This is a genomic window from Stenotrophomonas sp. KH_029 (genome assembly GCF_057839765.1).
Genome location: NZ_CM174498.1, coordinates 3,084,309 through 3,199,651, shown reverse-complemented (window position 1 = coordinate 3,199,651; position 115,343 = coordinate 3,084,309). Strand labels below are relative to the sequence as shown.

Genomic DNA, 115,343 nt, shown 5'->3' with positions numbered 1-115,343 from the left:
GCTGGGCCTGGATGACCCGGTCACGCTGCTGCAGCCCAGCCCGTTCGACTGGGCCGCCCAAGCGTTGTGCTACCTGCCTGCCGGTCTGCCCGATCCGGCCGCACGCGGTTTCGGCACGGCCCTGATCGGTGCGTTGATCCCGGTGCTGGAGGCCTCGCAGGGCAGGGCCTTCCTGCTGTTCGCCTCGCACCGCGCGCTGCGCGAGGCTGCCGAGGCGCTGCGCGATGCGCCGTGGCCGCTGTTCGTGCAGGGCGAGGCGCCACGCGCGACGCTGCTGCAACGGTTCCGCGAATCGGGCAATGGCGTGCTGCTGGGTTCGGCCAGCTTCCGCGAGGGCGTGGACGTGGTTGGCGATGCACTCAGCGTGGTGGTGATCGACAAGCTGCCGTTCGCCGCCCCGGACGACCCGGTGTTCGAGGCGCGGCTGGATGCGATCCGCCGCGACGGCGGCAACCCGTTCCGTGACGAGCAGCTGCCGCAGGCGGTGATCGCGCTGAAGCAGGGGGTGGGCCGGCTGATCCGCAGCGAGACCGATCGTGGCGTGCTTGTGCTGTGCGACCCGCGCCTGCTGACCCGCGGCTACGGGCGGATCTTCCTGGATTCGCTGCCGCCGTTCCGGCGCACCCGCGCACTGGACGATGTGCGCGGCTTCTTTGCGCCACAATGGGCTGGCGCCGGGCCCGCCGCGCCGGTCGTGCCGGCGGCCCCCGCTGCCCCTGCCGCCCCCGGCGATGCCGACCCTTTCCCCACTTCCCTGTTCTGACCTCGATGAAACTGCTCGCCTTTGAAACCGCCACCGAAGCCTGTTCCGTTGCCCTGTACGTGGATGGGCAGGTGCTGGAGCGGTTCGAGATCGCCCCGCGCCGGCATGCCGAGCTGAGCCTGCCGTGGGCCGAGGCGTTGCTGGCCGAGGCGGGCGTGACGCGGTCGCAGCTGGATGCGGTCGCGCTGGGGCGAGGCCCCGGCGCGTTCACCGGCGTGCGCCTGGCGATTGCGATCGCGCAGGGCATCGCGCTGGCGCTGGACCGCCCGCTCATCCCGGTCTCCACGCTGCAGGTTCTGGCGTTGCGTGCCCCGGCCGACGCCGACCACGTGCTGAGCAGCATCGATGCGCGCATGGGCGAGGTCTACGTGGCGCGCCAGGTGCGCGTGGACGGGCAATGGCAGTTGCAGGGTGAGGAGATCGTCTGCGCACCGGACGCGGTGGCACTGCCCGACGGCAGCCGCTGGTTCGGCGTGGGCACCGGATTTGGGGCCGCCTCCGGCCTGCTGGCCACGCGCCTGGCCGACCAGCTCGACGGCGTGGACGCACAGGCGTTGCCACGTGCTTCCGATGTGCTGGCGCTGGCGGTGCCGGCGTTCGAGCGGGGCGAGGGCATGGCGCCGGAGCGGGTCGAACCGGCCTACCTGCGCAACAACGTCGCGCTGACCCTGGTCGAGCAGCAGGCCGCGCGCGCGGCCAGGCGGTAGGTCCGACCCATGGTCGGATGCTGTTCGTTCCGGCGCGGCGATGTTCGAGCGTGGTGCGGGCCTACCGATCGTCGCGCAGCGTACCGCCGGGCAGGAACGCCCAGGTGCGGGTGACCTGCAGGATCTCCACGCCGTCGTCGGTCTTGGGCAGCGGCGGGAACGGCTGGGCCAGGCGGACCACGCGCAGCGCGGCCTCGTCCAGCAGCGGAGTGCCGCTGCTGCGCAGGATCCGCGCGCTTTCCACGCTGCCGTCGCGGCGCACGCCGACGGTGATCACCACCTGGCCGCCCAGGCGACGCTGGCGCGCCTCGTCGGGATAGTTGAGGTTGCCCACCCGCTCGGCACGGTCCACCCAGGCGCGCAGGTAGTTGGCGTAGGCGTATTCGCGGGTACTGGCCGAGACGAACTTGCGGTTCGGGCGCTTGGCGTACTGCGCCGAGCGCAGGTGCACTTCGGCGGCCAGCCGGGCCATTTCCGCATCGCGCTGCTCGCGCGCGTTCAACGGCGCGTCCGGCCGCGGCTGCTCGGGCTGCGGCAGCGGTTGGGCGCTGGCCACCGGCTCGGTGCTGTTGCGGCTGGACACCACCCGGGTCTGCGGCGGGGGCGGGCTGGCCGCATCCTGGCGCTGCTGTGGCACCGGCGACAGCCCGGCCTGGGGCTGCGGCACGATCCCGGCCTGGTTGTCGCGCGGCCGCTGGGCCTTGTCGTGGTCGCCACCGCCGCGCTGGTTGGCCTGGGCCAGGAAATCGGCCTGCCTGGGGGTCAGCGGGGTCTGGGTCTGGCTGAAGATCACATCCAGGGTCGGCACCAGCGCGGCCTTGTCGCTGACCGCAAAGCCCACGCCCAGGATCAGCAGCGCATGCACCAGCAGCGACAGCGCCAGGGTCGCGCCCAGGCGCTGGGATTCGCGCGCCTGCAGCGGCAGCAGCGGCTCGGCCGTTGCGGTCATCGCGGCAGGCCGGCCTCGATCGCGTCGAACAGCGTGCCGGCGATGTTCAGCCCGTACTGGGCATCCAGTTCGCGCACGCAGGTCGGGCTGGTCACATTGACCTCGGTCAGGTAGTCGCCGATCACGTCCAGGCCGACGAAGCGCATGCCGCGGCGCTTCATTTCCGGCCCGACCTGGGCGGCGATCCAGCGGTCGCGCTCGCTCAGCGGGCGGCCCTCGCCGCGGCCGCCGGCGGCCAGGTTGCCGCGGAACTCGTCGCCCTGCGGGATCCGCGCCAGGCAGTAGTCGATCGGCTCGCCATCGACCAGCAGGATGCGCTTGTCGCCGGCGGTGATGTCCGGGATGAACTTCTGCGCCAGGGCCAGCGTGCGCCCGCCGTCGGTCAGGGTCTCCAGGATCACGTTGAGATTGGGGTCGCCGGTGCCGCTGCGGAAGATCGAGCGCCCGCCCATGCCGTCCAGCGGCTTGAGCACGGCCTGGCCATGTTCGAGCACGAAGGCCTTCAGGTCGGCGTTGCGGCGGCTGACCAGGGTTGGCGGGCAGCACTGCGGGAACAGCAGGGCGGCCAGCTTCTCGTTGAAGTCGCGCAGCCCCTGCGGGTCGTTGACCACCAGCGCGCCGGCCTGCTGGGCCACGCTGAGCACGTGGGTGTCGTAGATGAATTCGGCATCCACCGGCGGGTCCTTGCGCATCAGCACGACCTGGCCCGGACCGAACTCGGTCTGGCCGAACTCGCCCAGGCTGAACCAGTCGGCCTTGTCCTCGCGCACCTGCAGGGGGGCGGTGCGGGCCACCGCCCGGCCATCGCGCAGGGCCAGCCCGCCGGGGCTGACGTAGTGCAGGGCGTGGCCGCGGCGCTGGGCTTCCAGCAGCATCGCGAAGGTGGTGTCCTTGGCAATCTTGATGTGGGCGATGGGGTCCATCACCACGATGACGTTCAACGGCATGGTCGCAACCTGGCGGGCAGGGCGATGATGGTAGCCGGATCGGGGGGGCGTTGCCTGCCCGGCGGGGCGCAACGCAGTGTCCGGCCCGGCCCGGTTTTGCGCAAAACGTGCCGAATCGGTCAGCCCGGCCCCGGCTGCGGCTTGGCTGGCGCGGCGGCGCTTGAAGCCTGCGCCGGGTTTGGGATATAGATACGCTTTCGCAGCGGCGCCAGGCCAAGCAGAAGCGTCGCGCGCTCGGGGAAAGGTAATGACTGAAAACATGGCTGCGGGTGGGGAACTCGCAGGGCTCAGGGTCATGGTCATCGACGATTCGAAGACCATTCGCAGGACCGCCGAAACACTGCTCAAGCGCGAAGGCTGCGAGGTGGTGACCGCGACCGATGGTTTCGAGGCGTTGGCCAAGATCGCCGACCAACAGCCGCAGATCATCTTCGTGGACATCATGATGCCGCGGCTGGATGGGTACCAGACGTGCGCGCTGATCAAGGGCAACCAGCTGTTCAAGTCGACCCCGGTGATCATGCTGTCCTCCAAGGACGGCCTGTTCGACAAGGCGCGCGGGCGCATCGTCGGCTCGGAGCAGTACCTGACCAAGCCTTTCACGCGTGAAGAACTGCTGGGTGCCATCCGCACATACGTCAACGCCTGACCAGGGGGAAAGGCACAATGGCTCGAATCGTTCTGATCGAGGATTCACCGACCGACCGTGCGGTGTTCACGCAGTGGTTGACCAAGGCCGGGCATGAGGTTCTCGAAGCGGACAACGCCGAGGACGGGCTTGCGCTCGTCCGCGCGCATGCGCCGCAGCTGGTGCTGATGGACGTGGTGCTGCCGGGCATGAGTGGCTTCCAGGCCACCCGCGCGATGGCACGCGACGCGGCGATCAAGCACATCCCGGTGATCATCGTCAGCACCAAGGCGATGGAAACCGACAAGGCATGGGGGCTGCGCCAGGGAGCGGCCGACTACATCGTCAAGCCGCCGCGCGAGGATGAACTGATCGCGCGGATCAACCAACTGGTGGTCTGATGCGCTCTCCTTTCGACATCCTGGAGGTCTACGAACGGCGCAGCCTGGCCCATGCGGTGCAGCTGCCCGAACGGCAGTTTTCGCAGGACCTGTGGCGTGGCGTGGGCTACCGGGTCGGCAAGCGCCACCTGGTCTCGGATTTCCGCGAAGTGGTGGAAATCGTGCCGATGCCGCCGATCACCCCGGTGCCCGGCGCCCAGCCGTGGTTGCTGGGCGTGGGCAACCTGCGCGGCAACCTGTTCCCGGTGGTCGACCTGAAGTACTTCATGGAAGGCGAGCGCACCGTGCAGCAGGAAGGCCAGCGCGTGCTGATCATGCGCCAGGCCGGCGGCGACGTCGCGCTGACCATCGATGAACTGTTTGGCCAGCGCAGTTTCGAACAGGACCAGGACATCGCCGCCGGCGACCTGGCCAGTGGCCGTTACGCCCATTTCGTCGACCGCGCCTTCCATGGCGACGGTCATGACTGGGGCGTGTTCTCGCTGTCGCTGCTGTCCCGCACTCCCGAATTCAGGCAGGCCGCGGCCTGATCGCTGCTGCCTGCCTCACCGCATTGAAGATCGAGGTTGAACCATGAGTACTGCTTCGGATACCGCCAAGGCCGGCAAGCTGGGCTCGGTGGGAACCAATTTCTGGCTCGGCCTGCTGGCCCTGTCGATGATCGTGTTCGGCGTCAACACCGGCGTGGCCACCTGGCAGGGCAGCCGCCTGGCTGGCGCCAGTACCGGCGCGGCCGACCTTCAGGTGCTGTCCCAGCAGCTGGCCAACCAGGGCCGTGAAGCGGTCTCGGGCAACGCCCAGGCGTTCACCGCGTTCAAGGACACCAAGACCCGCATCGAAAGCACGGTGAGCAGCCTGCAGGGCCGTTACGGCAGCGAAGCCAACGTATCGGGCCCGCTCAACCAGCTCGGCCAGACCTGGGAACCGCTCGGCAAGAGCGCCGCCCAGCTGGTGGCCAGTGAGCCGGCGGTGCTGGCCCTGGCCGGCAACGCCAACAACTTCGTCAACGGCGTGCCGGCACTGCAGGCGCAGCTGAACGAGGTGGTGCGCGCGATGTCGGCCGGTGGCGCCCCCGCCTCGCAGGTGTACAACGCGCTGCAGCAGGTGGTGGTGGTCGGCTCGATGGCGCGCCGGGTGACCGAAATGCGGGCCGGCGGCGCCAATGCCGCCGCGGCCGGCGACGCGCTGGCGCGCGACTCGGTGGTGTTCACCCAGGTGCTGGAAGCGCTGCGCAACGGCAACGAGGAACTTGGCATCAGCCCGGTCCGCAATGCCGGCGCGCTGTCGGCGCTGGAGCAGTCGCAGAAGCAGTGGGACACCATGAAAAAGGACGCCGACGCGATCCTGGCCAGTTCGCGCCAGCTGTTCTCGGCGCAGTCCTCGGCCGCGGCGCTGACTGCCGGCTCGGGCAAGATGCTCGATGACAGCAAGAAGCTGTTCGAAGCGTTCTCCTCGTTCGGTTCGGTGCGCGATACGCGCCTGTTCCCGAACTTCTGGCTGGGCGTGATCTCCGGCGCGCTGTCGCTGATCGCCATCATCGGCTTTGTCAGCAGCACCGTGCGCAGCCGTTCGCGCGAACAGGACCTGCGTTACCAGACCCAGGTCGAGTTCAACAGCCGCAACCAGCAGGCGATCATGCGGCTGCTGGATGAAATCAGCTCGCTGGGCGAGGGCGACCTGACCGTCAAGGCTTCGGTGACCGAGGACATGACCGGCGCGATCGCCGACGCCATCAATTACGCCGTGGACGAACTGCGCCACCTGGTGACCACCATCAACGACACCTCGGCCAAGGTCGCGCTGTCCACCCAGGAAACCCAGGCCACCGCGATGCAGCTGGCCGAAGCGGCCGGCCACCAGGCCAACCAGATCACCTCGGCCTCGGACCGCATCGGCGAAATCGCCTCGAGCATCGAGCAGGTCTCGCGCAACTCGGCCGAATCGGCCGAGGTGGCGCAGCGTTCGGTGGTGATCGCCGCCGAAGGCGCCGGCGTGGTCCGCGAGACCATCCAGGGCATGGACCAGATCCGCGACCAGATCCAGGAAACCTCCAAGCGCATCAAGCGCCTGGGCGAGTCTTCGCAGGAAATCGGCTCGATCGTGGAACTGATCAACGACATTTCCGAGCAGACCAACATCCTGGCCCTGAACGCGGCCGTGCAGGCCGCTTCGGCCGGCGAGGCCGGCCGCGGGTTCGCGGTGGTGGCCGACGAAGTGCAGCGCCTGGCAGAGCGTACCTCCGGCGCGACCCGACGGATCGAAAACCTGGTCCAGGCCATCCAGGCCGATACCAACGAAGCGGTCAGCTCGATGGAGCAGACCACCGCCGAAGTGGTATCCGGCGCGCGCCTGGCCGAGGACGCCGGTACCGCGCTGACCGAAATCGAACGGGTCTCCAACGCGCTCAACAACCTCATCAAGAACATCTCGATCGCCGCCCAGCAGCAGTCGTCGGCCGCCTCGGACATCACCCGCACCATGGGCGTGATCCGGCAGATTACCGGCCAGACTTCGCAGGGCGCGGGACAGACCGCCGAGTCGATCGGTCATTTGGCACAGCTGGCGGCCGACCTGCGCCGCTCGGTTGCCGACTTCAAGCTGCCGGCGTGAGCCGCGGGCAGGGCGGAGAGGGAAGGAATAAGCAGATGATGCATCGCGAGAAATCACAGCACGACACGCGCGCCCACCTGCCGGGAGTTCCGGCATGAGCACGCTGCGCGATGCCATGAGCCATGCCGCCCTGGGCTGGGTCAAGCCGGAGCTGGACGAGACCCTGCGCCAGGTGCGCAACGAGGTCGAGTACTACGCCGAAGACCCGGCCGACGGCAGCCGCATGCGCTTCTGCGCCGGCTACCTGCATCAGGTGCAGGGCACCTTGCGCATGGTCGAGCTGTATGCGCCGGCGATGGTGGCCGAAGAACTGGAGCAGCTGGCCAACGCCATCGGCGCCGGCGAGGTGCCCGACCGCGATGAAGCCTGCGCCACCCTGATGCGCGGCAGCGTGCTGCTGCCCGACTACCTGGAACGCCTGCAGAACGGCCATCGGGACATCCCGATCGTGCTGCTGCCGCTGCTCAACGACATCCGTTCGGCGCGCGCCCTGCCGGGCATCAATGAAAGCGTGCTGTTCGCCTTCGCCCCGGACAGCGCCAGCGCCACCGAAGCCGAGCTCGACCACGCCCGCGGCAGCCTGAGCGGACGCAACCGCGAACTGCTCGACACCGTCGGCAACGCGGTCAAGGAAGAGCTGCTGCGGATCAAGGACGCACTGGACCTGCACCTGCGCACCGGCGGCGAGCCGGCCCAGCTGCAGACCCAGGTCAACGAACTGGGCGCGGTGGCCGACACCCTGGGCATGATGGGCCTGGGCGTGGCCCGCGGCGTGGTCGTGCAGCAGCGCGATGCGCTGCGCAGCGTGGTCCAGGGCGAGCAGGCCATTGATGAAAGCCTGCTGCTGGATATCGCCGGCGCGCTGTTGTACGTGGACGCCTCGCTGGACGACCAGGTCGCCCACCTGGGCGCCGGCGGTAGTGGCGAGGACGATCCCAGCGCGGTGGAAAACCGCCGCACCGTGGAGGTGCTGGCGCATGAGGCGATCGCCAATTTCGCCGCGGCGCGCGAGCATTTCGTCGCCTTCATCGAAACCAACTGGAACCACCAGCAGTTGCAGGAAGTGCCGCGCCTGCTCGGCGAGGTCGCCGGTGCGCTGCGCATGCTGGATCTGGCCACCCCGGCCGATTACCTGCAGGGCGTGCGCCAGTACATCGCGGTGGAACTGATCGACCGCCAGCGCGTGCCCAGCGGGCGCCAGCTGGACACCCTGGCCGATGCCATGGCCAGCCTGGAGTACTACCTCGAAGCCCTGCGCGAACGCCGCCCGGGCCGCGAGGAAATCCTCGACATCACCCGTACCAGCCTGGAAACGCTGCGCTACTGGCCGCTGCCCGATGCGCATGCCGCTGGCGTCGATGCCAGTGCCGCGGCGCTGCCGGTGGCTGCCGAGCGCATCGACCTGCCCCACTGGGACGCCGCATCGGTGGAGACGCTGCCGATCCCGGTGACCCCCGGCGCGCCGCCGCCGGGCAGCGTGCCACCGGCGCTGCCGGATTTCACCTTCGAGCCGCTGCCGGCTGCGGTCGATGCCGACGCCGATACCCCGGCAACGGTTGCACCCGCCGCGGCCGCTCCGGTCGCCCTGGTGTTCGACGCCTCCACCGCACCGGTCGCGCCCGACGCGCCGCAGTGGACGCTGTCGCGCCCGAGTGAACGCGACGACGCGTTGCCCACCTTCGCCCACTTCGATCCGGTCGTGGCCGAAGATGCCGTGGCTGCCACGCACTGGGATGCACAACCAGCGCTGCATGCCGCGCTGGATGCGCTGGACGCCAGCGCCGAGCCTGCTGCCGAGGAGGCAGCGCCGGTCGCGCACGTCGACACGTTCGTCGCCGACAGCGCCGGCTTTGATCCGGTCGCTGCCGAACACGACGACCTGCAGATCAGCGACGAGCCGATCGAGTTCAGCGTCGACGAGGCACTGCACAATGCCGGCGATGTGTTGTCGCTGCAGATCGATGACGGGCTGGACAGCGATGCCGCGCCCGAACTGGACGTGCAGAGCCTGCCGCCGTTCCTGCGCGGGCAGATCGAGCCGGTGGCCGGGCAGGCTGCCGACATCGCCGATGCCGCCGGCGCGCATGACGCCGAAGCGGCCGCCGCCGACAGCACCGAACCGGCCGCTGCCACCCCGGTCAACAGCGTCACCGGCGTACATGCCGCGGTGATCGGCAAGATCGAACTGGACGACGAATCGGCGCGTTTCCTCGCCGAGCTCGATGCCGCCGCCGCGCAGTTCAGCACCGAGCCGCTGCCGGCTGCGGCCGTCGATGCCGGCGTGGTCGAGCCGATCGACAGCATCGAGGCCGGCTTCGAGGACGATGGCGAGAACATCGACCAGGACATCCGCGAAGTCTTCATCGAAGAATTCGACGAAGAGCTGGTCAACCTCGGCAACCTGTTGCCGGTCTGGCGCGCCGCGCCGGACAACCTGGACCGCCTGCGGCCGATCCGCCGCGTGTTCCACACCCTCAAGGGCAGTGGCCGGCTGGTCGGCGCACGCACCCTGGGCGAGTTCAGCTGGAAGATCGAGGGCATGCTCAACCGCGTGCTCGACGGCAGCCGCGCGGCGACCCCGGCGGTGGTGGCGATGGTCGGCCAGGCCTATGAGGTGCTGCCGCAGCTCAATGCCGCGTTGCGCGACGGCAGCCGGGTCACGGCCGACCTGCAGGCGATGCAGGCCATTGCCGACCGCGTTGCCGCCGGTGAGGAAACCTTCCACGTGCCGTTGCAGCGCGCCGCGCCGGTTGCCGTTGCCGCCGAGGTGGCCGAACCGATCGAAGCGGCCGGTACCCCGGCCAATATCGACGAGGTGCTGCGCGAGATCCTCGAAGCCGAGGTGGACACCCACCAGGCCACGCTGCAGGCCTGGTTGCAGGATGCCCGCGTGGCCGCGCAGCCGGTCACCGACAGCCTGCTGCGCGCCGTGCACACCATGAACGGCGCGTTCGCGATGACCGACGTGCCCGAGATCACCGCCGTCACCGGCGCTGCGGAAAGCTATATCAAGCGTTCGTTGGCGGCCGATGCCACGCCCGACGCCGACGGCGTGGACGCGCTGGCAGCGACTGCTGCGGCCATTGCCGCCACCATGACTGCGCTGCAGGCCGACGCGCCGCGCATTCCGGTGCAGGCCACGCTGGCCGCGCGCCTGCAGGCGCTGGCCGACACCTTGCCCGAAGCGCGCTGGCCGGCGCTGGATGCCGATGACGCATTGGACGACGAGGACGGCTTGGTCCAGGACGAGGGCGACCAACCGGCTGCCACCGACGGTGCTGCCAGCGATGCCGCCGATGCACTGGCCACGTGGCCGCAGGCCGGCGGGCAGGGCGACTACGCCGACACCAGCGGCGATGCGCCGCTGCCGCAGGCCGACGCCTTGTCCGTGGTCGACTTCGATGCCGATGCCGATGCCGATGCGCATGCCGTTGCCGACACCGCCGGTGTTGCCGGTGTTGCCGACGCGGACAACGATGCGCTGCTGGTCGGCGAGCTGACCGGCAGTGATGACCTGTCGGCCTACTTCGACGCCGATCTTCCGGCCAGCCAGCTTGACGGCAGCGACGCTGTCGCGGCTGCCGCAGCGCCGCTGCCGCCGGCCGCCACCGGGGCGGCCACGGCCGAGGGCCTGGAAGCGGTCGAACTGACCGGCGCCGAAGACCTGTCGCGCTTCTTCGAACACGCGTTGCCGCTATCCGATGCGACGCCGGCTGCGGCTGCCGAGGATGGCGCGGCCGGCATCAGCCCGGAGAGCACGGCCCAGACCCAGGCCGCCGCCGAATCGACCGCCGATACCGCTACCGAGACGCTGCCGGCCACGCATGCCGATGCCGAGCCGTCGTCGCCGGTTGCCACGCTCAACCCGTGGTCGGGTGCCGGCGTCCTGGCCGATGACAGCGCGGTATCCGCCGCGGCCCCTGCTGCGGCCGATGCGCCGGCGGCCGAGCCGCAGCACGGCGGTGCAGACAGCGCCGACCTGGACGCTGCCGCTGCCGCTGCGGAAGTAGACGCCGATGCCGATGCCGACAGCGACCGTCAGGCGCTGGAAGAAGCGCTGCCGCCGGTACCGTCCTTCGGTGAACCAGTGGATGCACAGCAGGCACTGGATGACGGCCTGACCGTGGTCGATGCGCCGGACGCCGACTTCGACAGCCTGCTTGGCCTGGAAACCGGCGATACCGCCGACCTGGATGCACGCACCGAAGCCGATGCCTTCGCCGAATCGGCCGCGGACCCGGCCGACAGCGCAAGCGACGCCGAGACTGAAGCCGAAGCAGAAACCGCTACGCCGTCGCCGTTCTTCGAACTCGAAGACGCGCCGCTGCCGGCCGGCAGCGGCACGGCCGCGCTGGTCGCCGTCGCTGCGGTTGCCGCAGCGACGGTGGATGGCGCCGCACCGACGCCGGCCGCTGCGCCGGACGAGGACAGCGACCCCAGCGAGGCGCTGGACTTCAGCGTGCTCGACCAGGAATTGGTCGACATCTTCGTGGAAGAAGGCAAGGATCTGCTCGACCATTGCGATGGCCTGATCAGCGAGCTGCGTGCCGCGCCGCAGGACCGCGACGTGATCGCCGGCCTGCAGCGCGACCTGCACACCCTCAAGGGCGGGGCGCGCATGGCCGGGATCAACCCGATCGGCGACCTCGGCCACGGCATCGAGTCGCTGCTGGAGGCGGTGGCCGCCAACCGCACCGACATCGATCGCAGCGACGTCCACCTGCTCGAACGTGGCTTCGACCGCCTGCACCAGATGCTGACCCGCACCGGCCAGCACCGCAGCGTGGTGATGCCCGAGGACCTGATCGCCGCGTTCGAACAACGCACCCTGGGCCGGGTGGTACCGGTACCGGCCGAGCTGGCCGAGGAGGCCGCACCGGTGGTGGTGGATGCCACCGTCGCCGATGCCCCGCTGTCGGCCCCGCTGCCGCTGGATGTGGCCACCGACGAGGACAGCCTGGCCCGGCCGCAGCAGGAACAGGTGCGGGTACGCGCCGACCTGCTCGACCGCCTGGTCAACCATGCCGGTGAAGTGGCGATCTACCGCTCGCGGCTGGAACAGCAGTTGGGTGCCTTCCGCGGCGCCATGGGCGAACTGGACCGCACCAATGCCCGTCTGCGCGACCAGCTGCGCCGCCTGGACCTGGAAACCGAGGCGCAGATCGTCGCCCGTTACCAGCGCGAACAGGACCAGGCCGACCACAAGTTCGATCCGCTGGAACTGGACCGCTTCTCCACCCTGCAGCAGCTCAGCCGTGCGCTGAACGAGTCCGCCGCCGACCTTGGCGGCCTGCAGGGCGTGCTCGACGATCTGTCGCGCCAGTACGACGTGCTGCTGCAGCAACAGTCGCGGGTCAGCTCGGAGCTGCAGGACGGCCTGATGCGCGCGCGCATGGTGCCGTTCGACGGCCTGGTGCCGCGCCTGCGCCGCGTGGTGCGCCAGGCCGGCCAGGACACCGGCAAGCAGGTCCATGTGATCCTGGAAGGCACCCACGGCGAACTGGACCGCAACGTGCTCGACCGCATGGTCGCGCCGCTGGAACACATGCTGCGCAACTCGGTCGCCCATGGCTTGGAAACGCCGGAACAACGCCGCGCCGCCGGCAAGCCCGAGGAAGGCGAGATCGCCATCCGGCTGCGCCGCGAAGGCTCGGAAATCGTGCTGGAAGTGGCCGACGACGGCGCCGGGCTGGACCGTGAGGCGATCCGTCGCCGCGCCGAACAGCGCGGCCTGGTCGAAGCCGGGGTGGAACTGGCCGAAGCCGAACTGGACGCGATGATCTTCGCCCCGGGGTTCAGCACCGCCGACCAGGTCAGCCAGCTGGCCGGCCGGGGCGTGGGCATGGACGTGGTGCACAACGAAGTGCGCCAGCTCGGCGGCTCGGTGGACATCCACTCGGTGCGCGGCCAGGGCGTCACCTTCACCCTGCGTCTGCCGCAGACGCTGGCGGTGACCCAGGCGGTGTTCGTGCAGATCGGCGAAACCACCTTCGCCGTACCGGTGGCCTCGGTCAGCGGTATCGGCCGGATCTCGCGCGAGCGGTTCGAAACCGCCGGTGGCTACCACTACGGCGGCGAAGAGTTCGCGCTGCACGACCTGGGCACGCTGATCGGCCAGGGCCAGGCCCGCGCCGAAGGCCAGGCCCAGGTGCCGCTGTTGCTGGTGCGCGCCGGTGACCTGCGCGCCGCCGTGGCGATCGACCAGGTGCTGGGCAACCGCGAAATCGTGGTCAAGCCGGTCGGCCTGCAGATCGCCTCGGTGCCGGGTATCTACGGCGCCACCATCACCGGCGATGGCCGCGTGGTGGTGATCCTCGACGTTGCGCCGCTGGTGCGCCGCTTCGTGGCCAACCCGCACAAGCCGATCGCCATGACCGCCCAGGTCAGCGACCGCCAGGCACCGCTGGTGATGGTGGTCGACGATTCGCTGACCATGCGCAAGGTGACCGGGCGCATTCTGGAGCGCCACAACTTCGAGGTGGCCGTGGCCCGCGATGGCGTGGAGGCACTGGAGCGGCTGGAGGAGCGGGTGCCCGACCTGATGCTGCTGGACATCGAAATGCCGCGCATGGATGGCTATGAACTGGCCACCACGATGCGCGCCGACCCACGCTACAAGGATGTGCCGATCGTGATGATCACCTCGCGCAGCGGCGACAAGCACCGTCAGCGCGCCTTCGAAATCGGTGTCCAGCGTTACCTGGGCAAGCCGTACCAGGAACTGGACCTGATGCGGAACGTGTACGACCTGCTGGGGATTGCCCGTGTCCGTGAATGACCTGCCTTCGCTGTTGCCGGTGGCGCTGCTGGCCCGGGTCGGGCCGGCCCGCGAGCGCCTGCGTGAGGCGCTGGTGTTTGCCGGTGCCAACGTGGTGCTGGAAGAAGACCCCAACACGCTGGACGTGCAGACCCTGCGCGATGCCGCACCGGGCGCGGTGCTGATCGCGCTGGAACCGGCGATCGAGGATGCGCTGGAACGGCTGGACCCGGTGCTGGCCGCACCGTCGCTGACGGTGATCTTCGACGAGGCCGAACTGGCCGCCCGCCGCGAGGGCTGGGAAGCCCAGCGCTGGGCGCGGCACCTGGTGGCCAAGCTGCACGGCCACCACGACGTACTGCCGCCGGGTTCGGAGCAGGACGGCCTGCTGCAGCCCGAACCGGGCCTGCCGGTCACCCCGGCGCAGCTGCATGCCGACGCCCCGCTGGAGTTCCATGTCCGCGAGGCGTTCGACGCGGCGGCGGAGGTGCCTGCCGATGGCCTGTACCAGGCCCCCGGGGCGCTGAGCGAGCCGGTCTCGCTGGAAGAAGCCCTGGCGGCGCTGCAGACCAGCGCCACTCCGCCGCCGGCAGCAGCGGTGCCACCACCGGTGCCCTCGGCCGCGGCGATCCTGGCTGCGGCGCCGCTGGGCGACCACAGCAGCTGGTCGCTGGTCGACGACGATGCAGCGGCACCGCCGCCTGCCGCCGCCGCGGAGCCGGTATCGCCGTCAACGGCAACGGCATTCGACCTGGAACGGTTGTCGCTGGTCGAGCTGGAACCGCAAGGCCAGGCCGACGGCGCCGCCCCCGGTGCGGTGCTGGTGCTGGCCGGTATCGGTGGCCCGGACGCGCTGCGCCGGCTGCTGGCCGCCCTGCCGGCCGCGCTGGCGGCGCCGGTGCTGGTGCATATGCGCCTGGACGGCGGCCGTTACGGCAACCTGGTCAAGCAGATGGCGCGGGTGTCGCCGCTGCCGGTGCTGCTGGCCGAAACCGCACAACCGGTCCTGGCCGGCCATGCCTACATCCTGCCCGACGACATCGGGTTGGAACTGCGCGGCCGCAGCCTGTATTTCAGCACCGATGCGCAGGGCATCCAGATCGACGCCCTGCCGCCGGCGCACAGCGGCGTGGTGCTGCTCAGTGGCGCCGATCCGACGCAGGTCGAGCCCGTGCTGGCGCTGGCCGGCGCCGGCGCCTGGGCGGCCGGGCAGGTTGGCGAAGGCTGCTACGACCCGACCGCGGCCAGCGCCGTGGTCGCCGCCGGCATGGAGGCGGGCGAACCGCAGCAACTGGCCGCCGTGATCGCCGAACGCTGGGGCGTGAGCGAGTGATCGCCGCGCCGGCACCCACAAGGACACACCGATGAGCTACGCCAGCAACGACGAAATCCGCGGGGTATTGATCCAGGCCGGGCACGAACGCGTGCTGCTGCCCAATGCCACCGTCGCCGAAATGATGTCCAAGGTCGCCGTGCAGGCGGTGCCGGACACGCCGGCCTGGCTGGTCGGGCAGATCGCCTGGCATGGCTGGGACGTGCCGCTGCTGTCGTTCGCGCGCCTGTCCGGGCTGGGCGACGAGCCGGTGCATGGCAACAACAAGGTGGTGGTGCTCAAGGCGCTGGGCGGCAATCCGGGCCGCCCGTACTTCGCGCTGCTGACCCAGACCTTCCCGCAGCTGATTTCGGTGCCGCGCGACGGCCTGCTGGCCGACGCCTCGGAAGAAACCCTGCCGCAGGGCGTGCACATGCGCGTGCTGCTGGGCGAGCAGAGCGCGCTGCTGCCGGACCTGGATGCGCTGGAAGCGGCGCTGGACGAGGCCTACCCCGTCGCGGGGTAGGTTCGCATTCGCGAAACCTCCCACGATCTGCGCTGCAGATCGTGGGCCCCCCGCGGACCATTCTTCCAGATCCCCGCGCCTGACGGCGCGCCCCCTTGACTCAAGGGGGCTGTTCCACCCGCTTGCGCTGCTTGCGTTGGCACATTGCGCGCCGGACCATTCGCGCACCGACCAACGGCCGGTGCGTACCGGGCGCGTGACCGATGGTAGGTGCCGACCGTTGGTCGGCACATGCATGACACCGACCCGGACCAGGCCGGTAGCGACCAACGGTCGCTACCTACCCGAATGTGATCGGTCAGCCCAGGTCGCCCAGCCGCGCCTGCACGGCCGCGATCGCGGCCAGCCCGGCCGTTTCGGTGCGCAGGATCCGCGGGCCCAGCTGCAGGCCCTGGAATCCCGCCTCGGCCAATGCCTGCCGGTCGCGCGGCGACCAGCCACCCTCCGGGCCGATCGCGATCACCACCCCGCCCGGCGCGGCCGGCAGGATGGACAGGCGATGCGCGCCAAGCGGGTCCAGGGTCAGCTTGAGTGCGTCGGCGGGCATGCTGCGTGCGGCCTCCAGCAGCGATTGCGGCGCCGCCACGGCCGGCACCCGCGCGCGACCGGACTGGCCACAGGCCGACACCACCACATTGTTCCAGTGCGCCAGCCGCTTTTCCGCACGCGCCGCATCGAGCTTCACTTCGGTGCGCTCGGCGTTGACCGGCACGATCGCGGCCACGCCCAGTTCGGTCGCCTTCTGCAGGATCAGGTCCATCTTCTCGCCGCGCGCGATGCCCTGCAGCAGGGTGATGTGCAGCGGCGATTCGTTGTCCAGCGCCAGCGCGGCATCGATGCGCACCTGCGCATCGCGTTTGCCCACCACCACCAGCGTGGCCGGGTAATCGTGCCCGTCACCATTGAACAGCACGCAGCCGTCGCCTTCGCGCAGCCGCATCACCCGCACCAGGTGGTTGGCCGCCTCTTCGGGCAGCGACAGGGTCTGGCCCACGGCCAGTGGGGTCTCGACATGGCAACGGGTCACACGCATGCAACGGCCTCCTCGATCGCGGCCAGGGTGGTCTGGGCCAACAGGTCCAGGTGTTCGTCTTCCACGCAGTACGGCGGCATCCAGTACAGCACGTTGCCCAGCGGGCGCAGCACCACCCCGCGCTTGAGCGCGGCGGTGTAGGCGTGCAGCCCCACCCGCGCTTCGGCGGGGAAGGGGGTGCGCTTGTCGCCATTGCGGGTCAGTTCGAAGGCCACCACCATCCCGGCCTGGCGCACATCGGCCACGTGCCGGTGGTCGTTGAACGGCGCGGCCAGGCGGGCCATCACCTCGGCGGTGCCACGGTTGCGCGCGATCACATCCTCGCTGGCGAAGATATCCAGCGTGGCCAGCGCCGCCGCACAGGCCAGCGGGTTGCCGGTGTAGCTGTGCGAATGCAGGAACGCGCGTTCACGTGACTCATCCAGAAACGCGTCGTACAGCGCCTGGGTGGCCAGCACCGCCGACAGCGGCAGGAAGCCTCCGGTCAGGCCCTTGGACAGGCACAGCAGGTCGGGCATCACCCCGGCCTGTTCGCAGGCGAACATCGTGCCGGTACGGCCGAAGCCGGTGGCGATCTCATCGGCGATCAGGAACGCGCCGTTGGCATCGCACAGTTCGCGGGCGCGCTGCAGGTACACCGGGTCGTGCATGCGCATGCCGCCGGCGCATTGCAGGCGCGGCTCCAGAATCACCGCGCAGATTTCACCGGGATGCTGGTCGAACAGGGTGGCCAGCGCATCGGCGGCCTGGTGGGCGCGCTGGGCCGCGCTCTGCCCCGGCTCGGCCAGGTAGGCGTCCGGCGACGGCGCGAACAGCGCCTCGGTCAGCAGCGGCGCATACACGCGGCGGTACAGCGGGATATCGCCCACCGACAGCGCGCCCAGGGTTTCGCCGTGGTAGCCGTTCTCCAGGGCCACAAAGCGGGTGCGGTGGTGCTCGCCGCGGTTGCGGAAGTAGTGGAAGGCCATCTTCAGCGCCACTTCCACCCCGGCCGAGCCGTTGTCGGCGTAGAACACCTTGGCCAGCGGGGCGCGCCCGGCCTGGCGCGGGGCGATCGCCAGCAGGCGTTCGGCCAGGGCCACCGCCGGTTCGTGACTGAAGCCGGCCAGCATCACCTGCTCCAGCTGGGTGGCCTGGTGGGCGATGGCCGCGCCGATGCGCGGCTGCGCATGGCCGAACAGGTTGGTCCACCAGCTGCTGACCGCATCCAGGTAGTGTTTGCCGTCATGATCGATCAGCCACGGGCCTTCACCACGGGCGATCGGCACCAGCGGCAGGGTGTCGGGGTGTTCGCGCATCTGCGTGCATGGGTGCCATAACACGGCCAGATCGCGTTGCCGCCACCGATCGGCCAGCGTGAGGGGGGCTGGGTCTGCTAGCATTTCGGGCTCATGAACACGTTTTCACCAGCTCCCATTCTAGAGATGCTCGCATGAGCCGTCGCCTGCCCATCATCCACAAGATCACGGACGAGCAGAGCGGGCCGTTCCAGCGCCAGCATCTGGACCTGGAGTTCTCCAACGGCGAGCGCCGCCGCTTCGAGCGCCTGGTCAGCCAGGGCCATGGCGCGGTGGTGGTGGTGCCGATGCTGGACGACCAGACCGTGCTGTTGGTACGTGAATACGCCGCCGGGATGCATCGCTACGAACTGGGCCTGGTCAAGGGCCGCATCGATGCCGGCGAAACCCCGGTGCAGGCCGCCGACCGCGAACTGAAGGAAGAAGCCGGTTACGGTGCCCGCCGCCTGGACGTGCTGCGGGCGATGACCCTGGCCCCGACCTACATGAGCCACCAGTCGTGGCTGGTGGTGGCGCGCGATCTGTATCCCGAGCGCCTGGCCGGCGACGAGCCGGAAGAGTTGGAAGTGGTGCCGTGGAAGCTGGCCGACCTGGACCAGTTGATGCTGCGTGAGGATTTCTCCGAAGGCCGTTCGCTGGCCGCGCTGTTCATCGCGCGCCAGTGGCTGGGACGCGGGGAATGATCAAACTCACCACCGATCTGCGCGAAACCGTCATCGCCATCGCCCAGGACGCCGCCGCCGCCATCATGGCGGTGTATGCCGCCCCGTTCGAGGTCCAGATCAAGCCCGATCACAGCCCGCTGACCGCTGCCGACCTGGCCGCCCACCAGGTGATCGAGCGCGGCCTGCGGCAGCTCACCCCGGAGCTGCCGATCCTGTCGGAGGAATCGGCGCACGTGCCGTGGGATGTGCGCCAGCATTGGGGCGCGTACTGGTTGGTGGACCCGCTGGACGGTACCCGCGAATTCGTCAAGCGCAACGACGAATTCAGCGTCAACATCGCCTTGATCTACCAGGGTGCGCCGGCCTTTGGCGTGGTGCAGGCGCCGGTTACCGGCGTGGTCTGGCACGCCATGCGCGGTGAGCTGGCCTACCGCCGTGATGGCATGCGCGACTCGGTGCTGCGCACCCGCACCCCGGCCACGGCGCCGCTGCAGGTCGCCGCCAGCCGCTCGCACCGCAGCGCGCAGACCCAGGCCCTGCTGGAGCGGATGGGCGAGATCGAGGTGGTCGCGCAGGGTTCGTCGCTGAAATTCTGCCGGCTTGCCGAAGGCACGCTGGACGTATACCCGCGGTTGGGTCCCACCTCCGAGTGGGACACCGCCGCCGGCCAGTGCGTGCTGCATGCCGCCGGTGGCGCGGTGCTGTCGGCCGCCACCGGCAAGCCGTTCCGCTACAACCGCCGCGAGACCCTGTTGAACGGCGATTTCATCGCCCTGGGCGACACCCGCCTGCCGTGGCGGGACTGGTTGCCCGACTGATGCCTGCCAAGGAGCCCCGGATGTCCGCCACTGCCGAACTGGAACGCCTGCTGGGCATCATGGCGCGGCTGCGCGATCCGCAGCGGGGCTGCCCCTGGGACCTGCAGCAGGACTTTGCCAGCATCGCCCCGTACACCATCGAGGAAGCCTACGAGGTGGCCGATGCGATCGACCGCGGCGATCTGGGCGACCTGCAGGACGAACTCGGCGACCTGCTGCTGCAGGTGGTGTTCCATGCGCAGATGGCCAGTGAACAGCAGGCCTTCAGCTTCGCCGACGTGGCCCGTTCGATCAGCGACAAGATGCAGCGCCGCCATCCGCACGTGTTTGCCCAGGTACAGGTCGACGGTGCCGAGGACGTCAACACCAACTGGGAGGCGATCAAGCGCGCCGAGCGCGCGGCCAAGGGCCATGCCGATACCTCGGCGCTGGCCGGCATCTCGCGCGGGCTGCCCGAGTGGCAACGTGCGGTGAAGCTGCAGGCGCGCGCGGCGCGGGTGGGGTTCGACTGGCCCGGCCCGGCACCGGTGATCGACAAGGTGCGCGAGGAACTGGACGAGGTCGCCGCCGAATTCGCGCGCGGGCCGGTGCAGGACAACCACGCCCGCCTGCAGGACGAGCTGGGCGACCTGCTGTTCGTCTGCGCCAACCTGGCCCGGCACGCCAGGGTGGACGTGGGCGCGGCGCTGCGCCAGGCCAATCACAAGTTCGAACGCCGGTTCCGGGCGATGGAAGCGCAGGCCGACGCGGCCGGGCAGGGCATCGCCACACTGGACCTGGATGCGCAGGAGCGGCTCTGGCAGCAGGTCAAGGCCGACGAAGCGGCGTCGTGAAGACCCTGCTGCTGTTCGTGCTGACCGCCGCGGCCGAGCTCGTCGGCTGCTATCTGCCCTGGCTGTGGCTGCGCCGCGACGGCAGTGCCTGGTTGCTGCTGCCGGCCGCGGCCAGCCTGGCCCTGTTCGCGTGGCTGCTGACCCTGCACCCGGCCGCCAGTGGCCGCGTGTATGCCGCCTACGGCGGCGTCTACATCGGCAGCGCGCTGTTCTGGTTGTGGCTGGTGGACGGCATCCGTCCCAGCCGCTGGGACCTGCTCGGGGCCGGGCTGTGCCTGGCCGGGATGATGGTGATCATGTTCGCCCCGCGCGCGTCCTAGCGACGACTGCCGGCCGGCACCGTGGAAACACGGCCACGCGCTGCATACCGCAGCGCCGCACGCGTTGTGAAGGCGGTTCTGGGATAATGGCGTTCTTGTTTTCATTCCCCCGGAACCGGTCATGACCCAGAAGACGCTTCTCAACGACACCCACCGCGCGCTCGGCGCCAAGATGGTCGATTTCGGTGGCTGGGACATGCCCATCCATTACGGCTCGCAGCTGGACGAGCACCACCTGGTGCGCGCCGACGCCGGCATGTTCGACGTCAGCCACATGACCGTGGTCGACCTGCGTGGTGAACAGGTCAAGCCGTTCCTGCGCCGGCTGCTGGCCAACTCGGTGGACAAGCTCAAGGTCACCGGCAAGGCGCTGTACTCGTGCATGCTCAACCCGCGCGGCGGGGTCATCGACGACCTGATCGTGTACTACCTGGCCGACGATTTCTTCCGCATGGTGGTCAACGCCTCCACCCGCGAGAAGGACCTGGCCTGGATCGGCGAACAGGCGGCCGCCTTCGATGTGCAGGTGACCGAGCGCGAGGACCTGGCGATCATCGCCGTGCAGGGCCCGACCGCGCGCGAACGGGTCATCGGCCTGGTCGGCGAAGCCGATCGCGCCGCGCTGGAAAAGCTGGGCCGCTTCGCCGCGCTGCAGGCCACCGCCGCCAGCGGCACGCCGCTGTTCGTGGCCCGTACCGGCTACACCGGGGAGGATGGCTTCGAGATCCTGCTGCCGCAGACCGAGGTGGTCGCGTTCTGGAACGCACTGGCCGCCGCCGGCGTGCGCCCGGCCGGACTGGGCGCGCGCGACACGCTGCGCCTGGAGGCGGGCATGAATCTTTACGGGCAGGACATGGACGAGACGATCACCCCCTTTGAAGCCGCCCTGGCCTGGACGGTGGCACTGGACGAAGGCCGCGACTTCATCGGCCGCCCGGTGCTGGAAGCGCAGAAGGCCGCCGGCGACGCGCGCCAGCTGATCGGCCTGGTGATGGATGAGAAGGGCGTGCTGCGCCATGGCCAGGCGGTGCTGACCGCCAGCGGCCAGGGCGAGATCCTGTCCGGCACATTCTCCCCGACCCTGGGCAAGGGCATCGCCTTCGCCCGCGTGCCGGCCGGCGAGCTGGGCCAGGTGCACGTTGACATCCGCGGCAAGCAGGTGCCGGTGCGGGTGGTGAAGTTCCCGTTCGTGCGCGAAGGCCAGGCCCAGCCCGGCGTGCTGGCCGACGCCTGACATTGCCCGGCGGCGGTCTGTCGGCAGTCCGCGTCGGTTGGTTACACTACCCCCGTTTCTTGACCCCCCTGAAATTCCTCGGAGCAGTCCCATGAGCGAGATCCCCGGCGACCTCAAATTCCTCAAGTCCCACGAGTGGGCACGCGTGGAAGGCAACGGCCGCGTCACCATCGGTATTTCCGACCATGCCCAGGGCCTGCTTGGCGACCTGGTCTATGTCGAGCTGCCGGCGGTGGGCGATGAAGTGAAGGCAGGCCAGCAGGCCGCCGTGGTCGAGTCGGTCAAGGCCGCCTCGGATGTGTACAGCCCGGTCACCGGCAAGGTGGTCGAGGTCAACGAGGCCCTGAGCGACAAGCCGGAAACCATCAACGAAGATGCCTACGGCGAGGGCTGGATCTACGTGGTCGAGTTCTCGGCCACCGACGAACTGAACGATCTGCTCGGCCCGGACGAGTACGCCGAGCTGCTGGAAGACGACGACCACTGAGCCTGGTCGTGGCTGGAAAAAAACGGTCGCCTGGTGCGGCCGTTTTTTTTGGGGGGCATCGCCGCCGAGGCCGGTGATCGTCGTGGCTGCGGTGGGTGCAGTCGACCCGACCGATGCTCGAGCCGGATCGGTCGGCGGCCGCGCGGCGACGCCGGCGGCGTTAGTGGTGCGTGATGGGTTCGGCGCAATCGGTGCACCCGCCGGCCAGCGGACGGCCTCATGCGGATGCGTTGGGTGGATGCGCGCGGTGGTCATAAGCAGGGATCGATCGGTCGCTGCGCGCGTGCCCGACACCGCCGCGGCGGTCGTGCACGCGGCGCGCAACCGATGCCGACGGCGCCGACGTCGCCGCCGTCGGCGTCCAAAAGTTTGCGCATTTGTGCAAATCCGGTGGCAAAAAGCGCTCCGGGATGTGAAAACTTTTCGCCTCTGTTTTGCTCCCGTGTTGGGACGCATCGGGGCGTCGGCGGCGGCGCGGCCGATGCAGTGGCGATGCGCGCGCTCAAACCTGGCGCCGAATGCAAAAGTGCTTCTTTTAAGTGGTTTTCTTTTTGCATGTGGCGTGCATGGCGGTTGCCGGGATGGTCTGCATGGGGTCTGCACGAGGCGCGGCGGGACGGTTTGCGGGGTGCGGCGGCGCTGCGGCGGGAGGCGTGGATGTGAAAATTTTTCGCCCGGGTTGTTGACAGTGGAAAAAGGCGTGATTAGGTTTCGCCCAGCAGACCTTGCCTGCGAACAGAGTGAGCAGAATCGACATCCAGTCGCGAAGCACAACCTGGACATCCACCTCGCGTCCCAAGACGGTGGAGATGGCTTCGCTTCCCTCGGCGAACCGCAAGCCCCTTTCTGATTCGATACCTGCCTGGCCGCATGCGGCGGGTATCACCGTATCCGTCACGACGCGCATGACGCGACGGCGGTCCCCGCGACGCAGCATCTGCGGGTTTGCTTTACCTGGGCGTTCAAACTCCATAGATCACTGACGAGGAGCCATCCCATGGCAACCAAGAAAGCTGCGAAGAAAAAGCCGGCCGCCAAAAAGGCGGTCAAGAAGGTCGCTAAGAAGGCCACTGCCAAGAAGGCCGTGAAGAAGGTCGCCAAGAAGGCGGCGGCCAAGAAGACGGTGAAGAAGGCCGCCAAGAAGGCCACCGCCCGCAAGGCAGTGAAGAAGACGGCAAAGAAGGCGGTCAAGAAGGTCGCCAAGAAGGCCACTGCCAAGAAGGCAGCGAAGAAGACCGCCAAGAAGGCTGTCCGCAAGGTAGCCAAGAAAGCGGCTGCCAAGAAGACCGCCAAGAAAGCGGTAAAGAAGACCGCCAAGAAGGCCGTCCGCAAGGTAGCCAAGAAAGCGGCCGCCAAGAAGACTGCCAAGAAAGCGGTAAAGAAGACCGCCAAGAAGGCCGTCCGCAAGGTAGCCAAGAAGGCCACCGCGAAGAAGGCGCCGGCCCGCAAGGCCGCTGCCAAGAAGGCGGTGAAGAAGGTTGCAAAGCGCAAGCCGGCGGCCCGCAAGAAGAAGGCCGCCCCGGTCGCCCTGCCGGCAACCCCGGCACCGCTGATCTAAGCGTTTCCCGATAGCCGTACACTGAAACTCCTTCCCCGGCAGCCCAGCGGGGAGGGAGTTTTTTTATGCGCGTTTTTTTTCTGGGCCGCCCGACGCCCTCTCCACACTTTCCCATGTCGGATCGAAGAGCGCCACGCGGTCCGGTGGGATGGGTTGGTGTATACGGACCGGTAGTTGTTTTCGCTGGATGGCTCCCTGCGGTGCCCGGTTTCTTCGGGACAAAAAAAGGCGACCCGCAGGTCGCCTTTCCGATTCAGCCCATCCCCGACTCAGCGCGGCGATGCCACCGCGCGGTTGGACGACACGCCCTTGCGCTTGCCCGGCTGCGGGGCGCCGTCTTCGGCCATCAGGTTGTCGCTGCCGAAGTCGGTGTCCACGTCCAGCCAGCGTTGGCTGGGCAGGCCCATGGCCGCGTCCAGCACGGTCGGCAGCAGTCCGCTGGGCAGGCTGCTTTCGCCGTTCCACATGATCGCGATGCCCAGGTCGCGCTCGGGTACCAGCGCCACCAGGCCGCGGTAGCCCTGCACGGCACCGGCGTGGAAGACCACCTCATGGCCGGCGTAATCGAAGTTGCGCCAGCCCAGGGCGTAGCCGGCCGAGTGCAGGCGCTCGCGGCGCCAGCCCGAGCGCATTTCGCCGGGGGTGTTGATCAGGGTCGAGTGCAGCGTGGCCAGCAGCGGCGCCGGCAGCACATCGGGGCGGTGCCCGGTATGGGCCAGCAGCCACTGCGCCATGTCGCTGGCGCTGGCATTGACGCCGGCGGCCGGCGCCAGCCGGTAGTAGGTGGGCTTGGGAGTCAGTGCCACCCAGCCGTTGCGGCTGCGCACGTGCGGGCGCGCCCAGCGCGAGCTGGCCTGGATGCCGGCCAGGCCCAGGCTGGCGTCGTCCATGCCCAGCGGCTTGAACAGACGGCGTTCGACCGACTGTTCGTAGAAGCTGCCGGAGGCGGCGTAGACCACATCGCCGATCAGGCTGAAGGCCACGTTCTGGTAGGCGTAGCAATCGCCCGGCAGGCACTTGAGCGAGGTCGAGGCCAGCTTGTGGGTGAGCGTGTAGTACTCGGCGTTGCCTTCCACATCGCGGTCGTAGGCGTTGTAGGGCAGGCCGACGCGGTGGCTGAGCAGGTCGGCCACGGTCAGCCGCTCGGTGGCTTCAGGCGTGCTCAGCTGGAACCCGGGCACGTAGTCGGTGACCTTGCTGTCCCAGCGCAGGGTGCCGTCGTTGACCAGCAGCCCGGCCATGGTGCCGGCGAAGGCCTTGGACAGCGAGGCCAGGCGGAACACGGTATGCGCGTCGACCATCTGCGGATTGTTGACGTCGGTGACGCCGTAGCCGCGCGCGCTGAGCACGCGGCCGCCCTGCACGATCGCCACGGCCATGCCGGGCACGCGTTCGCCGTAAGTGAGCTGCTGGGCCATCGATTCGATCGCGGCCACATTGAAGCCCGGCGCCGGCGCCAGCACCTGGCGCGCGGCGACGGTGGGGCGGTACGCCGCCGGTTGGGTGTGCGCAATCGCCGCGGCGTTCTCGATGTTCACCGGGAACGCAGCCGGGGCGGCACTGGGGGTCTGTGCAGTGGACGACATGGCGATGGGCATCAATATGCCCAGCAATCCGGTTGCCGCCGAACGGATCGGTCGACGCCTGCTGTTCTGATTCATCGTTTTGGGCCCGTGCGCAACTGCTGTGGCCGATTCTAGCGCTGCTGTTCCCGATTACACAAACCAAGCGAAGATGAATGCGTATCGTGTTGAAAAGGCGCGGTTTTTGCATCGCCATGCGGCGGCACCGGCCTGGCCTCGGGCGCAGCCCTGTTCAGCCGCCGCCAGCCTGTTCCAGCCGCCACCGGGCGGCGCGCCTGGCCAGCATGATGGTCGGGCATTGGCCGTCCCCACCGCCGCGGTTGAGCATGGGCCAGGTCGGCCGGCCACGGGGCGACGGGGTGGCATCACGCTGGGTTGCGTGGATGGGCACGCCGGAGGCTGGCGATGTTGCGGTGCATCGTTTACCTTGCGCGCTTTGCTGCCCGGAGTTCCCACGATGCTGCCGTTGCCACGCCGCCCGAGCCGGGAGTGGGTGCGATGAGTGCTGCGGCACCGGTGCGGACCGGCCTGCGCGCGGCGCTGCGGCAATCCCCGCCGCTGATCTGGGCCTGCCTGTATTTCTTCTGCCTGCTCAGCGGCTACTACGTGCTGCGCCCGGTACGCGAGGCGATGGCGGCCTCGGCCGACCCGAAGGCGGTGTTCCCGCCGGTGATGATCGACTGGTTCAGCGCGCACGGCATCGCGCTGCAGGACTTCGTGCTGCAGGTGCTGTTCACCTGCGTGTTCGTGATCATGCTGGTGCTGCAGCCGCTGTACGGCGCGCTGGTCAGCCGCTACCCGCGGCGGGTGTTCCTGCCGGCGGTGTACGGTTTCTTCATCGTCTCCCTGCTGGGCTTCTACCTGCTGTTCGACAGTGGCGTGCCCGGGCGCGGCATGGCGTTCTTCTTCTGGGCGGCAGTGTTCAACCTGTTCGCGGTGGCGGTGTTCTGGAGCTTCATGGCCGATGTGTTCTCCAACGCCCAGGCGCGTGCGGTGTACGGCTACATCGGCGCGGCCGGCACCCTCGGTGCGTTCCTCGGCCCGGTCATCACCTCGGCGCTGGTGGAGCAGGTCGGCATCGCCAACCTGATGCTGGTCTCGGCCGGGTTCCTCACCACCTGCCTGGTCTGCATCTGGCGGCTGCGGCTGTGGGCCGTGGCGCGCGAGCAGGAACAGCAGCTGGCGTCGGGTGAAACCCCGATGGGCGGCAGTGTGCTCGATGGCCTGAAGCTGATCGCACGCGAGCCGCTGCTGCGCTGGCTGGCGGCGCTGGTGCTGTTCGGCGTGGGCATCGGCACGCTGCTGTACAACGAGCAGGCCGCGATCGTACGTCGCCTGTATACCGATCCGGCCGCGAGCACCGCGTTCTTCTCGCGGGTGGACCTGGCGGTCAACGCGCTTACCCTGCTGCTGCAGCTGGGCCTGACCCGCTGGCTGCTGTCGCGCCATGGCATCGGCCCGGCGCTGTTGATTCCCGGCTTTGCGATCATCGTCGGTTTCTCGGTGCTGGCCGCCTCGCCGCTGCCGATGCTGGTGGCGATGGTGCAGGTGATGACCCGCGCCAGCGAGTTCTCGCTGGCCAAGCCCGCACGCGAGACCCTCTACACCCGGGTGGACCGCCAGTGGCGCTACAAGGCCGGCGCGGCGATCGACACGGTGGTCTACCGCGGTGCCGACCTGACCTTCGCCTGGGTGCACAAGGGGCTGTCGCTGTTCGGCTCGCACGCGGTGTTCGCCGGCGGCCTGGTGGTGGCCGGGTTGATGACCGCTGCCGCGTTCGGGGTGCTGGGCGAAGAAAAGAAACTGCCGGGCGAGCGCCCGGAGTAAGCTTCCTCCATCTTGTTCGAGGGTTGCGCATGTACTGGACCGCACTGATCCTGACCCTGGTGGTCGCGCTGTTGCATGTGTACTTCCTGGTCCTGGAGATGTTCCTGTGGACGCATCCGCTGGGGCTGAAGACCTTCCGCAACACCCCGGAGAAGGCGCAGGCCACGCGGGTGCTGGCGGCCAACCAGGGCCTGTACAACGGCTTCCTGGCCGCAGGCCTGTTCTGGGGCCTGTTCGACCACCTGCCGATGCTGGTGAACTTCATGCTCGGCTGCGTGATCGTGGCCGGCTGCTACGGCGCCTACAGCGTCAACAAGCGCATTTTCTTCGTCCAGGCCGTCCCGGCGATCCTGGCGGTGGCCGCATGGTGGATGGTGCCGGCCTGAGGCGGTGCGGCCCCGCAGGGCGTGGCTCTACCTCGGCGCGCACGCTACCCCGGTCGAACCACGCCTGCGTGGCGGCGCGGCAATGATCAGCGCTTGACCGGCGACACCCACATGTCGATCCGCGCCTCGAACACCGCCGTCCCCGCAGTATCGCGGATCTGCACGTTGACCGGCAGGGCGTAGCCCGCGTCCGCGCTGACGATCGGCTGGGCGGGCGTGGCGACCGCGTGCTGGGTGCCGGTGGCCTTGGCCAGGTACTTCACCTCCATGCCCCTGGGGATCCAGCGCATGCCGCTGGGCAGGGAGGCGTCGACCATCAGCCCGGCGGTGAGTTCGGCCAGGTTGCACAGGGCGATCGCATGCACGGTGCCGATGTGGTTGCGCACCCGGCGGCGGTGCGCGATGCGACCCTCGCAGCGGCCAACTTCGAGCAGGGTGATGCGCGGGGCGATGCTGGCGAAGTAGGGCGCCTTGAAGCACACCGCGCGCGAGAACAGCCAGTTGCCGGCGGGCCAGCGTTGCATGCGCTGGTAGAGCTTGAGCAGTGGAGCGGACATGGGTGGGTCTCCAAGAAAAACGGCGGACCGAAGTCCGCCGTTGTCATTGCCTTGCTGCCGGGATCACGCCGCTTCCTGCGACTGCGGATCCTTGTGCTGGCGGTCGTAGTAACCGGCCGAGCGCAGTTCGCGCGGATCGAAATCGTCCACGGTGATGGTTTCCAGGGTCAGCACGCGCAGCTCTTCGAGCAGGGTGCGTTCGTCCTGGGTGATCACCCCTTCGGCCACGGCTTCGTCCAGCTGGGTGACGAAGTCCAGCGCTTCGATGCCCTTGGTCTTGACCGCCTTGATGAACTTGCGCTCGACCGGCTCGGCCATGATCGCCTTGGACAGGTAGCTGTTGATGCGGCCACCGGGGTTGTTCTCGCACGGGGTCAGGAACACGCCATTGGCCAGGCGGTCGCGGGCTTCGTTGGGCGCCATCAGCAGCGCGGCGACGCGGTGGCCCAGGCGGTCGCCCGGGGCCTCGGCGCGGCGGCCGAACGGGAAGATCAGCAGCCACATCAGCCAGCCGATCGGGCGGATCGGGAAGTTGCGCAGCGCCGCCGACAGCGACTCTTCGATCTTGTGCACGCTGTCATGGAAGGCCCAGGCCAGCAGCGGCTGGTCGGCGGTCGGCGCGCCTTCGTCGTGGTAGCGCTTGAGCATGGCACTGGTCATGTAGATGTGGCTCAGTACATCGCCCAGGCGGCCGGACAGCGATTCCTTGAACTTCAGCTTGCCGCCGAGGGTCATCATCGAGATGTCGGCCATCAGCGCCAGGTTGGCCGAGTAACGGTCCAGCTTGCGGAAGTAGCGGCGGGTGTAGGCGTCGCCCGGGGCGGCACCGACGCGCGCGCCGGTCAGGCCGAACCAGAACGAACGCACGGCGTTGGAGATGCCGAAGCGGATATGGCCGAACAGGCTGCGGTCGAATTCCTGCAGGCCGGCACGGGTATCGGGGTCCTGGGCGGCCTTCATTTCCTTGAGCACCCACGGATGGCACAGGATCGCACCCTGGCCGAAGATCAGCAGGCTGCGGGTCATGATGTTGGCACCCTCGACCGTGATCGCGATCGGCGCGGCCTGCCAGCTGCGGCCGGCGAAGTTGCGCGGTCCCAGGATGATGCCCTTGCCGCCGATCACATCCATCATGTCCGAGATCACTTCGCGGCTCATGGTGGTGCAGTGGTACTTGGCGATCGCCGACGGCACCGACGGCACGTCGCCGCGGTCCACCGCCGCCGCCGTGGCCTGGCACAGCGCGCTGATCGCATAGGCCTTGCCGCCGATCCGGGCCAGCGCCTCTTCCACGCCCTCGAAGCGGCCGACCGACAGGCCGAACTGCTTGCGGATGCGTGCATAGGCACCGGTCACCACCGCACCGGCCTTGGCACCGCCGCTGGCGGTGGAGGGCAGGGTGATCGAGCGGCCCACGGCCAGGCACTCGTTGAGCATGTTCCAGCCCTTGCCGGCCTTCTCGGCGCCGCCGATCAGCTGGGTCAGCGGGATGAAGACATCCTTGCCGCGGATCGGGCCATTCTGGAAGGTCGAGTTGAGCGGGAAGTGGCGACGGCCGATTTCCACGCCGGCGGTATCACGCGGCAGCAGCGCCAGGGTGATGCCGATGTCGCGGGTGCTGCCGATCAGGCCATCCGGGTCGTACATGCGGAAGGCCAGGCCGATCAGCGTGGCCACCGGGGCCAGGGTGATGTAGCGCTTGTCGAAGGTGAGCTTGACGCCGAGCACCTGCTCGCCGTTCCACTCGCCCTTGCAGACGATGCCGTAATCGGGAATCGAGGTCGCATCCGAGCCGGCGAACGGACCGGTCAGGCCGAAGCAGGGCACTTCGCGGCCATCGGCCAGGCGCGGCAGGTACTGGTCCTTCTGCGCCTGGGTGCCGTAATGGTTGAGCAGTTCACCCGGGCCCAGCGAGTTCGGTACGCCGACGGTGGAGCTGACCACGCTCGACACCGAGGCCAGCTTCTGGATCACCTTGTGGTGGGCCAGCGCGCTGAAGCCCAGGCCGCCGTATTCCTTCGGAATGATCATGCCGAAGAACCTGTTCTTCTTGATGAAGCTCCACAGTTCCGGTGGCAGGTCGGCGTAGACATGGGTGATTTCCCAGTCGTTGACCATCCTGCACAGCTCTTCGACCGGGCCATCCAGGAAGGCTTGTTCTTCGGCGGTGAGCTGCGGCTTGGGATAGTTGAGCAGGATGTTCCAGTCCGGGTCGCCGGTGAACAGCTGGCCTTCGAAACCGACCGAGCCGGTTTCCAGCGCGATGCGTTCGGTCTGCGACAGCGGCGGCAGCACCTTGCGGAACACCTTCATCATCGGCGCGGTCAGCAGCGGCTTGCGGATGAACGGCAGCAGCAGCGGCACCACGATGAGCGCAACGATGGCCGCGGCCACCAGGGTGGCAGTCTGATTCACGTAGGGGATGAACCAGCAGGCGGCGAGGATCGCCACGCTGATGATCGTCCAGGTGATCAGCCGCATCCGGTGGTAGGCGACGAAGGCGCCCGCCAGCAGGAGGGCCAGGAAGGGGACGACAATGCTCATGAGCGTGCTCCGGTGACGTGCTCGGTAGTGGCGGACTGTGCCACGGCGGAGGCCGAGGGCAACACGTCCAGATAGTCCAACACAGTAGCGGTAAAGGCGTTGTTGTCGTCACCGGCGACCATATGCGTGGCCTCCGGCAACTGCACATGGCGCGCATGCGGCGCCAACGCGAGGAATTCGGCCACCGTCTGCGGGGTGACCAGGCTGCTGCGCCCGCCGCTGACCAGCAGCAACGGGCATTTCACCTGGCGCGCGGCGTCGGCCAGCGCGTCCTGGTGCTGTTCACTGTCGCGCGCCAGCTCGGCCACCAGGCGCGGGTCCCAGTGCCAACGCCAGCGGCCCTGGCCGTCCTCGCGCAGCAGCGCGCGCAGGGAGGCGTCGGATTTGCGCGGGCGATGCGGCAGGTAGGCCGAAATGACGTCGGCGGCCTGCGACAGCGAGGCGAAACCGTCCGGGTGGGCGGTCATGAACATCAGGATCTTTTCGACTCCGGCGGTGTCCCAGCGCGGGGTGATGTCCACCAGCACCATCGCCGCGAACAGGCCCGGCCAGCGCGATTCGGCGAGCAGCCCGAACAGTCCGCCCATCGAAGCGGCCACCAGCACCGGTGGTTGCGCCTGCTCACCGGCCAGCACGATCAGGTCATCGGCGAATTGCTGGCCGTGGTAGGCCAGCGCGGCCGGGTTCCAGTCCGAGTCGCCATGGCCGCGGGCGTCATAGGCCAGGGTCTGGTAACCGGCGCCGGCCAGCGCCTGCGCGGCGGCGGTCCAGGCGTGCCGGGTCTGGCCGAAGCCGTGGGCGAACAACACAGTGCCGCGGCGCCCGGGCGGGGAGCGGGTGGCGGCCAGCACGGCATCGTGCGCGGCGGTCAGTCGCTCATCGTCAAAACGGGGCAGGGTAGAAGAAGGAGTGACCATACTCGCTAGTATGGACCTGCCCTGTGGCATGTCAATACTTTGGGGTATGGTGATGCTGGACGGGCCGTCGACCGGTACTGGCGCAGCCGCGGCAGGGCCCGGCGACGCTGCCTGGCGGCCCCTTCGGCGCACACCCACCCCCAGCGTATGGTTAAATCACCTCATGAATGAACCTGAAGCTTCCGCCGGCGAGCCACGTGCCGGCCGCAACAGCCGCCTGAGCGCGGAAGACTGGGCCCAGGCCGCCCTGGACCTGATTGCCGAACAAGGAGTGGGCGCGGTGGCGGTCGAGCCGCTGGCACGCCGCCTGGGGGTGACCAAGGGCAGTTTCTACTGGCATTTCCCTTCGCGCGATGCGCTGCTGCAGGCCGCGCTGGAACGCTGGGAATTGTTCGAGCAGGAGCAGGTATTCGGCAGCCTGGAAGACGTGCCGGACCCGCGCGTACGCCTGCGCCAGCTGTTCCAGGTGGTGGCCCACGAAGTGCAGCCGCACATCATCTACAGCGAGCTGCTCAAGGCGCTGGACCATCCGATGGTGCGCCCGGTGATCGACCGCGTGTCGCACCGCCGGCTGGAGTACCTGGTGGCCTCGTTCCGCCAGGCCGGCCTGAGCCGCACCGATGCGCAGCACCGCGCGCGGCTGGCCTACGCGGCCTATGTCGGCTTCCTGCAGCTGTCGCTGCAGCTGCAGCAGCCCAAGCAGGCGCGCGAGGATTTCGAGGCGTATGTGGAGCACGTGATCGAAACCTTGATCCCGATCGGCTGACCGCTGCGCCGGAATGCAGGAAGGCCGCGTATACGCGGCCTTTTTTTTGTGCCCGGCAGATGCCGTGCCGGCAACCGCGGCACAAAAAACAACGGCCCCTTGCGGGGCCGTTGCTGCATCAGGTAACGATCGGTGAATCGATCAGAACTTCTGCTTGTACTGCATGTACACGAAGCGGCCGATGTCGTAGCCACCGTAGTAGGCGAACTGCGATTTCGGGTTGGAGTACATCTGCGGGCCGTAGTGGTTGAACACGTTGCGCGCACCAATACCGATGGTCGCATTCCACGGGGCGTTCCAGGAAACCTGGACGTCATGGAAGGTGGTGGCGCCGCGCTTGTTCATCCTGAAGTCGCGGTTCGGATCGGGCGAGATGAAGTCCGGATCGGTGCACTCGGTGGTGTAGACGCAACGTTCCTTGACACCGGAGTAGTAACGCGTGCCCCAGGTGACGCCGAAGTCGCCCAGTTCCCAGCCGACGGTCAGGTTCGAGCGCAGGCGGAAATAGGAGCCGGTGCTGTCGGCGAAGCCATTGTCGATGGCTTCGATTTCGTCAGCGTTGTTGGTGGACTTGTTGACGGCCTTGGTGACGTAGGTGTTCTGCAGGTTGAAGTTGAACGCACCCCAAGCCTCGGTGTCGTAACGGTAGGACGCGTCGAAATCGTAACCTTCCGTCTTCAGGTAACCGGCATTGCGGCCGCCGAACAGCATGTTGTTGACGTAACCCAGGGTGGCGTCACGGGTGAAGCTGTTGCAGCGCTCGGCCACGCCCTGAACGTAGCAATCGTTCAGCTGTGCGTCCGGCGTATCGCCGACGATCGTGTTCTCGATCTTGATGCTCCACCAGTCCAGGCTCACGTTCAGGCCCTGGGCGAAGGTCGGGCTCCACACCAGGCCGACCGTCTTGGAGGTCGAGGTTTCCGGAGTCAGGGTGGGGGTCGAGCCGGAGGTGAACGGCACCGGGCTCTGCTCATCCGGACCTTCAGTCGGTACGAAGCCCTGACGCAGCTGGCGGAAGGTCGCCGCATTGGCGATGTCCGCGGCGCAACGCGCTGCGGTACCGGCATTGGTTGCCGCCGAACCGTATACGGTGTCGCAGGGATCGGTGAAGTACTCGAACGTCTGCGAACTGCCGCCGTACAGATCGGCGATGGTCGGGGCGCGGAAGCCCTCGGCCCAGGTTGCACGCACCAGCAGCTGATCGATCGGCTTCCACTTCAGGCCGAACTTGCTGTTGGTGGTGTTGCCGAAGGTGCTGTAGTCGGAGTAACGGGTAGCCGCGCTCACGCTCAGTTCCTTGGCACCGGGCAGATCGGCCAGGATCGGCACGTTCAATTCCAGGTAGACCTCGTTGACGTCGAACTTGCCGGAGGTCGGGCCGGAGGCCAGGTCGGTGGAATAGCCCGACTGCGACAGGGCGTCAGGATTGAAGCTGCCCTTTTCTTCGCGGTATTCGTAACCCAGTGCGAAGCCCAGATCGCCGGCCGGCAGGGTGAACAGGCTACCCGCGAGGTTCGCGAAGTAGCTCTTCATGGTGGTTTCGCCGGTGTTGTGCGTGGTCGGGAACAGGAACTGCTGCAGTTCCTGGTTGCCGGTCAAGCCACCATCGCCGGTGCGGCCGTACGGGATCGCCGGGTTCCACGGCACGCAGCCGCCCGGACCCGGGCCATAGGCCGGGTTGGTGCCATCGAGCAGGCCCTGTGCCGAACCGCACTCGACGCGACCGGTGGCCGGGTTCATGAACGATGCGCCGGTGGCGGCGTTGGCAGCCAGCACATTGTAGTTGCCGGTCTGGCTCTGGTTGTTCTCCGAGTTCTGGTACAGGTAACCGACTTCCCAGTCGAAGAACTTGTCATTGAACTGGAACGAACCCTGCAGACCGCCGCTGAAGCGGAAGGTGGTCAGCTGGTTGGTCGACAGGCGCGGCACTTCCCAGCCACGGCGGACGTAGGACATGTCCTCGCCGAAGGGGTTGTAGTAGCTGTCAGCCGACAGCAGCGCGCCGAGGCCTTCATACGCGGCAGACTGAAGCGGGTAACCTGCGACCTGGGCCTTCGATTCGCGGCGGGTGTACAGCAGATCGCCGGTGAACCGGACGTTGTCGGTCAGGTCGTACTGGATGTTGGTGAAGACGCTGCGACGCTCGGTCGGGGTGAGCAACTGCATCTGCTCGTTCGAGTTGCTCACGTCGCCGGTGATCGGGGTGGCGTCAGTGACGTGGTAGGCGTTCACGTCGTACGGGTTGCCACCGCGATTCAGGGTCAGCGACGGGCCGCCGGACAGGCGCCGCAGGGAGCCCCACTGACTGACGGTGGTCCAGTTCGAAGCGGTTTCCGGATGGCGGCTGGTACGCCCGTACTGGCTGAACCAACGGTCCTTTGCCCAGACTTCCTTTTCTTCCGAATACTCGGCACCGACGGTGATCGAGCCGCGGTCGCCGGTGAAGCCGGCCACGAAGTCGTAGCTGGTCTTCTGGCCGTCGCCCTCACCGTACTGGCCGGTGTAGACGTTGGCTTCCAGGCCTTCGAAGTTCTTGCGGGTGATGATGTTCACCACGCCGGCCATGGCGTCGGAGCCATAGATCGAAGAGGCGCCGTCCTTCAGGACGTCGATGCGCTCAACGATCACCGACGGGATCTGCGAGATGTCCTGGTAGCCGCTGACGCTGGCGCCCAGGCGCTTGCCGTCGACCAGGATCAGCGTGCGCTGGGTACCGATGTTGCGCAGGTCGATGTAGAAGCCGCCGACCATTTCACCGGACGACAGCGGCTGGGAACGGCTGATCGCCGGGCTGCCTGCTGCGGAGATGTTCTGGAGGACGTCGGCGACCGTCTTGAAGCCACTTTTTTCGATCGATGCGCGGCTGATGCTGAGCACCGGCTGGGCGGTTTCGGTGTCGACCTGGCGGATGCGCGAGCCGGTGACTTCGATACGATCCAGATTGGTCGGGCTGGCCGACTCCTGGGCCTGCACGGTGCCGGTAGCGGCGGTCGCGACCAGCGCGACGACCACTGCGTCACGCAGCTTGTTGGACTTAAAGTTCATTGCTCTCTCTCTCCAAGGGAATCTTGGGTATTCACTAGGGTGTGTTTGCCTGTGGCGGCGCCAAGTACCAGCACCAAGCACCACGAGGCTGACTCGATAGTAACTGCCGTGCCAGAAGAATTAAAGTAGCGTTAATCTTCCCTGTGAATTCCATGAAATTCGGCAAAGTCCTTGTGGATCAATAGGCTTACGCCATTACTTTCGGCACGGCGTCTCGAAAGTTAAGACTGTGTGAAGAAAATAGTTGCAATTGATTTGTCACGTTTTGTATCAATGCATGTCGCTTCGACACATTGCATCGGCGCTGATGCGCTGCGACCGGGCGCTGACGGTTGCCGCAATCGGGCAGGGCTGGGCTCGCGCTGGCGCCCGGGCAAAAAAAACGCGCCCTCAGGCGCGTTTTCCAGCGGCAGCGGTCGCCGCGCAGGCGGCGTGGACCGGCTTACAGATCCTGTTCGTAGCGGACGTAGGGCACGGTGCCTTCGTCGGTGCTCTCGTTGCGCGGGGCGAACGGGTTCTTGCCGCGGCTGATCACGTTTTCGGCGCCAACGGTGAGCTGGCCGCTCCATGGCGTACGCCAGGTCAGGCCGACGCCCAAGCCTTCCCATTTGCCGGGCTGGCCGGGCACATCGACCACGCGGCCGATGATGTTGCCGCTGAAGTTGCCATAGCCGGCGCCGATGGTGAGGCTCTTGCTGTCCCAGCGGTCGACGATCGCCGGGGAGGCGTCCGCGATCGGGACCAGGCGCGCCTTGGCATAGGTGCCACCGATCGAGACGAAGCCTTCGCGGCCAATATTCTTCTGGCCAAACACGGTCAGGTCATTCTGCTCGGCGCGCAGCGCCGGCGATTTGTTCGGGCCGGCCAGCCAGGCCGGCAGGGTATCGCGGCCGCTGCCGGCAGTGATGCCCACGCGACCGCCGGGGCGGTTGAACGCGGCGGTGCCGCTGACCCGGCGGCTGAGCGGGGCGTCGTCATCGTCGCCCAGGGTGGCCAGCATGCAATGGCTGGCCAGGCCGCTGATGCTGGTGCCGCGGCTGCTGTTGCAGAGCAGGCCCAGCGAATCGCCCGAGGACAGCCCGAAGGCGGCATCAAGCGAGCTGCGGCCGAAATGCCAGCGTGCGCCTACTGCCTGTTCGCCAGTGGGCTCCAGGTACAGCAGGGCTTCGACCTTGCCGCTGCCCTTGTTCCAGATCGGCAGCACCGTGCTGTCCTGCCGCGGCTTGGATTGCGCATACGCGCCCGGGATCGCGGCAAGGGCGATCAGCAGGGCCAGTGGTAGACGCAGAAGGGGGCGCATGGGAACTCTCAGACAGCAGCAATCGACACAAGTTCCCGCCGAAGCGGGACACTGATCCTAGGGCGTTTATGATTTCTTAACAAGTCTTCGTTCTCCCCAGAACAAAACTCGTGCGGCGATTACTGAAGCCGTTCAGGTGCCGGCGAGGAGACGACGGCGTCGCCGAACAGTATGTCCAGTTCCGTCAACGCAAAGTGATACTCCTGTCCGCAAAATTCGCAACGGATCTCCACCGCGCCGGTCGGCTCGGCCGCCGCCCGGGCTTCGGCCTCGCCCAGCGACTCCAGCATGCCCTGCACCCGCTCGCGCGAACACGAGCAGGCAAAGCGCAGCGGGCGCTCGCCGAGCAGTTCCGGCTTCTCTTCATGGAACAGCCGGTGCAGCAGGTCATTGCCGGCCACCTCCAGCAGTTCCTGCTTGCCCAGGGTCTCGAACAGGGCGCTGGCCCGCGACCAACCGTCCTGGTCGCCTTCATCGCCAGGCAGTTTTTGCAGCAGCAGGCCGGCGGCCCGCCCGCCGTCGGCGGCCAGCAGCAGGCGGGTGGGCAGCTGTTCGGACTGGCGGAAATAGTCCTCGAACGCCTCGTCCAGGTTCGAGGCGGTCAGCCCTACCAGGCTCTGGTAACGCTGCGGTTCGCGCGGGTCCAGGCCGGGGTTCTCGATGGTGATGGCCAGCAGCGCGTCCTCGCCCAGCGCGGTCAGGTCGCGTGAGGCGTCGCCACCACCCTCGGCCAGCTGCACGATACCGCGCAGGGTGCCGGCGGCGGTGCATTCGGCGAACAGGGTGCGCATGGCAGTGTTGCTGCGCAGCTGGATCGACAGGCGCCCATCGACCTTGGTGTGGCCGGTGAACAGCGCCGAGGCGACGCTGGCCTCTCCGAGCAGTTCGGCTGCAGCCGGCAGGTAGCTGGCGTGGGACAGGATCTCGCGCCAGGTCTCATCCAGGTGCACGTGCACGCCGCGGACGCCGGCATCGGGAAGCAGGAAACGGGTAAGGGTGTCGGATTGGGCGGTCATCGGTGTGGTGGCTGCGCTGGAATGGGAAAGATGTGCTGCAACGGCGGCATGCTGCAAACGCGGCATGTTGCCGGATAATGCGCCGACAACCGTACAAGCAAAGGATGCATCCGTAATGGGGGCAGAGCGCAGCAACCTCAAGGCCGGGCCGGGCCTGGCATCGTCGCGCCCGCGGCGCTGGCACTGGAAGCGCCTGCTGTGGCTGCCGGTGCTGTTGGCGGCGTTCAGCGTACTGCAGGTGCTGGTCCTGCGCTTCATCGACCCGCCGCTGTCCACGGTGATGCTGTGGCGCTACGGCGAAGCGCTGGGCCAGGGCGATTGGGACTACCGCCTGCATTACCAGTGGCGCGATCTGGAGCAGATGGCGCCGAGCCTGCCCATTTCGCTGGTGGCCGCCGAGGACCAGCGCTTCCCCGAACACAACGGGTTCGACCTGCAGGCCATCGAGAAGGCGCGCGACCACAACGCCAGGGGCGGGCGCCTGCGCGGGGCCAGCACGATCAGCCAGCAGGTGGCCAAGAACCTGTTCCTCTGGCAGGGCCGCAGTTGGGTCCGCAAGGGGCTGGAGGTCTGGTACACGCTGCTGATCGAGACCCTGTGGCCGAAGTTGCGGATCCTGGAGATGTACGCCAACATCGCCGAGTTCGGCGACGGCATCTACGGTGCCCAGGCCGCCGCGCGCCAGTTCTGGGGCAAGGACGCCAAACGCCTGAGTCCGGCCGAAAGCGCGCGGCTGGCCGCGGTGCTGCCGGCGCCGCGGCGCTACGCCGCGGCCCGGCCCGGTCCCTATGTGCAGCGGCGCGCGGCCTGGATCCAGCGCCAGGCGCGGCAGCTGGGTGGCAACGCCTACCTGGGCGAGGACTGAGCGCCGATGCCCGGCGTGGGGGGAGGCTACAATCCGGGCATGCCTGCAGAACGCCTGACCGTGGTCATCGCCGCGTACAACGAAGCGGCCAGCCTGCCGTTGCTGCACCCGCGGCTGCGTGCGGTGCTGGACGCGCTGGACGGCATCGAGGGCCGCATCCTGTATGTGGATGACGGCAGCAGCGATGCGACCTGGGCGGTGCTGCAGGCGCTGGCCGCAGCCGACCCTGCGGTGGGCGTGCTGCGGTTGTCGCGCAATTTCGGCAAGGAGGCGGCGCTGACCGCAGGGCTGGATTTTGTCGAGTCCGGGGCGGTGATGATCCTCGATGCCGATGGCCAGGACCCGCCGGAACTGATCCCGGAGTTCGTCGCGCTGTGGCGGCAGGGCTATGACAACGTGTACGGCACCCGGCGCGTGCGCGACGGCGAGGGCTGGCTCAAGCGCAGTACCGCGGCGATGTTCTACCGGGTGATCGGGCGGCTGTCCAAGACCCCGATCCCGGCCGATACCGGTGATTTCCGGCTGCTCTCGCCGCGCGCGCTGCAGGCCCTGGGCCAGCTGCGCGAGCGCCACCGTTTCATGAAGGGCTTGTTCGGTTGGGTCGGTTTCCGCCGGGTGGCGCTGCCGTACCACCGCCATGCGCGGATGGCCGGGCACAGCCAGTTCGGGCTGTGGCGGTTGTGGAACTTCGCACTGGAAGGCATCACCGGGTTTTCCACCGCGCCGCTGCGGGTGACCACTTACCTGGGGCTGGCCACGGCCGGTTTCGCCTTCCTGTTCGCGTTGTGGGTGGTGGGCAAGGCGGCGCTGTATGGCGACCGGGTCGCCGGTTGGCCGACGATGATGGCGGTGATCCTGTTCCTGGGCGGGGTGCAGCTGATCGCGCTGGGCCTGATCGGCGAATACCTGGGGCGGCTGTATGAGGAATCCAAGCAGCGCCCGCTGTATCTGGTTGACACCTGGCAGGCGCCGTTCGTGGCAGACTCGGGCGTGCATCCCAATGTTGGAGGGCAGCGAGATGGCCACGGTACGACAGCTGTTGGAAGGCAAGTCCCCTGAGGTGTTCGCGGTTGCGCCGCAGTCGGCGGTGATCGACGCGATCCGCTTGATGGCCGAGAAGGGCATCGGCGCGGTGCTGGTGATGGAAGGCGGGCAACTGGCGGGGATCCTGTCCGAGCGCGATTACGCCCGCAAGATCGTCCTGCACGAACGTTCCTCGCGGACCACGCCGGTCAGCGAGATCATGACCGCCAAGGTGGTGACCGTGGCGCCGTCCGAACAGGTCGAGCACTGCCTGCAACTGGTCACCGACTACCGTATCCGGCATCTGCCGGTGGTCGATGCCGGCAGCGTGATCGGGGTGATTTCGATCGGCGACCTGGTCAAGGCGGTGATCGACGAGCAGGCGCAGAAGCTGGATCAGCTGCAGCAGTACATTGTGGCTGGGTGATGCCGGCTTGCGGCATTGGTGGGCGCCTTCCTGGTATCGGTTGGGAGGGCGCGGGCAACCCCATGCAGGACACGCCGTGAATACGTCCTTGTAGGCTCGGTCGGCGCATCCATGCGCCTCACGGTCCTGCATGGGGTTACCCGCGCCCTCCTGTCCGGGTTGCGCCGCTGCGGTTGAAGGGAGCGTGTCGACCTGCGGTCGGCACCTACGGCGGCGCGATTGGTAGGTACCCACCGTTGGTCGGTACGCCCGCCGGCCATCACTTCCGGTAGCGTCCGCCGCAATCGCTGTCCTTGCCGGGCCCGGTTTCCAGGGTAGCCAGCAGCGCGGCCGGCGGGGTGAGGGTGCCCAGGGTGAGGGCGATCGCGCCGCGGATGCCCAGGGCCTTGAAGTCGGGGCGGAACGAGGGGTCCTTGAAGCTGCCGCCCACGCGCAGCGGCGAGCGCAGGGCCAGGATGCTGAAATCCTTCGGGCGCGGGCGCAGCAGCAGGTCCAGCTGTTCCTGCTTGAGGTCGATGCTGCCCTCGCCGACGATCAGGGTATCGGTGGTATCCAGCCCCAGTGCGCGGGCGTGCATGACGCCGTCGTCGACGCCGAAGTCGCCGAAGGCGCAGCGCAGCGGAATCTGTTTGTCGCCGGTGAACAGGAATTTCAGCGATTCGGCCACGTCCAGCCCCGCCAGTTCCATCACCAGGTTGCCGACGTGGCCGCGGCCGATGCCGACGGCGACGTTGCCGTTGGAACTGCCGAGCATGGCCGCGACCGAGTTGCCGCTGCCGGCCAGGTCGAGGTCGCCGCTGACGCCGCCGGCGACCTGGTCGGCCAGCTTGGAATCGGGCATCAGCTTGCCCAGCTGGACCTTGCGGATGCTGGCCTGCAGTTGAGTGGAAATCACGTCCTTGCGTGCGTCCATGCGCACGGTGCTGCGGATGTCGCCGCCGGCAACGCCGAAGTTGAGCGGCTCCAGGCGCAGCAGGCCGGCGTCGAGCTTGAGGTGGGCATCCATGTCATCCAGCGGCAGCGTAGGGGAATTGATGCGCTGCGCCTTCCAGCGCACGTCCGCGTCCATGGCGCGCAGTTTGGTGAGGTTGTAAGGCGTGTCGGGCAGGATCTTCGCGCGGGCGGCGAGGGCGGCGGCCCTGGCCTTCTGTTCGGCGTTGGCGGTTTCACCGGCGCCGGTCTTCGGCGGGGCGCCGATGAAGCCGGCCAGGTCGTCGAAGTCCAGGCGCCTGGAGGCCAGGTCGGCCTTGAGGAACGGGCGTTGCCCGCCGACGTCGATCTGCGCGGTACCGGCAAGGTCGCTGTCGCCGGCGACGCCGGTGAAGTCTTCGTAGCGCCAGATGTCGTGGTCGCGCTTGAGGCGGCCGTTGAGGCGGTAGGGCGGGGTGGAGGGCATGGCCACGCCGATCAGCGGGAACAGGTCTTCCATGTCCTGGCCACTGAGCATGAGCTGGAGGTTGAATACGCGCAGCGCGAAGGGGTTGGTGAGGGTGCCGCTGGCGATGGCACGGGTGCCGCCGGCGCGGCCGTCCAGGTGGATGCGGAACGGGTGGTCGCTGTTGGTGAGTTCCAGCGGCGATTCGGTGTTGCCGTCCAGCGAGAAGGCGTTGCCCTTCCAACGGCCCTTGCCCTTGACCAGCAGCGGCGGGGCACTGTCCCGGGTACGAGGTTTGCCGCTGTTGAGGGCGACCAGGATGTCGGTGCGGCCGGCGGCGTCGAGGAACTGCAGGCGGCCGTCGTCGATGAGCAGGCGCTGCAGTACCGGCGGGTCACCGTCGCTGGGGCCGAGGAAATCCCAGTTGCCGGGCTGGTCCTTGCCCGGTGCGGTTTCAAGCAGCAGGTCGGGCCGGGTAAGGCGGATTTCAGGAATGCGGATCTGGCCGCGCAGCAGCGGCCAGGCGCGCAGGTCGATTTCGGCGCGGTCGGCACTGGCCATGCGCGGGGTCTTGGACCATTGCGCATTGGCGAAGGTCAGGCCATCGCCGCGCACGATCAGGGTGCGCCCGAGATCGACATCCAGGTTGCCGCCAATATGGAATTCGCGCCCGGTCTTGGCCTGCACGGCGCGTTCAACGGGACCCTTGAACCAGTTCCAGTCCCACAGCGCGATCACCAGCAGGACCAGCGCGAACAGGAACACCAGCACGGCAAGCCAGCGCTGCCCGCGCTTGCCAGGACGCCGCATACGCCAGCGTGAGCGGGAGGAGGACGAATCGGGCACAGGCGTGGGGACGGTATTCACACGCCCATCCTTCCCTGTTCACAGTGCACGCAACGCGAAGCAAGCGTAAGCGATCTGTCAGGGAGGCGGTGTTTGTTAAATGGACATGCCGGCAGAGGTAAGCCGTCTGCTGTGCTGCCGAGGAGGTGCCCCAGAACGTGCAAGCCCCCTTCTGTTAAGGGGCGCGCCGACAGGCGCGGGGATAGGAGGCATGCGCAAGGGGCCCCATCCTGCACAGCAGGATGGGGTGCCACTTTGTGGCGGCCGCCGCAAAGGTGCTACAGCACCTGCGCGGTGACCGCCACAAAGTGGCACACGCTGCCACCAATCACGAACAGGTGCCAGATCGCGTGCGAATAGGGGATCGATTCGCGGTGGTAGAAATAGGTGCCGAACGTGTAGGACACGCCGCCGGCCAGCAGCCAGCCCAGCGTCCAGGCATCCAGCGAGGCCCACATCGGCTTGATCGCCACCATCACCATCCAGCCCATGGTGATGTAGATGATGGTCGACAGCAGTTTGAAGCGGCCGGTGTAGAACAGCTTGAAGATCACCCCGAACAGGGCCAGCGCCCAGATCGCGGTGAACATGCCCCAGCCCCACGGGCCACCGCGCAGGCCGATCAGGGTGAAGGGGGTGTAGGTGCCGGCGATCAGCACATAGATCGCGCAATGGTCGAATACCTTCAGCCGGCCCTTGACGACCGGGTGCTGGATTGCGTGGTACAGGGTGGAGGCGGTGTACAGCAGCAGCAGCGCGACACCGAACACGATCGCACTGACCAACTGCCAGCGGTCGCCGTGGATGGCGGCCAGGGTGATCAACACCGCGCTGGCAGCGAGCGCGGCCACCGCGCCCAGCCCGTGGGTCAGAGCGCTGGCGATTTCTTCACGTATGGAGGCAGCAGAGGTCATGGTGATGATAGGGCGTGCGGGGAGGGGGAGCCCGCTCCCCCCTATCATCGCCGCGATGAGGCGCGCATGCACGTGCCTGTTCAGTCCCGGGCTCAGTCCACCGAAATGCTGTGCGCGGCCTCGCGGGTGGCGGCAAAGCGCACGTCCGGTGCGCGCTCCTGCGCCAGCTGCAGGTTGACCCGGGTCGGGGCCAGGTAGACCAGCTGGCCGGCCGCGTCGATGCTGAGGTTGCCGGCGTTCTTCTCGCGGAACTCCTCCAGCTTCTTCTCGTTGCTGCAGGTTACCCAGCGCGCGGTGGTGACGCTGACCGGCTCGAAGGTGGCTTCCACGCCGTACTCGTCCTTCAGGCGGTAGGCGGCCACGTCGAACTGCAGCACGCCGACCGCGCCAAGGATCAGGTCGTTGCTCATCAGCGGGCGGAAGAACTGGGTGGCGCCTTCTTCGGACAGCTGGGCCAGGCCCTTCTGCAGCTGCTTGAGCTTGAGTGGATCGCGCAGGCGCGCGCGGCGGAACAGTTCCGGGGCGAAGTTTGGGATGCCGGTGAAGCTCACCGCTTCGCCTTCGGTGAAGGTGTCGCCGATGGAAATGGTGCCGTGGTTGTGGATGCCGATCACATCGCCCGGCCAGGCCTCGGCGGCGATTTCGCGGTCGCTGGCCATGAAGGTCAGCGCGTTGGCCAGCTTCATTTCCTTGCCGGTACGCACATGGAAGGTTTTCATGCCGGCGGCGAAACGGCCCGAGCACACGCGCATGAAGGCCACCCGGTCGCGATGCTGCGGGTCCATGTTGGCCTGGATCTTGAACACGAAGCCGGTCAGCTTGTTTTCCTGCGGGGCGATCACCCGGCCGGTGGTGGCGCGCGGCTGCGGCGACGGGGCGTGCTCGACGAAGAAGTCCAGCAGCGGCTGCACACCGAAGTTGTTCACGCCCGAGCCGAAGAACACCGGGGTCTGCTTGCCGGCCAGATACTCGGCCGAATCGAACCGGTGGCTGGCGCCCTGCACCAGTTCCAGTTCGTCGCGCAGGTCGGCCAGCATGCGCTCGCCGATCTTCTCGGCAAGGCCGGGCGAGTCGATCGAGGGGAAGATGGTCGAGTCCTGGCGGGTGAAGTTGCGGCCCTGTTCGTACAGGTGCACTTCACCGCTGATCAGGTGCACCACGCCCTTCAGGCGCTGGCCCATGCCGATCGGCCAGGTCACCGGCGCGCACTGGATGCCGAGCACGCTTTCCACTTCATCGAGCAGGTCGATCGGCTCCTTGCCTTCGCGGTCGAGCTTGTTGATGAAGGTCATGATCGGGGTGTCGCGCAGGCGGCACACTTCCATCAGCTTGATGGTGCGCTCTTCCACGCCCTTGGCCACGTCGATCACCATCAGCGCCGAATCCACCGCGGTCAGCACCCGGTAGGTGTCCTCGCCGAAGTCGGCGTGGCCGGGGGTGTCGAGCAGGTTGACGATCTTGCCTTCATAGGGGAACTGCATCACCGACGAGGTGACCGAGATCCCGCGCTCCTTTTCCAGCGCCATCCAGTCGGAGGTGGCATGGCGCGCGGCCTTGCGGCCCTTGACCGAACCGGCCATCTGGATCGCGCCGCCGAACAGCAGCAGCTTTTCGGTCAGCGTGGTCTTGCCGGCGTCAGGATGGGAAATGATGGCGAAGGTGCGGCGGCGCGCAGCTTCGGTAGCGACTTCGGACATGGCAGGACGCGCCCGCCCGGGGCGCTTTTCAAAGAGATAAGCCCCCGATTATAGCGGGCTGCCGCCACTGGCGGGTCGGTACGGGGCGGCTTGGCCGTCGCTGGCCGCTTCGCGGGCAAAGCGCAGCTCGCCCCGGGGCGCCATGATCCGCACCGGAATCGAGCGCAATTGCATGCCGGCATTGACCTGGACCACGAAGTGCAGGTGCGGGGCGGTGCTGTAGCCGGTATTGCCCGACAGCCCGATCGGCTGGCCGGCCTGGACCCGTTGCCCGCTGCGCACGCGCAGCCCGTTGGGCTGCAGGTGGGCGTAGACGGCCATGCTGCCGTCCGGGTGCAGGATGCGGATGAAGTTGGCCCGTTCGCGGTCGCCCGGCGCGCTCCCGCCGTTGCCGTGGAAACGGCCCTGCACCTGCATCACCCGGCCGGCGCGGGCGGCCAGCACCGGGGTGCCCTCGGGCAGGGCGAAATCGACCGCATCGCGGTTTTCCGCGTCGGTATGGCTGAAACGGCCCTGCGGGGCCTGGCTGACCTGGAGGCGGGCGGCGTCGAAGGGCAACTGGTAGGCCACGTCCTGGGGCTGTGCGGCCGGGTCGCCGGGCACCGCGTCCAGCAGCAGGTCCAGCCGCGGCACGCCGTCGGGCAGCTGCAGGCGGGTCACCACCACGCTGGACGCGCCGGGCAGCACGCTGCGCAGCGGCAAGCCGGGCAGGGGGGCTGCGCCGGGGGGCTGGCGCAGGCCGACCTGCACCGGGCCGGCCAGGTGGTTGTCCACCCGCGCCTGCCAGCGGCGGTCGGCGCCCTCCAGCGCGACCGAGGCGATCGGGCCACTGTCGGCGCCCTGCGGCGTGGCCGCTGGCGGCTGGGCGATGCCCCAGCCGCTGCGCCAGCCGGCCCCGTTCGGCGCCGCCACGGCCGGGATCGCCAGGGGGCACAGCAGCAGGGTGGCCAGCAGGGCACGGCGCATGGGCGGGATCCGGGACAGGTGGGCGCGACTGTACGCAAGCGCGCTCGTTGAGGAAAGCGCGCCTGCCATGGGGGCCGCCGGGCGCGTGCGGCGATATTCACCGTTACCTCACTGACGCTGAATGAGGCTGCCGCATGGGTTCACGTGGATGCCCGGGGCCGCGAGGAGGGCCCGTCCATGATCAACACTGCCACGCCGCGGCTGCGTGTGCGGCCCTTGGTGGCGGCGTTGCTGCTGTGCGGCGCGCTGCCGGCCACGGCGGCCGATAACCCGCAGGTCGCCAACGGCGTCCACCTGGATGTACCGCCGGGCACCTATACCTCCTCGACCGGGGCGGTGTTCCGCGCAGTCGGCAATGGCGGCTCGATCAGTGGGCGTGATTCGGTGCTGACCGCCACGGCGGAAGGAGGCACCGGGCGCGGCGTGGTGGCATTCGGCACAGGCAGTTTGGTCACGTTGGACAACAGCGAGATCGTGGTGACCGGCATTTTCGGCGCGGGAGTGGAAGCGACCTCTGGCGGGGAGGTGCGCATCGTCGGTACGCGCATCGAACTGCAGAAGCAGGGAACCGGCGTCATCATTGGTGCCAATAGTGCCGGCACGTTGACCGACAGCGTTGTTGTTATGAATGGGCCTGGCACGGCGATCCTCAATTCAGGCGTGCTCTCGTTGATACGCACCGAGGTATCCAGCAGTCAACCGGGCGGTACCGGAATCAGCGCAAACGGTCCCTTGACGCAGGTGCAGGACAGCCAGATACGCACGTTGGGAAGTTCGGCAGCGGCCATCGAGACCAACCAGAATGTGACGGTCCAGGTCAGTGGCAGCACGCTGCAGACTGCCGGCAATTCCGCCAATGGGGTTGCGGTCCGCTCCGGCGCGACGGTCGACATCTCCGGTGGAACCATCACCACCACCGGCGATGATGCCGCCGGGATACGGACGCTGGTGTTCAATGCAACCCCGACCACGCTACGTTTGAGCAATGTAGGCATCACCACCTCGGGCGCGCGCTCTGCCGGCATCCACCTCAACGGCGCGGCTGCCCTGACCGTCACCGGCGGCAGCATCGACAGCGTGGCCTCGGCGGTGATCGCCGGGGCCGACAGCGCCACGTTCACCGGCACACGATTGACCTCCACCGGCGATGCGGCCTCGACGCTGCGCCTGACCGATGCCGCCGGTTCGTTCCAGCTGACCGATACCCAGGTGCGTGCGTCCGGTGCCGACAGCTGGGGCGCCGACATTGCCGGCCGGTTCGAGATGGCCGGTGGCCGCCTGGACAGCGTGCAGTACGGGGCGCTGCGCAGCGACGGCGGGGTGGTCGAGCTGTCGGCAGGGGCGCAGGTGAGTGGCGGCAACGGGCATCTGTTCGACCAGGCCAGTGCCGCGCCCACCACCTTGTCGATGCGCGGTGCGACGCAGGCCAGTGGCGATATCGGCTTCGTTCCCGGGACGCCATCGGGCAGCTTCGCCGCAGCGACCACGGTGGCCCTGGACAGCGGGGCGGTCTGGACCGGCGCGACCAGCGCCACCGTCACCGGGCTGTCCATCGCCGGCGGCAGCCGCTGGCAGCTCACCGCCGGTTCGGACGTGCAGGCACTGCGCGTGGACAACGCCACGGTGGCCCTCTCCGATCCCGCCGCCGCGGGTTTCCACACCCTGCGGGTGGACGGCGACCTGGACGGTGGTGGCGGCACGTTCGCACTGCGTGCCCGGCTCGGCGCCGATGGTTCGCCCGGCGACCTGCTGCATGTGCGGGGCGATGTCCGCGGCCAGTTCGGTCTCCAGGTCGACAATGCCGGCGGCGCCGGCGGGTTGACCGTGGAGGGCATCCGCCTGGTGCAGGTGGACGGCGTATCCACCGGCGGCTTCACGCTGGCCGGGCGCGCGGTGGCCGGGGCGTACGAATATTTCCTGTTCCAGGGCCGGCCGAGCGTTGCCGACGGTCACTGGTACCTGCGTTCGGCGTACGTGCCGCCGCCGGATCCGTGCACCGCCGATCCGAATGGGCCCGGCTGCACCCCGCCGCCGGATCCTTGCACCGCCAACGCGTCCTTGCCGGGCTGCCCGCCGCCACCGGACCCGTGCATGGCCACTCCGGACCTGCCGGAATGCCGCCCGCCGACGCCGATCTATCGCCCGGAACTGGCCGCCTACCTGGCCAACACCAGCGCGGCGATCGACCTGTTCCAGTACGCGCTGCGCGGGCAGACCGGCATGGCGATGGGGCCGGCCGGCGCTGTGCCGGACCGCGGCGCGTGGGTACGCGCCGACGGCCGCCAGCGCAGGCTGCCGGGCGAAGTCGGCCAACTGTCCACCGCGCAGGAGTCCGCGGTGCTGCGCGCCGGCGTGGATCTGCTGGCCTCCGATGATGGGCGCGCGAACGTCGGGGTGATGGCCGCCCACGGCGTGGCGACGGCGCACGCGGCATCGCCGCTCACCGGCTACCGTGCCCGCGGGCGGGTGCAGGGCGCTGCGGTCGGTGTCTATGGCATCTGGGAACAGGCCAAGGCGCAGCCCGGTGGCGCGTTCGCCAGCGGGTGGCTGCAGGCGGGGCGCTATCGCAACCGGGTCGATGGCCAGGCCATCGCGCCGGAGCGGTACGACACCCGCAGCTGGGCCGGGTCGGTGGAGGGCGGCTACCGCTGGCACCTGCCCATCTCGCCGGTCGCCGCGCTGGTGGTGGAACCGCGTGTGCAGGCCACCTATACCCAACTGCGTGGCGGCGACCACCGCGAAGCGAACGGTACCGTGGTGACCGGATGGGACCAGGGCGTATGGCGCGGGCAAGCCGGTGTTCGGCTGGCCTGGCTGGACACGGCCGGCCCTGCCCGGGTGCAGCCGTTCATCGGCGTCAGCGCCGTCCGCGACAGCCGCCCCACCACGCTGGCGCTGGACCAGGCGCGGTTTGCCTCGGCCCAGCCGCAGGACCGCTACCAGGTACAACTGGGCGCCGAACTGGCCCTGGCCTCAGGCTGGAGCGGGACCGGCCTGCTGGTGCTGGAGCGTGGCGGCCACGGTTACCGGCAGCACTCGGGCGAACTGGGGGTGCGCTACCGCTGGTAGCCCGCCCGCCGATCGACCGCTGATGAGAAAAAGCTATATCGCTTCATCCGGATGAAGGGATTGACATCTCCGGAAAGGGCTGGCATCGTAGCCTCACCATCGAGACCGGCAGAGGGACAGGCCCTTTGAAGCCGGGGCAGCCCGCAGGCGCGCAAGCGACCTGCGTAGGTGCCAAATCCTGCGGAGACCGTTGTGGTCTTCCGAAAGATGGTTCGAACCGTGCACCGTGCGTGCACCTCGAACGCGAGCTCCGCGAAAGCTCGATGGCCGACTCCTTCTCTGGATACCGCCATGGGTTTCGCTACTGCCGCCGCTGTTGCCACCGACGCCTTCGCACCGATCAGCGTCCCGCTCGATACCGGCTTGCACGCCGTGCGCGGCGATATCGCCGCGGTGCTGTCGATGCGCCATGGTGGGCCGCGGCCGGTGCGCCTGCGCTATGAGCTGGTGGGCCGCAGCGATGCGCCGGTGGTGGTACTGGCCGGCGGCATCTCCGCGCACCGTCACGTGGCGGCCAATGCCGACTTCCCCGAGAAAGGGTGGGCCGAAGGCCTGGTCGCGCCCGGGCGCAGCCTGGATCCGACCGCCCTGCGCATTCTCGCGTTCGATTTCATCGGCGCCGACGGTGCGCTGGACCTGCCGATCGATACCGCCGACCAGGCCGATGCGCTGGCGTTGCTGCTCGACCAGCTCGGCATCGGCCAGCTGCACTGCCTGGTCGGTTACTCCTACGGCGCGCTGGTCGGCCAGCAGTTCGCGGTGCGCCACCGCCAGCGGCTGCGCAAGCTGGTGGCGGTCAGTGGCGCGCATCGCCCGCATCCCTATGCCGCCGCCTGGCGCGCGCTGCAGCGCCGCGCGGTCGCATTGGGCCAGCTGCAGTGCGCCGAAAGCCACGGGCTGGCGCTGGCCCGCCAGTTCGCCATGCTCAGCTACCGCACCCCGGAGGAGTTCGGCGACCGCTTCGACACCGCCCCGGAGCTGGTCAATGGCCGCGTGCGCGTGGCTGCCGAGGACTATCTGGACGCCGCCGGCGCGCAGTACGTGGCGCGCACCCCGGTGGACGCCTACCTGCGCCTGTCCGAATCGATCGACCTGCATCGCGTCGATCCCACCGCCATCCAGGTCCCCACCGTGGTGGTGGCCGTTGAAGGCGACCGCCTGGTGCCGCTGGCCGACTGCGTCGGCCTGGTCGAGGGACTGGGCCCGCGCGGCAGCCTGCGCGTGCTGCGCTCGCCCTACGGCCACGACGCCTTCCTGAAAGAAACCGATCGCATCGACGCGATCCTCGCCAACGCCATCCATTCCCCGGGAGAAACCGCATGAGTCTGTCCACTGGCACCCCGCCGTCCTGTAGCCGCGTCACCGCCGCCGTGCGTGCCGGCATCGACCGCGATACCGCCCACGGCGCGGTGACCCCGCCGATCGTGCTGTCGTCGAACTTCAGCTTCGACGGCTTTGGCAACAAGCGCCAGTACGACTACACCCGCAGCGGCAATCCGACCCGCGACCTGCTCGGTGAAGCCCTGGCCGAACTGGAAGGCGGGGCCGGCGGGGTGATCACCTCCACCGGCATGGGGGCGATCAACCTGGTGCTCAACGCGCTGCTGCAACCCGGCGATACCCTGGTGGTGCCGCACGATGCCTACGGTGGCAGCTGGCGCCTGTTCAACGCGCTGGCCAACAAGGGCCATTTCAGCCTGATCACCGCCGACCTGACCGATCCGCGTTCGCTGGCCGATGCGCTGGCGCAGTCGCCCACCCTGGTGCTGATCGAAACCCCGTCCAACCCGCTGCTGCGCATCACCGACCTGCGCTTTGTGATCGATGCCGCGCACAAGGCCGGGGCCAGGGTGGTGGTGGACAACACCTTCCTGTCGCCGGCCCTGCAGCAGCCGATAGCCTTTGGCGCCGACGTGGTGCTGCATTCGACCACCAAGTACATCAACGGCCACAGCGACGTGGTCGGCGGTGCGGTGATCGCACGCGATCCGGCCGTGCACGAGCAGCTGGTGTGGTGGGCCAACGCACTGGGCCTGACCGGTTCGCCGTTCGATGCGTTCCTGACCCTGCGCGGCTTGCGCACGCTCGGCGCGCGCCTGCGTGCGCACCAGGAAAACACCGCCGAGGTGGTCGACCTGCTGGTGGCCAGCGATGCGGTGGCCAAGGTCTATTACCCGGGCCTGGCCGACCACCCCGGCCATGCGATTGCCGCGCGCCAGCAGGACGGCTTCGGCGCGATGCTGTCCTTCGAGCTGGCGTCCTGCCCGGGCGATGACCCGCACGCGGCGGTGCGGGCATTCGTCGATGGCCTGCGCTGCTTCACCCTGGCCGAATCATTGGGCGGCGTGGAGAGCCTGGTCGCGCACCCGGCGACCATGACCCATGCGGCGATGACGCCGCAGGCGCGCGCGCACGCCGGCATCAGCGAGGGCCTGCTGCGGTTGTCGGTAGGCATCGAGGCGGCCGAAGACCTGGTGGCCGACCTGCAGGCCGGGCTGGAGCGCGCGCAGGCGGTGATCGACCGGCAGGCCAGGGCGGCGTTGCGCAAACAGGTGGATGCATGAGCGCGGTACTGAACCTGCATCCGGTTGCGGCGAGCGGGCGGCGGCTGGCGCTGCTGGGTACCGGCACCGTCGGCACCGCGTTCGTGCAGCGCTACCAGGCGCTGCAGGCGCGCGGCCTGGTACTGCCGGCGTTCTCGTGGCTGGCCAATTCACGCACCGCGCGCGCCTGCGAACAGGCGCCGGAGCACGAGCTGCAGCAGGCCAACCTGGCCGCGCGCGGGGTGCCGGCGCTGCAGCCGTGGGCCGAGGCCGAAGGCCTGCAGCGCGGCGACGTGGTGGTCGATGCGACCGCCAGCGACGAGGTCGCCAACTGGCATGAACAATGGCTGGCACGCGGCGTGCACGTGGTCACCGCCAACAAGCTGGGGCGTGGGGCGCAGCTGGCGCGCGCGCAGGCGATTGCCGACAGCGGCCACGGCGGCGCGGCGCACTACGGCGACAGCGCCACCGTCGGTGCCGGGCTGCCGCTGCTGAGCAGCCTGCGCGCGCTGGTCGCCGGCGGCGACCGCATCCATCGCGTGGAAGGCGTGCTGTCCGGATCGTTGGCGTGGCTGTTCCATCACTACGATGGCCAGCGCCCCTTTTCCGAGTGGGTGCGCGAAGCGGCCGATGCCGGCTATACCGAGCCGGATCCGCGCGTGGACCTGTCCGGTGAAGATGTACGCCGCAAGCTGCTGATCCTGGCGCGCGCCAGTGGCATCGCGCTGCGCGCCGAACAGGTGCAGGTGGACTCGCTGGTGCCGGCGGCGCTGGCCACGCTCCCGCCGGGCGAGGCGCTGGCACAGTTGAGGCTGCTCGACGCGCCGCTGCAACGGCATTGGCAACAGGCGCGCGCGCAGGGCGCGTGCCTGCGCTTCGTCGGTGGTTTCGATCACGATGGCGCGTCGGTCGGGCTGCGCATCCTGCCGCTGGAGCATCCGCTGGCCGGCGGTGCGCAGACCGACAATCGGGTGGCCATCCACAGCGACCGCTACCAGGCCCAGCCGCTGCTGATCCAGGGCCCCGGCGCCGGCGCCGCCGTTACCGCGGCGGCACTGCTTGACGACGTGCTGGCCATCACTCGCCGGTAGGTTGCCGGCCGTGGTTTGTTCTTGTTCTTGATCTTGATCTTGACCTATCCCCCCTTGGAGCGAGCCGAGCATCGCAGCGGCATCGGGGGCGAAGAGGCGCGGGTGTCTGAGCGCAGCGAGTTCCGCGCCGTCCCCCGATGACGCGAGAAGCGCAGGGAACCGGCGGGCGCAGCCCGCCGGATCGCGGACGGGGCGTGCTTTCTTTGGGTTACGTTTCTTTGCACGAGCAAAGAAAGGTGACTCGCGCCCCGGAGGGGCACGAAAGCTGTTGACGTTGAACGCCGCGAAGCGGAAACAAAAGCCACCGCAACCGCGTAGCGCCCTGCGCTAATGTGAAGGCAAAGCGCGCTGGTCCGCGCGCGTGCCCGTCTGCCATCAGTTGCCGCCGGCAAGCACCTTCAGCAACGCTTCGTTGAACTGCGCCGGGTCCTGCACCTGTGGCGAATGGCCCAGCGTATCGAAGCTGACCAGGGTGGCGCCGGGGATCGCCGCGGCCGCTGCCTTGCCCAGGGCCGGGTAGTCGCCCAGCGTGGCCTTCAGCGCCGGTGGGGCCAGGTCGCGGCCGATCGCGGTGCGGTCCTTCTGGCCGATCAGCAGGGTGGTCGGCACCTTGATCTTCGGCAGTTCGTAGACCACCGGCTGGTTGAAGATCATGTCCGAGGCCAGCGCCTGGCTCCAGGCCACCGTCTGCTTGCCCTCGCCGTCGTACTGGCCGGACTGCATGCGCGCCCAGTGCTCGTACTGCGGGTTCCACTGGCCGTCGTAATACACCTCCATCTGGTACTTCTTGACGTTGTCGAAGCTGGTTTTCAGCTCGCCGGCATACCAGGCATCCACGCTGCGCCACGGCACGCCCTTGGCCTGCCAGTCTTCCAGCCCGATCGGGTTGACCAGCGCCAGGCGGGCGATGCGCTCGGGGTGGATCAGCGCGTAGCGGATGCCGAGCATGCCGCCCATCGAATGGCCGACCACGTCCACCTTGCCCTTGATGCCCAGGTGCTTGAGCAGGGCCTCGGTGTTGTCGGCCAGCTGGCCGAAGGAGTACTGGTAGCGCAGCGGCTTGCTGGATTTGCAGAAGCCGATCTGGTCCGGTGCGATCACCCGGTAGCCGGCCGCGCTGAGCGCGGCGATGCTGTCCTTCCAGGTGGCGGCGCAGAAGTTCTTGCCATGCAGCAGCACCACCGTACCGCGGGCACGGCTGCCCTGCGCGGGCACGTCCAGGTAGGCCATCTCCAGCGGTTGGCGCTGCGAGTCGATGCTGAAGATCTGCACCGGGTAGGGATAGTCGAAGCCCTGCAGGCGCGGCCCGTAAGGGGCGGCGGCAAGGCTGGTCAGGGGCAGGCAGGCTAGCAGGGCGGCGGCCAGGATGCGCATGGCGGTCTCCGGTTGAGGAATGCGCAGGGTAACCCGTGCGCGCCCGCCGGAGCCGGTGGGCCGGCCGTGTGCAGGTGAAGCGGCTGGCCGCCGCGTTGCGATGCAGGCACCGCCACGCCGGTTCAGGCGGTGGGCGCGGGCATCAGCACTCGATGACGTTTACCGCCAGCCCGCCGCGGCTGGTTTCCTTGTACTTGTCCTGCATGTCGCGGCCGGTATCGCGCATGGTCTTGATCACCTTGTCCAGCGATACCTTGTGCTTGCCGTCGCCGCGCATGGCCATGCGCGAGGCATTGATCGCCTTGACCGCGCCCATCGCATTGCGTTCGATGCACGGAATCTGCACCAGGCCGCCGATCGGATCGCAGGTCAGGCCGAGGTTGTGCTCCATGCCGATCTCGGCGGCGTTCTCGATCTGGCTGGGGCTGCCGCCCAGCGCGGCGACCAGGCCGCCGGCGGCCATCGAGCAGGCCACGCCCACTTCGCCCTGGCAGCCGACCTCGGCGCCGGAAATGGAGGCGTTTTCCTTGTACAGGATGCCGATCGCCGCCGAGGTCAGCAGGAAATCGAATATGCGCTGTTCGTTGGCGCCGGGGCAGAAGCGGTCGAAGTAATGCAGTACCGAGGGCAGTACGCCGGCCGCGCCATTGGTCGGGGCGGTCACCACCCGGCCGCCGGCGGCGTTCTCTTCATTGACCGCCAGGGCATACAGGTTGACCCAGTCCAGCGTGGTCAGCGGGTCGCGCATCGCCGCTTCGGGCTTGGAGGACAGTTCACGGTACAGCGCCGGGGCGCGGCGCGAAACATGCAGGCCGCCGGGCAGCGTTCCTTCCTGGCGGATGCCGCGTTCCACGCAGGCCTGCATCGCGCTCCAGATTTCGCGCAGTTGTTCGCGGATCTCGTCTTCGCTGCGCCAGCACTTCTCGTTTTCGAACATCAGCTGGGCGATGCTCAACCCGCTGCGCGCGGTCTGCGCCAGCAGTTCATCGCCGCTCTTGAACGGGTAGGGCAGCGGGGTTTCATCGGGCACGATGCGGTCGTCGGCGGCATCGTCCTGGTTGACCACAAAACCGCCGCCGACCGAGTAGTAATCACGTGTGGCGATCACCTGGTCGTCGGCATCGTAGGCGGTGAAGCGCATGCCGTTGGTGTGGTAGGGCAGTTTCTGCCGCTTGTTCAGGCCCAGGTCGCGCTTCTCGTCGAAGACGATCTCGTGCTGGCCCATCAGCCGCAGGCGCTTGCTGGAGCGGATGCGTTCGAGCGTCTCGGGGATGATGTCCGGGTCGATCAGGTTCGGGCGCTGGCCTTCCAGGCCCAGCAGCACCGCCTTGTCGGTGCCATGCCCGCGTCCGGTCAGGGCCAGCGAGCCATACACGTCGGCGCGGATGCGCACCACGTCCTGCAGCCGGCCCGGGTCCAGCAGCCAGCGGTGCACGAAGCGTTCGGCGGCCTTCATCGGTCCCACGGTGTGCGAGGAGCTCGGGCCAATGCCGATCTTGAAAACGTCGAACGTGCTGACAGCCATGATTGCCAAACTGCGGGTATCGGATGGAGCGCTATTCTATGCTGTCGCAGGCGCCGACCTTGACTGCGGCGCAACATTTCCCAAGGCGGGTGGGCCGGTGTTTACCTTGTTCCAGCGTGATGACTGCCAGTTGTGCGACCAGGCCCTGGCGGTACTGGCCCAGGCCCGGGTGGCCGGGCTGGACAGTGTGTTCATCGACGACGACGCGGCCCTGGAGGCCCGTTATGGTCAGCGCGTGCCGGTCCTGCGCGATGCGCAGGGGCGGGAACTGGACTGGCCGTTCGATGTGGCGGGCGTGAAGGCCTGGTGCGGCTAGCGCCGTCGCCGTGATCGTCCGACCATGGGTCGGACCTACCCGGGGGTAGATCCGACCCATGGTCGGATGGCGCGGTGCCCGATCCCGGTGGATCAGGCAGCCGGCGCCGGGTTATTTCGCTTTCAGGACCACTTTGGTGCTGATCGCGGTCTCGTTCGGGATCGTCTTGGTGTCGGCCCAGTCGCCGCCGCCCACGCCGAAGTCCAGGCGCTTGACCGTGGCCTTGCCGCTGAGCACCGGCTGCGCGCCCGGGGTCCAGGTGAAGGTCAGGGTGACCGGCTTGCTCACCCCGCGCAGTTCCAGGGTGCCGTCGGCGGCGTACTGGTTGTTGCCCAGCGAACGGAACTTGCTGGCGCTGTATTTGGCCTGGGCGAACTTGCCGACGTTGAAGAAGTCCGCGCCCTGCAGGGTCGAATCGCGGTCGTTGTTGCCGCTCTTGGCACCGGCCAGCGGAATGGTCACTTCCAGTCTGGAGCCGTCCAGCTTGGCCGGGTCGAAGCTCAGCTTGGTGTCAAAGCCGGGGAAAGTGCCGGTGAACACCTCGCCGTCGTACTTGGTGGCAAACACCAGCACCGAGCCGGGCGCCTGCACGTAGTCGGCGGCCAGCACCGGGGCGGTGGCCAGCAACCCGGCCAGGGCAGCGGCGACGGCCGCGGGGGAGGTGAGCTTGATGTTCATCGGTCAATCCTTCTGGGGGGAGGCAAGCCAGCGTTGCGGGAGCATGCGCGCAAGGGTGGCATCGCGTTGGTAAAAATGGTGGTAAAGCGCAGCGCCGGCGTGGGCCAGCACCACCGCGATCAGCAGCCAGAAGCCCCATTCGTGGATGGCGTGGGAGATCTGGCTGGCACGCGCATCGGGCGCGCTGAGCTTGGGTACATCGACCAGGCCGAACCAGCGGAACGGGCGCAGCCCGCTGGCCGAATCGTACAGCCAGCCCGACAGCGGCAGGGCGAACATCAGTGCATACAACAGCCAGTGGGTGGCCGCGGCGATGCGTTCCTGCCAGCCCGGCGTGCCGGGCACCGGTGCGGGTGCGCCGGCATACAGGCGCCAGCCCAGCCGCAGCACCACCAGCGCCAGCACGGTGATGCCGATCGACTTGTGCATCGTGTAGATCCAGAAGTACTTCGGGGTCTTGGGGAACTCGCCCATGGTCAGGCCGACGATGCCCAGTGCCAGGATCAGTACGGCGATCAACCAGTGCAGGGTCTGGCTGACGCCTCCCCAACGGGTGGCGGTGTTCTTGGCAGTCATGGCGTGGTCTCCTGGACCGGCTGTGGCGATGGGGAATGGGAGTCTGCCGGTGGCACGGGAGTTCCCGCGGCATCGACCGGCGGCGCCTCGGGCGGATCGGCGGCATTGCGGTCGCGTACCGCTTCGGCCTCGATCCGCAGCTGCACCGCATCGCCGATCATCGACGGCCAGGCGTCCACGCCGAATGCGCTGCGGCTGAGCGTGGCGGTGGCCGAGAACCCGGCGGTGCGGCGGAACGGCGGCAACGGATGGCGCTTGAGCGCATTGAGGGTGACTGCCAGGGTGATTTCGCGGGTGACCCCGCGCAGGGTCAGCTGGCCGATGACATTGGCATGGTTGGCATCCACCGGTTCGACCCGGGTCGAGACGAAGCGCGCCTCGGGGTAGCGCCCGGCATCGAGCAGATTGCGCGCCAGGGTGGCCTTGTTCCAGGCCTCGTCGCCCAGGTCCAGGCGCTGGATCGGCACGCGCACGTTCAAGCTGGCCGCCGGCCAGTCCTGCGGATCGAACACCAGTACGCCCTCGCTGCCGGACACGGTGCCCAGCGCATGCGAGAAGCCGGCGTGTTCGACCGCGAACTGCACCCGGGTATGGACCGGGTCGAGCCGGTAGGTGTCGGTGGCGGCCAGGGCTGGCCAGGGCGCGGTGCACAGCAGCAGGGCAAGGGTCAGGCGCGGGGTCACGGCCGGGCTCCATCGGGGTCAGGTCCGATCATACGCACAGCACGGTACGGGCTGGCAGGGCCATGGCTGCAACAGATCGTGGTGCGGCCGGCAATGGCACCGGGCGGGGGTGCCGACGCGCTCGTGCGTGTCGGCAACAGCCTGTTCCCGCCGTGCAGGCCCGCGCTGCTGTGGGACAATTGGCGTCTACAGGGAGATCTGGATGGCGATGAGCACGCGTGGTTGGCGCGCAGGCATCGTGCTGCTGGTACTGGCGTTGTGCCTGGTGCCGTCAGCGTCGTGGGCCGCAGGGACATCGGCAGAGACGCCACGCATGCGCCGCCTCGGTGCGGCCGAAGGCATGCCGTCGCGGATGGTGCTGGCGCTGGCCCAGGACCGCCAGGGCTATATCTGGGCCGCCACCGACGACGGCCTGGCCCGGGTCGATGGCGTCGGCCTGCGGGTTTGGCGGCACGACCCGGCCGATCCCGGTTCGCTGCCCGGCAATGAAGTGGAAACCCTGCTGGTCGACCCGCTGGACCGGGTCTGGGTGGGCAGCAACGGCGTCGGCCTGGCCATGCTCGGCCCGGGGCGGGCGCGGTTTGAACGCTTTCCCGAGCTCAACGCACGTTGCGAGGGCCAGTTCTGGGCGCTGGCCTATGCGGCCAAGTCGTTGTGGGTCGGCACCAACCGGCATGGCATCTGCCGGCGCGGGGAAGATGGCAGCCTGGTCCGCTACCGTGCCGATCCGGCCGATCCGGCCGATCCGGCCGATCCGCGCAGCCTGCCCGACGACACCATCTACGCCATGCTGTCCGATCCGCAGGGCCGGGTCTGGGTGGGAACCGGCAGTGGCGTGGCGCGCTGGGACGGCCGCCATTTCACCCGCATCGCGCCGGCCGTGCTCGGTGGCAAGGCCGTGTTCCGCCTGACCCGCGAACCGGACGGGACGGTCTGGGCCGGCACCGAGGTTGGCCTGTTCCGGATCGACGCCGATGACAGCGTGCGCCCCGCGCCGTGGACGTTGAGCGCCGATGTGCGTGCGGCCACGGTGATGCATGACCGCAATGGCGGCTACTGGCTGGGCACCGCCGATGGCCTGTACCGCGGCGATGCGCGCAACGCGACGTTGCTGGCCGGCGACGCCGGCAGTGGCTTTTTGACCGCACGCAGCGGCGTGCTGGACATGCTGCAGGACCACGAAGGCGGGCTGTGGGTGGCGATGCTGACCCAGGGCCTGGCCTATCTGCCGCCGGACTGGAAACGCTTCTCCACCTGGTACCAGCTGGATGGCAAGCCGTTGGACAGCGTCTACCTGCTCGGCGCGGCGGTCGCCGGCAATGACTTCTACATCGCCGGTGCGCACGGCATCTACCAGCTCGACGGCGCCGGCCGGCTGCGCCAGCTCGCCGATGAAAAACAGCTGGGCGTGGGCGCCAGCTGGTCGGTGCTGCCGCGCGCCGACGGCGCGTTGTGGATCGGCCGTGCCGGGCGCCTGGGCCTGTACCAGCCGCGCACCGGCCAGCTGCGCGAATGGAAGATCGGCGGCGGCTCGGACGTGCGCCAGCGCATCGACCTGATCCGGCAGGCGCCCAATGGCGATCTGTGGCTGTCGGTCATGAGCTTTGGCATCCAGCGCCGCGCGGCCGATGGCACGGTGCTGGACACCATCCGCAACGATGAGGGCCGTGGGCTGACCGACAACCCGGTCGAACAGATGCTGTTCGATCCGCGCGGCCAGTTGTGGGTGATGGGCGACATGGGCTTGCTGCGCTGGAGCGCCGGCCGTTTCGAGCAGGTGCCGGGGATTTCGCGCGGTGGCATCTACGACATCACCTGGACCGGGCCGGACGAACTGTGGCTGGCGCGCCACGGTGCGCTGGAACGCTACCACTGGGACGGCCTGAGCATGACCCTGCGCGAGCGCGTGGGCGCCGCCCAGGGCTTGCCGGCGGTGTCGATGGGCGGGGTGGTGGTGGGCCGCCAGGGCCAGGTCTGGGCGACCACGCCACGCGGCCTGGTGTGCTGGCACGGGCACGAACGCCGGCTGCGCATCTACGGCGAACGCGATGGCCTGCCGGACGTGGAATTCAGCGGCCGCCCGCCGGTACGCGCCGGCAACGGCCAGGTGCTGGCGGTAACCGCCACCGGCCTGGTCGGTTTCGACCCGGACGCGCCGGACCTGCCGCTGCCGCCCTCGCAGCTGGTGATCGACAACGTGCAGGTGCGTCGCGACGACGCGCAGGGCCAGCAGTCGCTGCCGGTCGATGCGCCGATCGTGCTGGGCCCGCAGGACCGCGACCTGATCATCGCCGCGCGCCTGCTGTCCTTCGCCAATCCGCAGGGCAACCGCTATCGCTACCGGGTCTCCGGTTACGACCAGAACTGGGTGATGCAGGGCGCCAACGGCGAACGCCTGCTGTCCAGGTTGCCGTCCGGGCAATACGCCATCGATGTGCAGGCCGCCACCCCACAGGGGCCGTGGACGCCGTCGCGCACGCTCAGCGTGCAGGTGCAGCCACCGTGGTGGCGCAGCAGCGGCGCGATCCTGGCCTACCTGCTGTTGTGGGGCCTGCTGGTCGCGGTGCTGGTGGTGGTGGCGCGCGCGCGCCTGCGCCGCCGCCAGCAGTGGCAGCTGACCCTGCACAAGCAGCAGATCGCCGAACAGGCCTCGCAGGCCAAGAGCCGCTTCCTGGCCACGTTGGGCCATGAAGTACGCACGCCGATGACCGGGGTGCTGGGCATGAGCGAGTTGCTGCTGGCCACGCCGCTGGATGAGATGCAGCGCGGCTATGCGGCCTCGATCCAGCATGCCGGCACCCATCTGCTGCGGCTGGTCAACGACGCGCTGGACCTGGCACGGATCGAAGCGGGGCGGCTGGAGCTGGATATCCGTCCGTTCGACCTGATGTCGATGCTGGCCCAGGTGCAGGCGCTGATGGAGCCGATGGCGCACCACCGCGGACTGGCCTTCGAACGCAGCTTCACCCTGCCTGGGCCGGTGCAGCTCAGCGGCGATGAAATGCGCGTGCGCCAGATCCTGATGAACCTGCTCGGCAACGCGATCAAGTTCACCGAGCGCGGCCATGTCGGCCTGGGCGTGGAGTTGCTGGAGGGTGGCCTTGGGGTTGCCTTCGAGGTCTCCGATACCGGCCCGGGCATCAATGCCGAACAGCAGCAGCGCCTGTTCCACCGGTTCGAGCAGGCCGATGGCCCCCGCACGGCCTCGCGCTATGGCGGCAGCGGTCTGGGCCTGGCGATCTGCCAGGAACTGGCGGTGGCGATGGGCGGCAGCATCGGCATCGACAGCCGCCCCGGGCAGGGCGCGCGCTTCAGCGTGCAACTGCCGTTGCCGTGGACGCCGGGCCGCAGCCGCCCGGCCAGCGACAACCCGGATGCCTCGCAGATCCAGTTGCCGCCGTTGCGTATCCTGCTGGTGGAGGACGATGCAACCGTGGCCGATGTGATCGCCGGCCTGCTGCGCGCGCGTGGCCACCAGGTGGTGCATGTGCCGCACGGCCTGGCCGCGCTGTCGGAGATGGCCGCCGGTGCCTTCGACGTCGGCCTGCTCGACCTGGACCTGCCGGCCCTGGATGGCATTGCCATCGCCGGGCAGCTGCGCACGATGGGCTACGAACTGCCGCTGATCGCGGTCACCGCGCGCTCGGATGCCTATGCCGAACGCCAGGTGCTCGATGGCGGCTTCGATGGCTTCCTGCGCAAGCCGGTGACCGGCGACATGCTGGTCGATGCGATCGCACAGGCCCGCGCCGGCCGCCAACCGGAAGGATGAGTGCACCGGATCGGGGTATTGATCGCGTGTGTCGATTTCCGCTTATCAATGGAAAACTTGATTGACGAAGCGGTGATGTCGTCCCCGACATGACCCCGCGGCACGCCCACTGCCGTCCTGCCGTTGCGGCGGTGGGACAGCCGCGGCAGGGGTGAGGGGGCGGACGAGGGGCGGCCTGCAAGTGGGCACCGGCAGGCGGTGGTCGTGCCGGTGCCGGCGCTGTCGCCGATGCTGCGCGCCCGCACCGGCCAGGCCGATCGTCGCTGCGCGGCGAACCGTTTACCATGCAGGTCTGGCCCGGGACCGCCAGGCGGCCGGCGTCGTTGCGGTTGCCGTCCCTGGTGTGCTTCCTCGGACCGATTCGGGAGATCCCTTGGTGGTGCCTCTGCGTTGCCTGCTGCTTGTGATGGCCTGGCTGTGGCCGGTTCTGGCCGTGGCCCAGCCGGTGCCACCGACGCCGCGCCAGCTGACCGTGTTCGACGGGCTGCCGTCCAATACGGTCAACCGTATGGCCGAGGACGGCTACGGCTACCTGTGGATCGCCACCAACGACGGCCTGGCCCGCTACGACGGGCGCAACTACCGGATCTGGCGCGCCGAGGACGGCCTGCGCGACAACCACGTCTGGAGCGTGCACGTGGATGCGCGCAACCAGTTGTGGATCGGCACCGAGAATGCCGGGCTGGTGATGATGTCGGCCGACCGCCGCGAGATGCGCTTCTTCGACCGCAGCAGCCATCCCACCATCGGCAGCAACACCATCTGGAGCATCACCTCCACCGCCGACGGCACGCTGTGGTTCGGCACCTATGAAGGCGGTCTGTATCGGCTGGAGCGCGACGGCAAGGTGACCGGTTTCATGCCCGAGCGCGGCAATCCGCGCAGCCTGCCGGCCGCATCGGTCACCCACCTGGCCACCACCCGCGATGGCAGCCTGTGGGTGGGCACCAAGGCCGGGCTGGCGCGCTGGACCGGAAGCGATTTCGAGCGCGTGCCCAATGCCTATCTGCCCGAGGCGCTGATCAACGGCCTGACCGCCGAACTCGATGGCAGCCTGTGGATCAGTACCAATGCCGGGGTGGTGGTGCGTCGCCCGGACGGCCGCTACGAACCGGCGCCGTGGAAGGTATCGGCCGGCGACCAGATCCTGGGCATGATGCTGCGCGACGAGCAGGGCGGCTACTGGCTGGATACCCGTTCGGGCCTGGGCCGCGCCTACGACAACCAGTTCCAGCAGGTGCCCCTGTACAGCGCGGTGGCCCGCGGCCAGGTGCGGCCGAACTGGACCGGTGCCTATGAAGATCGCGAGGGCGGCATCTGGCTGGCCAGCACCAATGGCGGGCTGTGGCACCTGCTGCCGCGCTGGTGGCAGTTCTCGGTGCTGTCGCGGCTGGAGGATGACCCGTCCTCGTTGCGCAATGCCTATGTGCTGGGCATGGCCGCCGCCGCCGATGGCGGGGTGTGGGCGGTGGGGACGCACGGGGCGCTGGACAAGTTCGACCCGGTCAGTGGCGCCATCACCCAGCACCGCACCTGGGTGGATGGCAACCAATGGCTGCAATCGGTGCTGGAAGACCCCCACGGCCGGGTCTGGATCGGTTCGGCCGATGCGCTGCTGCGTTACGACCCCAACGACGCCACGCTGCGCCGCTGGGGCCGCGATGCGGCGGTGGACGCGGCGATGGACGGGCAGATCGAATCGCTGGCACTGTGCGATGGCGGGCGCCTGTGGAGCGCCGCCTCGACCGGGTTGCAGCAGCGCGACCTGGAAGGCCGCGTGCTGCACCGGGTGGCGGTCGGCCACGCCGGGTTGGCCGCCGGGCAGCTGGCGCTGGACATCCAGTGCGGGGTACAGGACCACGTGTGGGTGGCCACTGCGCAGGGGCTGCTGCAGTGGGTACCGGCGCGTTCGCGCTTCGAGCCGGTGCCCGGTGCGCCCACCACCACCGTGCATGCGCTGGCCGTGGCCGACGATGGCAACGTGTGGCTGTCCGAGGAAGGCCGGCTGAGCCAGTACCACTGGAAGGGCGGGCGGTTGACCCTGCAGGCGGTGATCGGTGCCGGTTCGGGCTACCCGGATGTGTCGGCGACCGGGCTGGTGGTCGATGCGCAGGGGGTGGTGTGGGCGGCCACCGCGCGCGGCCTGATCCGGGCCGATCCGCAACTGGGCAATGTGCGCCTGTATGGGGTGCACGACGGCCTGCCCAGCCAGGAGTTCCGCCGCCGCACGCTGACCCGCACCGCCAGTGGTCGTATCGTCGGCGGTACGCCGGCCGGGGTGGTGGTGTTCGACCCGCGCCAGGTCAAGCCGTCCAACCGGCGCGCGCCGCTGGTGATCGAGCGGGTGGAGGTGCGCCGGGGCGACCGGGTGGCCGACCTCACCCACCTGGCGCCGCTGGAAATCGCCGATGCCGACCGCGACCTGCGCATCGTGGCGCGGTTGCTGTCGTTTGCCGATTCGTCCTCCAACAGCTACCGCTACCGGTTGGCCGGCTACGACCCGGATTGGGTCGAGGTGGGCCCGGCCGGCGAGCGCGTGTTTTCACGCCTGCCGCCGGGCAGCTACCGGCTGGAAGTACAGGCGCGTTCGGCCGACCAGGTCTGGTCGCGGGTGCAGGCACTGGAGTTCCGGGTGCAGCCGCCGTGGTGGCGCAGCCTGTCCGGGCTGCTGGTGCTGACCTCGATGGCGTTGTTGCTGATGAGCCTGTTCGCCTGGTTGTACCGGCGCCGGCTGCAGCGTCGGCACGCCTACCAGCTGGCGCTGCAGAAGCAGGAACTGGCCGAGCAGGCGTCGGCGGCCAAGACCCGTTTCCTGGCCAACCTGGGCCATGAAGTGCGCACCCCGATGACCGGGGTGCTGGGCATGAGCGAGTTGTTGCTGGGCTCGCCGCTGGATGCGCGCCAGCGCGGCTGGACCGAATCGATCCGGCACGCCGGCGAGCATCTGCTGCACCTGGTCAATGACGCGCTGGATCTGGCCCGGATCGAATCGGGGAAGCTGCAGCTGCAGGCGCAGCCATTCCATCTGCAGAGCCTGCTCGACGATGTGTGCACGCTGATGGCGGCACTGGCCGAGCAGAAGCAGCTGCGCTTCGTGGTGGAAAATTCGCTGCCGCCGGGCACCTGCAGCGTTGGCGATGCGGTGCGGGTGCGGCAGATCCTGCTCAACCTGCTCGGCAATGCAGTCAAGTTCACCACCCACGGCGAGGTGCGCTTGAAGGTGGCCGCGCTGTCGGCCGAGGGCGGCCTGTATTTCGAGGTGTCCGATACCGGGCCGGGCATCGGCAGCGACCAGCAGCAACGTCTGTTCCGCCGCTTCGAACAGGCCGATGGGGCGCGCACGGCGGCCCAGTACGGCGGCAGCGGGCTGGGGCTGGCGATCTGCCGTGAACTGGCACTGGCGATGCAGGGCCAGATCGGGGTGGAGAGCCAATTGGGCGTGGGCACGCGTTTCAGCGTGTCCCTGCCGCTGCCGTTGCAGGCGGCGGCGACAGCCGAGGGTGAGGTGGTGGCGGTGGATGGCGTGGCGCTGCCACCGCTGCGCATTTTGCTGGTCGAAGACGACCTGACCGTGGCCAGCGTGATCACCGGCCTGCTCGGCGCGCGCGGGCACCAGATGGTGCATGCCGAGCATGCGTTGGCGGCGCTGCGCGAGGTGAGCGCGGCGCCGTTCGATGTGGTGCTGCTGGACCTGGACCTGCCGGGGCTGGGCGGCCTTGAGCTGGCCGGGCACCTGCGCAACCAGGGCTACGACATGCCGCTGGTGGCGGTCACCGCGCGGACCGACCCGGGCATCGAGGAGCAGGTGAGCCAGGCCGGTTTCAATGGCTTCCTGCGCAAGCCGGTGACCGGCGACCTGCTGGTAGCGGCGATCGCGCGCGCGCTGCGCGGGTAGCAACGCACCGTTGGTGCGTTGACCGCTGGTGCGTTGACCGCTCATCGGACCAACGGTCCGATGCTACTCGGCGACCTCTTCGACCTCGCGTGGGGAAGGGCGGGTGTCGGGCAGCTGCCAGAAGATCACGGTGGAGGTCAGGGTGATGGCGCCGACGCAGACGAAGGTGGCGTGCAGCGCGGCGGTGGCGCCATGCAGGGCGTCGAGCTGGCCGAAGGCGGCCAGCAGGCTGCCGGCCGCGGCGGCGCCGAAGCCGGTGGCCAGCATCATCACCATCGACAGCAGGCTGTTGCCGGAACTGGCGAAGTCGCGGTCCAGGTCGCGCAGGGTGACGGTGTTCATGACGGTGAACTGCAGCGAGTTGACCGCGCCGAACAGCGCCAGCTGGATCACCCGTACCCACATGGGCTGGCCGGGGCTCATGAAGATGAAGCTGGCCATGGCCAGGCCGACCAGCACGGTGTTGACCATCAGCACGCGACGGTAACCGAAGCGTTCGACCAGCTTGACCGCATAGCGCTTGGAGAGCATGCCGGCGGCGGCGACGGGGATCATCAACAGGCCGGCCTTCATCGGGCTCATGCCCATGCCGACCTGCAGCAGCAGCGGGATGAGCAGGGGCATGGCACTGCTGCCGATGCGCGAGAACAGGTTGCCGAGGATGCCGATGCGGTAGCTGGGCACGTGGAACAGGGCCAGCGAGAACAGCGGGGCGGTGGAGTTGGCCGCATGCAGCCAGTAGCCGACCAGGGCGGCCAGGCCGGCGACGGTCATCAGCATCACCAGCGCGTGCGGGGTGGCCATGCCGGAGATGCCGTCCAGGGCCAGGGAGAGCACCACCATGCCGAAGGCGAGCATGAGATAGCCGGCGATGTCGAAGCGGGTGCGGTGTTCGGCGTAGTGGTCGGGCATGATTTTCATGGCCGCCAGGTAGCCGAGGATGCCGATCGGCAGGTTGATCAGGAACACCCAGTGCCAGGAGGCCACTTCGACCAGCCAGCCGCCGAGGGTGGGGCCGATCAGCGGGCCGATCAGCGCCGGGATGGCGATGAAGCTCATGGCGCGCAGGAATTCTTCGCGGGAAACCGAGCGCATCACCGCCAGACGGCCGACCGGCAGCAGCATGGCGCCACCGATGCCCTGCAGCACGCGCGCGCCGACCAGCTGGTGCAGGGTCTGGGCCAGCGCGCAGGCGAGCGAGCCGAGGGTGAACAGGACGATGGCGACCAGGAAGGTGCGCCGGGTGCCGTAGCGGTCGGCGATCCAGCCGGAGGCGGGGATGAAGGTGGCCACCGCCAGGGCGTAACTGAACACCACCGACTGCATCTGCAGCGGGCTTTCACCGAGGCTGCGGGCCATCGCCGGCAGGGCGGTGTTGACGATGGTCGAATCCAGCATCTGCATGAAGATCGCCAGCGACACCAGCCACAACAAGGGCCGGATCGAGGCGTAGCTGCTGGTCGTCATCGGGGGTACCTGCGTCAACGAGGTGCCCATGATCGCCGATGTGGGATCAAGAAATGGTAGAGCCGAGCCATGCTCGGCTGGCCGCGCGCGGCGCGGCAACGATCGGAACACGCCACCACGTAGCGCCGGGCTCTGCCCGGCTGTCCTCCGTCCGGCAGCGAATCAGCGCCGGCTCAACCGATGCACGGCGTCCACCAGCACACCGACATGCTCGGGATTCATGTCCGGCGACATGCCGTGCCCCAGGTTGAACACATGGCCCTCGCGCGAGCCGCCATTGCCCTGGGCGTAGTTGTCCAGCACTAGGCCGGCGGCGCGTTCGATCGCCTCGGGGTTGCCGTACAGGGTGGTCGGGTCGAGGTTGCCCTGCAGGGCGACGCGGCCGCCGGTGCGGGCCAGCGCGTCGGCCAGGTCCAGGGTCCAGTCCACGCCGAGCGCATCGGCGCCGGTGTCGGCCAGCGCGCCCAGGTGCAGGCCGGTGCCCTTGCCGAACAGGATCAGCGGCGTGCGCTGGTCGCCCTGGCCGCGCTCGAGTTCCTGTGCGATGCGGGTCAGGTAGCGCAGCGAGAATTCGCGGTACATCGACGGGCTGAGCACGCCGCCCCAGGTGTCGAACACCTGCAGTACCTGCGCGCCGGCGGCGCGCTGCGCGGCCAGGTAGGCGATGACCGCATCGGTGACCACCGACAGCAGCTGGTGCAGCGCGGCCGGCTCGTTCAGGGCCATCGCCTTGATCCGGGCGAAGTCCTTGCTGCCGCCGCCTTCGACCATGTAGCAGGCCAGGGTCCACGGGCTGCCGGAGAAGCCGATCAGCGGCACCTTGCCGTCCAGTTCCCGGCGGATCACCCGCACCGCATCCATGACGTAGCGCAGTTCGGTTTCCATGTCCGGTACGGCCAGCCGGGCGATCGCGGCGGCATCGCGCACCGGGTGGCGGAACTTGGGGCCTTCGCCATCGACGAAGTACAGCTCCAGGCCCATCGCGTCGGGAATGGTGAGGATGTCCGAGAACAGGATCGCCGCATCCAGGTCGAAGCGGCGCAGCGGCTGCAGGGTGACTTCGCAGGCGATGTCCGGGGTCTTGGCCATGGCCAGGAAGCTGCCGGCCTTGGCCCGGGTGGCGCGGTATTCGGGCAGGTAGCGGCCGGCCTGGCGCATCAGCCAGACGGGAGTGCAGTCCACCGGTTCGCGGCGCAGGGCGCGCAGCAGGCGGTCATGGCGGGAGGGGCTGGTCACGGGACGCTTCCTTGGAATCTGGTGGCGCAGGGCCGAAGGGGAATCAGGCGGCGCGCGGGCCGCTCAGGGCGGCGTATCGCCGCTGGCATAGGTGATGGCGTAGCCGCGATGGAGGTGCGCATCGCGGGCTTTCTCGAACTCGGCCTGGGCCTGGTCCTGCTGCAGGTAGAGTTCGCGCCGCAGCTTGCCGCGCCCGCCGAGCGGGCCGGACTCGTGCAACAGCTCCCAGCCGCCGAACAGGTCCGGTTGCAGGGTGAGCTGGAGGTAACGGGCCGGATCGGCACCGCGGGCAGGTTGTTGCAGGAAGACGCGCATGCCTCGATTGTAGCCGCGAACGCCAGGGGTGGCCGCTGGCGTGGCGGCCGGTGCGGCGGAACGTCGCAGGCTCAGCCGGCGGCGAGCACCTGCAGTACCTCGGCTTCGTCGACATCGGCCACCACTTCGGCACGGCCGATGCCACGCCACAGCACCAGGCGCAGGCGGCCGGCGAGGTTCTTCTTGTCCAGCCGCATGCGCCCCAGCAGGGCCTGGGCGGCCAGCCCGGCCGGAATGGCCACCGGCAGCTCGTAGCGCAGCAGCAGCGCGCGCAGCTGCTCGGTGTCGGCCTCACTGCTCATGCCCAGCCGGGCCGACAGGCGCGCGGCCAGCACCATCCCCACCGCCACCGCTTCGCCGTGGTTGAGGTTGTCGTTGCCCGGCGCGCCGTAGCCCTGTTCGGTCTCGATCGCGTGGCCGAAGGTGTGGCCCAGGTTGAGCAGGGCGCGCTCGCCCTTTTCCAGTGGATCGCGCGCGACGATGTCGGCCTTGTGCTCGCAGCTGCGCGCGATCGCCTGGGCCAGCGCGGTGTCGTCGCCGGCCAGCAGCGCGGCGTGTTCGGCCTGCAGCCACTGGAAGAACAGCGGGTCGCCGATGGCGCCGTACTTGATGACTTCGGCCAGCCCGGCGCGCAGCTCGCGCGGCGGCAGGGTGCGCAGCGCGGCGGTGTCGGCGATCACCGCGCGCGGCGGATGGAAGGCGCCGACCAGGTTCTTGCCTTCGGGGATGTCCACCGCGGTCTTGCCGCCCACCGAGGAATCGACCATCGCCAGCAGCGAGGTCGGCAGCTGCACCACGTCCACCCCGCGCATCCAGCATGCCGCGGCAAACCCGGCCAGGTCGCCGGCCACGCCGCCGCCCAGGGCCAGCACGCAGGCATCGCGGGTGGCGCCGAGCGCGGCCAGGGCGCTGATCGCCGCGCCGAAGTTGGCCAGGGTCTTGGAGGCTTCGCCGGCCGGCAGCACCAGTTCCCCGACCAGCAGGTCCGGGCGCGCGGCCAGCAGTGCGGCCTTGACCCCGGCCAGGTACAGCGGCGCCACGTGCGAGTCGCTGAACAGCAGCACGTGGCGGCCGCGGACATGCCTGGCCAGCAGCGCGCCATCGGCCAGCAGGCCCGTGCCGATATGGATGGTGTAGGGGGTGTCGCCGCCGACGGCGACGGTACGGGGGGCGGGGGTCATGCGGTGGGGTCCTGTCGCTGCCATTGCGCGGCCAGGCGCAGCACCAGCTGCGCGGTGGCCTCGGCGGGCGTGTAGAGGTCGGTATCCAGGGTGAGGTCGGCCAGTCCGCGGTACAGCGGGTCGCGCAACGCGGCCATCGCGTGCAGCACGTCCTCGCGGTCCGGGCGCTGCAACAGCGGGCGGGTGCGGTCGCGGGCCAGCCGGTCCAGCTGGGCGGCCACGCTGACCCGCAGGTAGACCACAAAGCCGCGTTCGGCGATGGCCGCGCGGTTGTCGGGGTCCAGCACCGCGCCGCCCCCTGTGGATACCAGTTGGTTGCGGCCGGCCAGCAGCGCCTGCAGCACCTGGCGTTCGTGCTGGCGGAAGCCGGCTTCGCCGGCGTGCTCGAAGATCGCCGGGATGCTGGCCCCGGTGGCGTCGACGATGGCCTGGTCGGCATCGACGAAGTCCAGGGTGAAGCGTTCGGCCAGGCGGCGCCCGATGCAGGTTTTGCCGGCGCCCATCGGGCCGATCAGGACGAGGTTCGGAGCGGGATTCATTACCGGCGATGCTAACACCTCCGTGTCGCCGCCTTTACGCGCCGGCGCCCATCATGGGGCGGTGCGGAATGTTCCGCGCGCAGCCGGAGCGACCCATGTCAGTGGCCAAAATCATCGAGATCAACGCCTCTTCCACCACCAGCGTGGAGGATGCGGTGCGCAGCGGGCTGAAGAAAGTGTCCGAAACGGTGAAGGGCATCCAGGGCGCCTGGATCAATGAAACCAAGGTCACCACCGATGGCGACGGCAACGTCAAGGAGTGGCGGGTCAACCTGCGGGTGACCTTCCTGGTCAGCTGAGGCCGGCGCGTCGCCCGGGGTCAGGGCCGGGCGATGATCTGCCGCTGCGCATCCAGCGCGATCACCCGGTCGGCCCGCGCCGGCAGGGTGCGCAGGGCCTGGCGGCTGACCCGTTCGTAGTACTGCACGAAACGCTCCAGCTGGGCCCGGCTCATGCTGCTGCGCCCGGGCTGGGCGGCCTGCAGGTGCTGCTCCTGTTGCCAGCGCCAGCGCGGTACCACCGAAAAATCCGGCGGCTGCAGGAACCACAGGCGGTGGCAGCGTTGCCACAGCGCCGGGTAGTGCTCGGCCAGGGCCTGGTTGCAGTACCGCCGCCAGCGTCCGTCGGCGTCCGCCTCGCGTTCCAGCGCATTGAGCGGCGGCTCCAGCTCGGCCTGGGCCTGGGCCGGTGTGCCCAGGAACCAGCCTTCGAACACCAGCAGGTCGAGCGGGCCGTCGATGCGCGGCCAGTCGCCCTCGGGCAGGCGCTCGTCGGCGAGTTTGTCGAAGCGGGGCAGGGCGACCGGGCCGCCAGCTGCGACCGCGTCCAAGGTGGCGTGGGCCAGCGCCAGGTCGTGGGTACCCGGCGGCCCGCGGGTCAGCAGCAGCGGATGCACCTGCCGGGCCAGGCGTTGGCGCTGGGCGCGGGTGAAATAGACATCATCGATGGAGAGCATGGCCGCACGCAGGCCGCGCTTTTCCGCCAGTGCGACCACCTGGGCGGCCAGCGTCGATTTGCCGCTCCCCTGCAGGCCGCTGATCGCCAATACTGGGGTGGTGGCGGTGCAGCTCAGTGCGTCGTCCAGCGCCTGGGCGACCAGCGCGTCCGGAAAACCTCTGCTCGGGGGCATGTACGCAGGTGCAGGCATGCAGCGACAATAAACCCAAACCGTGTGGCAAAAAACCAACCATGACCGATCTGTATGCCGAAGCGTTGTCCACCTTTGCAGGGCTGTTCGAAGAGGCCAAGGCCAGCAACGAAGTCGAACCCAATGCGATGACGGTGGCCACCGCCGACCAGAACCGCCAGCCCTCCGCGCGGACGGTGCTGCTGAAGGCGTTCGATGCGCGTGGCTTTGTGTTCTACACCCACCTGGACAGCCACAAGGGCCGCGAACTGCAGGCCAATCCGCAGGCCGCGCTGCTGTTCCTGTGGCGCAGCCTGCGCGAAGCGGGCATCCAGGTGCGCATTGAAGGCCGCGTGGAGCCGGTCAGCGATGCCGAGGCCGACGCCTACTTCGCCTCGCGCCCGCGCATGAGCCAGATCGGCGCGTGGGCGTCGCTGCAGTCGCAGACGCTGGCATCGCGCGAGCAGTTCGATGCGCGCGTGGCCGAGGTGGAGCAGCGTTTCCAGGGCCGGGACGTGCCGCGCCCGCAGGGCTGGAGCGGGCTGCGGGTGGTGCCGGCGCGCATCGAGTTCTGGTATGGCGCGCAGTTCCGCCTGCATGAACGCTGGTGTTATGAGGCTGGTGCGGACGGGCAGTGGAGCAAGCGGTTGTTGTTCCCGTAACGGTGGCCGGCCGCGCTGCGCGCGGCATCCACGCATGGCGTGGATCTACGTCCGGTGGGTAGAACGCCGTGGATTCGAGGCCGGCATGGCGTAGATCCACGCCATGCGTGGATGCTTTCCGTGTCGGCGCGAGGGTCTCCGTTACGTGGCGGCCGCCTCGCGCAACCAACGCCACAGCGTGGTGCGCGATATGCCCAGCTGCGCGGCGGCCTGTTCGCGGTTGCCGCCGCAGTCGGCCAGCAGCTGCTGCAGGTCGGCCGCTGCCGGGCGTGCGCTAACGGCCGCCGGCAACGCGGTGCCGGTTGCGCCGGATGGACGGGGCTGGCCGTGCAGCTCGGGCAACCACGCCAGCATCTGCGCCAGCGACAGCGCGCCCTGCCCGGCCGGCCAATGGATGCGCAGCCGGTCGACCAGGTTGCGCAGCTCGCGCACATTGCCCGGCCAGGCGTAATCGCACAGTCGCTGCAGGGCCTCGGCGCTGAGCGGGGAGGCCATCGTGCCAAGCAGCTGGAAGAAATGCGCGACCAGCAGCGGGATGTCCTGGCGGTGTTCGTGCAGGGTCGGCAGGTCGATCCGCAGCGCGGCCAGCCGGTAATACAGGTCGCGCCGGAAGCGTTGCGCGTCCACCAGGGTTTCCAGCGTCTGCAGGGTGGCGGCCACCACCCGCACATCCACCGGGGTCGGTTCGGTGGCGCCGACCCGCAGCACTTCGCGCTCTTCCAGCACGCGCAGCAGCCGGGTCTGCAGCGGCAGCGGCAGTTCGCCGATTTCATCCAGGAACAGGGTGCCGCCCTCGGCGGCCTCGACCAGGCCGACCCGGCCCCCGCGGCGCGCGCCGGTGAAGGCACCTTCGTTGTAGCCGAACAGTTCGGCTTCCAGCAGCGACTCGCTGATCGCCCCGCAGTTCAGTGCGATGAAACGACCACGGCGGCCGCTGGCGGCATGCAGTTGCCGCGCCACCAGTTCCTTGCCGGTGCCGGTGGCGCCGGTGACCAGCACGGTGCTCTGGTGCGGGGCATACAGCGCGATCTGCGCACGCAGCTGCTGCATCGCCGCGCTGTCGCCGAGCAGGGCGTGGTCGGCCTCGCGGCGCCTGGCCGGCGCGTGCCGACGGGGCGAGGGCGCGCCGGAGCGGGCCAGGGTCTGGGTCAGCTCCAGCGCGTGTTCGAACGCCTGCCGCACCGAATCGGCCGAGTACAGCAGCACCCCGGGCAGGCCGACCTGTTCGGCATGGTCGATCGCCATGCCGGTGCCGACGATCACCTCGATGCCGTTGGCGCGCAGGTCGGCGATGCAGTCGCGCGCATCCTCGCGGGTGACGAAGCGGCGGTGCTCGATGTCCAGCCCGAAGCTGTGCTGGAAGCTGCCGAAGGTGGGCACGTCGGTGGCGTGGGTGACCAGCCCGATCCGCGGTGCGATCCGGCGCGCGCGCGCCAGCGCTTCCATCAGGTCGAAGCCGTTGGCCTGGATCGGCACCAGCGGTACTTCCAGCCGGCTGCGCAGGTAGGCGGCGTTGGAGCCGCCGGCGATCACCACGTCGCAGTGCTCGCGACGCAGGCGCTGGCCGATCACATCCACCGCTTCCTCAAAGCCCAGGTTGATCGGCACGATCCGCGCGCGGCGGTCGAACTCGGGGATCACATCGCCGAGCAGGCCGGTCAGGCGCGACACGCTCACCGTCCAGATCACCGGCAGGCTGCCGGGGTCCGGGTCGGGCAGGCGGGGGCGATGGCGGGGCAGGCTGATCGACATGGCGGCGTTTCAATGTTTCAGTTCCATCCATGTTACAGGTGTTTCAATGTTTCAGAGTGAAACGCTGTTGCCACTGCGCTGTCTCAATGGAATCAGACACTTGCCAGTTGGCACGGCCCTTGCGCCCGTCACCCGGTCAACCACGATGGAATGCCGCATGAGCACCCAAGTTTCTTCCGCCGGCGCCCGCTTCCGCGCCGCGCTCGCCGCCGAATCGCCGCTGCAGGTGATCGGTGCGATCAATGCCAACCACGCCCTGCTGGCCCAGCGCGCCGGCTACCGCGCCATCTACCTGTCCGGCGGCGGCGTGGCGGCCGGTTCGCTGGGCCTGCCGGACCTGGGCATCAACACCCTGGAAGACGTGCTGATCGACGTGCGCCGGATCACCGATGTGTGCGACCTGCCGCTGATGGTCGATATCGACACCGGCTTCGGGCCCAGCGCGTTCAACATCGCGCGCACGGTGAAGTCGCTGATCAAGGCCGGCGCGGCCGCCTGCCATATCGAAGACCAGGTCGGCGCCAAGCGCTGCGGCCACCGCCCGGGCAAGGAAATCGTCACCCAGGGCGAGATGGTGGATCGGGTGAAGGCCGCCGCCGATGCCAAGACCGATCCGGACTTCTTCCTGATCGCGCGCACCGATGCGATCCAGGTCGATGGCGTGGACGCGGCGATCGAACGCGCCATCGCCTGCGTGGAGGCCGGCGCCGATGGCATCTTCGCCGAGGCCGCCTACGACCTGGCCACCTACCGCCGCTTCGTCGATGCGGTGAAGGCGCCGGTGCTGGCCAACATCACCGAGTTCGGCAAGACCCCGCTGTTCACCCGCGACGAACTGGCCTCGGCCGGGGTGGCCATCCAGCTGTTCCCGCTGTCGGCGTTCCGCGCGGCCAACAAGGCCGCCGAGAACGTGTATGAGACCATTCGCCGCGACGGCCACCAGCGTAACGTGGTCGAGGCGATGCAGACGCGCGAGGAACTCTACGACCGTATCGGCTACCACGCCTTCGAGCAGCAGCTCGACGCGCTGTTCGCCGCCAAGAAGTAACGCCGCACCATTGTTTTCCGGAGGGATCATGAGCGAAACCACTACTGCACCCGGCTTCAAGCCGAAGAAATCCGTCGCCCTGTCGGGCACCGCCGCCGGCAACACCGCGCTGTGCACCGTCGGCCGCAGCGGCAACGACCTGCACTACCGCGGCTATGACATCCTGGACCTGGCCAACACCAGCGAGTTCGAGGAAATCGCCCACCTGCTGGTGCACGGCAAGCTGCCCACCCGCGCCGAGCTGGTGGCCTACAAGACCAAGCTGAAGTCGCTGCGCGGCATCCCGGCGGCGGTCAAGGCCGCGCTGGAAGAACTGCCGCCGTCGGCGCACCCGATGGACGTGATGCGCACCGGCGTGTCGGTGCTGGGCTGCGTGTCGCCGGAGAAGGACGACCACAACCATCCCGGCGCGCGCGACATCGCCGACAAGCTGATGGCCTGCCTGGGCTCGATGCTGCTGTACTGGTACCACTGGAGCCACAACGGCCGCGCGATCGACGTGGAAACCGACGACGACTCCATCGGTGGCCACTTTCTGCACCTGCTGCACGGCGAGAAGCCGCAGGACTCGTGGGTGAAGGCGATGCACACCTCGCTGATCCTGTACGCCGAACACGAGTTCAACGCGTCGACCTTCGCCTGCCGGGTCATCGCCGGCACCGGCAGCGACATGTACAGCTGCATCACCGGCGGCATCGGCGCGCTGCGCGGCCCCAAGCACGGTGGCGCCAATGAAGTGGCCTTCGAAGTGCAGAAGCGTTACGACAACCCCGATGATGCCGAGGCCGACATCAAGGCGCGGGTGGAACGCAAGGAAGTGGTGATCGGCTTCGGCCACCCGGTGTATACGGTCAGCGACCCGCGCAACAACGTGATCAAGGAAGTGGCGCGCGAGCTGTCGGCCGAGCAGCAGAACGTCAAGATGTTCGACATCGCCGAGCGCCTGGAAACGGTGATGTGGGACGTCAAGAAGATGTTCCCGAACCTGGACTGGTTCAGCGCGGTGAGCTACCACATGATGGGCGTGCCGACGGCGATGTTCACCCCGCTGTTCGTGATCGCGCGCACCTCCGGCTGGAGCGCGCACATCATCGAACAGCGCATCGACGGCAAGATCATCCGCCCCAGCGCCAACTATACCGGGCCGGAAGACCAGGCTTTCGTGCCGATCGACCAGCGCAGCTGATGTAGACGTACCGCACCCGGCAACGGGTGCGGTGCGGAGCGGGCCGGCCAGCCCGGCCTGTCTCCGCTGCGGCGTCGCAGCCCCCCTTTGGCCGGTGCCACCACGCCCCGGCCCGCCAACAAGCAGCCATCGCCAGCCATGAATACTGAGTACCGCAAGAACCTTCCCGGCACCTCGCTGGACTATTTCGACACCCGCGCCGCCGTCGACGCGATCCAGCCCGGCGCCTATGCCACGCTGCCGTACACCTCGCGCGTGCTGGCCGAGAACCTGGTGCGCCGTTGCGACCCGGCTGCCCTGGAGGCCTCGCTGCGGCAGCTGATCGAGCGCCGCCAGGACATGGATTTCCCCTGGTTCCCGGCCCGCGTGGTGTGCCATGACATCCTCGGCCAGACTGCGCTGGTGGACCTGGCCGGCCTGCGCGATGCGATCGCCGATGCCGGTGGCGACCCGGCCCAGATCAACCCGGTGGTGCCCACCCAGCTGATCGTGGACCACTCGCTGGCGGTGGAATACCCCGGCTTCGACCGGGCTGCGTTCGAGAAGAACCGCGCCGTCGAAGACCGCCGCAATGAAGACCGCTTCCACTTCATCAACTGGACCAAGAAGGCGTTCAAGAACGTCGATGTGATCCCGCCGGGCAACGGCATCATGCACCAGATCAATCTGGAGAAGATGTCGCCGGTGATCCAGGTGCGCGACGGGGTGGCCTTCCCCGATACCTGCGTGGGCACCGACAGCCATACCCCGCACGTGGATGCGCTGGGCGTGATCGCCATCGGCGTAGGCGGCCTGGAAGCGGAAAGCGTGATGCTCGGCCGCGCCTCGTGGATGCGCCTGCCCGACATCATCGGCGTGCAGCTCAGCGGCCGCCCGCAGCCGGGCATCACCTGCACCGACATCGTGCTGGCCCTGACCGAGTTCCTGCGCGCCCAGCGCGTGGTCGGTGCCTGGATCGAGTTCTTCGGCGAGGGCGCCACCGCGCTGACCATCGGCGACCGCGCCACCATTTCCAACATGACCCCGGAGTTCGGCGCCACCGCGGCGATGTTCTCCATCGACCAGCAGACCCTGGACTACCTGCGCCTGACCGGCCGCGAGGAAGCCCAGGTGCAGCTGGTGGAAGCCTACGCCAAGGCCACCGGCCTGTGGGCGGACGACCTGGCCAACGTGCAGTACGAACGCGTGCTGCAGTTCGACCTGTCCAGCGTGGTGCGCAACATGGCCGGCCCGTCCAACCCGCACAAGCGGGTGGCCACCAGCGAGCTGGCCGCGCGCGGCATCGCCGACCAGGCCAAGCTGGCGTCGGGCAAGCTGGAACAGGCCCAGGGTCTGATGCCCGATGGCGCGGTAATCATCGCCGCCATCACCAGCTGCACCAATACCAGCAACCCGCGCAATGTGATTTCCGCGGCCTTGCTGGCGCGCAACGCCAACCGTGCCGGGCTGACCCGCAAACCGTGGGTGAAGAGCTCGCTGGCGCCGGGTTCCAAGGCGGTGCAGCTGTACCTGGAGGAAGCCGGCCTGCTGGGCGAGCTGGAGCAGATGGGCTTTGGCATCGTCGGCTTCGCCTGCACCACCTGCAACGGCATGAGCGGCGCGCTGGACCCGGCGATCCAGCAGGAAGTGATCGACCGCGATCTGTACGCCACCGCGGTGCTGTCGGGCAACCGCAACTTCGATGGCCGCATCCATCCGTATGCCAAGCAGGCCTTCCTGGCCTCGCCGCCGCTGGTGGTGGCCTATGCCATCGCCGGCACGGTGCGCTTTGACATCGAAAAGGACGCGCTCGGCCATGCTGCCGACGGCAGCCCGATCACCTTGAAGGACCTGTGGCCCAGCGACGCGGAGATCGACGCGGTGGTCAAGGCCTGCGTCAAGCCCGAACAGTTCCGCCAGGTCTACGAACCGATGTTCACCTTCAAGGTCGAACACGGTGCACCGATCAGCCCGCTGTACGCGTGGCGCGGGCAGAGCACCTATATCCGCCGCCCGCCGTACTGGGAAGGCGCGCTGGCCGGCGAGCGCTCGCTCAGCGGCATGCGGCCGCTGGCGGTGCTGGGCGACAACATCACCACCGACCACCTGTCCCCGTCCAACGCGATCCTGGCCGGCAGTGCGGCCGGTGAGTACCTGGCGAAGATGGGCCTGCCCGAGGAAGACTTCAATTCCTACGCCACCCACCGCGGCGACCACCTCACCGCGCAGCGCGCCACCTTCGCCAACCCCAAGCTGATCAACGAAATGGCCGTGGTCGATGGCCAGGTCAAGCAGGGCTCGCTGGCGCGCGTGGAGCCCGAAGGGCAGGTCACCCGCATGTGGGAGGCGATCGAGACCTACATGGCGCGCAAGCAGCCGCTGATCATCATTGCCGGTGCCGACTACGGCCAGGGCAGCTCGCGCGACTGGGCTGCCAAGGGCGTGCGCCTGGCCGGCGTGGAGGCCATCGCGGCCGAAGGCTTCGAACGCATCCACCGCACCAACCTGATCGGCATGGGCGTGCTGCCGCTGGAGTTCAAGGACGGCGTCAACCGCAAGACCCTGGGCATCGACGGCACCGAAACCTTCGACGTGCTCGGCGATCGCCTGCCACGTGCCGAACTGACCCTGGTGATCCACCGCCGCAACGGTGAACAGCTGCGGGTGCCGGTCACCTGCCGCCTGGACACCGCCGAGGAGGCATCCATCTACGAAGCCGGCGGCGTGCTGCAGCGGTTTGCCCAGGATTTCCTGGAAGCCTCGCAGGCGGCGTGACCCAGCGTTGCAACCTGGCGGCCCGGCAACGGGCCGTCTTCCACCCAGGACAGATGACATGGCGTTTCTTCCCCAGCTCCGCATTCCCGCCACCTACCTGCGTGGCGGCACCAGCAAGGGCGTGTTCTTCCGCCTGCAGGACCTGCCGGCCAGCGCACAGCGCCCCGGCCCGGCGCGCGATGCGCTGCTGATGCGGGTGATCGGCTCGCCCGACCCGTATGCCAAACACACCGACGGCATGGGCGGGGCCACCTCCAGCACCAGCAAGTGCGTGATCATTTCCGCCGCGTCGGTGCCCGGGCACGACGTGGACTACCTGTACGGCCAGGTCGCCATCGAGACCGCGTTCGTGGACTGGAGCGGCAACTGCGGCAACCTCAGTACCGCGGTGGGCCCGTTCGCGATCAGCAACGGCTTCATCGATCCGGCCCGCGTGCCGCGCAACGGCACCTGCACGGTAAGGATCTGGCAAGCCAACATCGGCAAGACCATCCTGGCCCACGTGCCGATCGTCGACGGGCAGGTGCAGGAAACCGGCGATTTCGAACTGGACGGGGTCACCTTCCCCGCGGCCGAGATCCAGCTGGAATTCCTCGACCCGTCCGATGACGGCCCGGGCGGGGCGATGTTCCCGACCGGCAACCTGGTCGATACGCTGGAGGTGCCCGGCGTGGGCAGCTTCCAGGTGACCATGATCACGGCCGGCATCCCGACCATTTTCCTCAACGCCGCCGACCTGGGCTATACCGGCACCGAGCTGCAGCCGGCGATCAACGAGGACAAGGCGGCGCTGGCCCGCTTTGAAGCGATCCGCGCGCATGGCGCGGTGCGCATGGGCCTGATCGACAGCATCGAGCAGGCCGCCGGCCGCCAGCACACCCCCAAGGTCGCCTTCGTGGCGCCGGCGCAGGACTACGTGTCCTCCAGCGGCAGGCAGATCGCCGCCGGCGACATCGACCTGCATGCCCGCGCGCTGTCGATGGGCAAGCTGCACCACGCCATGATGGGTACCGCCGCGGTGGCCATCGGTACCGCCGCGGCGATTCCGGGCACGCTGGTCAACCTGGCCGCCGGTGGCGGGCAGCGCGAGGCGGTGACCTTCGGCCACCCCTCCGGCACGCTGCGCGTGGGCGCGCAGGCTGGCATCGTTGACGGCCAGTGGACAGTCACCCGGGCCATCATGAGCCGCAGCGCCCGGGTGCTGATGGACGGGGCGGTGCGGGTGCCTGCCGAAACCTTGTAAGCCCACCAGGAGGCCTGGATGTCCGGTCACGACAGCAACGCGCAGCAGCGACCGCCGTGGGATGCGGTCATGACCGACATCGTCGACTACGTGCGCGATTACCAGGTGGCCTCGCCGCTGGCGTTCACCACCGCCCGCCACTGCCTGATCGACACCCTGGGCTGCGGCCTGGCCGCGCTGGCGTTCCCGGCCTGCAGCAAGCTGCTGGGCCCGCTGGTACCCGGCACCCGGGTGGTCAACGGCGCGCGCGTGCCGGGTACCGGTTTCGAGCTGGACCCGGTGCAGGCCGCCTTCAACATCGGCACGATGGTGCGCTGGCTGGACTTCAACGACACCTGGCTGGCCGCCGAATGGGGCCATCCCTCCGACAACCTCGGCGGCATCCTAGCCACCGCCGACTGGCTCAGCCGCAATGCCCAGGCGCTGCGGCGGCCACCGCTGACCATGCGCGACGTGCTGGCCGCGATGGTCAAGGCGCATGAGATCCAGGGTTGCCTGGCGCTGGAGAACGCGTTCAACCGGGTCGGGCTGGACCACGTGGTGCTGGTCAAGGTCGCCTCCACCGCAGTGGTGGCGCACCTGCTCGGGCTGGACCGCGAACGCATGCTCAACGCGGTCTCGCTGGCCTGGGTCGACGGCCAGGCACTGCGCACCTACCGGCATGCGCCCAATACCGGCTCGCGCAAGAGCTGGGCCGCCGGCGACGCCACCAGCCGCGCGGTGCGCCTGTCGCTGATGGCCGCCGCCGGCGAAATGGGCTACCCCAGTGCGCTGACCGCGCCCACCTGGGGTTTCTACGACGTCTCCTTCGGCGGCCAGCCGTTTCGCTTCCAGCGCCCGTACGGCAGCTATGTGATGGAGAACGTACTGTTCAAGATCAGCTACCCGGCCGAGTTCCATGGCCAGACCGCAGTGGAGGCGGCGATGCAGGTGCATGCGCGCATGCGTGCGGCCGGCCGGCGCAGCGAGGACATCGCGCAGATCACCCTGTATACCCAGCAGGCCTGCCTGCGCATCATCGACAAGTCCGGCCCGCTGCATAACCCGGCCGACCGCGACCACTGCGTGCAGTACATGCTGGCCATCGCGCTGATCTTCGGCCGGCTGGTCGCCGAGGACTACGAAGACGACGTGGCCGCCGATCCGCGCATCGACGCGCTGCGCGCGAAGATCACCTGCGTCGAGGAGCCGCGCTTCACCGCCGACTACCTGGACCCGGCCAAGCGCAGCATCGCCAACGCGCTGGCGGTGGTGTTCAACGATGGCAGCACCCTGGAGGAAACCGTCGAGTACCCGCTCGGCCACGCCCGCCGCCGTGCCGAGGGCATCCCGCTGCTGGAGGACAAGTTCCGCGCCCACCTGGCCGCCACCTTCCCGACCCGCCAGCAGCGCCGCATCCTGGACGCCTCGCTGGACCCGGTGGTGCTGGAGGCGATGCCGGTGCATGAGTATGTGGAGCTGTACGTGGCCTAGCGCCGGGGCGCTGCCCGGCCGCCCGGCGCCATCAATGCCGCCGGACGGGCCGTCAACCCCTTGACGGCTGGCCGTATACTGGCCGCCTTGATCAAGGAGTGACGTCATGGCTAGCCGCAGTCGGGTCGGGCAGTGGAGCTGGAAGGGAATCGCAGGCCTGGCGCTGGTGGCCGGGCTGGCCATCGGCATCGGCGGTTGCAAGCGCAATGACAGCGGGCAGCTGCCGACTCCGTCCGGTGCGCCGATCGCGGCCAAGGCCGAGGCGGTCACCGAGTTCACCCTGGTGCGGGCCTTCCCCGACCAGAAGAGCGACGGCCTGTCGCTGGCGCTGGAGTTCTCGCGCCCGCTGGTCGGCACCCAGGACTTCGACACGCTGGTCCGCTTCGCCGAGAAGGTCGGCACCGAGGACAGCAGCTGGACCCTGTCCGATGACGGCAAGACCCTGCGCTATCCGTTCGTGGAGGCGGCCAAGGAATTCACCCTGATCGTCTCGCCGGACCTGCTGGCCGCCGATGGCAGCCGCCTGGGCAAGGAACTGCGCCAGAAGGTGTTCAGCGGCGAACTCAAGCCGGTGGCCGGCTTCGCCTCGCAGGGCAGCGTGCTGCCGGCCAAGGACAGCCGTGGCCTGCCGGTGGTCTCGGTCAACGTGCAGGAAGTGGACGTGGAGTTCCTGCGCGTGCGCGAGAAGGAACTGCCGAACTTCTTCAGCCAGTACCAGCGCGGCGGCCGCCGCGGCAGCTGGGAACTGGACAGCGAGTACGGCGACAAGACCCCGATGTCGCAGCTGGCCGAGCCGGTCTACGTCAACCGCTTCGTGCTGGGCGGCAAGCAGAACGAACGCGTGCTGACCTACCTGCCCACCCAGGACATCAAGGAACTGCAGGAACCGGGCCTGTACTTTGCGGTGATGAAGCGCAGCGGCTCGTTCGACAGCGAATTCGATACCGCCTTCTTCACCGTCAGCGACATCGGCCTGCATACCCGTGCCTACAAGGACAAGCTGTTCGTCCATACCGCCTCGCTGCAGAGCGGGGCGTCGCTGAAGAAGATCGACCTGCGCATCCTCGATGGCAAGGGCGAGGTGGTGCTCAAGGGCAGCACCGACGGCAACGGCAACGCGCTGCTCAACTACACCCTGGATGCCGGCCACGTGCTGATCGCCAGCAGCGGCGGGGATACCTCGATGCTGCCGTTCAACCAGCCGGCGCTGGACCTGAGCGAGTTCGCCGTGGCCGGGCGCGACAATGCCTGGTTCGACGTGTTCGCCTGGTCCGGCCGCGACCTGTACCGCCCCGGCGAAACCGTGCGCATTTCCGCGCTGCTGCGCGACAACGACGGCAAGCCGGTCAAGGCCCAGCCGGTGTTCCTGCGCCTGAAGCAGCCCGACGGCAAGACCTTCCGCGAGACCCGCCTGCAACCGGGCGAGCAGGGCTATTTCAGCTTCGAGCAGAGCATTCCGGTCGAGGCGCCGACCGGCCGCTGGCAGGTCGAGTTCCGCACCGATCCGGCCAGCAAGGAAGCCATCCAGGGCATGACCCTGCGCATCGAGGAATTCCTGCCCGAGCGCATGAAGCTGGACCTGGACAGCGCGCAGAAGACCCTCAAGCCGGGCCAGCCGCTCAAGCTGATCGCCGATGCGGCCTATCTGTACGGTGCGCCGGCCGACGGCAACCGCTTCACCGCGCGGCTGACCGTGGCCGCCGAACAGTCCCCGGTGGAATCGCTGCCGGGCTACTTCTTCGGCGACCCCACCATCGAACTGCCGCGCCAGGCGCGCGATGTGATCGACACGCAGTTCCCGGCCGACGGCAAGCTGCGCCAGGACGTGGAACTGCCGGCCGAGGTCAAGGCGACCGCGCCGGTGGCGGTGGTGATATCCGGCAGCGTCTATGAGACCGGTGGCCGCACCGTCACCCGTACCCTGAAGCGGGTGATGTGGCCGGCGCCGGTGCTGGTCGGCGTGCGCCCGTTGTTCAACCCCGACGACGGCGCCGATGCCAACAGCAACGCGCGCTTCGAGCTGATGCGGGTGGACGCGGCCGGCAAGCCGCAGCCGGCCAAGGGCCTGAAGGTCACCCTGGTGCGCGAGCTGCGCGACTACCACTGGACCTTCAACGAGAACCGCTGGGACTACGACTTCACCCGCCGCTTCGAGAACAAGGACAGCCGCACCGTCGATGCCGGCACGGCCGCAGTCGCGGTCGACTTCCCGGTGGAGTGGGGCGAGTACCGGCTGGATGTGTTCGACCCGGCTACCGGACTGACCAGCCGCTATCCGTTCCGCGCCGGCTGGAGCTGGAACGACGACAACCGCGGCCTGGATGCGCGCCCGGACAAGATCAAGCTGGGCCTGGACAAGACCGGCTACAAGGCCGGCGACAAGGTCCGCGTCACCGTCACCCCGCCGCATGCCGGCAAGGGCATCCTGATGGTGGAAAGCGACAAGATGCTGTACGTGCAGGAGATCGACGCCAAGCCGGGCAGCAGCTTCGACATCCCGGTCACCGCCGAATGGGAACGCCACGATGTCTACATCACCGCGCTGGTGTTCCGCGGTGGCAGCGCGCCGAGCAAGATCACCCCGGCCCGCGCGGTCGGCGTGGTGCACGTGCCGATGGAGCGCAAGGCGCGGGTAGTGGCCGTGGGCCTGTCGGCACCCAAGCAGATGCGCCCGGAGCAGACCCTGCCGGTGGCCGTCAGCGCCCCGCAGTTGGCCGGCAAGCTGGCGCACGTGACCGTGTCGGCGGTGGACGTGGGCATTCTCAACATCACCCGCTTCCCGGTCCCCGATGCGGCCGGCCACTTCTTCGCGCAGCGGCGCCTGGGCGTGGACGCCTATGACATCTACAGCCGGGTGATCGAAAGCTTCGACGGCAGCAGCGGCAAGCTCAAGTTCGGCGGCGACATGGCGCTGGCGGCGATGCCGCAGGCCAAGCGCCCGACCGCGCGGGTGCAGACCGTGGACCTGTTCTCCGGCCCGGTCAAACTCGATGCCAAGGGCATTGCCCGGATCGCGCTGAAGGTGCCCGATTTCAACGGCACCCTGCGCATCTCCGCGCTGGTCTACGCCGATGACCAGTACGGCAAGCGCGACATGGAAACGGTGGTGCGCGCGCCGATCCTGGCCGAAGCGAGCATGCCGCGGGTACTGGCGCCGGGCGACCGCAGCACGGTCACCCTGGACGTGCAGAATTTCACCGGCAAGCCGGGCGAGTTCAAGGTGCAGGTTGATGGCATCGGCCCGCTGACCCTGGGCGAACCGACCCGCACCCTGCAGCTCAAGGCCGACGCCAAGAGCACGTTGAGCTTCCCGTTGAGCGCGCGCGAGGGCTATACCGTGGCCAAGGTGCGGGTGCGGGTGGACGGCAACGGCTTCAAGGTGGACCGCCGCTACGACCTGCCGGTACGTGCGGCCTGGCCGCAGGTGCTGCGCGCGCAGACCCGCACGCTGGACCCGCTGGCGGCGGTGGAGATGGGCACCGGCCTGGCCGATGGCCTGATGGACGATTCGGTGACCGCACGCCTGCTGGTCAGTGCGCTGCCGCCGATTCCGTTCGCCAGCGCGCTCAACGGTGCGCTGAAGTACCCCTACGGCTGCGCCGAACAGACCACCAGCAAGGGCTATGCCGCGCTGATGCTGGACGAGGCCACCTCGGCCATGCTCGGTGCCGACGGCCTGGATGCCAAGGCCCGCCGCGAGCGCATGGAAGGCGCCTTCGGCCGGCTGGCGTCGATGCAGGTGGCCAACGGCAACTTCTCGATGTGGGGCGATGACGGCTACGTCAATCCGTGGCTGACCCCGTACATCGCCGAGTTCCTGCTCGATGCCAAGGACGGCGGTTTCGCCGTGCCCGACAACGTGTTGCAGAAGGCGCTCAACCGCCTGAGCGAGGACCTGTTGTCCGGCGGCAACCAGTTCTACGGCGAGGACCGCCGCGAGAACCTCAAGTTCGCCAACCAGGCCTATGCCGGCTACGTGCTGGCCCGGGTCAACCGCGCCCCGCTGGGCACGCTGCGCGCGCTGTACGACAACGAGCGTGGCAAGGCGCTGACCGGGCTGCCGCTGGTGCACCTGGGCATCGCGCTGTCGCTGCAGGGCGACCACAAGCGCGGCGATGCGGCCATTGCCGCCGGCTTCGCCAAGAGCAGCGGCGCCCGCCCGCAGTACTTCGGCGATTACGGCAGCGCGGTGCGCGATGACGCGCTGATGATCGCGCTGCTGCACGAGCGCAAGCTGTCCAAGCCGGTCTACGATGCCCGTGCGGTCGAGCTGGGCCGCAACCTGGAGGCCCGCCGCAGCAGCGGCTGGATGTGGCTGAGCACCCAGGAACAGGTCGCCATCGCGCGGCTGGGCAAGGCGCTGGCGGCCAACCAGAAGAAGCTGGTCTCCGGCGAGCTGGCCGTGGGCGGCCAGGTCGAAGCGATCGCCGCGCGCCGCATGTTCGGGCGCAGCTTCGACTACGCCGCCCTGGCCAAGGGCGTGCGCTTCAGCCCGCAGGGCGAGCCGCCGATGTTCGCCAGCCTGGAAGTGGCCGGCATCCCGCGCACCGCGCCCGAGCCGGACAACCGCACCCTGGGCGTGGAACGCACCTGGTACACCACCGACGGCAAGCCGTGGACGCCGCGTGCGCTCAAGGAAGGCGAGGCGTTGATCGTGCGGGTCAGCATCACCGCCGGCCTGGACATGCCCGATGCGCTGCTGACCGACCTGCTGCCGGCCGGCCTGGAGATCGAGAACTTCAACCTGGGCGATGCCAAGCAGTGGGCCGACGTGGTGGTGGACGGCCTGAGCGTCAACGATCGTGGCGATGCGGCGACGGTGCGCCACGAGGAGTTCCGCGACGACCGCTACGTGGCCGCGCTGAAGTTGTCCAAGGGCAATGCCGCCAAGGTGTTCTACCTGGTGCGTGCGGTCACCCCGGGCACCTACACGGTGCCGCCGCCGCTGGTGGAGGACATGTACCGTCCCGACCTGCGTGGGGTGGGGCGCAGCAACCCGACCACGATGACCGTGGTCCAGCCCTGAACCTGGTGCGGGCCATCGCCGAGGCGGTGGCCCGCGCAGTCCGGTAACCATGACGTCCTTCCTTCGCAAACGCCTGACGCCGCTGGCGCGGCGCTGGCTGTGGCCGCTGCTACGCTGGGGCAGCGCGGCACTGTTGGCGCTGCTGCTGGTGCTGGATCTGGCGTTCCCGCCGCCATTGCCCCGGCAGCGCGATACCAGCACGCTGGTGGTGGCCCGCGACGGCACCCCGCTGCGCGCGTTTGCCGATGGCGACGGGGTATGGCGCTACCCGGCCTCGGCCGACAGCGTGTCGCCGTTGTTCCTGCAGGCACTGCTGAACTACGAGGACCGCTGGTTCTGGCGGCATCCCGGGGTCAACCCGTGGGCGCTGCTGCGTGCCGGCCGGCAATGGCTGCTGGAGGGCCGCATCGTGTCCGGCGGTTCCACCCTGACCATGCAGGTGGCGCGCATCCTCGACCCGCACACGCGCACGCCGTGGGGCAAGGCCAAGCAGCTGCTGCGTGCGGTCCAGCTGGAAGTGCACCTGAGCAAGGCGCAGATCCTGGCGTTGTACCTGGAGCGGGCGCCTTACGGTGGCACCATCGAAGGCGTGGAAGCGGCCAGCTGGGCTTACCTGGGCAAACCGGCCGCGCGGCTGTCGCAGGCCGAGGCGGCGCTGCTGGCGGTGCTGCCGCAGGCGCCCAGCCGGTTGCGCCCGGACCGCCATCCCGAGGCGGCGCAACGGGCGCGCGATAAGGTGCTCGAGCGCATGGCCGAACTGGGCGTGTGGTCGCGCGAGGAGGTCGACGATGCGCGCATCGAGGCGGTGGTGACCCGCGCGCTGCAGCCGCCGCTGCATGCCGCGCTGCTGGCCCAGCGCCTGCGCACGTCGCAGCCGCGCGCGGCGCGGATCGAAAGCACGCTGGACATCGGCCTGCAACGCACCCTGGAAGAGCGCGTGTCCTCGTATTTTTCGCAGTTGCCCGAGCGCACTTCGGCGGCATTGCTGGTGCTGGACAACCGCACGCTGGAGGCGCGCGCCTATGTCGGCTCGGTGGCCTTCGGCGACAAGCAGCGGCTCGGCCACGTGGACATGGTGCAGGCCTGGCGCTCGCCCGGTTCCACCCTCAAGCCGTTCCTGTACGGCATGGCGCTGGACGATGGGCTGATCCATTCGGAGAGCCTGATGGTGGATGCGCCGCAGAGTTTCGGCGGCTACCGCCCGGGCAACTTCGATGCCGCCTTCAACGGCCCGGTCAGTTCGGCCACCGCCTTGCGGCTGTCGTTGAACGTGCCGGCGGTGGACCTGCTTGACCGGGTCGGTTCGGCACGGTTCGCCGCGCGTCTGTCGCATGCCGGCATCAACCTGCGCTTCCCGCGCGGCAGCGCGCCGAACCTGTCGCTGATCCTCGGCGGCACCGGCGCACGGCTGGAAGACCTGGTCGGTGCGTTCGCCGCGCTCAACCGCAACGGCATCGCCGGGCGCGTGCGCTACACCGCCGACGATGCGGTGATCGAACGCCGGCTGATGTCGCCGGGCGCGGCGTGGATCACCCGTGAAGTGCTGGAGGCCAACCCGCGGCCCGGTTACGGCAGCGGCACCTTCGATGTCACCGGCCGCCCGCGGGTGGCCTGGAAGACCGGCACCAGTTACGGCTACCGCGACGCCTGGGCGATCGGCAGTACCCGCCACTACACCGTGGGCGTGTGGGTGGGGCGGCCGGACGGCACCCCGTTGCCGGGGCAGTACGGGGCGGTCACCGCACTGCCGCTGATGTTTGAAGTGGTCGACAGCCTGCCGCGGCAGGGCGGCGATGCCAGTGGCGCGCCGATGCCGCCCAGCGTGACCCGCGAAGAGGTCTGCTGGCCCACCGGTGAGCTGGCCACGCACACCGAGCCGGCGCTGTGCCAACGGCGCCTGGAGGCCTTCGTGCTGGACGGCGTGGTGCCGCCCACCTTCGCCGAGCGCGACGCGCGGCTGTGGCAGCCCGGCCGCCAGCGCTTCAACGTGGACGCGCGCACCGGCCTGCGGCTGTCGCCGGATTGCCGGCTGCCGCATGAGACCCAGGTGCGCGAGATCGCCCGCTGGCCGGCGCTGGTGTCGCCGTGGTTGCCGCTGGCACAGCGGCGCGCGGCGCAGCTGCCGGCGTTGTCGCCCGACTGCAACGACGATGGCCGCGACAGTGGCGGCAGCCTGCATATCGAAGGGCTCAACGACCGCGCCACGCTGGCGCGCGCGCCCAATGCCGAGCATGGCGTGCGCCTGCAGCTGCGTGCGCTGGGCAATGAACACAGCGTGGACTGGCTGCTGGATGGGCGCTGGATCGCGCGGACCGAAGGGGCGCGGTTGTTCCAGCGCGATTTCGACGAAGCCGGCGAGCACACCCTGACCGCATTGGCTGCCGACGGTGCCTGGACGCAGGTACGGTTCCGGATATTGCGGTGATGTACGCCGGCGTTATTCCCCGATCCAGCCGTCCAGCAGGTCGGCGAATTCGTCGGCGTGTTCCTCTTCCTGGGCCAGGATCTCTTCGAGGATGCGCTTGGTGGTGGTGTCCTTGTCGCCGACGAAGTTGATCATCTCGCGGTAGCTGTCGATGGCGATGCGTTCGGCGATCAGGTTCTCGCGGACCATGTCGCGCAGGTCCGTGCCTTCCTTGTACTCGGCGTGCGAACGCGCGGTCAGCGTATCGGGGTTGAGGTCCGGTTCGCCGCCAAGCTGGACGATGCGTTCGGCCAGTTTGCCGGCGTGGGCCTGTTCCTGCTGGGCATGTTCGAGGAACTCGGCCTTGACCGCATCGGCGAGCATGCCCTTGGCCATGAAGTAATGGCGGTAGTAGCGCAGCACGCACACATACTCGGTGGCCAGCGCAGCGTTGAGCAGCGTGATCACCGCCTCGCGGTCGGCACCGTAGCTGGCGGTGATCGCGCCGTCTTCGATGTTGCGGCGCGCGCGGGCGCGCAGGCTGGCGGTATCGCTGATGCCCGGTGGGTGGCCGCCGGTGGCGGCGGGAGCGGAGTGGCTGGGCGGGGTCTGCTTGGCTGGCGTTGACATGGCTGGCCGGTTTCCTTCGTTGCGTGGATTCGTTGCGTGGGTCTAGCTGGGCAGGTGCGCCAGCACGTACTGGGCCGAAGACACTTCGAACTGGCCCGGCTCCTCGATGAAAGTCTGGCGTACCACGCCATTATCGACATGCAGCGCGAAGCGGCGGCTGCGCAGGCCCATGCCGGAGCTGCTGGCATCCATCTCCAGGCCCAGCGCCCGGGTGAACTCGCCGTTGCCGTCGGACAGCATCTGCAGCCCGTCGGGCACGTGCTGGCTTTCACCCCAGGCCTTCATCACGAACGGATCGTTGACCGCCATGCAGAACACGTCGATGCCACGCTGGCGGAAATCGGCGAAGTGCTGCACGTAGCCGGGCAGGTGCTGGGCCGAGCAGGTCGGGGTGAAGGCGCCGGGCACGGCGAACAGCACCACGCGGCGGCCGTCGAACAAGGCAAGCGTGTCCAGGGTCTCGATGCCCTGGCCGATACGCTTGAGGGTGACTTCGGGAATGCGGTCGCCTACGTGGATGCTCATGCGGACTCCTTTGACATGCTCAGGCTAGTAAGCCGGGTGGGAGGATGGCGTCAAAATGTTGAAAAGCGCCGGTCAATGCCCATCTCACGCCTGGCAAAGGCCGGCCGGGCCAGCCTAGCCAGGCCGCATGGCCGCTGCATTGCGCAGGATCATTCGGCCGGCGTCACGGCAATGCCCCCGCCAGCGGCTAGAATTGCGCCGACGGTGCCCGCCGGCGCGGGCGACCGAACTTATTCGAGGTGTATGGATGGAATTCAAGGATTATTACGCCACGCTCGGGGTGGAACCGACGGCGGGCGATGCGGAAATCAAGACCGCCTACCGCCGGCTGGCGCGCAAGTACCACCCCGACGTCAGCAAGGAGGCCGGCGCGGAGGACAAGTTCAAGGCCGTCAACGAAGCCTATGAAGCCCTGCGCGATCCGCAGAAACGCGCCGCCTACGACCAGCTCAAGGCCCAGGGCTACCGCCCGGGCGAAGAATTCCATGCCCCGCCGAACTACGGCGGTGGGCAGGGCTTCGACTACGAAGAAGTGTTTGGCGGCGGTGCCGGTGGCGGTGGCTTCAGCGATTTCTTCGAAAGCCTGTTCGCCCGTCAGCGTGGCGGTGCCGGGCGCGCCAGCGGCTTCGGCGGCGCCAGCCAGGGCCCGCAGCCCACCCGTGATACCCGCGCCAAATTGTCGGTGCCGCTGGAGGCTGCCCACCAGGGCGACAGCCTGCGCATCAACGTCAACGGCAAGCAGCTGGACGTGCGCGTGCCCAAGGGCATCCGCCCCGGCCAGGTGATCCGGCTGGCCGGGCAGGGCACCGGTGGCGGCAACCTGCTGCTGGAAGTGGAATATGCCGAGCACCCGCAGTTCGAGGTGGACGGCCGCAACATCCTGTACACCCTGCAGGTCACCCCGTGGCAGGCCGCGCTGGGTACCAGCATCAGCGTGCCGACCCTGGGCGGGGCGGTGGAACTGAAGGTGCCGGCCGAATCCGACGCCGGGCGCAAGCTGCGCCTGCGTGGCCGTGGCCTGCCGGGCAATCCCGATGGCGACCAGATCATCGAACTGGAAATCGTCGCCCCGGCGCCTACCGAGGAAGCGCAGAAGAAGGCCTACAAGGCGCTGGCCAAGGCGTTCGGCGAGAAGGTCTGATTCAACCGGCGTACCGACCGACGGTCAACCAACGTACCGACCAACGGTCAACCAACGTACCGACCAACGGTCGGTACCTACCGCATGCCGGCCAACGGTCGGCATCTACGCCGCCGGCGGTTCCTGGCTGCTGAATACCCGCTCCAGCACTTCGGACAGCTCGTCTTCGGAAAACGGCTTGGTGATGTAGGCCTTGGCGCCCTGGCGCATGCCCCACATGCGGTCGGTGTCCTGGTCCTTGGTGGTCACCAGGATCACCGGGATATGCTTGGTGGCCGCATCACGGGCCAGCGTACGGGTGGCCTGGAAGCCGTTGAGGTTGGGCATCACCACATCCATCAGCACCAGGTCGGGCAGCTGGGCCCTGGCCGCTTCGACCCCGGCCGCGCCATCGGTGGCGGTCAGGATCTGGTGCCCCAGCTTCTCGACGATGCGCTGTATCCCCAGCAGCTGCGACGGTGAATCGTCGACGATCAGAATGCGTGCCATGTTGTTCCCCGAGTGATGCCCGCAGTGTAGTGCCGCGCTCGCATGGGCGGGAAGCGCCCATGCTGCCGTCCGTCGCCTGCCTGCGACGCTCAGTCGATTCGCACCACCGTGCGGCCCAGCGAGGCGCCGCCGAGCATCTGTTCAAATACCGCGGGCAGTCCGTCCAGGCCGACTTCACGCGTGCAGATCGCGTCCAGGTGGCGCGGCTTCCAGGGCCCGCCCAGTTTTTCCCAGACCAGCTCGCGCAGCGCGCGTGGTGCGGACGAAGACGACACACCCAGCAACGACACGCCGCGGATGATGAACGGCATCACCGTCATGTCCAGTGCCGGGCTGGCGGCCAGGCCGGCGCTGACCACGCTGCCGTAGGGCACGGTCTGCGCCAGCAGGCTGGCCAGCATCGGGCCGCCGGCATTGTCCAGGCCGCCGCCGAAGCGGGCCGACGCGATCGGCTTGCCGGTGGCCAGCGCCTCCCGCGGCAGGACTTCGCTGGCGCCCAACCCGCGCAGGAAGTCGGCCTGGTCGGCCTTGCCGCTGATCGCATGCACCTGGAAACCGGCGCGGCTGAAGATATCCACCGCCAGCGAGCCGACCCCGCCGGTGGCCCCGGTCACCGCCAGCGGGCCATGCGCCGGGGTCAGCCGGTTGTCGAGCAGGCGCAGCAGGGCCAGCGCGGCGGTGAAGCCGGCCGTGCCCAGGATCATCGCCTCGCGGGCGTCCAGCCCGGCCGGCTGGGCGATCACCGCGCCCGCGTCCAGCCGCACGTACTGACTGTAGCCGCCATCCACGGTCTCGCTGAGCCCGCAGCCGGTGGCCAGCACCGCATCGCCCTCGCTGAAGGCCGGGTCGGTGGAGGCCACCACGGTGCCGGCCACGTCGATGCCGCCGACCAGCGGGAAGCGGCGCAGGATCCGGCCGCTGCCGGTCCCGGCCAGGGCGTCCTTGTAGTTCACCGAGGACCACTGCGCCCGGATCACCACCTGCCCGGGGCTGAGCTGGTCCAGCCCGATCGGTTCCAGCCCGCTGCGGTGGCCGCCACTGTCGTGGTGGATGCGGAAGGCGTTGAACCGGTCGGGAATAGCCATGAAGATGCCTGACGGGGAGGAAAACGACACGATACGCCCGATCCCCCCTTCCAATCCTGTCGAACTGCCCCATCTAGTAGAATCGAGCAGGATTCAACGGTTGACGGTGCGGAATGACCCGCAGGCAACCCTACCTCTGATGGAGCGTGCATGGCCTGGAATACACCCGGCGGCAACAAGGGCGGACAAGGCCCCGACGAGAATCGACGAGGGCCGTTTGGTCCCCGCGGTGGCGGCAGTGGCGGCGGCTGGGGCGGTTTGCCCGGTCCTCTGAAGGATTTGTTCGATGGCGGCATCCTGCGTTGGGTGGCGGTCGCGGTGGTCTTGCTGGTGCTGTTCTCCAGCTTCCAGCTGATCGGCGAACAGCAGCGTGGCGTGGTGCTGCGCTTCGGCCAGTTCTCGCGGATCCTGGGGCCCGGCCCGAACTTCAAGCTGCCCTGGCCGATCGAGTCGGTGACCAAGGTCAACGCCACCCAGATCAAGACCTTCAGCAGCCAGGTACCGGTGCTGACCCGCGACGAGAACATCGTCAACGTCTCGGTCAACGTGCAGTACCGCATCGCCGATCCGCAGAAGTACCTGTTCGGTTCGGTCTCGGCCGACCAGGTGCTGGAGCAGTCGGCGCAGAGCGCGGTGCGTGAGCAGGTCGGCCGTGCCGATCTCAATGCCGTGCTGAACAACCGCGGCCCGCTGGCCGTGGTCGCCGAAGAGCGCCTGCAGGCCTCGCTGAAGGCCTATCAGACCGGCCTGGTCGTGACCGGCCTGACCCTGCCCGATGCGCGCCCGCCGGAAGAGGTGAAGCCGGCCTTCGACGAGGTCAACGGTGCCCAGCAGGTCAAGGAACGCCTGATCAACGAAGCCCAGGCCTACGCGGCCAAGGTCGTGCCCGAAGCGCGCGGCCAGGCGTCGCGTGCGCGCACCACCGCCGAAGGCTACAAGCAGGCGGTGGTGTCCAAGGCGCAGGGTGATGCCGAACGCTTCAGCCTGCTGCAGGTGCAGTACAAGGATGCCCCGGAAGTCACCCGCAAGCGGCTGTGGCTGGAAACGGTGGAACAGGTGCTGTCGCAGAACCGCAAGATCATCGGGGGCGATGGCCGCCAGCTGATCTATGTGCCGATGCCCGGCGATGCCCGCACCGGCGCCGCCGGCACTGCCGCCCCGGCGGTCACCCCCGAAGTGATGCTGCCCTCGCTGCCGGCCAGCACCCCGGTCGATGGCGTGCGCAACGTCGAGCGCCCGACCACCCGACCGACCGGTCGTGAAGGAGTCAGCCGATGAAGAGTTCACTGTGGATCGGGTTGGCCGTGGCCGCCCTGCTGGCCCTGTTGGGTTCGGTGTACGTGGTCCGTGAGGACCAGACCGCGATGGTGTTGAACCTGGGCAAGGTGGTCCGTGCGGACATCAAGCCGGGCCTGCACTTCAAGGTGCCGCTGGTGGAATCGGTGCGCGTGTTCGACCGCCGCTTCCAGGTGCTGGACACCGCGCCGGCGCGTTACTTCACCGCCGAGCAGAAGGACGTCAGCGTGGACTTCTTCGCCATCGGCCGGATCTCCGACGTGCGCAGCTACTACCGCGCCACCGGCGGCGATGCGACCCTGGCCAACGCCCGCCTGGCGCCGATCATCACCGACTCGCTGCGCAACCAGATCAACTCGCGCACCCTGCAGCAGCTGGTGTCGGGCGACCGCAGCGAACTGATCGCCAACCAGTTGACCGGCATCAACAAGGCGGTCAAGGAACTGGGCATGGAGATCGTCGACCTGCGCATCAAGCAGATCGACCTGCCCACCGACAGCCAGGTGATCAACGATGTGTACGAGCGCATGCGCGCCCAGCGCAAGCAGGAGGCCGCCAAGCTGCGCGCCGAGGGTGAGGAGCAGTCGCTGACCATCCGTGCCCAGGCCGACCGCGACAGCACCGTGCTGGTGGCACAGGCCGAACGCGACGCCCAGCAGCTGCGTGGCGCCGGCGATGCCGAAGCGGCCCGCATCTATGGCAAGGCCGGCTCGGCCGACCCGTCGTTCTACGCCTTCTACCGCAGCCTGGAGGCCTACCGCAGCTCCATGACCGACGGCAACGGCGTGATCGTGCTCGACAAGAACGACCCGTTCCTGCAGTACCTCAAGAACGATCGCTGAGTCGTCACCGCCAGGGTCGAGCCTGCTCGATCCTGACACCACGGGGCCCGGCCAACAGCCGGGCCCCATGCTTTTCCGGAAGCCTGTCCATGAAAGATCTGTTCTCGGCGCTGTGCCTGGTTGCCGTGCTTGAAGGCCTGTTCCTGTTCGCCGCCCCGCTGGCCTGGAAGCGCATGGCCGAACAACTGCTGATGCTGCGCAGCGCCACCCTGCGAACCTGGGGCGGGGTGATCCTGCTGGCCGGGCTGATCACCCTGTGGTGGCTCAAGCACTAGGGTTCCCGACAATCCCGGGGAGCCGGCCAGCGGTCGGCACTACCGCCCATCACCGGCCGGCCCTGACCGCCCCATGAAGCCACCCGCCGGGAGGGTGGCACCGGACCCCGGAAACCCGGATAATGCACAAAAGCCGGACGGGCCTCCCCGTTCGGCTTTTTCCGTGTCTGGGCCTTCCATCGCCGGCCGCTCCCCGTTTGGAGCCGCCATCACCGCGCTGGCCAGCCCCGCCACGGTCTACCCGTCCGCGGCCCCGATGGCCGCAACATATGAGGAGCCCGTCATGGGTCAGTCTGTCGTAGTGCTTGGTGCCCAGTGGGGCGATGAAGGCAAGGGCAAGATCGTCGATCTGCTCACCGAGGAAATCGGTGCCGTCGTGCGTTTCCAGGGCGGCCACAATGCCGGCCACACCCTTGTCATCAATGGCAAGAAGACCGTGCTGCACCTGATCCCGTCGGGCATCCTGCGCGCCGACGCGCTGTGCCTGATCGGCAATGGCGTGGTGATCTCCCCGGCTGCGCTGCAGAAGGAAATCGCCGAGCTGGAAACCTCCGGCGTGGAAGTGCGTTCGCGCCTGAAGATCTCCCCGGCCGCGCCGCTGATCATGCCGTACCACATCGCCCTGGACCAGGCGCGCGAACGCGCTGCCGGTGGCAAGGCGATCGGCACCACCGGCCGTGGCATCGGCCCGGCATATGAAGACAAAGTGGCGCGCCGCGGCATCCGCATCGCCGACCTGCATTACCCGGCGCAGCTGGAAGAACTGCTGCGTACCGCGCTGGACTACCACAACTTCGTGCTGACCAACTATCTGAAGACCGACGCGGTCGACTTCCAGAAGACCTACGACGAAGCACTGGCCTTCGGCGAATACGTCGAGCCGATGAAGTCCGACGTGGCCGGCATCCTGCACGACCTGCGCAAGCAGGGTAAGCGGGTGCTGTTCGAGGGCGCCCAGGGCGCGTTGCTGGACATCGACCACGGCACCTACCCGTACGTCACCAGCTCCAACACCACCGTCGGCGGCGCGCTGGCCGGTGCCGGCGTGGGCGCCGATGCGATCGACTACGTGCTGGGCATCGCCAAGGCCTACGCCACCCGCGTCGGCGGCGGCCCGTTCCCGACCGAGCTGGACGATGAAGTCGGCCAGGGCATCCGCGACCGCGGTGCCGAGTACGGCGCCTCCACCGGCCGTCCGCGTCGTTGCGGCTGGATGGATATCGTCGCGCTCAAGCGCGCGGTGGCCATCAACGGCATCAGCGGCCTGTGCATCACCAAGCTGGACGTGCTGGACGGCATGGAAAAGCTGAAGGTCTGCATCGCCTACGAATACCGCGGCAAGCGCACCGAATACGCGCCGCTGGACGCGCAGGGCTGGGAAGAGTGCACCCCGGTGTACCTGGAGTTCCCGGGCTGGACCGAGAACACCCACGGCATCACCAACTGGGACGACCTGCCGCCGGCCGCCCGCGCCTACCTGCGCGCGCTGGAAGAACTGGCCGGCTGCCCGGTCAGCATCGTCTCCACCGGCCCGGACCGCGACCACACCATGGTCCTGCAGGACCCGTTCGCCTGAGCCGACCGCAGTAGCGCCGAACCATGCCCGGCAGCCCATGCCGGGCACGCGTGACGCAGCATCGAAAAGCCCCGCGCAAGCGGGGCTTTTTCATGCCCCCGGCCACGCCGCTGGCCGCAGGTGAGCTTGCAAATACCCAATATGGGTATTAACGTACCCAATATGGGTATAGATTCTTCCTCAAGTCGTTCCCCGTCCAACCGATCCCCTGGCTTGGCCGATGCGCTGTTCACCCAGACCCAGCAGCGCGTGCTGGGCGCATTGTTCGGGCAGCCACATCGCGAATTCGGGGTCGCGGAATTGATTGCATCCATCGGTGCCGGATCCGGCGCGGTACAGCGCGAGTTGGCCAAACTGGTGGCCGCCGGACTGGTCAGCGTCAGGCCGTCGGGCAACCAGAAGCGCTACCAGGCCAACGCCGGGGCGCCGATCTACGATGAACTGGTGGCGATCGTGCAGAAGACGGTCGGTCTGGCCGGCCCACTGCGCGAGGCACTGCTGCCGGTGCAGGATCAGATCACGGCAGCGTTCGTCTACGGCTCGGTTGCCAAGCGCAGCGATACGGCGCGCAGCGATATCGATTTGATGATCCTGTCCGATACGCTTGGTTACGCAGATGTGATGCAGGCGTTGGACGGTGCGCAGGTACGGCTGGGGCGCCCGATCAATCCGACCCTCTATTCAACTGCTGAATTCACTTCGCGGATTCACGATCAAAATTCCTTCTTGATGCGCGTACTCGAGCAATCCAAGATCTGGGTCATCGGAGGACACGATGATCTCAGCGCTGCACAACCTGGCCGGGCCGGGTAGACCCCTCAGTGTCGAACCCCCCGATCTGCGGGAGGTCGAGGGACTGCAGCGATCAGGCCTGGCCCGGTTGCGCGATGCGCGCAATGCATCACTTTCGCTGGAAAGCCGGTTCGACCTGGCCTACAACGCCGCCCATGCGCTCTGCTTGAGTGCGCTGCGGCGTTGCGGCTTTCGTCCGGCGCAGCGCTACATCGTCTTCCAGGTGCTGCCGCGCACCCTCGGTTTGGGCCCGGAGGTATGGCGTGTGCTGGACAAGTGCCATCAGCAGCGCAATATCTCAGAGTACGAAGGCCAACTGGATGTTGGCGAACGACTGGTGCTGGATCTGATCGTCGCCTGTGACCGGGTGCGCCTGAAGTTGGGGCTGGACGGATGACGGCACCGGGCGGCGTGCCAACCGGGAGCAAGGCCATCTCCATCACGCCTGGACCAAACAGGGGAAGCGGACGGCGCAGAGCGCAGCGGGGCTGCAAGTAGGCGTACGCCAAGGTGAACCGCCCTTAGATCGGTTAAGGCAGTGTGGTCAAGAACACAGCGGCGTGGGCCGATACCCCGGCACCCCCCACGTTTTGGATGCAACCATGGATTTCTTGAGGAATGTCAGAGTCGTCTGGCGTCTAGGTATGGGCTTTGGCCTGTTGTTGCTGCTGGTCGCCGCCGTGGTCGCCACCGGCGCCACCGGCAGCGCGGTGCAGAAGCGGGCGATGCAGGAGGTGGTCGAGGTGGGCGTGGCCAAGGTGCGGCTGCTCTCGGAGATGCTCGATGCCAACAACCAGATGATGGTGGTGCGCCGCGAAATGCTGATCCGCCAGGGCCGGGAACGTGAGGCCGACGAGGCTCGCATCGCCGCCCTGGTCAAGCGCTACGAGGCCAGCTGGAGCGCCTACCAGGCGCTGCCCGGCGATGCCGAAGGCAAGCAGATCGGTGCGGCGATCGCCGCCCGGCGCGCCGCTGCGCGGCCGTTGAACAAGCAGACCAGCGACCTGATGCAGCAGGGCGATTTTCCCGCGGCGGTCGCCCTGACCCTGGGCCCGGTGCAGGAAGCGGCCAACGGCTGGAACAAGGCGCTCGCCGACGGCGTGGCCTATGAAGAGAAGGAAAGCCGGCAGGCGGCCGCCGAGGCGATCGTACTGGGCGAGCGCACCCTGCTGCAGCTGCTGGTGCTGGGCGGGATCGCGCTGCTGGTCGGCATCGCCGCTTCGATCCTGATCGGGCGCAGCCTGACCGGCCCGCTGGCGCGCGCGGTGGGCCTGGCCGATCGCATGGCCCGTGGCGAGCTGGACCAGGATTTCCGCCTGGGCGGCCGCGATGAGTTGACCCGGTTGGGCGATGCGATGGGCAGCGTGCGCCAGAACGTGCAGGCGGCGATCACCGCCCAGCTGCAGATGGCCCAGCAGCACGAAGCGGGCGCGATCAGCTACCGGATGGATGCGGCCGCGCTGCCGGGCGACTACGGGCGCATGCTGCGTGCGACCAATGAACTGGTCGGCTCGCACGTGGCCGTGCAGTCGCACATGGTCGAGGTGATGCAGGACTATGCCATCGGCGACCTGCGCAGGGACCTGGACAGCTACCCCGGCGAAAAGGCGCTGCTGACCCGCACCATGGCCACGGTCAAGGCCAGCCTGATGGCGATCAACCAGCAGATCGATACGCTGGCCAGCGCCGCGCGCGCTGGTGACTTCTCGGTGCGTGGCGAGGAGGCCGCGTTCCAGTTCCAGTTCCGCGCCATGGTCGCCCACCTCAACGGCATGATGGCCAGCTCGCAGTCCAGCATCGCCGATCTGTCGCAGGTGCTGCGCGCCATTTCCACCGGCGACCTGACCTCGCGCATGGCCGGCCACTACGAAGGCGTGTTCGCGCAGATGCGCGACGACGCCAACGTCACCACTGCGCAGCTGACCGGCATCGTGCAGCAGATCCAGGGCGCGGCCGGCAGCATCAACGACGCCGCGCAGGAACTGGCGGCCGGCCACAACGATCTGTCGCGCCGCACCGAACAGCAGGCCGCCAACCTGGAGGAGGCCGCCGCCTCGATGGAAGAGCTGACCTCCACCGTGCGCCAGAACGCCGAACTGGCCAACCAGGCCGACCATGAAGCGCATGCGGCCGGCGCGGCGGTGCGTGCCACCGAGCAGGCGATCGCGCAGATGGCCCGGGTGATGAGCGAGATCAATCAGTCCTCGGCACGCATCTCCGAGATCTCCTCGGTGATCGACGGCATCGCCTTCCAGACCAACATCCTGGCCTTGAATGCCGCCGTGGAAGCGGCGCGTGCTGGCGAGAACGGCCGCGGTTTTGCCGTGGTCGCCAGCGAAGTACGCACCCTGGCCCAGCGCGCCGGCACCGCCGCCAAGGAGATCAAGGACCTGATCGACGAATCCAGCGAGAAGGTCAAGACCGGATTGAGCGTCACCGTCGAGTCCGAAGCGGCGATCGCGCGCCTGACCCAGGCCAGTTCGCGTACCAACCAGCTGATGAGCGACATTGCGGCGGCCACCAAGGAACAGGCTGCCGGCATCGAGCAGGTCAACCAGGTCGTGGTACAGATGGACCAGGTGACCCAGCAGAACGCGGCCCTGGTCGAAGAAGCCACCGCAGCCAGCCGTTCGCTGGAACAGCAGGCGCATGCGCTGACCGAATCGGTGGCCGTGTTCAAGCTGGAGCAGGGCAGTGCGCCGCGCATGGCGGTGCAACGCGCGGCCTGAGTATCGCTGGAAGGGCCGCGCCCGCGCCGCCGGCATTGCCGGCGGCGCGGGGTGACATCCAGGGCGTGCGCGACGTCGGCCGCGTGCGCCCTTTTTGTGGAACCCATCCGGCCATGGGCCGGACCTGCCCGTCGCGTTCGTCAACCGGGCAGGTCCGGGCCATGCTCGATCACCACGGGCCGGTTTACCGGGCGGCGTTGGCGTGCGGTGGGCAACGGCGCGGGTTGCAGCGTTGTCCGTTGCCTGCCGCCGCATCGGCCGGTGCCGCGCCGCCGCTGTCGATCGCCGCCGCTCCTGCAGTGCTCCCCGCAGCGCCATAGCTCACCCGCAAGCCCACGCTGCTGGCGCGGCTGCTGCCACGGGTCTGCTCGTGGCCCAGCAGCAGCGACAGCAACCAGCCACGCTGCAGGCGTACGTCCATGCCGGCGGCGATCGACAGCGCGTTGTCGTTGTAGCTCTGCAGGTCCAGGCGGTAGTCCTGCGCGCGTGGGCCGACCACGTAGTTGAGGTAGGCCTGGCCCTTGTCTTCGATTGCCTGGCGGTATTCGATGCTCCAGAACGGCCGGATCCGGCTTTCGCCGTCGCCGGGCAGATAGGCGCCCTCCAGGCCCAATGCCACCGCGCTGTTGCGGACCACCTGACGACGGTAGTGGAGGTCGTACAGGTCCAGCCCGGTTTCGCGGTACGCATCCAGCGTGGTGCGGCTGGCTTCCACGCGGCCATAGCCGGTGAGGGTCATGCCGGCATTGCGGTGCTCGTAGCCGAAGGCCAGCGAACCGAACCACTGGTCGCCATCGCGGCTGCCGTGCCCGAAGGCATCGACGTCATTGCTCCAGCGGCGGGTATCGAAGTCCAGCGCGCCGCCGGCGAGCACGCCGTCGACGAACAGGTGCTCACCGGCACGCCACAGGCCATAGGCGGCCAGCGAGTGCTGCCGGCCTTCCACGCGCGAGTCGCTGCCGTCCATCGCGCTGTCGTTGCGGGCCAGGCTGGCGGCCACGCCGAACAGCAGGTTCTGGCCGATTGCGTGGTCCAGGCCCAGGGTGATGCCGTCGGTATGGAAGGCGTAGCTGCTGCGGCGGTCGCCATCACCGAAGCTGGCGCTGCCCGAGGCCCACAGGCCCCAGCCAGTCGGCAACGACGGCCATGGCGCCTGCTGCAGCGGTGCCAGCGGCAGCGCCAGGCTGGGACGATCGCGGCCGCCGGCATAGCCCAGCGCCAACTGGTTGCTGGAGCCGTTGTCGCCGCTGCGCACCTGGCGCAGGCGATCGCGGATATTGGACTGCTGCGCACTGGCAAAGCGCACGCTGGCATCCACCTGGGCCTGCACGCCGGCGACCACGCCCGGGTCGCGGGTCGGGTCCGGACGCTGGGTGACGCTCAGGCGCAGCTGGGCGGTGCCGGTACTGAAGCCTCCGGCGGCGGCCTGGGTGACGGTGATGATGGCCACGCCCTGGCCGTGCAGGGTGACGGTGCGGCCCTGCACGCTGGCCACGCCCGGTGCGTTGCTGCTGTAACTGAAACCACCGCGGCTGGGGCTGACCGGCTCGACCAGGTCGAACGCCGCTTCGCCATACAGTTTCTGCAGTTCCTGCGGCCACTGCAGCACCGGCACCGCGGCGGTGATGTCCACCTCCAGCACGGCCTGGGCGGCGGCCTGGTACTGCGCGTTGCCGGCCTGGTTGGCGGTCAGGCTGCAGCGCCCGGCCGACAGCATGACCACGCTGCTGCCTTCCACCCGGCACACTGCCGGGGTGGTGCTGGCAAACACCACTGCATTACCGGACGCACCGCCGCTGGCCGAAACCGCGAAGCGGCCGTCCACGCTGTAGGTCGGCGCGCCCGGGTTGGCGACGAATGCGCTGATCTGCTGCACCGCTTCGATCACCACCAGCGTGTAGGACTGGGTGGCGGTGAAGTTGTTGGCGTCGGTCGCGGTGACGTCGAAGGCGTAGCTGCCGGCCGCCGTTGCCGTGCCCGACAGCAGGCCGTCGCTGGCCAGGCCCAGGCCGGTCGGCAGCGCGCCGCCGCTGATGGCGAAGGTGTAGGGCGCCGCGCCACCGGTGACCTGCAGGCGCTGGTTGTAGCCGCTGGCCGTGAACGCCTGCGGCAGGCTGGTCAGGGCGAAGGCGATCTGCGGGGCGGCCACGGCCAGCGTGTAGTTGGCGATGCCGGTGAACGGGCCGTCGCCGGTACTGCTGTCGGTGGCGCGCACGCTGAAGCTGTAGTTGCCCTCCACCGTGGGCGTGCCGCTGAACACGCCGCCGCTGGACAGGGTGATACCGCTGGGCAGCACGCCGACCACCACGTAGGTGTACGGTGCCGCGCCGCCGGTGGCCGACAGGGTGTGCGGATAGGCGCTGCCGGCGGTGCCGCCGGGAAGGCCGGCTGGCGTTACGGCGATCGTCGGCGCACCCACGGTGATGCTGACCGTGGCCGGCGCCGAGGTCATGGTGCCGTCGCTGGCGGTAAAGGCGAAGCTGTCCGCACCGGCGTAGCCGGTAGTGGGGGTGTAGGTAATGGTCAGTCCATTGGCCACGACCGTGCCATGCGAAGCGGCGGTGGTGACGCTGACGCTGCTGGCGGCGCCACCGATGCTCAGCGGAATCGGCGAGGTGATGCCATAGGCGACCGAAGCACTGGAGGGCAAGGCCACGATCGCATCGGCGGCAAGCACGCTGTTGGAGGCCGCCGATGCCGGGCCGGTACCGGCGCTGCTGGTGGCGGTCACGGTGAAGGTGTACGCCTGGCCCACGGTCAGGCCGGACACCCGCAGTGGGCTGCCGGTGCCGTTGACGTGCACGCCACCGGGGTTGGCGGTCACGGTGTAGCTGCTGATCGCCGCGCCGCCGGTGAAGGACGGTGCAGTGAACGCCACCTCGATCTCGCCGGTGCCCGAGGGCCGGGCGATCCCGATCACCGGCGCGCCCGGGACCACGGCATTGACGGTGAAGGTCCGTGACACGGTCGGGGCGGCCAGGAAGCTGTTGTCGCCGGCCTGGTCGGCATTGATGGTGCAGCTGCCGATGGAGATGAAGGACAGCAGGCCGCCGCTGGTGATCGTGCACACCCCGGTGGTGCTGGAGGTGAATGCTACCTGCAGCCCGGAATCGGCGGTCGCGCTCAACGTCGGCGTGGTGCCGAAGTTCTGCACGCCGGGATTGCCGAAGGTGATGGTCTGCGCGGCGGCCGGAATGATCGCGTTGGAGGCTGCCGATGCCGCACCGGTGCCGATCGCGTTGGTGGCGGTCACGGTGAAGGTATAGGCGGTACCGTTGTTGAGGCCGGTCACGGTCAGCGGCGAGGAAGTCCCCGTGCCGGTCGCGCCACCCGGGCTGGCGGTGGTCGTGTAGGTGGTGATGTTCGTACCGCCGTTGCTGGCCGGCGCGGTGAAGGTCACCGTCGCCTGGGTATCGCCGGCGGTGGCCGTGCCGATGGTGGGCGCGTCGGGCGCGATCGCCATCACCGTGAACGTCCGGGCTTCCTGGGGAGCCGCCGAGTGCGCGATATCGCCGGCCTGGTCGGCCTGGATGGTGCAGGACCCGGCCGTGACCAGGGTCAGCGTACCGCCGCTGGTGACCGTGCAGACCCCGCTGGTGGCGGAGGTGAACGTTACCGGCAGGCCGGCGCTGCTGGTGGCGGTCAGCGTCGGCGCAGTGCCGAAGGTCTGTGTACCGGGATTGACGAAGGTGATGGCCTGGGCCGCCTTGGGCGTGGCCGACGCCGATGGCGTCGAGGCCGCGCCGGTACCGATCATGTTGGTGGCGGTGACGGTGAAGGTATAGGCGGTGCCGTTGGTCAGGCCGCTGACCACCAGCGGGGAGCCGGCGCCGGTAGCGGTCAGTGCGCCCGGGGAGGACGTCACCGTGTAGCTGGTGATCGCCGAGCCGCCATTGCTGGCCGGTGCCGTGAACGCTACCGAGACTTCGCCATCGCCGGCGGTGGGGACGCCGATGGTCGGCGCGCCAGGCGCGGTCGGCACGGCCACGGTGTGCGCCGCGCCGCTGCTGTAGGCGGCGACGTTGCCGTTGCCCACGCTGTCGCTGATGCCCGATGCGGCATTGAGGTCCAGCCGCAGGGTTCCGTTGCCGCTGATCCCATCCACGGTGGCGCTGAGCACACTGCTGCCCGCACCGCTGATGGCGCTGATCGTGCCGGCCGCCGAGCCGGTGGTGGTCAGGCTGAAGTCGGCGGTCGAGGCGTTGACCACCGGCTCACTGAAGGTCACCAGGTAGGTCACGCTGGTGGCGGTCGCCGCCGGCGAACCGCTCAGCGTGATGCTGCTGACGCTGGGAGCGAGGTCGTCGGTGACGGTGATGCTGAAGGCCTTCTCGAAAACGGCGCTGTTTTCATCGGTGCTGCGCACCCGGACCGAGTAGGTGCCCGCTGCCAATGCTGCGGGATTGCTGGCACGCAGGCTGTTGCCGCTGAGATTGAAGCTGGCGTTGTTGGTGTCGCCGGCACCGGCGACCAGTGCATAGCTGAAGGTGCTGCCGATGTCCGGATCGGTGCTGGTCAATGTGCCCACGGTGGCATTGGCGCCGGCGCTCTGGTTGACCGTGCTGGCCGACAGGGTGATGTTGGTCGGGGCGCTGTTGGGCACCTCCACCTGCAGGTCGTTGATCGAATGCCAGGTGTGCTGGTTGGCATTGACGCCGGGGGAGGTCATCAGCACCCGCACTTCGTCCACGTTGTCGAAGGCCGCCGGCAGCGTCACCGGTACCGGCGGATAAATCGGTTGGGTGAACGAGCGGGTGGCGCCGGCCACGGGGCTGCCACTGCGGTACCCGCGTGCCTGGTACGTGCCGTTGTCGGCCTCGCCCCAATTGATGTACACGAAGGACTTGAGCGAGAACGGCCGGCCGCTGGCCGATTTGATCACCATCGCCAGGCGTCCGTTGATGTCCTGGTCGTGGGTGAGCGCACCGAAGGTCGGATCGCCGGTACCGAAGAAGGTGGCGTCGTCCCGATAGGCGATGAGGCCGACCGGCGTGCTGCCGTCGACGTCGCTGTTCATCAACTGCAGGGTCAGGCCCGGCAGCGGCTGTGAGCCGCCCTGGCCACTCAGCACGACGCCGCCGGGCCAGCTGCCGGAGGTGAACTTCACCTGCGCGGCCTGCACCGACCAGGTGGAAACGAGCAGCAGGCAGGCCATCGCCCGCAGCAGCGGACGGGCAAATGATGATGCGGACATGCGATCCCCCTGAATCCATCCACGAGTGACACCGGGCAGACCGTGCGCACGCGCGCACCGCCGACATCGGTTTCCTGTTTACGTCTGTGTCTTACGTCTGTGCAGGCACCGACCGGAAGGCCGGTGCCTGGTGTGCGCCCAACGGTGCCGCCCCGACCGTGCCCAGGCACGGGTATCTCCCCTGCGATCCGCCGCTGGCGGGTCGCGATGGCCGGATTCTATCGGGTTTATGCCGCTTGCCAATCAATCATGCGGCGCGGCGGCGGCGGCGCGGCCGGTCGGATCGCCGCAGGCATGTTGATGCAAGCGCCGTGCCAGTTGCCTGCCGGCGCCCGCTCTCAGAGGCTGTAACCATGCCTGGCGCGGTTCCCGCGTCGGGCCGCAGCGCCAGGCATTGGGCGGACCGGTTGTGGCCGAACGTGCCGCAGCGCAGCACTGCGGGGCGCCGTTGTGGCATCAAGTTCAGCCCGATTGTCTGGATGATGCCTTTTTGGCCGGTTTCCGGGCGGTCTTCTTTGCCGCCTTTTGGGTGGCCTTCTTCGTGGCTTTTTTGGCAGCGGTCTTTTTCGTCGCTTTTTTCGTCGCCTTCTTTGCCGCTTTCCGGGCCGGCGCTTTCTTCGCTGCCTCTTTCGCGGTTTTCCTGGCGGCGGTTTTCTTGGTCGCCTTCTTCGTCGCGGCTTTCTTCGTGGCCTTTTTTGCTGCAGCCTTCTTCGTCGTTTTCTTCGCCGCGCCACGCTTCCTGCCGCCACCGTCCTGCTTGTTCACGGTGGCCCAGGCGATCCGTTCGGCCGCCGCGTCACTGCGGCCCTGTTCCTTCTCGCTTTCCTCGATGTGCTCGGCCTGGCGCTTCTGCTTGTCGGTATAGCGGGACTTGTCACCACGGGGCATGGGGGCTCTCCTGTCTGTACGGAGGGACGGGGATCAGGCCAGCGTGCGCACCTTGGGTTCGCGCGCCCATTGGCGGGTAGCGGCGGCGGCGAGGAAGTCCTTGGCAGCATCGGCATCCACCACGCCGGCATCGCTGCCCACCCGGGCCGCCTTGAGCAGCGCCTGCGCGCCATCGTCGGCGGCGATGGCCTTCAGGTGCGCCCACGCCTGGGCCACGAAGTCCACGGCCGCGGTGTCCTTCAACAGGCGTTTGCCGGCCTCGTTGCCCAGCACCACGGCGACCGCGTCGAACAGCACCGACGGCGTGCCCGCCAGTTGCCCGTCGGCGGCCAGCAGGGTGCCGTCGCTCAGCGTGCCGCCACCGAGCTTGGGGGCGACCAGTTTCACCGTGGCCCCGGCCTTGCCGGCGGCCTTGCGCAGGCGGTCGATCCGACCTGCATCGGAACCTTCGTCGAACAGGATGCCGATGCAGCGGCCCTTGAGCAGGTTCCTGCCGCGGCCGATCACGCGCACCTCCGGCGCGGCGGGCAACGCCTGCGCCGGGGTGGCGGTCGGTGCGGGTGGGGGCAGGGCGGGCATGGCCAGCCCGGCGGCAACGCGCTGGGCCAGCGATTCGTCGATGTTGCGCAGGTGGCTGACGGTGCGCTCGCGCACCTTGGCCGTTTCCACCTTGGACAGTTCAAACACCAGCGCCGAGGCCAGGTGCGCCTGCTCCGGCGCCTCCAGGCTGCGGAAGAACATCCGCGCCTGGCTGTAGTGGTCGGCAAAGCTCGCCGCGCGCACGCGGCCCTTGCGCCCATCGTCGGGTGCTGTGGCGTGACTGGGGAAGCCGTCCACGGCCTCGCGCGGGCTGTCGTCCTGCAGCGAGCTGGGGTCGTAGGCCACCCGGCCCTTGGGCACGCCCATCTGCATGTGGCCGTCGCGCTGGTGGTTGGCGAACGGGCACTTGGGCGCATTGACCGGGATCTGGTGGAAATTGGGCCCGCCCAGGCGGCTGAGCTGGGTGTCCAGATACGAGAACAGCCGCCCCTGCAGCAGCGGGTCGTTGCTGAAGTCGATGCCGGGCGGCACGTTGGCCGGGCAGTAGGCCACCTGCTCGGTTTCGGCGAAGAAATTGTCCGGCCAGCGGTCCAGCACCATCCGTCCGATCACGGTCAGCGGTACCAGTGACTCGGGGATGATCTTGGTCGGGTCCAGGTGGTCGAAGGGAAACGCCTCGGCCTGTTCCTCGGTGAACAGTTGCACGGCCAGTTCCCATTCGGGGAAATCGCCGGCACTGATCGCCTCGAACAGGTCGCGGCGGTGGAAATCGTTGTCGGCGCCCTGCAGCTTCACCGCTTCGTCCCAGACGGTGGACTGGATGCCCAGCGTGGGGCGCCAGTGGAACTTGACGAAGGTCGATTGGCCGTCCTCATCGAGCAGGCGGAAGCTGTGGATGCCGAAGCCTTCGATCATGCGCAGCGAACGCGGAATGGCGCGGTCGCTCATCGCCCACATGATCATGTGCATCGACTCGGGCATCAACGACACGAAGTCCCAGAACGTGTCGTGCGCGCTGGCCGCCTGCGGGAAGGCGCGGTCCGGTTCCATCTTCACCGCGTGGATCAGGTCGGGGAACTTGATCGCGTCCTGGATGAAGAACACCGGGATGTTGTTGCCGACCAGGTCCCAGTTGCCTTCACGGGTGTAGAACTTGACCGCGAAGCCGCGCACATCGCGCGGGGTGTCCACCGATCCGGCGCCGCCGGCCACGGTGGAGAACCGGGTGAACACGGGGGTGCGCACGCCCACCTCGGTAAGCACCCGCGCACGGGTGTAATCCTGCAGCGAACGGGTCAGTTCGAAGTAGCCGTGGGCAGCGCTGCCGCGGGCATGCACGATGCGCTCGGGAATGCGCTCGTGGTCGAAATGGGTGATCTTCTCGCGCAGGATGAAATCTTCCAGCAGGGTTGGCCCGCGCGGCGTGGCGCGCAGCGAATTCTGGTTGTCGGCAACCGCAATGCCCTGGTTGGTGGTCAGTACCGGATGGCGGCCGCCGGCCTGCTGGTGCAGCTCATCGCCCTGGCCCTGGCCGTGGCGGTCGGCGGGGGCGGACGGGCGTTTGCGGGGCTTGCTGGTGGCCATGGGGCGACTCCGGGCTGGTGGTGAGGCGATACCGCCCACCCTGGCAGGGGCGGCGTTAATCGCCGGTCGGAAAACCTGCCCGGGCATCCACCCGCGCTTCACATGCCGTGCCCGGCCGCCGGGCGGCGGCGGGGCGGTATCCTTGCCAGGTCTCCACTGCTCGCCCGCCGCCGCATGCGCGTTGAACCTGCCGACATCGAAGCCCTGTTTGATGCGATCCCGGACGTGCTGTTCTTCATGAAGGACTGCCAGGGCCGCTACACGCATATCAACCAGACCATGCTGCGCCGGCTTGGGCTGAAGTCGCGCAAGGAGGTGATCGGGCGCACCGCGGCGGAGATCTACCCCACCGGACTGGGCGCCGACTACGCCTCGCAGGACGAGCAGGTGCTGGCCGGGCGGGTGATCGAGAACCTGATGGAGCTGCACCTGTTCGCCAACCGCGAACCGGGCTGGTGCCTGACCTGCAAGCGGCCGTTGCTGGTCGATGGCCAGGTCGCCGGCCTGATCGGGATCTCGCGCGACCTGGGCCAGAAGGACAGCCTGGGCGCCCAGTACGAGCAGCTGCGGCTGGCGCTGGCGCATCTGAATGCGCATTACGCCGAGAACGTGCGCATGCAGACCCTGCTGGACATCACCGGGTTTTCGCTGTCCAAGCTGGAGCGCACCTTCCGCCGGGTGTTCCAGATGACCCCGCAGCAGGTGCTCACCCGCCTGCGCATCCAGATGGCGGTACACCTGCTGCATGGCCCGGACAGCATCGCCAGCATCGGCCAGGCCTGCGGTTTCACCGACCAGAGCGCGTTCACCCGCAAGTTCAAGGCCGAGGTCGGGGTGTCCCCGCGCGGCTACCGGGCCCAGATCGGCGAGCGCGCCGGCCCCTGAGCCGGGCCGGCGCGGGTGGCCTATGCCGCGGGCCGGCCGAACAGGTATCGTGTCGCACCTGTTGCCCGCCAAGCGATTCCGATGCCCGCATCCCAGACTCCGACGCCAGCCGCTGCCCGCCTGGGCCATGCCCTCAAGCCCCGCCAGCTGATCATGATGGGTCTGGGCAGCGCGATCGGCGCCGGCCTGTTCCTGGGCTCGGGGGTGGGCGTGCACGCTGCCGGCCCGGCGGTGCTGCTGTCCTACCTGGTGGCCGGCGCGCTGGTGATCATCGTGATGAACGCGCTGGGCGAAATGGCCGCGGCCAAGCCGACCAGTGGCGCGTTCTCGGTGTATGCCGCCGATGCCATGGGCGCCACCGCGGGGGCCACGGTAGGTTGGTTGTGGTGGGTGCAGCTGGTGATCGTGATCGCCGCCGAAGCGGTCGGTGCGGCCGGGCTGCTGGCCACGGTGTGGCCGGCGGTGCCGGTACCGATGGCGGCGCTGGCCTTCATGCTGTTCTTCACCGCGATCAACCTGCTGGGCGTGAAGAACTTCGGCGAGTTCGAGTTCTGGTTCGCCATCCTCAAGGTGGTGGCGATCGTCGGCTTCATCCTGATCGGCGTGGCGCTGCTGATGGGCTGGTTGCCCGACGTGGCCTCGCCGGGCCTGCGCAACTTCACCGAGCATGGCGGCTTTGCGCCCAAGGGGCTGGCCGGGGTCGGGGCGGCGCTGCTGGTGGTGGTGTTCGCCTTTGGCGGCACCGAGATCGTGGCGGTGGCGGCGGCCGAAACCGAAGATCCCGAGCGCAGCATCGCGCGGGCGATCCGCACGGTGGCCTGGCGCATCCTGGTGTTCTACATCGGTTCGCTGAGCGTGATCATCGCGGTGGTGCCGTGGACCAGCGAGGCGCTGAAGTCGCCGTTCGCCGCAGTGCTGCAGGTGGCCAATATCCCCGGCGCGGCCACGGCGATCACGCTGATCGCGGTGATCGCGCTGCTGTCGGCGCTCAATGCCAACCTGTATGGCGCCTCGCGGATGATGTATTCGCTGGCCCAGCGCGATGAAGCGCCGGCGGTGCTGGGCTGGACCGATCCGCGCCAGGTGCCGATCATCGCGGTGCTGGCCAGCGTGCTGTTCGGTTTTGCCGCCACGGTGATGGAGCTGGTGTTCCCGGAGAAGGTGTTGCCGGTGCTGCTCAATATCGTCGGCTCGACCTGTCTGCTGGTGTGGACGATTTCGCTGCTGTCGCAGTTGATCCTGCGCCATCGGGCCAACCGCGACGGCACCCGCCTGCCGTTCCGGATGGCCGGCTATCCGTACCTGACCCTGCTGGGCCTGGGCGTGCTGGCGCTGATCTTCGGTCTGCTGCTGTCCGAGACACAGACCCGCACGCAGTTCCTGTCGATGGCGGTGCTGACGGCGGTGATCGCGCTCAGCAGCGAAATCGCACGCCGCATGCGCGCCAACCGCCAAGCAGATTGACCGGTAGAGCCGGGCAGGGCAGGGCCTACGGCACCAGCATCCCTAGTTCTGTCGCACCCAGGCGAACATGTGGGGTACGTAGTCCGCCTTCCCCAGCGGCACGCCATTGTGGCGCAGGATGCTATAGGCGGTGATCAGGTGGAAATAGAACTGCGGCGTGGCCCAGTATGCGGCGTACTCGCTGCCCTTCATGTCGAAGGCAAGGTCGCCGGCCAGTTCGATCGCCACATCGCGCGAGGCGCCGGCATCGATGACCGCCGCGTCTGCAGACGCCAGCTGGTCCAGGGTCTGGTCGATCAGCGCACGCGCCTGGTCGAGGTCGTCGGGTGCCTGCAGTGACGGCAGCGGCCGTCCGCTGAGCCGGCATACCGCTTCGTGCGCCTGTGTGCAGGCGAACTGCAGCTGCTTGGCCAATGGGTGCATGTCCGGCGCCAACCGCGCCGAGAGCAGGTTGCGTGGGTCATAGCCCACAGCCAGCGCGTGCGCGTCGGCCTTGTCCAGCTGGCCGCGGAGTGCGCCAAGCATCTGCGCGAAACCGCGGATGTTCATCTGATGGATCGACATGATGCTTCCTTGTACGTGGGAGGGGACAGGGCCGGGTGTTGGCCGTGGGCGTCGCATGATGATCGATATCGGCCAGCACCGGGTAGCACCAGGCGCTACGAAAACGGCCCGCTTGCGCGGGCCGTCCGATTGCTTCAGCGCGCTGGAGGCCTAGACCTCCACGCCCTCGTCTTCCTTGTACGCATCGACCGGGATGCAGGCGCACATCACGTTCTTGTCGCCGTAGACGTTGTCCACGCGCGCCACCGGCGGCCAGTACTTCTGCTGGCGCAGGCTGGCCAGCGGGAAGGCCGCCAGCTCGCGCGGGTAGGCATGCGACCACTCGCTGGCCGACACCGCCGTGGCGGTGTGCGGGGCGTGCTTGAGCGGATTGTCCTCGCGGTCCAGTCGCCCGTCTTCGATCGCGGCGATTTCCTCGCGGATCTGGATCATCGCGTTGATGAAGCGATCCAGCTCGTGCAGGGATTCGCTTTCGGTCGGTTCCACCATCAGCGTGCCGGCGACCGGGAAGCTCAGGGTCGGGGCGTGGAAGCCGAAGTCGATCAGGCGCTTGGCCACGTCTTCGGCGCCGATGCCGGAGGTCTTCTCCAGCGGGCGCACGTCCAGGATGCACTCGTGTGCGACCAGCCCGTTGCGGCCGGTGTACAGGGTCTTGAAGTGCGGGGCCAGGCGCTTGGCGATGTAGTTGGCGTTGAGCAGGGCTACCTGGGTCGCCTTGCGCAGGCCGGCGGTGCCCATCAGGGTGATGTACATCCAGCTGATCGGCAGGATCGAGGCGCTGCCGAAGCTGGCCGCGCTGACCATGCCGACATCGCCTTGCCCACCCAGCACCTTGGGCAGGAACGGCGCGAGGTGCGCCTTGACCGCGCACGGGCCGACGCCCGGGCCGCCGCCGCCGTGCGGGATGCAGAAGGTCTTGTGCAGGTTCAGGTGCGACACGTCCGAGCCCCACTTGCCGGGCTTGGCCACGCCGACCAGAGCGTTCATGTTGGCGCCGTCGGTATACACCTGGCCGCCGTGCTTGTGCACGATCTCGCAGATTTCCACCACCTCTTCCTCGAACACGCCATGCGTGGACGGGTAGGTGATCATCAGTGCGGCCAGGCGGTCGCTGTACTTCTCGGCGTTGACGCGGATGTCTTCCAGGTCGACGTTGCCGTTGGCATCGGTCTTGGTCACCACCACCTTCATGCCGCACATCTGCGCCGAGGCCGGGTTGGTGCCGTGCGCCGAATCGGGGATCAGGCAGACATCGCGATGGTCTTCACCGCGCGAGCGGTGGTAGGCGCGGATCGCCAGCAGGCCGGCGTACTCGCCCTGCGCGCCGGAATTGGGCTGCAGGCTGACCGCGTCGTAGCCGGTGCATTCCACCAGCATCGCTTCCAGCCCGTCGATCAGTTCCTTGTAGCCGGTGGCCTGGTCGGCCGGGGCCAGCGGGTGGATGTTGGCGAACTCCGGCCAGGTCACCGGGATCATCTCGGCGGTGGCGTTGAGCTTCATGGTGCAGCTGCCCAGCGGGATCATGGTGCGATCCATGGCCAGGTCCTTGTCCGCCAGCGAACGCAGGTAGCGCAGCAGCTCGTGTTCGCTGTGGTGGGTGTTGAACACCGGGTGGGTCAGGAACGCACTGGTGCGGACCAGGCCGGCCGGCAACGCATCGGCGGTGGCCGCGTCCAGGGCGTCCACGTCAACGCTGGCGCCGAACAGGCGGCCCAGCGCGACGATGTCCTCACGGGTGGTGGTCTCATCCAGGCTGATGCCGACCGCTTCGCTGTCGATCGCGCGCAGGTTGATGCGCGCCGCGGCCGCCTTGGCGTGGATCGCCTGGGCGTCGATGTCCTTGACGTGCAGGGTGTCGAAGAACTGCGCGCCGACGTTGATGCCGGCGTTGCGCAGCGCCGCGGCCAGGATCGCGGCCAGGCGGTGGGTGCGGCGGGCGATCCGGGTCAGGCCGTCCGGGCCGTGGTATACCGCGTACATCGAGGCCATCACGGCCAGCAGCACCTGCGCGGTGCAGATGTTGGAGGTGGCCTTCTCGCGGCGGATATGCTGCTCGCGGGTCTGCAGGGTCAGGCGGTAGGCGGCATTGCCCTGGGCATCGACCGACACGCCGATCAGACGGCCCGGCATCGAACGCTTGTAGGCATCGCGGCAGGCCATGAAGGCGGCGTGCGGGCCACCGAAACCGAACGGCACGCCGAAACGCTGCGAGTTGCCCACCACGATGTCCGCGCCCCATTCGCCCGGTGCGGCGATCAGGGTCAGCGCGAGCAGGTCGGTGGCCACCGCGACCAGGCCGCCGCGCGCATGCACCGCATCGGCCAGCGCCTTGTGGTCGCCGACGTGGCCGAAGGTGTCCGGGTACTGCAGCAGCACGCCGTAGCAGTCGGCCTCCAGTGCTTCGGCCGGGGTACCCACGCGCAGCACGATGCCCAGCGGTTCTGCGCGGGTACGCAGCAGTTCCAGGGTCTGCGGGTGCACCGCGTCGTGCACGAAGAAGGTGTCGGACTTCGACTTGGCCGAGCGCTTGGCCAGCGTCATCGCTTCAGCGGCGGCGGTGGCTTCATCCAGCAGCGAGGCATTGGCGATCTCCATGCCGGTCAGGTCGGCGCACAGGGTCTGGAAGTTGATCAGCGCTTCCATGCGGCCCTGCGAGATCTCGGCCTGGTAGGGGGTGTAGGCGGTGTACCAGGCCGGGTTTTCCAGCACGTTGCGCAGGATCACGTTCGGGGTGAGGGTGCCGTAGTAGCCCTGGCCGATGAAGGTGCGGAACACCTGGTTCTTGTCGGCGATGGCGCGGATCTTGGCCAGTGCCTGCACTTCGGTCAGCGACTCGGGCAGGGCCAGCGGTGCCGGCGACTTGATCCCGGCCGGGACGATCGCATCGGTCAGCGCGTCCAGCGAGGCGTGGCCGACCACGCCCAGCATCTGCGCGATTTCGGCGTCGTTGGGGCCGATGTGGCGTTCGACGAACGCGTGGCTGTGTTCAAGCTCGCTCAGGGAAGCGGCACGCTGGGCGGAGGTATTCGGGGACATGGCTGGCATCTCGAAGAGTGGGCACGCACGTTCGGAAGCCCAGCAGGGCCGGCGGATCGCGGACGCGCGAGCCAGCGGACCTTGCGGTCTTCCTGGGTGCCCCTCTGTCCTTTTGCCTGAGAGTTTAAAAGCGCGCATCTGCGTGCTTCGTGCCCCTTCGGCGCCGGCAGTGGCCGGTCTCTCCAGAGTTTTGATGCAGGTGGTATCGGGCCTGAGCGATTACGGGCGTTGCGCCTTCGGCAGCGGGTGACCGCTTCTCCCACCGTGTAGCCCGGCGATTATAGCCCAGCGGCCCGCCCGGCTACGGCCTGCCAGGACATGAATGGGTGGGCAGGCGGGGCCGGATACGCCGTCGCAGGCATGGTGCCGGGCCGGGCAAAGCCCTATCATCATCGGATCCTCGTATTCATCTGGCGCCGCCCGTTCCGGGCTGGCGCCCGCCGTGCATTCGCGCATGGCCCTGACGGAAGACCGCATGACGCCCGCCTCGCCCTCGACCCGCCGCCTGGCCCTGCTGCTCGCAGGACTGGCGATGTTCGGCCCGTTCTCGATCGACACCATTTTCCCGGCCTTCCTGCTGCTGGGGCAACGCATGCAGGTGGACCAGGTCGCGGTGCAGCAGACCATCAGCGTGTACCTGCTGTTCTACGGACTGATGGGCCTGGCGCATGGCCCGCTGTCCGATGCGTTCGGCCGCAAGCGGGTGATCATCGGCGGGCTGGTGCTGTTCATCGGCGCCTCGGTCGGCTGCGCGCTGTCGACCGACATGGCCACGCTGCTGGTGTTCCGCGCGCTGCAGGGCATGACCGCCGGCGTCGGCATGATCGTCGGCCGCGCGGTGATCCGCGATCTCTACCACGGTGCCGATGCGCAGCGCCTGATGAGCCAGGTCTCGATGATTTTCGGTGTCGCCCCGGCGATCGCGCCGATCATCGGCGGCTGGATCCTGCTCGGCGGCGGCGACTGGCCGTTGA

The 115,343-nt window shown here is 68.6% G+C and carries 86 protein-coding genes and 2 riboswitches (2 of these 88 cut by a window edge); of the genes, 49 read left to right on the top strand and 37 right to left on the bottom strand.

Features of this window, described 5'->3' with window-relative positions; all coding sequences use genetic code 11:
* Window positions 1-763, top strand: the 3' portion of a protein-coding gene (gene yoaA, locus AC3ITM_RS14395; protein ID WP_489265921.1) for a DNA repair helicase YoaA. 1,295 nt of this gene lie to the left of the window's left edge; 763 of the gene's 2,058 nt are visible here — the last part of the coding sequence; the start codon falls outside the window, past its left edge; the stop codon is at window positions 761-763.
* Window positions 764-768: 5 nt separating this feature from the next.
* A complete protein-coding gene (tsaB, locus tag AC3ITM_RS14390; protein ID WP_489265919.1) occupies window positions 769-1,470 on the top strand; it encodes a tRNA (adenosine(37)-N6)-threonylcarbamoyltransferase complex dimerization subunit type 1 TsaB in 702 nt (233 codons plus the stop codon).
* Between the two features lie 61 nt (window positions 1,471-1,531).
* Here the strand turns inward: tsaB and AC3ITM_RS14385 are convergent, their stop codons facing one another.
* Entirely contained in the window at window positions 1,532-2,419 is an 888-nt protein-coding gene (locus AC3ITM_RS14385; protein ID WP_489265917.1) for an energy transducer TonB family protein, read from the bottom strand.
* Entirely contained in the window at window positions 2,416-3,366 is a 951-nt protein-coding gene (gshB, locus tag AC3ITM_RS14380) for a glutathione synthase (RefSeq protein ID WP_489265915.1), read from the bottom strand. Before gshB ends, AC3ITM_RS14385 begins: the two co-directional genes overlap by 4 nt.
* 247 nt (window positions 3,367-3,613) lie before the next feature.
* On the opposite strand from gshB, the gene pilG reads away from it, so the two are divergent.
* The 7 genes from pilG (at window position 3,614) to AC3ITM_RS14345 (ending at window position 15,600) form a co-directional block, all read left to right on the top strand.
* The gene (pilG, locus tag AC3ITM_RS14375; protein ID WP_017356958.1) at window positions 3,614-4,015 is read left to right on the top strand and encodes a twitching motility response regulator PilG; all 402 of its coding nucleotides are present in this window, start codon (window positions 3,614-3,616) and stop codon (window positions 4,013-4,015) included.
* A gap of 17 nt (window positions 4,016-4,032) precedes the next feature.
* Window positions 4,033-4,395: a response regulator transcription factor gene (locus AC3ITM_RS14370; RefSeq protein WP_489265914.1), complete on the top strand. Its 363-nt coding sequence runs from the start codon at window positions 4,033-4,035 to the stop codon at window positions 4,393-4,395.
* A complete protein-coding gene (locus tag AC3ITM_RS14365) occupies window positions 4,395-4,925 on the top strand; it encodes a chemotaxis protein CheW (protein WP_228884148.1) in 531 nt (176 codons plus the stop codon). Before AC3ITM_RS14370 ends, AC3ITM_RS14365 begins: the two co-directional genes overlap by 1 nt.
* A gap of 43 nt (window positions 4,926-4,968) precedes the next feature.
* Window positions 4,969-7,005: a methyl-accepting chemotaxis protein gene (locus AC3ITM_RS14360; RefSeq protein WP_489265912.1), complete on the top strand. Its 2,037-nt coding sequence runs from the start codon at window positions 4,969-4,971 to the stop codon at window positions 7,003-7,005.
* 94 nt (window positions 7,006-7,099) lie between these two features.
* The gene (locus AC3ITM_RS14355; protein WP_489265911.1) at window positions 7,100-13,783 is read left to right on the top strand and encodes an Hpt domain-containing protein; all 6,684 of its coding nucleotides are present in this window, start codon (window positions 7,100-7,102) and stop codon (window positions 13,781-13,783) included.
* The gene (locus AC3ITM_RS14350) at window positions 13,770-15,095 is read left to right on the top strand and encodes a chemotaxis protein CheB (RefSeq protein WP_489265909.1); all 1,326 of its coding nucleotides are present in this window, start codon (window positions 13,770-13,772) and stop codon (window positions 15,093-15,095) included. The genes AC3ITM_RS14355 and AC3ITM_RS14350 overlap by 14 nt, the downstream gene beginning before the upstream one ends.
* 31 nt (window positions 15,096-15,126) lie before the next feature.
* Entirely contained in the window at window positions 15,127-15,600 is a 474-nt protein-coding gene (locus AC3ITM_RS14345; protein WP_228884152.1) for a chemotaxis protein CheW, read from the top strand.
* A 298-nt stretch (window positions 15,601-15,898) separates the two neighbouring features.
* Here the strand turns inward: AC3ITM_RS14345 and AC3ITM_RS14340 are convergent, their stop codons facing one another.
* Together AC3ITM_RS14340 and bioA are read right to left on the bottom strand one after the other, a co-directional pair.
* Window positions 15,899-16,633: a 16S rRNA (uracil(1498)-N(3))-methyltransferase gene (locus tag AC3ITM_RS14340; protein WP_489265908.1), complete on the bottom strand. Its 735-nt coding sequence runs from the start codon at window positions 16,631-16,633 to the stop codon at window positions 15,899-15,901.
* Window positions 16,624-18,015 carry an adenosylmethionine--8-amino-7-oxononanoate transaminase gene (gene bioA, locus AC3ITM_RS14335; RefSeq protein ID WP_489265906.1) on the bottom strand — a complete coding sequence of 464 codons (1,392 nt, stop codon included), beginning with the start codon at window positions 18,013-18,015 and terminating at the stop codon, window positions 16,624-16,626. Before bioA ends, AC3ITM_RS14340 begins: the two co-directional genes overlap by 10 nt.
* Before the next feature lie 50 nt (window positions 18,016-18,065).
* Here bioA and nudE point away from each other — a divergent pair, with 50 nt between their 5' ends.
* The 6 genes from nudE (at window position 18,066) to gcvH (ending at window position 22,288) form a co-directional block, all read left to right on the top strand.
* A complete protein-coding gene (nudE, locus tag AC3ITM_RS14330; RefSeq protein ID WP_228884155.1) occupies window positions 18,066-18,614 on the top strand; it encodes an ADP compounds hydrolase NudE in 549 nt (182 codons plus the stop codon).
* Window positions 18,611-19,414 (top strand): 3'(2'),5'-bisphosphate nucleotidase CysQ, encoded by an 804-nt coding sequence (cysQ, locus tag AC3ITM_RS14325; RefSeq protein WP_489265905.1) that lies wholly within the window; start codon window positions 18,611-18,613, stop codon window positions 19,412-19,414. Before nudE ends, cysQ begins: the two co-directional genes overlap by 4 nt.
* A gap of 20 nt (window positions 19,415-19,434) precedes the next feature.
* On the top strand, window positions 19,435-20,247 hold the full coding sequence (gene mazG, locus AC3ITM_RS14320) for a nucleoside triphosphate pyrophosphohydrolase (RefSeq protein WP_489265903.1): 813 nt from the start codon (window positions 19,435-19,437) through the stop codon (window positions 20,245-20,247).
* Window positions 20,244-20,567 (top strand): YnfA family protein, encoded by a 324-nt coding sequence (locus tag AC3ITM_RS14315; protein ID WP_228884158.1) that lies wholly within the window; start codon window positions 20,244-20,246, stop codon window positions 20,565-20,567. The genes mazG and AC3ITM_RS14315 overlap by 4 nt, the downstream gene beginning before the upstream one ends.
* Window positions 20,568-20,688: 121 nt before the next feature.
* Window positions 20,689-21,801: a glycine cleavage system aminomethyltransferase GcvT gene (gcvT, locus tag AC3ITM_RS14310; RefSeq protein WP_489265901.1), complete on the top strand. Its 1,113-nt coding sequence runs from the start codon at window positions 20,689-20,691 to the stop codon at window positions 21,799-21,801.
* Between the two features lie 91 nt (window positions 21,802-21,892).
* The gene (gcvH, locus tag AC3ITM_RS14305; RefSeq protein WP_228884160.1) at window positions 21,893-22,288 is read left to right on the top strand and encodes a glycine cleavage system protein GcvH; all 396 of its coding nucleotides are present in this window, start codon (window positions 21,893-21,895) and stop codon (window positions 22,286-22,288) included.
* A gap of 535 nt (window positions 22,289-22,823) precedes the next feature.
* Here the strand turns inward: gcvH and AC3ITM_RS14300 are convergent.
* On the bottom strand, window positions 22,824-23,261 hold the full coding sequence (locus tag AC3ITM_RS14300) for a hypothetical protein (RefSeq protein WP_489265899.1): 438 nt from the start codon (window positions 23,259-23,261) through the stop codon (window positions 22,824-22,826).
* 24 nt (window positions 23,262-23,285) lie between these two features.
* Between AC3ITM_RS14300 and AC3ITM_RS14295 the strand changes: the two genes are divergently transcribed.
* The gene (locus AC3ITM_RS14295) at window positions 23,286-23,846 is read left to right on the top strand and encodes a hypothetical protein (protein WP_489265897.1); all 561 of its coding nucleotides are present in this window, start codon (window positions 23,286-23,288) and stop codon (window positions 23,844-23,846) included.
* A gap of 269 nt (window positions 23,847-24,115) precedes the next feature.
* On the opposite strand, the gene AC3ITM_RS14290 is transcribed toward AC3ITM_RS14295, so the two are convergent.
* Window positions 24,116-25,507 (bottom strand): serine hydrolase domain-containing protein, encoded by a 1,392-nt coding sequence (locus AC3ITM_RS14290; RefSeq protein WP_489265895.1) that lies wholly within the window; start codon window positions 25,505-25,507, stop codon window positions 24,116-24,118.
* Window positions 25,508-25,927: 420 nt separating this feature from the next.
* Between AC3ITM_RS14290 and AC3ITM_RS14285 the strand changes: the two genes are divergently transcribed.
* Entirely contained in the window at window positions 25,928-27,256 is a 1,329-nt protein-coding gene (locus AC3ITM_RS14285) for an NTP/NDP exchange transporter (protein ID WP_228884164.1), read from the top strand.
* 29 nt (window positions 27,257-27,285) lie between these two features.
* Window positions 27,286-27,642 (top strand): DUF1304 domain-containing protein, encoded by a 357-nt coding sequence (locus tag AC3ITM_RS14280; RefSeq protein WP_489265893.1) that lies wholly within the window; start codon window positions 27,286-27,288, stop codon window positions 27,640-27,642.
* Between the two features lie 86 nt (window positions 27,643-27,728).
* Here AC3ITM_RS14280 and AC3ITM_RS14275 read toward each other — a convergent pair whose 3' ends face one another.
* From AC3ITM_RS14275 to AC3ITM_RS14265, 3 genes are all read right to left on the bottom strand, one after another.
* On the bottom strand, window positions 27,729-28,199 hold the full coding sequence (locus tag AC3ITM_RS14275; RefSeq protein WP_489265891.1) for a hotdog fold domain-containing protein: 471 nt from the start codon (window positions 28,197-28,199) through the stop codon (window positions 27,729-27,731).
* 63 nt (window positions 28,200-28,262) lie between these two features.
* The gene (locus AC3ITM_RS14270) at window positions 28,263-30,743 is read right to left on the bottom strand and encodes an acyl-CoA dehydrogenase (RefSeq protein ID WP_489265890.1); all 2,481 of its coding nucleotides are present in this window, start codon (window positions 30,741-30,743) and stop codon (window positions 28,263-28,265) included.
* Window positions 30,740-31,660 carry an alpha/beta fold hydrolase gene (locus tag AC3ITM_RS14265; RefSeq protein WP_489265888.1) on the bottom strand — a complete coding sequence of 307 codons (921 nt, stop codon included), beginning with the start codon at window positions 31,658-31,660 and terminating at the stop codon, window positions 30,740-30,742. The genes AC3ITM_RS14270 and AC3ITM_RS14265 overlap by 4 nt, the downstream gene beginning before the upstream one ends.
* Window positions 31,661-31,823: 163 nt before the next feature.
* Here AC3ITM_RS14265 and AC3ITM_RS14260 point away from each other — a divergent pair, with 163 nt between their 5' ends.
* Window positions 31,824-32,426 carry a TetR/AcrR family transcriptional regulator gene (locus AC3ITM_RS14260; protein ID WP_228884169.1) on the top strand — a complete coding sequence of 201 codons (603 nt, stop codon included), beginning with the start codon at window positions 31,824-31,826 and terminating at the stop codon, window positions 32,424-32,426.
* Between the two features lie 141 nt (window positions 32,427-32,567).
* Here AC3ITM_RS14260 and AC3ITM_RS14255 read toward each other — a convergent pair whose 3' ends face one another.
* The 3 genes from AC3ITM_RS14255 to hslO form a co-directional block, all read right to left on the bottom strand.
* Complete coding sequence (locus tag AC3ITM_RS14255) at window positions 32,568-35,471, bottom strand: TonB-dependent receptor domain-containing protein (RefSeq protein WP_489265885.1); 2,904 nt, start codon at window positions 35,469-35,471, stop codon at window positions 32,568-32,570.
* Window positions 35,472-35,913: 442 nt separating this feature from the next.
* Window positions 35,914-36,771, bottom strand: a complete 858-nt coding sequence (locus AC3ITM_RS14250) for an XOO1806 family protein (RefSeq protein ID WP_489265883.1) — start codon at window positions 36,769-36,771, stop codon at window positions 35,914-35,916.
* Between the two features lie 119 nt (window positions 36,772-36,890).
* On the bottom strand, window positions 36,891-37,787 hold the full coding sequence (gene hslO / locus AC3ITM_RS14245) for an Hsp33 family molecular chaperone HslO (protein WP_489265881.1): 897 nt from the start codon (window positions 37,785-37,787) through the stop codon (window positions 36,891-36,893).
* Between the two features lie 115 nt (window positions 37,788-37,902).
* Between hslO and mtgA the strand changes: the two genes are divergently transcribed.
* From mtgA to AC3ITM_RS14230, 3 genes are read left to right on the top strand one after another with little or no spacing between them, the layout of a single operon-like run.
* On the top strand, window positions 37,903-38,652 hold the full coding sequence (mtgA, locus tag AC3ITM_RS14240) for a monofunctional biosynthetic peptidoglycan transglycosylase (RefSeq protein WP_489265879.1): 750 nt from the start codon (window positions 37,903-37,905) through the stop codon (window positions 38,650-38,652).
* Window positions 38,653-38,691: 39 nt separating this feature from the next.
* On the top strand, window positions 38,692-39,711 hold the full coding sequence (locus AC3ITM_RS14235; RefSeq protein ID WP_489265878.1) for a glycosyltransferase family 2 protein: 1,020 nt from the start codon (window positions 38,692-38,694) through the stop codon (window positions 39,709-39,711).
* A complete protein-coding gene (locus AC3ITM_RS14230; protein WP_489265876.1) occupies window positions 39,671-40,102 on the top strand; it encodes a CBS domain-containing protein in 432 nt (143 codons plus the stop codon). The genes AC3ITM_RS14235 and AC3ITM_RS14230 overlap by 41 nt, the downstream gene beginning before the upstream one ends.
* Before the next feature lie 259 nt (window positions 40,103-40,361).
* On the opposite strand, the gene AC3ITM_RS14225 is transcribed toward AC3ITM_RS14230, so the two are convergent.
* From AC3ITM_RS14225 to AC3ITM_RS14210, 4 genes are all read right to left on the bottom strand, one after another.
* Window positions 40,362-42,344 (bottom strand): AsmA family protein, encoded by a 1,983-nt coding sequence (locus AC3ITM_RS14225; RefSeq protein ID WP_489265874.1) that lies wholly within the window; start codon window positions 42,342-42,344, stop codon window positions 40,362-40,364.
* A 257-nt stretch (window positions 42,345-42,601) separates the two neighbouring features.
* On the bottom strand, window positions 42,602-43,243 hold the full coding sequence (gene trhA, locus AC3ITM_RS14220) for a PAQR family membrane homeostasis protein TrhA (protein ID WP_489270113.1): 642 nt from the start codon (window positions 43,241-43,243) through the stop codon (window positions 42,602-42,604).
* 86 nt (window positions 43,244-43,329) lie between these two features.
* A complete protein-coding gene (locus tag AC3ITM_RS14215; RefSeq protein ID WP_489265872.1) occupies window positions 43,330-44,934 on the bottom strand; it encodes a peptide chain release factor 3 in 1,605 nt (534 codons plus the stop codon).
* A gap of 48 nt (window positions 44,935-44,982) precedes the next feature.
* Window positions 44,983-45,900: a M23 family metallopeptidase gene (locus tag AC3ITM_RS14210; protein WP_489265870.1), complete on the bottom strand. Its 918-nt coding sequence runs from the start codon at window positions 45,898-45,900 to the stop codon at window positions 44,983-44,985.
* 177 nt (window positions 45,901-46,077) lie between these two features.
* Here AC3ITM_RS14210 and AC3ITM_RS14205 point away from each other — a divergent pair, with 177 nt between their 5' ends.
* The 4 genes from AC3ITM_RS14205 to AC3ITM_RS14190 all read left to right on the top strand — a co-directional run bounded on the left by AC3ITM_RS14205 (window position 46,078) and on the right by AC3ITM_RS14190 (window position 52,603).
* The gene (locus AC3ITM_RS14205) at window positions 46,078-48,969 is read left to right on the top strand and encodes an autotransporter family protein (protein WP_489265868.1); all 2,892 of its coding nucleotides are present in this window, start codon (window positions 46,078-46,080) and stop codon (window positions 48,967-48,969) included.
* Window positions 48,970-49,062: 93 nt separating this feature from the next.
* Window positions 49,063-49,183: riboswitch (SAM riboswitch) on the top strand.
* Between the two features lie 77 nt (window positions 49,184-49,260).
* Entirely contained in the window at window positions 49,261-50,292 is a 1,032-nt protein-coding gene (metX, locus tag AC3ITM_RS14200) for a homoserine O-succinyltransferase MetX (protein ID WP_489265866.1), read from the top strand.
* Window positions 50,289-51,533 carry an O-succinylhomoserine (thiol)-lyase gene (locus AC3ITM_RS14195; RefSeq protein ID WP_489265864.1) on the top strand — a complete coding sequence of 415 codons (1,245 nt, stop codon included), beginning with the start codon at window positions 50,289-50,291 and terminating at the stop codon, window positions 51,531-51,533. Before metX ends, AC3ITM_RS14195 begins: the two co-directional genes overlap by 4 nt.
* Window positions 51,530-52,603, top strand: a complete 1,074-nt coding sequence (locus AC3ITM_RS14190; protein WP_489265863.1) for a homoserine dehydrogenase family protein — start codon at window positions 51,530-51,532, stop codon at window positions 52,601-52,603. The genes AC3ITM_RS14195 and AC3ITM_RS14190 overlap by 4 nt, the downstream gene beginning before the upstream one ends.
* Window positions 52,604-52,978: 375 nt before the next feature.
* Here AC3ITM_RS14190 and AC3ITM_RS14185 read toward each other — a convergent pair whose 3' ends face one another.
* Both AC3ITM_RS14185 and AC3ITM_RS14180 read right to left on the bottom strand, forming a co-directional pair.
* On the bottom strand, window positions 52,979-53,977 hold the full coding sequence (locus AC3ITM_RS14185; RefSeq protein ID WP_489265861.1) for an alpha/beta fold hydrolase: 999 nt from the start codon (window positions 53,975-53,977) through the stop codon (window positions 52,979-52,981).
* Window positions 53,978-54,119: 142 nt separating this feature from the next.
* Window positions 54,120-55,502 carry an L-serine ammonia-lyase gene (locus tag AC3ITM_RS14180; RefSeq protein ID WP_489265859.1) on the bottom strand — a complete coding sequence of 461 codons (1,383 nt, stop codon included), beginning with the start codon at window positions 55,500-55,502 and terminating at the stop codon, window positions 54,120-54,122.
* Window positions 55,503-55,599: 97 nt separating this feature from the next.
* Here AC3ITM_RS14180 and AC3ITM_RS14175 point away from each other — a divergent pair, with 97 nt between their 5' ends.
* Complete coding sequence (locus tag AC3ITM_RS14175) at window positions 55,600-55,818, top strand: glutaredoxin family protein (RefSeq protein WP_228884500.1); 219 nt, start codon at window positions 55,600-55,602, stop codon at window positions 55,816-55,818.
* A 111-nt stretch (window positions 55,819-55,929) separates the two neighbouring features.
* Here AC3ITM_RS14175 and AC3ITM_RS14170 read toward each other — a convergent pair whose 3' ends face one another.
* The 3 genes from AC3ITM_RS14170 to AC3ITM_RS14160 are packed head-to-tail and all read right to left on the bottom strand — an operon-like array spanning window position 55,930 to window position 57,755.
* Window positions 55,930-56,496: a YceI family protein gene (locus tag AC3ITM_RS14170; RefSeq protein WP_489265858.1), complete on the bottom strand. Its 567-nt coding sequence runs from the start codon at window positions 56,494-56,496 to the stop codon at window positions 55,930-55,932.
* 3 nt (window positions 56,497-56,499) lie between these two features.
* Entirely contained in the window at window positions 56,500-57,072 is a 573-nt protein-coding gene (locus tag AC3ITM_RS14165) for a cytochrome b (protein WP_489265856.1), read from the bottom strand.
* The gene (locus tag AC3ITM_RS14160; RefSeq protein ID WP_489265855.1) at window positions 57,069-57,755 is read right to left on the bottom strand and encodes a YceI family protein; all 687 of its coding nucleotides are present in this window, start codon (window positions 57,753-57,755) and stop codon (window positions 57,069-57,071) included. Before AC3ITM_RS14160 ends, AC3ITM_RS14165 begins: the two co-directional genes overlap by 4 nt.
* Before the next feature lie 208 nt (window positions 57,756-57,963).
* On the opposite strand from AC3ITM_RS14160, the gene AC3ITM_RS14155 reads away from it, so the two are divergent.
* Both AC3ITM_RS14155 and AC3ITM_RS14150 read left to right on the top strand, forming a co-directional pair.
* Window positions 57,964-61,527 carry a hybrid sensor histidine kinase/response regulator gene (locus AC3ITM_RS14155; RefSeq protein ID WP_489265853.1) on the top strand — a complete coding sequence of 1,188 codons (3,564 nt, stop codon included), beginning with the start codon at window positions 57,964-57,966 and terminating at the stop codon, window positions 61,525-61,527.
* A 376-nt stretch (window positions 61,528-61,903) separates the two neighbouring features.
* On the top strand, window positions 61,904-65,422 hold the full coding sequence (locus tag AC3ITM_RS14150) for a hybrid sensor histidine kinase/response regulator (RefSeq protein ID WP_489265851.1): 3,519 nt from the start codon (window positions 61,904-61,906) through the stop codon (window positions 65,420-65,422).
* Window positions 65,423-65,485: 63 nt separating this feature from the next.
* On the opposite strand, the gene mdtD is transcribed toward AC3ITM_RS14150, so the two are convergent.
* From mdtD to AC3ITM_RS14125, 5 genes are all read right to left on the bottom strand, one after another.
* Complete coding sequence (gene mdtD, locus AC3ITM_RS14145; RefSeq protein ID WP_489265849.1) at window positions 65,486-66,889, bottom strand: multidrug transporter subunit MdtD; 1,404 nt, start codon at window positions 66,887-66,889, stop codon at window positions 65,486-65,488.
* Window positions 66,890-67,051: 162 nt separating this feature from the next.
* Window positions 67,052-68,125: a uroporphyrinogen decarboxylase gene (gene hemE, locus AC3ITM_RS14140; protein ID WP_489265847.1), complete on the bottom strand. Its 1,074-nt coding sequence runs from the start codon at window positions 68,123-68,125 to the stop codon at window positions 67,052-67,054.
* Between the two features lie 63 nt (window positions 68,126-68,188).
* Window positions 68,189-68,440 carry a WGR domain-containing protein gene (locus AC3ITM_RS14135; protein ID WP_489265845.1) on the bottom strand — a complete coding sequence of 84 codons (252 nt, stop codon included), beginning with the start codon at window positions 68,438-68,440 and terminating at the stop codon, window positions 68,189-68,191.
* Window positions 68,441-68,511: 71 nt separating this feature from the next.
* On the bottom strand, window positions 68,512-69,621 hold the full coding sequence (aroB, locus tag AC3ITM_RS14130) for a 3-dehydroquinate synthase (protein ID WP_489265843.1): 1,110 nt from the start codon (window positions 69,619-69,621) through the stop codon (window positions 68,512-68,514).
* Complete coding sequence (locus tag AC3ITM_RS14125; RefSeq protein ID WP_228884193.1) at window positions 69,618-70,160, bottom strand: shikimate kinase; 543 nt, start codon at window positions 70,158-70,160, stop codon at window positions 69,618-69,620. The genes aroB and AC3ITM_RS14125 overlap by 4 nt, the downstream gene beginning before the upstream one ends.
* Window positions 70,161-70,255: 95 nt before the next feature.
* On the opposite strand from AC3ITM_RS14125, the gene AC3ITM_RS14120 reads away from it, so the two are divergent.
* Window positions 70,256-70,459 (top strand): dodecin family protein, encoded by a 204-nt coding sequence (locus AC3ITM_RS14120; RefSeq protein WP_228884194.1) that lies wholly within the window; start codon window positions 70,256-70,258, stop codon window positions 70,457-70,459.
* A gap of 20 nt (window positions 70,460-70,479) precedes the next feature.
* Here the strand turns inward: AC3ITM_RS14120 and AC3ITM_RS14115 are convergent, their stop codons facing one another.
* On the bottom strand, window positions 70,480-71,307 hold the full coding sequence (locus tag AC3ITM_RS14115; protein ID WP_489265841.1) for a kinase: 828 nt from the start codon (window positions 71,305-71,307) through the stop codon (window positions 70,480-70,482).
* Between the two features lie 41 nt (window positions 71,308-71,348).
* On the opposite strand from AC3ITM_RS14115, the gene pdxH reads away from it, so the two are divergent.
* Entirely contained in the window at window positions 71,349-71,948 is a 600-nt protein-coding gene (gene pdxH / locus AC3ITM_RS14110) for a pyridoxamine 5'-phosphate oxidase (RefSeq protein WP_489265839.1), read from the top strand.
* A gap of 141 nt (window positions 71,949-72,089) precedes the next feature.
* On the opposite strand, the gene prpR is transcribed toward pdxH, so the two are convergent.
* Window positions 72,090-73,700, bottom strand: coding sequence for a propionate catabolism operon regulatory protein PrpR (prpR, locus tag AC3ITM_RS14105; protein WP_489265837.1), 1,611 nt, complete (start codon window positions 73,698-73,700; stop codon window positions 72,090-72,092).
* A 157-nt stretch (window positions 73,701-73,857) separates the two neighbouring features.
* On the opposite strand from prpR, the gene prpB reads away from it, so the two are divergent.
* The 7 genes from prpB (at window position 73,858) to pbpC (ending at window position 88,855) form a co-directional block, all read left to right on the top strand.
* Window positions 73,858-74,748, top strand: coding sequence for a methylisocitrate lyase (prpB, locus tag AC3ITM_RS14100; protein ID WP_489265835.1), 891 nt, complete (start codon window positions 73,858-73,860; stop codon window positions 74,746-74,748).
* A 28-nt stretch (window positions 74,749-74,776) separates the two neighbouring features.
* Window positions 74,777-75,934: a bifunctional 2-methylcitrate synthase/citrate synthase gene (prpC, locus tag AC3ITM_RS14095; protein ID WP_489265833.1), complete on the top strand. Its 1,158-nt coding sequence runs from the start codon at window positions 74,777-74,779 to the stop codon at window positions 75,932-75,934.
* A gap of 138 nt (window positions 75,935-76,072) precedes the next feature.
* Window positions 76,073-78,688 carry a Fe/S-dependent 2-methylisocitrate dehydratase AcnD gene (gene acnD, locus AC3ITM_RS14090; protein ID WP_489265831.1) on the top strand — a complete coding sequence of 872 codons (2,616 nt, stop codon included), beginning with the start codon at window positions 76,073-76,075 and terminating at the stop codon, window positions 78,686-78,688.
* Window positions 78,689-78,746: 58 nt separating this feature from the next.
* The gene (gene prpF, locus AC3ITM_RS14085) at window positions 78,747-79,931 is read left to right on the top strand and encodes a 2-methylaconitate cis-trans isomerase PrpF (protein WP_489265829.1); all 1,185 of its coding nucleotides are present in this window, start codon (window positions 78,747-78,749) and stop codon (window positions 79,929-79,931) included.
* A gap of 18 nt (window positions 79,932-79,949) precedes the next feature.
* Window positions 79,950-81,404, top strand: a complete 1,455-nt coding sequence (locus AC3ITM_RS14080; protein WP_489265827.1) for a bifunctional 2-methylcitrate dehydratase/aconitate hydratase — start codon at window positions 79,950-79,952, stop codon at window positions 81,402-81,404.
* 106 nt (window positions 81,405-81,510) lie between these two features.
* Window positions 81,511-86,430, top strand: a complete 4,920-nt coding sequence (locus AC3ITM_RS14075) for an alpha-2-macroglobulin family protein (protein WP_489265825.1) — start codon at window positions 81,511-81,513, stop codon at window positions 86,428-86,430.
* 49 nt (window positions 86,431-86,479) lie between these two features.
* Window positions 86,480-88,855 carry a penicillin-binding protein 1C gene (pbpC, locus tag AC3ITM_RS14070; RefSeq protein WP_489265823.1) on the top strand — a complete coding sequence of 792 codons (2,376 nt, stop codon included), beginning with the start codon at window positions 86,480-86,482 and terminating at the stop codon, window positions 88,853-88,855.
* A 12-nt stretch (window positions 88,856-88,867) separates the two neighbouring features.
* Here the strand turns inward: pbpC and AC3ITM_RS14065 are convergent, their stop codons facing one another.
* Window positions 88,868-89,464, bottom strand: a complete 597-nt coding sequence (locus AC3ITM_RS14065) for a ferritin-like domain-containing protein (RefSeq protein ID WP_489265821.1) — start codon at window positions 89,462-89,464, stop codon at window positions 88,868-88,870.
* Between the two features lie 42 nt (window positions 89,465-89,506).
* Entirely contained in the window at window positions 89,507-89,989 is a 483-nt protein-coding gene (locus AC3ITM_RS14060) for a peroxiredoxin (protein WP_489265820.1), read from the bottom strand.
* Between the two features lie 247 nt (window positions 89,990-90,236).
* Here AC3ITM_RS14060 and AC3ITM_RS14055 point away from each other — a divergent pair, with 247 nt between their 5' ends.
* Window positions 90,237-91,130, top strand: a complete 894-nt coding sequence (locus tag AC3ITM_RS14055) for a DnaJ C-terminal domain-containing protein (protein WP_489265818.1) — start codon at window positions 90,237-90,239, stop codon at window positions 91,128-91,130.
* A gap of 105 nt (window positions 91,131-91,235) precedes the next feature.
* On the opposite strand, the gene pilH is transcribed toward AC3ITM_RS14055, so the two are convergent.
* Together pilH and AC3ITM_RS14045 are read right to left on the bottom strand one after the other, a co-directional pair.
* Window positions 91,236-91,619, bottom strand: coding sequence for a twitching motility response regulator PilH (gene pilH, locus AC3ITM_RS14050; protein WP_228884208.1), 384 nt, complete (start codon window positions 91,617-91,619; stop codon window positions 91,236-91,238).
* Window positions 91,620-91,708: 89 nt separating this feature from the next.
* On the bottom strand, window positions 91,709-92,704 hold the full coding sequence (locus AC3ITM_RS14045; RefSeq protein ID WP_489265817.1) for a YhdH/YhfP family quinone oxidoreductase: 996 nt from the start codon (window positions 92,702-92,704) through the stop codon (window positions 91,709-91,711).
* A gap of 150 nt (window positions 92,705-92,854) precedes the next feature.
* Between AC3ITM_RS14045 and hflK the strand changes: the two genes are divergently transcribed.
* The 7 genes from hflK to AC3ITM_RS14010 all read left to right on the top strand — a co-directional run bounded on the left by hflK (window position 92,855) and on the right by AC3ITM_RS14010 (window position 100,214).
* Window positions 92,855-93,982, top strand: a complete 1,128-nt coding sequence (gene hflK / locus AC3ITM_RS14040; RefSeq protein WP_489265815.1) for an FtsH protease activity modulator HflK — start codon at window positions 92,855-92,857, stop codon at window positions 93,980-93,982.
* A complete protein-coding gene (gene hflC / locus AC3ITM_RS14035; protein WP_489265813.1) occupies window positions 93,979-94,842 on the top strand; it encodes a protease modulator HflC in 864 nt (287 codons plus the stop codon). The genes hflK and hflC overlap by 4 nt, the downstream gene beginning before the upstream one ends.
* An 89-nt stretch (window positions 94,843-94,931) precedes the next feature.
* Window positions 94,932-95,117, top strand: coding sequence for a DUF2065 domain-containing protein (locus AC3ITM_RS14030; RefSeq protein ID WP_489265811.1), 186 nt, complete (start codon window positions 94,932-94,934; stop codon window positions 95,115-95,117).
* A 283-nt stretch (window positions 95,118-95,400) separates the two neighbouring features.
* The gene (locus AC3ITM_RS14025) at window positions 95,401-96,693 is read left to right on the top strand and encodes an adenylosuccinate synthase (RefSeq protein ID WP_038686937.1); all 1,293 of its coding nucleotides are present in this window, start codon (window positions 95,401-95,403) and stop codon (window positions 96,691-96,693) included.
* Window positions 96,694-96,906: 213 nt separating this feature from the next.
* On the top strand, window positions 96,907-97,506 hold the full coding sequence (locus tag AC3ITM_RS14020; protein ID WP_489265810.1) for a transcriptional regulator: 600 nt from the start codon (window positions 96,907-96,909) through the stop codon (window positions 97,504-97,506).
* Entirely contained in the window at window positions 97,469-97,882 is a 414-nt protein-coding gene (locus AC3ITM_RS14015) for a hypothetical protein (RefSeq protein WP_489265808.1), read from the top strand. The genes AC3ITM_RS14020 and AC3ITM_RS14015 overlap by 38 nt, the downstream gene beginning before the upstream one ends.
* Window positions 97,883-98,087: 205 nt before the next feature.
* Window positions 98,088-100,214 carry a methyl-accepting chemotaxis protein gene (locus AC3ITM_RS14010; RefSeq protein ID WP_489265806.1) on the top strand — a complete coding sequence of 709 codons (2,127 nt, stop codon included), beginning with the start codon at window positions 98,088-98,090 and terminating at the stop codon, window positions 100,212-100,214.
* A gap of 184 nt (window positions 100,215-100,398) precedes the next feature.
* On the opposite strand, the gene AC3ITM_RS14005 is transcribed toward AC3ITM_RS14010, so the two are convergent.
* The 3 genes from AC3ITM_RS14005 to AC3ITM_RS13995 form a co-directional block, all read right to left on the bottom strand.
* Window positions 100,399-105,408: an autotransporter domain-containing protein gene (locus AC3ITM_RS14005; protein ID WP_489265804.1), complete on the bottom strand. Its 5,010-nt coding sequence runs from the start codon at window positions 105,406-105,408 to the stop codon at window positions 100,399-100,401.
* 462 nt (window positions 105,409-105,870) lie between these two features.
* Window positions 105,871-106,296 (bottom strand): hypothetical protein, encoded by a 426-nt coding sequence (locus AC3ITM_RS14000; RefSeq protein ID WP_489265802.1) that lies wholly within the window; start codon window positions 106,294-106,296, stop codon window positions 105,871-105,873.
* 33 nt (window positions 106,297-106,329) lie between these two features.
* A complete protein-coding gene (locus AC3ITM_RS13995) occupies window positions 106,330-108,420 on the bottom strand; it encodes a catalase (protein ID WP_489265801.1) in 2,091 nt (696 codons plus the stop codon).
* Window positions 108,421-108,594: 174 nt separating this feature from the next.
* Between AC3ITM_RS13995 and AC3ITM_RS13990 the strand changes: the two genes are divergently transcribed.
* Complete coding sequence (locus tag AC3ITM_RS13990) at window positions 108,595-109,305, top strand: AraC family transcriptional regulator (RefSeq protein WP_228884219.1); 711 nt, start codon at window positions 108,595-108,597, stop codon at window positions 109,303-109,305.
* A gap of 81 nt (window positions 109,306-109,386) precedes the next feature.
* The gene (locus tag AC3ITM_RS13985; RefSeq protein ID WP_489265799.1) at window positions 109,387-110,769 is read left to right on the top strand and encodes an amino acid permease; all 1,383 of its coding nucleotides are present in this window, start codon (window positions 109,387-109,389) and stop codon (window positions 110,767-110,769) included.
* Between the two features lie 42 nt (window positions 110,770-110,811).
* On the opposite strand, the gene AC3ITM_RS13980 is transcribed toward AC3ITM_RS13985, so the two are convergent.
* On the bottom strand, window positions 110,812-111,333 hold the full coding sequence (locus AC3ITM_RS13980) for a DUF1993 domain-containing protein (protein ID WP_489265797.1): 522 nt from the start codon (window positions 111,331-111,333) through the stop codon (window positions 110,812-110,814).
* 150 nt (window positions 111,334-111,483) lie between these two features.
* Complete coding sequence (gene gcvP, locus AC3ITM_RS13975; RefSeq protein WP_489265796.1) at window positions 111,484-114,378, bottom strand: aminomethyl-transferring glycine dehydrogenase; 2,895 nt, start codon at window positions 114,376-114,378, stop codon at window positions 111,484-111,486.
* An 85-nt stretch (window positions 114,379-114,463) separates the two neighbouring features.
* Window positions 114,464-114,565, bottom strand: a riboswitch (glycine riboswitch).
* Between the two features lie 279 nt (window positions 114,566-114,844).
* Here gcvP and AC3ITM_RS13970 point away from each other — a divergent pair.
* Window positions 114,845-115,343, top strand: the start of a protein-coding gene (locus AC3ITM_RS13970; protein WP_489265794.1) for a multidrug effflux MFS transporter. It continues 725 nt past the right edge of the window; the window shows 499 of its 1,224 coding nt (coding positions 1-499); its start codon is at window positions 114,845-114,847; its stop codon lies off the right edge, out of view.

Coding starts and splice junctions, on each gene's coding strand:
- tsaB (WP_489265919.1), top strand. CDS start 769: ATGAAACTGCTCGCCTTTGAAACCGCCACCGAAGCCTGTTCCGTTGCC.
- AC3ITM_RS14385 (WP_489265917.1), bottom strand. CDS start 2,419: ATGACCGCAACGGCCGAGCCGCTGCTGCCGCTGCAGGCGCGCGAATCC.
- gshB (WP_489265915.1), bottom strand. CDS start 3,366: ATGCCGTTGAACGTCATCGTGGTGATGGACCCCATCGCCCACATCAAG.
- pilG (WP_017356958.1), top strand. CDS start 3,614: ATGACTGAAAACATGGCTGCGGGTGGGGAACTCGCAGGGCTCAGGGTC.
- AC3ITM_RS14370 (WP_489265914.1), top strand. CDS start 4,033: ATGGCTCGAATCGTTCTGATCGAGGATTCACCGACCGACCGTGCGGTG.
- AC3ITM_RS14365 (WP_228884148.1), top strand. CDS start 4,395: ATGCGCTCTCCTTTCGACATCCTGGAGGTCTACGAACGGCGCAGCCTG.
- AC3ITM_RS14360 (WP_489265912.1), top strand. CDS start 4,969: ATGAGTACTGCTTCGGATACCGCCAAGGCCGGCAAGCTGGGCTCGGTG.
- AC3ITM_RS14355 (WP_489265911.1), top strand. CDS start 7,100: ATGAGCACGCTGCGCGATGCCATGAGCCATGCCGCCCTGGGCTGGGTC.
- AC3ITM_RS14345 (WP_228884152.1), top strand. CDS start 15,127: ATGAGCTACGCCAGCAACGACGAAATCCGCGGGGTATTGATCCAGGCC.
- AC3ITM_RS14340 (WP_489265908.1), bottom strand. CDS start 16,633: ATGCGTGTGACCCGTTGCCATGTCGAGACCCCACTGGCCGTGGGCCAG.
- bioA (WP_489265906.1), bottom strand. CDS start 18,015: ATGCTAGCAGACCCAGCCCCCCTCACGCTGGCCGATCGGTGGCGGCAA.
- nudE (WP_228884155.1), top strand. CDS start 18,066: ATGAGCCGTCGCCTGCCCATCATCCACAAGATCACGGACGAGCAGAGC.
- cysQ (WP_489265905.1), top strand. CDS start 18,611: ATGATCAAACTCACCACCGATCTGCGCGAAACCGTCATCGCCATCGCC.
- mazG (WP_489265903.1), top strand. CDS start 19,435: ATGTCCGCCACTGCCGAACTGGAACGCCTGCTGGGCATCATGGCGCGG.
- gcvT (WP_489265901.1), top strand. CDS start 20,689: ATGACCCAGAAGACGCTTCTCAACGACACCCACCGCGCGCTCGGCGCC.
- gcvH (WP_228884160.1), top strand. CDS start 21,893: ATGAGCGAGATCCCCGGCGACCTCAAATTCCTCAAGTCCCACGAGTGG.
- AC3ITM_RS14300 (WP_489265899.1), bottom strand. CDS start 23,261: ATGGAGTTTGAACGCCCAGGTAAAGCAAACCCGCAGATGCTGCGTCGC.
- AC3ITM_RS14295 (WP_489265897.1), top strand. CDS start 23,286: ATGGCAACCAAGAAAGCTGCGAAGAAAAAGCCGGCCGCCAAAAAGGCG.
- AC3ITM_RS14290 (WP_489265895.1), bottom strand. CDS start 25,507: ATGAATCAGAACAGCAGGCGTCGACCGATCCGTTCGGCGGCAACCGGA.
- AC3ITM_RS14285 (WP_228884164.1), top strand. CDS start 25,928: ATGAGTGCTGCGGCACCGGTGCGGACCGGCCTGCGCGCGGCGCTGCGG.
- AC3ITM_RS14280 (WP_489265893.1), top strand. CDS start 27,286: ATGTACTGGACCGCACTGATCCTGACCCTGGTGGTCGCGCTGTTGCAT.
- AC3ITM_RS14275 (WP_489265891.1), bottom strand. CDS start 28,199: ATGTCCGCTCCACTGCTCAAGCTCTACCAGCGCATGCAACGCTGGCCC.
- AC3ITM_RS14270 (WP_489265890.1), bottom strand. CDS start 30,743: ATGAGCATTGTCGTCCCCTTCCTGGCCCTCCTGCTGGCGGGCGCCTTC.
- AC3ITM_RS14265 (WP_489265888.1), bottom strand. CDS start 31,660: ATGGTCACTCCTTCTTCTACCCTGCCCCGTTTTGACGATGAGCGACTG.
- AC3ITM_RS14260 (WP_228884169.1), top strand. CDS start 31,824: ATGAATGAACCTGAAGCTTCCGCCGGCGAGCCACGTGCCGGCCGCAAC.
- AC3ITM_RS14255 (WP_489265885.1), bottom strand. CDS start 35,471: ATGAACTTTAAGTCCAACAAGCTGCGTGACGCAGTGGTCGTCGCGCTG.
- AC3ITM_RS14250 (WP_489265883.1), bottom strand. CDS start 36,771: ATGCGCCCCCTTCTGCGTCTACCACTGGCCCTGCTGATCGCCCTTGCC.
- hslO (WP_489265881.1), bottom strand. CDS start 37,787: ATGACCGCCCAATCCGACACCCTTACCCGTTTCCTGCTTCCCGATGCC.
- mtgA (WP_489265879.1), top strand. CDS start 37,903: ATGGGGGCAGAGCGCAGCAACCTCAAGGCCGGGCCGGGCCTGGCATCG.
- AC3ITM_RS14235 (WP_489265878.1), top strand. CDS start 38,692: ATGCCTGCAGAACGCCTGACCGTGGTCATCGCCGCGTACAACGAAGCG.
- AC3ITM_RS14230 (WP_489265876.1), top strand. CDS start 39,671: ATGGCCACGGTACGACAGCTGTTGGAAGGCAAGTCCCCTGAGGTGTTC.
- AC3ITM_RS14215 (WP_489265872.1), bottom strand. CDS start 44,934: ATGTCCGAAGTCGCTACCGAAGCTGCGCGCCGCCGCACCTTCGCCATC.
- AC3ITM_RS14210 (WP_489265870.1), bottom strand. CDS start 45,900: ATGCGCCGTGCCCTGCTGGCCACCCTGCTGCTGTGCCCCCTGGCGATC.
- AC3ITM_RS14205 (WP_489265868.1), top strand. CDS start 46,078: ATGATCAACACTGCCACGCCGCGGCTGCGTGTGCGGCCCTTGGTGGCG.
- metX (WP_489265866.1), top strand. CDS start 49,261: ATGGGTTTCGCTACTGCCGCCGCTGTTGCCACCGACGCCTTCGCACCG.
- AC3ITM_RS14195 (WP_489265864.1), top strand. CDS start 50,289: ATGAGTCTGTCCACTGGCACCCCGCCGTCCTGTAGCCGCGTCACCGCC.
- AC3ITM_RS14190 (WP_489265863.1), top strand. CDS start 51,530: ATGAGCGCGGTACTGAACCTGCATCCGGTTGCGGCGAGCGGGCGGCGG.
- AC3ITM_RS14185 (WP_489265861.1), bottom strand. CDS start 53,977: ATGCGCATCCTGGCCGCCGCCCTGCTAGCCTGCCTGCCCCTGACCAGC.
- AC3ITM_RS14180 (WP_489265859.1), bottom strand. CDS start 55,502: ATGGCTGTCAGCACGTTCGACGTTTTCAAGATCGGCATTGGCCCGAGC.
- AC3ITM_RS14170 (WP_489265858.1), bottom strand. CDS start 56,496: ATGAACATCAAGCTCACCTCCCCCGCGGCCGTCGCCGCTGCCCTGGCC.
- AC3ITM_RS14165 (WP_489265856.1), bottom strand. CDS start 57,072: ATGACTGCCAAGAACACCGCCACCCGTTGGGGAGGCGTCAGCCAGACC.
- AC3ITM_RS14155 (WP_489265853.1), top strand. CDS start 57,964: ATGAGCACGCGTGGTTGGCGCGCAGGCATCGTGCTGCTGGTACTGGCG.
- mdtD (WP_489265849.1), bottom strand. CDS start 66,889: ATGACGACCAGCAGCTACGCCTCGATCCGGCCCTTGTTGTGGCTGGTG.
- AC3ITM_RS14135 (WP_489265845.1), bottom strand. CDS start 68,440: ATGCGCGTCTTCCTGCAACAACCTGCCCGCGGTGCCGATCCGGCCCGT.
- aroB (WP_489265843.1), bottom strand. CDS start 69,621: ATGACCCCCGCCCCCCGTACCGTCGCCGTCGGCGGCGACACCCCCTAC.
- AC3ITM_RS14125 (WP_228884193.1), bottom strand. CDS start 70,160: ATGAATCCCGCTCCGAACCTCGTCCTGATCGGCCCGATGGGCGCCGGC.
- AC3ITM_RS14120 (WP_228884194.1), top strand. CDS start 70,256: ATGTCAGTGGCCAAAATCATCGAGATCAACGCCTCTTCCACCACCAGC.
- AC3ITM_RS14115 (WP_489265841.1), bottom strand. CDS start 71,307: ATGCCTGCACCTGCGTACATGCCCCCGAGCAGAGGTTTTCCGGACGCG.
- pdxH (WP_489265839.1), top strand. CDS start 71,349: ATGACCGATCTGTATGCCGAAGCGTTGTCCACCTTTGCAGGGCTGTTC.
- prpR (WP_489265837.1), bottom strand. CDS start 73,700: ATGTCGATCAGCCTGCCCCGCCATCGCCCCCGCCTGCCCGACCCGGAC.
- prpB (WP_489265835.1), top strand. CDS start 73,858: ATGAGCACCCAAGTTTCTTCCGCCGGCGCCCGCTTCCGCGCCGCGCTC.
- prpC (WP_489265833.1), top strand. CDS start 74,777: ATGAGCGAAACCACTACTGCACCCGGCTTCAAGCCGAAGAAATCCGTC.
- acnD (WP_489265831.1), top strand. CDS start 76,073: ATGAATACTGAGTACCGCAAGAACCTTCCCGGCACCTCGCTGGACTAT.
- prpF (WP_489265829.1), top strand. CDS start 78,747: ATGGCGTTTCTTCCCCAGCTCCGCATTCCCGCCACCTACCTGCGTGGC.
- AC3ITM_RS14080 (WP_489265827.1), top strand. CDS start 79,950: ATGTCCGGTCACGACAGCAACGCGCAGCAGCGACCGCCGTGGGATGCG.
- AC3ITM_RS14075 (WP_489265825.1), top strand. CDS start 81,511: ATGGCTAGCCGCAGTCGGGTCGGGCAGTGGAGCTGGAAGGGAATCGCA.
- pbpC (WP_489265823.1), top strand. CDS start 86,480: ATGACGTCCTTCCTTCGCAAACGCCTGACGCCGCTGGCGCGGCGCTGG.
- AC3ITM_RS14065 (WP_489265821.1), bottom strand. CDS start 89,464: ATGTCAACGCCAGCCAAGCAGACCCCGCCCAGCCACTCCGCTCCCGCC.
- AC3ITM_RS14060 (WP_489265820.1), bottom strand. CDS start 89,989: ATGAGCATCCACGTAGGCGACCGCATTCCCGAAGTCACCCTCAAGCGT.
- AC3ITM_RS14055 (WP_489265818.1), top strand. CDS start 90,237: ATGGAATTCAAGGATTATTACGCCACGCTCGGGGTGGAACCGACGGCG.
- pilH (WP_228884208.1), bottom strand. CDS start 91,619: ATGGCACGCATTCTGATCGTCGACGATTCACCGTCGCAGCTGCTGGGG.
- AC3ITM_RS14045 (WP_489265817.1), bottom strand. CDS start 92,704: ATGGCTATTCCCGACCGGTTCAACGCCTTCCGCATCCACCACGACAGT.
- hflK (WP_489265815.1), top strand. CDS start 92,855: ATGGCCTGGAATACACCCGGCGGCAACAAGGGCGGACAAGGCCCCGAC.
- hflC (WP_489265813.1), top strand. CDS start 93,979: ATGAAGAGTTCACTGTGGATCGGGTTGGCCGTGGCCGCCCTGCTGGCC.
- AC3ITM_RS14030 (WP_489265811.1), top strand. CDS start 94,932: ATGAAAGATCTGTTCTCGGCGCTGTGCCTGGTTGCCGTGCTTGAAGGC.
- AC3ITM_RS14025 (WP_038686937.1), top strand. CDS start 95,401: ATGGGTCAGTCTGTCGTAGTGCTTGGTGCCCAGTGGGGCGATGAAGGC.
- AC3ITM_RS14015 (WP_489265808.1), top strand. CDS start 97,469: ATGATCTCAGCGCTGCACAACCTGGCCGGGCCGGGTAGACCCCTCAGT.
- AC3ITM_RS14010 (WP_489265806.1), top strand. CDS start 98,088: ATGGATTTCTTGAGGAATGTCAGAGTCGTCTGGCGTCTAGGTATGGGC.
- AC3ITM_RS14005 (WP_489265804.1), bottom strand. CDS start 105,408: ATGTCCGCATCATCATTTGCCCGTCCGCTGCTGCGGGCGATGGCCTGC.
- AC3ITM_RS14000 (WP_489265802.1), bottom strand. CDS start 106,296: ATGCCCCGTGGTGACAAGTCCCGCTATACCGACAAGCAGAAGCGCCAG.
- AC3ITM_RS13995 (WP_489265801.1), bottom strand. CDS start 108,420: ATGGCCACCAGCAAGCCCCGCAAACGCCCGTCCGCCCCCGCCGACCGC.
- AC3ITM_RS13990 (WP_228884219.1), top strand. CDS start 108,595: ATGCGCGTTGAACCTGCCGACATCGAAGCCCTGTTTGATGCGATCCCG.
- AC3ITM_RS13985 (WP_489265799.1), top strand. CDS start 109,387: ATGCCCGCATCCCAGACTCCGACGCCAGCCGCTGCCCGCCTGGGCCAT.
- AC3ITM_RS13980 (WP_489265797.1), bottom strand. CDS start 111,333: ATGTCGATCCATCAGATGAACATCCGCGGTTTCGCGCAGATGCTTGGC.
- gcvP (WP_489265796.1), bottom strand. CDS start 114,378: ATGCCAGCCATGTCCCCGAATACCTCCGCCCAGCGTGCCGCTTCCCTG.